Consider the following 115,343-nt stretch of genomic DNA (forward strand, 5'->3'; position numbering starts at 1 on the left):
CGTTGGTGGCGGCCCTGCCGATGATCTGCTCCCCGAAGGGCGGGTCGATGGCAGACGGGGCAGCCAGGCGGTCACCTTTGTGTGCTGCGCACACCTCTCAAGATCAAAGGCGGGGTCGGGCCGGGCAGGGCGGGGGATATGGGTGGAATGCGGGGGAAGCGGCGAGGTTGGAGGGCGTCAGGTGAGGCGTGTGCACGTCATTCGCGGCGAATGACGTGCTCATGCCTCACCTGACACACGCCACACCTGACACACGCCGCACCTGGCCGTTGATCTATCGGCCGTTGGCGATTCACGGCAGGGGCAACGCGCGCGCAGCTGGGGACTTTCGCGATATTTCCGGATGGCTTAGGTCTGATCAAGCGTTACTGAGCCGCACCGACATGGGCAACAGAGTCGCTCCCGACTCTGTTGCCCATCGCGTCCGGCCGCCTGGGAACCCACGATCGAAAGGGCCGGGGCGTGGTAGGTCGTCTCGGCTGGTCGTCGTGCTTACGGATCGCGAGAGCAGCACGAGCCCGCCCACGGCCATCGTCTCAGCGGCTGCGAATCAAGGCGGCTGCGAGTCAAGGCGGCTGCGAGTCAAGGCGGCTGCGGCCTGGGTGGGGCAAGGACCGGCACCGAGGCCGCGAGTTACCTCAGGCGTGCGGGCCGGTCGCGGCTCTCGGCGGGTCCCAGGACCGGGCACCAACGTGGAGCCACACCAGACCCGCATATGTCAGGACACAGCCCACGATCACGACCCGCCTCATGGAGGTCCTCGGTCAATTTCCAGCTCGAGCGCTGTGCGCTCGACATTTCGTCACATAGATGCTTCCTGGTCGTTCATCCTGACGCCGAAGGGTCAGGATGGCCCACGTCAAGATCCTTGCGGCTCTGGTGGCCCTTATCCGAGCGCGATAAGGGTCACCAGAGCCGCAAGGATCTTGCATCCCACCAGATGGACGCGGAATCCCGAACACCGAACCCATCTCGGTGCGGAGCGCCCAAGCTGCCGCGGCCCTGGCGCGGCGGCACGCGAAAGCCGAGATCGACTGGCCTTTCGGCAAGCTCCCGGCTTCGGTACGGGCCGTGCGACAACCCAAGCCGAGACCAACCGGCACTCCCGCAACGCCCAAGGCCTCGGTACAGACCCGGGCCCACCCAAGCCGAGACCAACCGGCATCCCCGCCACGCCCAAGGCCTCGGTGCAGACCCGGGACCACCCAAGCGAGACCGAACCGGCACTCCCGCTACCTCGGCGCGGCCCTTGCGGACAACCAGGCCGCAGCCGCCCAGACCGCAGTCGCCGCTTACTGACCTTCCGCGGTCAGGGTAAGGCGCGTCAGGGGCTTCTATATAACGATATTTCGGGCGCGGAGTGCCCGACTCGCACCCCGACCGCGAAACCTCAGTAGACGATGACCGCGCTGCCCTTGCGTGCCGGGAGACCGCCGACCGGCCGGAACAACCTGCCACCCTGCCGGCCTTGATACCAGCCCTTCGATCGTCAGGCCCCGGGCCGCCGAACGTGAATGGGCAGCAGAGTCGTTCCGCGGGCAGACCGGAGCGTCGGGCTCTGCTGGCGCTTCGCGCGTCGGTCCGGAGCCGGCCTGTGTTGCCTCGCCGCTTCGCTTTTTCGGGCTGATGTCACGACCGGGGAACGTCGGTGTCAGACGAAGGGAGCCCGACGTTGCTCGGTCGTCCGCGCCTCGCGTCGGCGATCCAGATCCGCGCACGGTAGGGGAACTGCGGAGGAAGAGCCTGAGCTGGGTTTGTCGTTTCCTGGCCACGGCGGGGCCGGGGCCCGCGGGAGCGTGCGGGCCGGACCACTGCGGGAGCGGGAAGAGCAGGTTCTTGATTTTCAAGGGGTCAGGTCGGTGGCGAGGGCGACGGTGAGGGTGACCAGCCAGTCCGGGTCGCGGAGGCGGTCGCCGTAGAGGTCGCGGAGGCGGGTGATGCGGTAGCGGACGGTCTGGGGGTGCACGAACAGCTCCGCGGCGATCTCCTCGCGCCGGCCCTGGTGACGAAGCCAGCTGCGCAGCGTCTCGGTCAGCTTCGTCGCGGATGCCTCGCCCTCGTCCGCAAGTGGCGCCAGTGCGCGGGCCCGCAGGTCCGCGAACGCGCCTGGATCGGCGCCGATCAGGAGCGTGACCAGGTGTTCTTCGGTGTCGCCCGACAGGCCCAGCGCGAGCGCCCGCGCGGCCCGCTCGTGCGAGTCGGCCGCCCGCTCCCACGGCCGCGGCGGCCCGACCACGGCGTCGCGGCCGGCCAGCAGCCGGAGCAGGTGGCCCCGTCCGGCCCCGTGCGCGTCCGGTACGAGCAGGATCGACTGTTCGTTCGGCGCGTCCACCCGCAGCGTGCGCGCGTCGAGCAGGTCCACGACCGCGCCGATCGCCCGTTCCGGGAGCAGCACCGCGGTGAGCGTCGCGGGGGGTGACCATTCGGCAAGTGCGGCGGCGGCGGCGAGCGCGTGCGGCGGTTCGGCCGCGATCAGTGCCTGGCCGAGCCGTTCGAGGTTGCGGCGGCGGGCGCGGACCGTGGAGGCCAGCTCGTCGGCGTGTCCGGCGACGCTTGCGGCGGACAGTTCGTCGATGTAGGCGAAGACCAGCTCGGCGAACTCCATGATCGTGATCGCGCCGACGCCGGCCTGGACGCTCGTGGTGGCCAGGTCCCGCCAGGCCACCCGGGCGCCGACCCGGTACGCCGCAAGCAGCGCGTCAAGGCTGCGGCCGTATCGTGCCTCGCCCCGCCCGAGCGCGTAGGCCGCCTCGAGCGCGGGCCGGATCGGCGCGCCCACGTCCCGGGAGAGGAGGTTGAGGAACGTGGCAAGCGCGCCCCGCACGGCCCGCTCGATCTTGTCGCCCATCTCGCCGGCGAACGCCTCGCGGTAGGCCGGGACCTCAGCGGTGATCGCCGCGACCGCGTGGCCCGCCACCTCGGCAAGCGCGGCACGTAGCGGAGCGACCACGTCCGGCGGGAGTCGCAGCGAGGTCACCGATGTCTTGTTCACAACGAACAATAATGCCCGACGAAACTACCGTTGTGAGGTCAGGACTTCACCACTTTCGCCCTTCATGCTTGAGTCATGCCCGCAACTCGCAGCCTCAGGTCCGCCGCCTGGCGCGTCGTCGAACTGCTGACGACGCCGCTGGTGCCGAGCGACTATCTGGACGAGGTCGCCCCGCTTCGTAACGCGACAGTGTTGCGCGCCCGCATCGAGGAGGTGCGGCCGGAGCACGACCGCGCGGTCACGCTTGTGCTGCGGCCCGGCCGTGGCTGGCGGCAGCACATGCCCGGCCAGTACCTGCGCATCGGCGTGGACGTGGACGGCGTACGGCTGTGGCGCAACTACTCGCTGACGAGCGATCCGGCGCGCACGGACGGCCTGGTCGAGGTCACCGTGACCGCGATCGAGGGCGGCCTGGTGAGCAACCACCTGGTCCGCCACGCCAAGGCCGGCACGCTGCTGCACCTGGACCCACCGGCCGGCGAGTTCGTGCTGCCGGAAGAAAAGCCGCGGAAGGTCCTGTTCGTGACCGCCGGTAGCGGCGTCACCCCGATCATGGGCATCCTGCGCGGGCACACTCTGGAGGACGTCGTCGTCATCCACTCCGCCCGGACCGCGCAGGAAGCGCTGTTCACCCCGGAGCTTGACGATCTCGCGGCCGCGGGCCGGATCCGGCTGATCGAGCGCACCACCTCGGTCGAGGGCCGCCTCTCCCCCGCCGGGATCGCGCGGCTGGTGCCGGACTGGGCCGAGCGCGACACCTGGGCCTGCGGGCCGAACGAGTTGCTCGACGACCTGGAGAAGCACTGGGCGGACGCGGGCGTCGGCGATCGGCTGCGCACCGAGCGGTTCCGGCCGGTGACGCTTACCGGGAGCGGCGAGGGCGGCGAGATCACGTTCCTGCGGACGCAGACCGCTGTGAGCGCGTCCGGCACCGTGCCGCTGCTTGACGCCGCCGAGGAGGCGGGCGTGCTGATGCCGTCCGGCTGCCGGATGGGCATCTGCATGGGCTGTGTGCTCCCGCTGCGCGAGGGCGCGGTGCGTGACCTGCGCGACGGCGCGCTGATCATCGCCGAAGAGGGCGACACCATCCAGATTCAGACCTGCATCACCGCAGCGGCCGGGCCCTGCGCAATCGATCATTAGGAAGGGACGCCACGCATGACGATCATGGAGAAGAAGGCCGTCAGCCCGGTCGCCCACCTCACCCCCGAGGACATCGAGGCGATCGGCGCCGAGCTTGACGCGCTGCGCGACGAGGTCATGTCGAGTCGCGGCGAGCGGGACTCCGCCTACATCCGCAAGGTGATCTCGGCGCAGCGGCGCCTGGAGCTGGGCAGCCGCGCGATCCTGCTGTTCTCGCTGTTCCCGCCGGCCTTCGTCGTCGGCACGATCGGCCTGTCGTTCGCCAAGATCATCGAGAACATGGAGATCGGCCACAACGTCATGCACGGCCAGTGGGACTGGATGCGTGACCCGAAGATCCACTCGACGACCTGGGAGTGGGACAACGCGTCCCCGGCCGCGCAGTGGAAGCACGCGCACAACGAGGTCCACCACACGTACACGAACGTGGTCGGCCGGGACAACGACCTCGGTTACGGCATCATGCGCGTCGACGAGGACCAGAAGTGGTCGCCGGGGCTGCTCGGCCAGCCGCTCTACAACTTCATCAACATGTGCTTCTTCGAGTACGGCATCGCCGCCTACGACCTGCAGCTCGGCCGCAACCTGAAGACGAAGAAGCGCCGCCGCGACCCGAAGTTCAAGGCCGCGTACCAGCAGGTGCTGCGCAAGATCGGCAAGCAGTTCCTGAAGGACTTCGTGATCCACCCGGCGCTGTCCGGCCCGTCGTTCCTGACCACGATCCTTGCGAACGCGATCGCGAACCTGGCCCGCAACGTCTGGACGCACTCGGTGATCATGTGCGGCCACTTCCCCAACGGTGTGGAGACGTTCTCCAAGACCAGCATCGAGGGCGAGACCCGCGGCGAGTGGTACCTGCGCCAGATGCTCGGCTCGGCGAACATCCGCGGCTCGAAGTTCATGCACTTCATGACCGGCAACCTGTCGCACCAGATCGAGCACCACCTGTTCCCGGACATGCCGAGCCCGCGCTACGCCGAGATCGCCCCGCGGATCCGCGACCTGTTCGAGCGCTACGGCCTGACGTACACCACAGGTCCGCTGCCGATGCAGGTCGGCTCCGCCTGGTACAAGGTCATCCGCCTCGCGCTGCCGACCAGGGAGGACCTGCGCCAGCGTCGCGAGGGCGGCCGCGGCACCGGCGCCCCGCGCGGCCCGCGTAAGCGCGTCGAGGGTCACGCCTCCGCCCGCCGCGCCCCGGTCGCCGTCGCCGCCGCATCGATGACCGCGACAAACTAGATCAACAGCTTTGGTGGGTACGGGTGGAGCGCGCCTCACACTCGTACCCACTGATGGTCTTGATCGGTTAGGCTGCCCTAACCATGGAAGAGAAGAGAGAGTCGCTCGCCGATCTCCTCGGCGGGCGGCGTGGCGCGCTCGACGCCACCCTCCCACCCGTCGCCTTCGTTGCCGGCTGGCTGGCCGGCGGCCGGTCGATCGCCGTCGGGGTGACCGCGGCGCTCGTGGTGGGCGTGCTGCTGGCCGTCTTCCGGCTGCGGCGCGGTGACCGGCCCGGCGCGGTGCTCGCCGGTCTGCTCGGCGTCGTGGTGGCCGCGATGATCGCGATGTACACCGGCGACGGGCGCGACTTCTTCCTGCCCCGTCTGCTCAGCAACGCGGCAAGCGCGCTGGTCTGGGCGATAAGCATCGTTGTCCGCTGGCCGCTGCTCGGCGTGGTGGTCGGCGCGGTGCTCGGCCAGAAGACCCGCTGGCGGCGGGACCCGGCGCTGCTGCGGGCCTACGGCCTGGCCAGTTGGGTGTGGGTGTTGCAGTACGTGATCCGCCTGGCCGTCTTCGTGCCGCTCTACCTCGCGGATCAGACAGTGGCGCTCGGCATCGCGCAGGTCGTGCTGACCTGGCCGCTTGTCGCCGCCTGCCTCGCGGCGAGCTGGTGGGTGATCGTCCGGGCGCTGCCGGAGGAGCACCCAGGGTTACGGCACCCTCAGGACCGGACCGTGTCGAAGCCCTGACGCGGCATCGTGCCCCACACCTGCTTCTTGTTCCGCCACGCCTGCCACGCGCCGCGCGCCTGGTAGTACGCGAGCGCCTGCCGGTAGCCGAGGTTCTCCAGGATCGCGGCGACGAACCCGCGGCCGAGATCGTCCCAGCGCGGGTAGCGGTGGAAAGACACCTCCTCAAGCAGCAGCGACGCGATGCTGACGAGCATGCCGTAGCCGTAGGCGACGAGCGCGAACCGCCAGGCGAAGTCCAGGTCGACCGCGTCGACAAGGATGCCGGCCGGGAACAGCACGAGCGCGGACAACTCCACGAACGGCGCCATCAGTTCGAACACCACGTAGTACGGCAGCGCGAACAGCCCGATCCGGCCGTACCGGGGGCGGAGAAGCATGCCGCTGTGCGTGCGGAGGATCTCCGCGATACCCCGGTGCCAGCGGGTGCGCTGCCGGCCCAGCACGCGCAGGGTGACCGGCGCCTCGCTCCACGACACCGGCTCCGCAACGAACACCACCCGGTACGCCTCGCCGCGTTCCCGCAGGTGGTGGTGGAGGCGGACGACAAGCTCCGCGTCCTCGCCGATGGTGTCGTGCGCCATGCCGCCGACCCGGGCCAGCAGGTCGCGGCGGAACATCCCGAACGCGCCGGAGATCACCACCAGCCCGCCCAGCCGGGACCAGCCGGTGCGGCCCATCAGGAACGCGCGCAGATATTCGACGATCTGCATGCGGACCAGCCACTGCCGGGGCATGCGCACGTCGACCACGCGGCCACCCACCACGGCGCAGCCGTTCGCGATCCGCACCACGCCGCCGACGGCAGCGACCTCGAGCGGGTCGTCCGCGAACGGCTTGACCACGGAGAGCAGCGCCTCCGGGTCGAGCACCGAGTCGGCGTCGGCCATGCAGACCAGCGGGTGCCGGGACAGGTTGATGCCGACGTTCAGCGCGTCCGCCTTGCCGCCGTTGACCTTGCGGACCACGATCAGGCCGTCCGGGTTCGCGCGGGCCACGTGCACGCTGATCACCTGACCGCGGAACGGCACCTCGTCCGGAACCACGCGCGGCACCGTCACCAGGTCAAACTCGCGCTCCAGCCGCGCGAAGGTGTCGTCGGTCGAGCCGTCGTCGATCACCACGATCTCGAACCGGGGGTAGCGCAGCGCGGTCATCGCCTGCACCGCGGCCACGATCCCGGCGCCCTCGTTGTAGGCGGGCATCAGCACCGACACCGGCGCGGTGAGCGGGCTGCGGAACAGGTCCTCCAGCCCGTTGAACGGCACCCGGCGCAGATGCCGGAAGAACTCGGCCGCGGCCAGCAGCAGCAACCCGAGGTAACTGCTGTTGAGCAGCACGAAATACACGAAGATCGCGGTGTCGGTGACGCCGAGCACGGCCCGCACCCCGTCGGCAAGCCACGCCCAGTCATCCACCATGCGTGCCCACCCCCGCCGCGGCCAGCGCCTCCTCCGCGTGCGGGGACGCCGGGGAGGCGGCGCGCAACACGGTCAGCCCGGCCGGCCCGGCCTTGCGGAGCGCGTGCGCGGCCTCGTGCGCCACCCGGTAGGCGGGGTCGACGAGCAGCCCGGCCAGCGCCTCCGCCACGCCTGCCGCCCCGGCCTCGCCGAGCGCCCGCGCGGCCGCCGCCCGCAACCGGTCTGGATGATCAACACCAAGCGCGACCACGAGCGGGGGTACGGCCGAGCGCCCGCCCATTCGGCCGAGCGTGTTCGCGGCCGCGAGGCGCACGTCGAGCGATGGGTCCTCCTCGAGCACCAGCGCGACCGGCTCGATCAGCGCGCCGGAGCCGATCAGCCCGAGCGCGTCGAGCGCTGTCACGCGTACCCGCGCCTCCCGGTGTCCGAGCGCGTCGATGAGTGCGGGCTCCGCCTTCGGCCCGAGCTGGGCCAGCGCCTGCGCGACCAGCTGCGACGGTGTCGGGCCGGCGGTGGCGAGGCTGTCCAGCAGCGGTACCGCCGCGATCGGGTCGCCGATCCGGCCGAGCGCGCGCACCGCCACCAGCCGGACCTCGGAGTGCCTGTCGCGGAGCAGGTCGCAGAGGGCGTAGACGGCCGGGCGGTGCTCCAGGTTGCCGAGCGCCTCCGCGGCTCTGGCCCGGCGGACCCGGCTGCGGTGCGTCAGGTCGGACAGCTCCGCCTCGATCAGGCCGCGCCGGGCGAACACGTCGGCCAGCGCGGTGTGCGCCTCGCCGCGGACCTTGCCGAGCAGCGCGATCGCCCCCGGCTCGGCCGCCTGCCACTGCCGCTGGGGCAGCGCGACGAGCGCGTCCGCGCCCTCGACGCCGCCGTCCGCGACGAACTCGAGAAGCGCGAGCCGGGGCGCCTCGGCCAGGTGGGCACGGTGCCGGCGCAGTGCGCGGCGCACGGCCCGGACCAGCACGATGATCACGCTGAGCGAGAACACCACGATCCCCAGCACGATGATCGCGTAGGTGACGGCCTCGACCATGTCAGGCCCGCACCTCTACCAGGAGCTGCTGCACCCGCGCGACAAGTTCCCTCGGGCTGAACGGCTTGATCACGTAGTCGTCGGCGCCGGCCGCGAACGCCAGCTCCCGGTCCTGCGGGCGGCCCTGCGCGGAGATCATCACGATCGGCAGCTTCGCGGTGCCCGGGGAGGCACGCAGCTCGCGGCAGAGTTCGATACCGTCCAGGCCTGGCATCCGGACGTCGATCAGCACGGCATGCGGGCGGAACTGGCGGATCGCCGCGAGCGCGGTCCGGCCGTCCGATGCCGCCATTGCCTCAAAACCGGACCCTTTCAGCTTGTAGATCAACAGCTGCAGAATGTCCGGATCGTCCTCCGCCACCAGGACGCGCGCCATGACCCGCCCTCTCCCGTGCCGCCCCCACTTCCCCCGATCTCACCAGATATAAAGGGCATACGCAGATTTTTCGTAATACTTGTGCACCTTGGGTCGGCGGCAGATCGCACCCAACGGCAACCCGGGCCCACTCAGCGGCGCCCCGCGACCGCCGATTGTGCAATCCGTGATGATGAAGGACCTGGTGCGCGGACGAACGTGGCGCGGTCCCGCGCTCGCGTCGACCGTCCTGGCCCTGGGCCTGGCGGCGACCGGCGTGGGCACGGTGGCGCTGCACTCCGCCGCGAACGACTATGCCGACGCCGCGCTCCGCGTGCGTGCCAACGCCACCCAGGCGGCCGTAACCGCGGCCGTGACCCGCTACACCACCACCGCGCAGAACCTGGCCACGATCGCCGGAAGTACGCCCGCCGACTCCGCCCTGACCGACGTCGAGGCCGGTCTGGCCCGGCTCTCCCGCAGCACGCTGCCCGGCGCCCACGACGTGCGCCTGGTCGCGCCGTCCGCCGACCGCTTCACCGCGGTCGCCGGGCGGCCGGTCGACGGCAGCGCGCCGGTACCGGCCGGACCGGACTGGAGCGGCCCGCCGCCGGAGATCGCCGCCGCCATGGACACCTCCCGCGACAGCGGGCAGCTGGCCATCAGCCCGCCGCACGTGCTTCCGCACGACCGCGCGCTGGCCGGCGCCCGCCAGCAGCTCTCATTCGTGATCGTGGCGCCGGTCCGGGCCACGGACGGCGAATTCCGCGGCTGGGTGCTGTTCAGCCTGCGCGGCGGCGACTTCCTCAACGAGGCGCTGGGCGCGGGCGCGCACGCCGCCGTCACCGCGCGCCTGGCCGACGTCAGCGACCCGGCCGGCCCGGTCGACATCGCGTCCTGGAACACGGACACCCCGCCCGCCGACCCGGAGACGGTGACGCTGCCGGTCGCGTTCGGCCAGCGGGAGCTGCTGCTCACCGTGCGTCCGGGCACGCCGCTGCTCACCGAGCCGCAGCGGCACGCGGACACCGTCGTGCTGGGCTGCGGCCTGCTGCTCAGCGTCGCGATGGCATTTCTGATCCTGGTGCTGATCACCGCGCAGGAACGGGCCGCCGGGACCGCGCGCCGTGCGGTCGCGGACCGCCGGGCCGACGCGGACCAACTGCGGCTGGCCCAGGCCGAGCTGCGCGAGCGCGAGGCGGAACTGGCCGGATTCTCCGCGCTGGCGGCCGACAAGCTGCAGACACCGCTGACGAACGTCGCCAGCTACGCCGACCTGCTCCTGGAGGAGGCCGGCCCGCACCTGGACACGACGTCCCAGGGGTTCCTCGAACACATCGGCCGCAGCACGCAGCGCATGCTGCACGTGGTGGACGAGCTGCTCGCCTACTCGATGGCAAGCGAGGCGCCGCTGCGGCTGGAACCGGTAGACCTCGCACAGGTCGCGGCCGAGGTGGTGGCCGCGCACGTGGCGGTCTCGCCGACCATGCCGAGCATCGACATCGGCGCGCTGCCGGTGGTGACCGCGGACGCGACGCTGCTCCGCCAGCTGCTCGACCACCTGGTCGGGAACGCGGTGACGTACGTGCGGCACGGCACCGCCCCCCGGGTGACGATCGGCGCGCGGCAGGACGCGAACGGCTGGTGGCGGATCGAGGTCGCGGACCGCGGCATCGGCATCCCGGCCGAGCACCACAAGCGGGTGTTCGCGCCGTTCTACCGCACACCGGCCGCGACCGGATATCCGGGCACCGGCCTGGGGCTGGCCACCTGCCAGCGGATCGCCGGCCTGCACGGCGGCCAGGTGGGCGTGGAGTCGAACCTGGGCGGCGGCAGCGTCTTCTGGTTCACCGTCTTCGACGGCCGCAGCGACCACCAGTCCGGCGAGCACGCGGCGTTCCTGGCGCACCTCGCCTGAGGTGCGCGCGCCCCGGTCCCCTCCTACGGGAGGGGACCGAGGGCCGGCAGTCGTACCGTGACCGTCGTCCCGGTGTTCTCGGCCGAGGTCGCGGTGATCGTGCCGCCGTGGTTGCGCACGATCGCGTGGGTGATCGCCAGGCCCATCCCGGTCCCCGGCACCGCCCGGTGGGTCGCGTTCGACGCGCGGAAGAACCGTGTGAACAGCTGGTCCTGCTCGCCGGCCGGGACGCCCATGCCGGTGTCCGAGACCATCACCACCGCCTGGTCGTCCTCCCGCCGCGCGGTGAGCGAGACCGCGCCGCCGGCCGGCGTGAACTTGAGCGCGTTGGACAGCAGGCTCGACAGCACCCGGTCGATCTGGTCGCCGTCCGCGTTCAGCCGCAGATCCTCCTCCGCGCTTACCGTGAGCGTGATGCCTGACTTCTCCGCGGCCGGCACGATCGCCTCCCGCACGCCGGAGATCAGCCGGGCCAGGTCGACCTCCCTGCGGGCTGCCCGGAACGTGCCCGCCTCGATCCGGGACAGCATCAGCAGGTCCTCGATCAGGCCACGCAGCCGGGCCGTGTTGCGCGAGATGACCGCGAGCATCCTGCTCTGCGCCGGGTTGAGCGGGCCGGGATCCTCGTCCACGAGCATCTCCAGGTAGCCGGAGATGCTCGTCAGCGGCGTGCGAAGCTCGTGCGAGACGGTCGACATGAAGTCGGTCTTCACGTCGTCGATCTCCTTCAGCCGGGACACGACCGCCTGTTCGGCCTGGTAGATCCGGGCCTGGGTGAGGCCGTGCCCGAGATCCGCGACCACCGACTCGGCCATCCTGATCTCGCCCCGGCTCCACGGCGGGGCGTCGCCGGCCAGCAGCAGCGTGACCACCCCAAGCCGTTCCGTGCCGTTGCCGAACACGACCGAGAACACGCCCGACGCCCGCGCCTCGCGGAACCCCCGCAGCTCCGCGTCCGGCACCTCAGGCCCGACGCCGCCGCGTACGTCCTCCACCGCCCACACCGCGCCCTGCACCGCGGTGTTCAGCAGCCAGCTCACATCCGCCTCGGCAAGCACTGTGCAGAGTCCTTCGGCGCCGCGGGTGCACCAGAGCGCCGACCGGCCGCCGGTGAGCCGGATGACCACGTGCTCCGCGCCGAGCATCTGCCCGAGCCCACCGGCGGCCTCGTCCAGCAGCTCGTCCTCGTTGAGGTGGGTGCGGACCCGGATGCCCAGCGCGCGGGCGGACTGCCGCAGCCGGGCGATCTCCTGCTCGTCGCGCCGGTTCCGCTCGATCTCGGTGGCGAACACGTTCACCGCCTCGCTCACCGCGCGTACCTCGGCCGGGCCGTCGCCCGCCGGCACCCGCGCGTTGAGCTTGCCGCCGGTCAGCTCGCCGAGCACCCGGACCAGGCGGTCAAGCGGCCGGGTGATCTTCCGGCGGGTGTAGACGCCCGCGGTCAGCGCCAGCAGCGCGGCAAGCATGGTCAACACGGTCAACGACACCTCGACGGTACGGCGCAGCCGCTCCGCCTGCCGGCCCAGGTGCTCCGCGCGGGCGGCCATGGTGGCGTCAAGCGCGGTGTTCTCCACCAGGTACGCGTCGAAGATGTTCTTGCCCTGCTCCGCGTACTCGACCGCCTGGTCACTGCGCGGTGGGGCCAGCCGCTGATGCCCCGCGAGCGCCCACCAGGCCTCCGCACGGTCCAGCTGCCGCACCACAGCCGTCGACTCGGCCGCGGTCAGTACCATGCCGTCGAGCCGGTCGGCGATGCCCGGAAAGTCGCGGAGCGCCGTGTCGTACGACTCCATGAACCGGCCGTCCGCGGTCAGCAGATAGCCCCGCAACGCGCGCTGCGCATCCGCCATCACGCCGCGCAGCTCCGCGTTCACAAGCCGCATCGGGAACACGTGGGCGTCAAGCTCCCGCACGGACCGCACCTGCACCTCGGTGGCCGTGATCCCGGCCGCCCCGGCGAGCACGATAAGCGCGAACAGCACCGAGAACGCCCTGTTCAGCAGCGATCCCACGGTGCCGGCCGGACGTTTGCCGACAGCCGCACCACCGACCGGAGGCCGGCGGGACCCCGGCACCTGTGCGGTCATGCGCCGCAGTCAGGCCCGGGAACGTGTGAGCAGCGACTGGATGCGGGAGACCAGCTCCCTCGGGCTGAACGGTTTCGTCACGTAGTCGTCGGCGCCCGCGCCGAACCCGCCCTCGATGTCCTGCTCCTGGACGCGGGCCGTGAGCATGACGATGAGCATCCCCTGGGTCGACTCGTCGGCACGCAGCATGCGGCACACGTCGATGCCGGACAGGCCGGGCATGGACACGTCAAGCACCGCGAGCGCGGGCTGGTTGCGCCGCGCGGCCTCCAGCGCGGACTGCCCGTCCTCGACCGCGATCACGTCGTAGCCGACCTGCTCCAGCTTGAACGCGACCAGGTCACGGATGTCGGCATCGTCGTCGGCAATGAGTACGGCGGTCAATTCCCCTCCACCTCCGCCCGCGGCAGCGCGAGCCGCCGCATCAGGTCCGCCACGTCGGCCTTGCCGAACGGCTTGGCCAGGATCGCGGCCGCCGGCAGGTCCGCGAGATCCTCGGCGTCAAGCACCGAGCACACCACGGTCGGGCACGCCCCGGTGCGCGGATCCGCGTGCAGTCGCCGGACCACCTCCCGGCCGTCCAGGTCGGGCAGCAGGATGTCCACGACGATCAGGTCCGGCGGGTCGGCGCGCGCGGCGTCGAGCCCTTCCTGCCCCGTGCCGAAACCGGACACCTGGTACCCATGGCGGTCGAGATGCCCGCGCAGAAGGTCGAGGAGATCCTCCTCGTCCTCGATCACCACCGCTCGCAGCGCCGCGCCCACAGGCCCCATTGTCGCTAAAGAATCTCGCAATATCCGGTTGGTCCGAAATATCGGCTTGGCACGGTGCAACCGTTCTGCAACCGGAGCGCTCCCACGGCGTACCCCCGGCGGCGTTTCCTTGGTTGTAGAAACCGCACCGAAAGGAGACTCGCCATGGTCGCCCAGCCCGCTCAGGTCGAGGCCCTGTTCGCCTCCACCCTGCAACGCTCCGAGCAGCCCACCGCCGAACTCATTCGTGACGCGGTGCTCGCTATCGTCGCCCGGCACGGTGAGATCGAGGTCGCCGCGATGGTCGCCCAGGAGTACGGAGAGCACCCCGAGACGTCCGTCGGCCGCATGCTGTGGGCCCGCCACGCCTGCCTCCAGGCCTACGCGAACGCGGCCTAGCTGCGCTTTTGTCCTTTTCGCATCGAATGTCGTCGTGGGCTGATCCTGCCGAGTCACTCTCGCCACAGCTGTGGCTATTGTGGGCGGGCCGCGGGCCTTCCCGCAGGCCAAGACCCACTTGACACTCGCGAGGAGGCCGGCCGCGTGGCCGAGGACCCAACCCCCCGACCCGCCCCACCCGGCAACCCAAAAGATCAGGCCCCTTCCGGGGTACGGCCCGAAAGCCCGACAGCCGAGGCGGAGACCGACAGCGCCGGCAGCGGGAGCACGGTCAGCGGCAGCGCGGCGGCTCCGGCCGGGCCGTCGCTGGACTGGGCCGGGTCGACCGTCGAGATTCCGCTTGTCATAGCCGCGCTTGCGGCGGCGAACGGGACCGACCCGTTCGAGGAGGCCCGCAAGCACGCGGCGGCTCAGGCCGCTGCCCGAGCGGCTCAGGCGGCTCAGGCCGTGCCGGTGCAGGCCGCCGCACCGAACGCCCGAATATCACCCGGCGGCCGGAAGGATCACCCGGGATCCGCAGCCTCGTTGAGTGAGCATGGGGCTCCACTCGACGACGAGAGACCGGCCATGGTGACGGGCACGCATCGCGCCGGCGGCGGACGTCTTCGCCGCTTCGCCCGGGACTACTCCTGGGTCGTCGTCGTCATCGTGCTGGCGGTGGTCGTGGCGCTCTGCTCGATCCCGTTCACGACCGGCCTGGCCCCGTCGTGGCGGGCCGGCGCTCCCGCCCCGTCCTCCAGCTACGGCCGCACTGTCGCTCCGATGGCCGCGAACGGCGCGGTCCTCCGTGCGGATGCGCCTTCCCCCTCGGCCTTCACGCCCCCCGCGCCGCCGGCGCCGTCGTCGTCCCTGGAGAGCCCGCCCTCCCCGTCCCGCGCCGCCGGTCGCATCGCACCGACGGTGCCGGACCCGGCCCCCGATGCCGCCCCACGGGCAACGACTGTCGCGCTCGGCCCCACAAGCGACGGCGAGTTGCAGGCCTCGATCCGGCTCTACTGCTGGCAGGAGTTCGGCGCGTCGAGTGCGCGTCTGCGCTTCGGTCCGACGCCCGCGGCCGACAACTGGGAGTGCCGCGGGCCGGGGTTCACTCGCGTCGTCGATCTGGCGGCGATGTGTTCCTGGCGGTACGGGGCCGACACCTTCGCCGCCTTCACCGACCGCCGGGACGCCTACACCTGGCGCTGCTTCCGCACCTCAGCCGCCTGACCTCAGCCCTCACAACCGCTCCACGTAGCGCCGCCCGCGGGCGGCGGCGATGTCCCCGTCCGTCCAGACGGCCGTCGCGCGGCCCTCGACCGCCCCACCGCCAGGCGCGCGCACGGCGGCCCCAGACCGGCCTGCCGGGTCGTCCACTCTCAGGGACGCGCGGTGCGGCGCTGTCTGCGGGCGGTGGCGATCGCGCGGGCGGTCTCGGCGGGTCTGCGCAGCACGTCGTCGGCGGTGAAGCGGAGCACAAGCCAGCCGTCCATGTTCGAGCCGGCGTTTGCGGGCGATGTCCTCCCGGAACGTGTTGCGGTCCCGGTGGTGGTCGCCCTCGTACTCGATCGCGATCCGCAGCGCCGGATAGTCGAAGTCGACCCTGGCCAGCCAAGTCCCGCCCCGAGACATGACGTCGAGCTGCGCGACCGGCCGCGGCAGGCCGGCATCCGTGATGAGCAGGCGCAGCAGCGTCTCCATCGGCGACTCGGTAAGCGGCTCGGTCTCGTCAAGTCGCGCCGCGAACCGCACTGTGCCCGGCCAGCCGGCACGCCCGTCGGCGTAAGCGGCCAGCCGCTCCTTCTTGATCAGCTTCCGATGCAGGATCGCGGCCATCGCCATGATGGCCTTCTGCCGGTCGGGCTGACGGCCGAGGTCGAACGCGGTACGCGCCGGGCTGGTCACCGGCAACCCACCGAACGAGGTCACATCACCGGCCGGCAACCGCTGGTGCCGCACCACGAGCCGTTCCTGCGCGCGGAGCCGATGCGGCAACGGGACCGTGACGGTCACCGGAGCTCCACGGGCCGGCACCCCGGCGCCCCACAGACAAGCCGCGCTCTCCCCGCCGATCGCCGCACCGGCCGGGAGCAGCAGCGCGGCCGCGTCGCACCACATGCGATTGTCGTCCGCGGCATAGGACTCCGCGTTGACGTAGACGTCCCGGAACAGCCTGCGCCAGGCCTGCGAGTCGAGCTGCCGCTTCGTGATCAGCCCGCGCGCGACAGCCCGGCTGCCACGAAACGGCAGAAACCGAAGCCCGTCCGGCACCGACGCGTGTCGCACCATGCCCGTATCCTGCCCCAGCCCTCCGGCACTTCCCACCCCCTAAAGATCACCGCGAGATGTACGGCAGCCACATTTTGAGGGGCTCAGAACGTGGCTGCCGTACATGTCCCGGTGATCTTGGAACCGGGCCACCCACGGATCGTGAGCCCGCGGGAGCATGCGGAACCGGACCACGGCGGAAGCGGGAAAATCCGGACTTGGAACTGGAATTGGAACCGGGCGAGCGGCACCGGGGTGCCACCCGCCCGGGGGACGAGGGTGGTGGGCCGGGAACCGGCGTTGGCCTGACGGCACCCGGCCCACCATGGGCGGCCTGATCGTGGGAATCAGGCCGGGCGGCGCCGACGTGCGGGCGACGGCGCCGCTTTATGTGACCCGGAGCCCCTGGTCGGGGCTCCGGGTACGACCGTCAGCCGAGCAGGCGGTCGTAGTCGGCCAGGGCGAGCGCGATGTCGACCTGGGCCCAGAAGCGGTGGTACGTGAAGGTCGGGGCGGCGCCACCGTTGAGGTAGGCCTGGACCTTCGGGAAATCGGGGTCGTTGCGGTAGAAGGAGCGGATGTCCAGGAAGGACTTGCCGGGAGCGACCTGGTCACCGTTCGGCATGACGCCGCTGTAGCCGGACGGGACGAACAGGCCCTCGCCGGTGGAGGCGTTGTAGACGTCGTCGAAGCGGTTGTAGTCGGCGCGGGTCTCCGGGATGGCGATGCCCTTGGCGTCCTTGTGCGTCAGGAGCGCGTCGAGCAGGGCCTTCGCGGTGGTCTGCGCCTGGGTGTTGCCGGACTTCGCGCCGTAGTAGACGAGGGTCCGGGCGTAGGCGCCGACGACGCCGACGTCCTGGGTGTAGTCGACGACGCTGACGTGCAGGCCGGCGTTGTTGACGCTTGTGGTGCCGGCCTGCCAGTTGCCGCCGGGCTGGCCGGACCAGGCCAGGGTGGACGGGACCTGGTAGTTGGTGCCGTTCGCGGTGGTGTTCGCGAGCGCCCAGGCGACCCACTTGTCGAGGACGGCCTTGGCGCGGGCGTCACCGGACTCGTGGTAGTACTCGGCGACGCGTTCCATGCTCCACGCCTGGAAGCCGAACCACTGGTTCGACGGCGGGTCGTGGTAGACCGGCTTCTCGTCGTAGACCATGCCGTAGAAGGTCGGCACGCCGGCCGGGCGGGCGCTGTAGTTGCCGTGCCAGCTGTTCGTCGCGCCGCCGGCGATGGCGCCCTCGGCGGACTGCAGCCAGGTGTAGAAGTCGATCTGCCGGGTCAGCGACGTGGCCCAGTCGGCCTTGGCGGTCGGTGACTTCGGGTTGAGTTCGGACACGGTGGACAGTGCGTACGCCGCGAACGGGTTCTGGTAGCCGCCGTGGTTGTGGCTGGAGCCGATCCGCCAGGACCAGTTGCCACTGCCGGTGCCCTGCGAGCCGCCCCACGCGTAGTACCAGGACAGCAGGTAGTTGGAGCTGTCCTTGCCGGTGCCGGCCGCGCACGAGGTGGACGCGCACCCGGGCTGCTTGAAGTACTTGTCGTACATGGCGTAGCGCAGGTAGTCGCCCATCTTCGCGGCGTTCGCGATGGTGGCCGAGATCTGCGACTGGTTGCCCTGCTCCTTGGCCCACTTCAGCGCCCAGTAGGCGGCCTGGATCGCGCGGGCGTCGGCGTCGGGGGCGTTCGTGTAGCGCCACTGCTGGGCGTACGACGAGTCACCGATGAAGATCGGCAGGAAGCCGCCGTTGCCCACCTTGCCGAAGTTGAACGTCTCGCAGGACGGGTGCGGAACGGTCTCCCACACGGACTCCTGCGGGCCGCGCTGGTACGTGTTGATGTACGCCGGCCGGGTGGTGCCGTCGCCGCACTTGCCGAAGCCGTAGACGTTGTCCACGTCGATCAGCCAGTGCATGCCGTACACGCTCGTGGTGCCGTAGGCCGACTGGAGCTCCGCGGCCAGCGGGTCCACGCCCACCTTGACCGACGAGTCGATCTTGCCGCCGATCGACGGGTACTGGCTGGGCAGGTCCGCCTCGGGCGCGTAGTCGGCCGGGTCGGACGCGTTGTAGTTCGATTGCGTGTCGTCCGGGATGATGTACTGGTCCATGATCTGCCACGCCTGGTTGAACGGCGCCCAGTTCTCGGTCACCCGGCCGTACTGCGCCTCCAGGAACAGCCAGTAGCTGAACGCCTCGGACGTGGTCTCGTGCCCGTGGTCAGGCGCCTCGACGAGAAGCGTCTCGACGGAGTGGTAAGGCACGCCCTCGGGGCTGAAGTACCCGTTGGCTGGCGCCTTGATCTTGTTGTAGAGCTCGAGGAACTCCTCGCCGTACTCCCCGCCGGGGGTGGTGCCGCCGTCGTTGTCGGTCTCGGTGACGGTGGTGACGGACGCGGTGTACCCGGACGCGGTGGCGGTCACCGTGGCGGAGCCGTTCGCGCTGTCCGCGTCCTCGGCCGCGTTGACCGGCACGTTGACGCCGGTGTTCCAGTTGGCAGTGGTCAGCGTGGCGCTTGTCGCGCCGAGCGTGATGTCCGCGTCGCCGGTCTTGGCGAGCGCGACCGTCACGTTGGCGGTGGGCGCGGCGCTGAGCTTGACGTTGAGCGCGGAGCTGCTGCCCTCGGCGACCTGGAGCGTGGCCGGGGTGACGATGCTGTTCGCGGACGAGCCGGTGACAGTGAACGCGGCGTCGTCCGTGCTGGTCAGGCCCGCGTTGTCGTACGCCTTGGCCTGCACTGTGTACGAGCCCGCGGGCAGTCCGGTGGTGGCGTAGGAGTACGGCGCCGCCGTGTCCGTGTTGATCAGCAGGCCGTTGCGGTAGAACTCGACCTTGGCGATCGAGCCGTCCGCGTCCGCCGCGGTGGCCGCGAGCGTGACGTTCGCCGGTGCGGCGAACGTGGCCCCGTCGGCCGGGCTGGTGAGCGTGACGGTCGGCGCCTGGTTCACCGCGCCGTTGCAGGGGCTGCCGTTGAGCGTGAAGGCAGTCGGCTTCGCGTTCGTGCCGCTGTAGCTGGCGTTGAAGCCCATGGTCACCGACGCGCCGGTGCCGAGGTTGCCGTTCCACGCCTCGTTCGTGGCGGTCACCTTCTGCCCGCTCTGGCTGAACTTCGCCGACCAGCCGTTGGTGACCTGCTGGTTGCCCGGGAACGTCCAGCCGAGGTTCCAGCTGGTCACCGGGTCGCCGATGTTCTTGAGCGTGACGCTTGCGGTGAAGCCGTTGTTCCAGTCATTTGTGGTGTAGACGACGTCACAGGCGGTCGCCGCGTACGCCATGCTCACCGGCACGGTCGCCATTCCGCCTGCGACCAGCACGCCGGCGGCGGTCATCGCCAGCCGTCTCCTGCCGAGCCGAAATCTCATCTGCTGCTGTCTCCTCGCGGACCGGGCGTCATGCGAACAGCACCCCACGCAGGGGGTACGGGTGGAGCCGCGCATGCCGACGCCGAGAAAGGTGGGGGTTCACTGGGGTGGCCGCACCGGAAGAGATCCGGGGCCCTCGGCGACCCGTCAAGCGTGCGGTTCTGTGGCTCCCGTCACGCGATTGTCCGCAAGTCTCGCATGGGAGCGCTCCCGTAGCAAGTGACCGCCGTCGATGTCCTCGTGTATGCCGCCTGGGCAGCACTTTTACGGCCGTGAGCACCGGCAGGATGTTTCGGGCTCATTTTGGGTCTTTCACAAAGCGGTGACGCGGGATACAGTCGCAATCATCGATGGGAGCGCTTCCATCGACACCCATCACGAGGTAGTGCTACACCGCACCTGGTCGTAGCAGACCGTCCAACCGTAGGGCCGACGGCGGGCCAGCCCGGACTCCGCCGCCGGCCGACCCATCGACCCAGCCGAAAGGAGGTGGGAACCTCTAGCCACTCGCGTGGCCCGGCTCCCGCGCGACACACAGGAGGAGGCCATTCCGACTGTGTGTGCATTCAGAACCTGCTGAGGGTTCTACTGGGGACGGGGGTTGCCCTCCCCGTCCCCACACTAATACTCAGACGCCTGATTTTCACATGCCTCCGCAGCGACGTTCCCGGTCGCGCCACGGGCTGACCGACCGCCCCGCCCGCCCGGTGAGACTGATCATCATCCAACCTGCTTGTACCCATCCGCCGATATCCTGCGATAACCTCGGGAGCGCTCCCACGAAGGTGGATGGGGCACCTCCCAGAGGGGATCACAGAATGTCCGTACCGACCAGGCGGGCCCCGTCAGCCGGGGAGCCGTCCGCGGGACCGATCCCGCCCGCTCTCCTGCCGGTGGCGCCCGTCGAGCCCGGCGCCGATCCGGAGGCCCGGCTGGGCCTGCGCTTCCCCGAAGGCTTCGGCTGGGGCGCCGCGACGTCCGCGTACCAGATCGAGGGCGCCGCCACCACTGACGGCCGTGGACCCTCGGTGTGGGACACGTTCGCGCGCACCACCGGCCGCACCGCCAACGGGGACACCGGCGACGTCGCCGCCGACCACTACGCGCGGTACGCCGGCGACCTTGACCTGATCCGGGACCTCGGCCTGCAGACCTACAGGTTCTCGATCTCCTGGCCGCGCGTGCAGCCGGACGGCCGTGGCGCGATCAACACGCGCGGGCTCGACTTCTACCGCCGGCTTGTGGACGGACTGCACGAGCGCGGGATCAGCCCGATGGCCACGCTCTTCCACTGGGACACACCACAGGCGCTGCAGGACGGCGGCGGCTGGGTGGACCGGGACACCGCCTACCGCTTCGCGGACTACGCGTCCGCGGTGTTCGAGGCGCTCGGCGAGTCGGTACCGGTCTGGCTGACGATCAACGAGCCGAAGACTGTGGTGCAGAACGGCTACATCATCGGCCACCACGCGCCCGGCATCCGGGACGAGCCGGTGGCGTACCTGGTCGCGCACCACCTGGCACTGGCACACGGCCTGGGCGTGCAGGCGCTCCGCGCGACCGGCTCCGCGTCCCGGATCGGCGGCGCGCTCAACCTGCACCCGTGCTACGCGGCCGACGACGACCCGGCGACGCTCGCCCCGGTCCGGCTCTACGACGGCTACGAGAACCGGCTCTACCTCGACCCGATGTTCAAGGGGTACTACCCGGAGGACGTCCTGGCCGACCAGGGCCCGGCCTCCCCGCTGGTCCAGGGGATCAAGGACGGCGACCTGGAGATCATCTCGCAGCCGACCGACATCCTCGCGGTGCAGTACTACACGCCGATCTACGTGACCACCGACGGCGGCACCGTGCAGAAGTGGCCGACCACCGTGGCCGCCTGGCAGCAGGTCTACCCGCAGGGCATGTACGACATCCTCACCCGGGTGACCCGCGACTACGCGCCCCCGGCGATCACGGTGACCGAGAACGGCCTGCCCTGCCCGGACGAGATCGGCATGGACGGCTCGATCGACGACGCGGCCCGGGTCAGCTTCCTCCGCGACCACCTGGCCGAGGCGCACCGGGCGATCAGTGACGGCGTGCCACTGGAGAGTTACCACGTGTGGTCGCTGATGGACAACTTCGAGTGGGAGGCCGGATACGACCAGCGGTGGGGTCTGATCTACGTGGACTACGCCACCCAGCGCCGCATCTTCAAGCGTAGTGCGAACTGGTATCGGAAGGTCATCTCCGGCAATTCGCTCTAAAGACACATTCCGGGGGTACGCCGCGCGCGCGGCGTACCCCCTTATTTGTTTCTTCGAAGGTTTGTTCCGCTTGCGTGCAGGACGGACACTTGGCGTCATGCCCGAGCCCGCCGCCGGAACGCGCCTCAACGATCGCTACGTGCTCGACGGCCGGATCGGGCTGGGCGGCATGTCCGAGGTCTGGCGCGCGGCCGACGAGACGCTCGGCCGCGCGGTCGCCGTGAAGATCCTCTCCGGCACCGCTGCCGAGGACCCGCTGCTGCGCGCCGCGATCCGCCGCGAGGCCCGCGCGGCCGCCCGGATGACGCACCCGCACGCGATGCGCGTCTACGACTACGGCGAGTTCCCCACCGGCGAGGCCGTGCTGCCTTACATCGTGATGGAGCTGGTCGAGGGCGCCACGCTCGCCGACCGGCTGACGGACGGGCCGCCGCTGCCCTGGCGCGCGGCCGCACGGATGGCCGCGGAGATCTCCGCCGCGCTTGCCGACGCGCACCGGCTCGGCGTGGTGCACCGCGACATCAAGCCGGCCAACGTGATGCTCACCCAGTCCGGCGCCGCCAAGGTGCTCGACTTCGGCATCGCGACGCTCGTCAACGCGGACTCGTCGCCGATCACCGGATCGTTCGCAAGCGGGCGGACCGGCGGGACCGAGATCCTGGACGGCTGGCTGGCCGGGACGCCGCCGTACGCGGCCCCGGAACTCCTGATCAAGGGCGAGGCCGGGCCCCCGGCGGACGTGTACGCGGTGGGCGCGGTGCTCTACCAGGCGCTGACCGGGCGGCTGCCGCTGCCGATCACGTCGTGGGACGAGGCGGCTGAGGTGCACCGGGCGGGCAACGCGGTGCCGGAGCCGCTTCCAGACTCAATTCCGGAGGCACTGGCGGCGACATGCCTGGCCTGCCTGTCACGCGATCCGGAGGCGCGGCCGGTGGCGGGGGCGATCGCACGGATCTTCGGCGGGTACGCGGCCCAGGCGGGTGAACCCGCCCATCCGCCGACCACTGTGGCGCCGGTGTCACCCGCTGCCGGCAGACCTGAGCGACAGGTGTCGGGGGCGGGTGCACCCGGACGTTTCGCGCCGGGCGCCGCCGAGGTCCCGTCCTTCTCCGTCTCACCCGGTTTCGCCGCGTCTCCGGGCTACTCCGCCTCCCCGGGCTTCTCCTCCTCCCCGGGCTACTCCTCTGCACCGGGCTCGCCCGCCGCGCCGGGCGGGTCTGTGCGCGGCCTGATCCCGTTCGGCGACCGGGACTGGGCCGGCCGGCTGCGTGGCCGGGGCGGCATCGGCGTGTTCGCGGGCGGCCTGATCGTCGGCGGCGTCGGCCTCGTGGCGCTTGCCGCGATGATGTTCGGCCCGGACCGGGAGCCCGTCAACTCCGCGCCCGGTGTGACCACGCCCGCCGCCTCCACCGCGCCCGCGCAGACCCGGTCCGCGAGCCCGGCGCCCTCACGGACACCGTCCCGGACCCCGTCCCGCCCGCCCTCGCCCGAGGCGGAGAACGGCGAGGCGGACGTCACCGGCGTGCTCAACCGCCTGGACGCCGCGCTCGCACAGGGCCTGATCAGCCGGGACATCAACGCGCGCGCCGGCACCCGGCTCTTCAACGACCTCAGCCAACTGCGCCGCGACGCCGACGACCCGGAGGCGCTCTCCGACGGCGCCACCGAGCTTCAGGAACGCCTGGAGGAGCTGGCCGACGACGGCGACGTCACCGAGGACGCCGCCGCCAACCTGAGCGAGATCGCCGAGGAACTCAGGACGTAGCCGGCAGCTCCACGACCGCCTCGATCTCGATCAGCAGGTCCGGATGGATCAAACCGGACACCTCCACAAGTGAGCTACCGGGCGGCGTGGAGAGGGCGGCAGAGGTGACCGCTTCAGGCGACATACCAAAGATCCTATTCGGCGTCGTAGGCGGCGCGGGCACCCGCAATCTCCGCCGCGTGCGCCTCCGCCCACTCCCCCACCGCGACCACAAGCGGCAGCAGTGAACGCCCGAGCCCGGTCAGCGCGTACTCCACCCGGGTCTCGTCCTGACATCTGCTCACCAGGCCGTCGCGGACCAGCCCCTGAAGCGTACGAGTCAGGATGCGCCGGCTCAGCCCGTCGACGGACCGGTCCAGCTCGTTGTAGCCGTAGGCCCGCTCCGCAAGCAGCCCGAGCATCAGGACGCTCCACTTGTCACCGACGCGGCGCAGCACATCGACAGCGGCGCACGAGTCCCGGGCGTCCGCGGCCACCGGCGTGACCAGGAGGTACATCGATGTTCCTTCTTTCGCCGCGGCCCTCGTCAGCCTACAAACAATTGCATGCGCACAATTGTGGTCACCGGCGGCACCCACGGCATCGGCGAAGAGCTCGTTCGGCACTACCGGGCGGCCGGCAACCGGGTCATCGCGGTCGGCAGCACCGTCACGCCCGGCCCCGACACCGTCCGCACCGACCTCTCCTCCCCCGTCGCCACCCTGCGCCTGGCCGCGTCGCTCCCGGACCGCGTCGACGCGCTGGTGCTGGCCGCGTTCAGGTACTCGCCCACCCGCGTGGAGACGGCCGACGGCCTGGAACACACGTTCGCGCTTTACGTCCTGAGCCGGTTCCTGCTGGTCGAGGCGCTGCTACCCGCGCTCGAGCGCGGCACCGACCCGGCGATCGTCAACCTCTGCGGCACCGGCCTGCGGCCACGACTTGACTGGTCCGACCTCCAGATGGCCCGGGGCCGCTACCGCCCGATGACCGCAGTCCTGCGGGGCGCCCACGCCAACGATCTGCTGGGGGCCGCGTTCACATCGGAGCATCCGGCGGCTCGTGCTCGCTACGTCCTCTACAACCCCGTCATGGTCGACACCGGACTCTCCAAGCCGTTCCACGGCCCCACCCGGCTCCTGATTGCCGCCGCCTCCCTGCTGTTAGCGACGCCGATCTCTCAGGCCGTCCCGCCGATCACCCGGCTGATCGACTCACCGCCGGCAGCTCCGCTCTCCGCTTTCCGCGCCGGGCGTCCGTCCCCTGTCGACGGGCCCACGTTCGACCCCGCGTCCGCTCTCCGCCTCACCGCACTACTGCGCGACCTGAGCGGCACCCGATAACTCACGTTTGTCCTGCTAGCCGTATTCACACCGATCGAGCAGCACTGACGCCCCGTTCACACATCCTCCACTTCCTCCACATCCGTCACACCTGTCACGCCGCCCCACGTCCTTCCTCGGTCACCTCCACAACACCGCCTAGGTCATCCTAGGAGGCTAGCCTCCTGTGGTTTGGCAGCCTGTTGCTGCTGCCAAACTGCGGACTGGCACAGTCCCCCTCGATGCAGACTGGCACCAGTCGCCGAATGCTGACCGGCACTGTCGGCCTGGATCGCCCACCGGATACAGATCAGCAACCATCCGCCCAGACGCGCACTGGCACGCCCGACCGGATGCACACTGGCGCCCCGACCGGATGAAGAGCGACCCCAGCCGCCCCGAAATATCCCGATAAAGCACACTCGTCCTCGGCGCCTCCCGACTAAGCCATCGCTGAGTGGACGCTGGCGTACCACCGCACCCCCCGCAACTGGAGGTGAAAGACCCGCGCGGACGGACGCCACACCATCGAAAGGGCATTGACCGGCACGCCAGGTAGGTCGGATACCGAAGAGGGCCCGGTCGATGATCTTCTGAACCGTGACGCGGCCGATCCCAAGCCGCCTACGGTCGTTCTCCGCGAGGCTGGCCACCCGCGAGCCCGAAAATCGCCAACCGCGGACCCGCGAATCGCCAACCGCGGGCCTGAGGATCACGAACCGCGGCCTGAGAATCACGAACCGCGGGCCTGAGGATCGCGAACCGCGGCCTGAAGACCCGCACAGACCGGAACTGCGCCGCAACGCCATCCGTACCCCGAACGACGCCCGATCATCACGACCGCGGATCAGGAAGCGCGACCACAGGGCGAGAGACACGATCGCACATGGAAATCGCCACCACGGGCCGAGGGATACCACCGCGGAAGGAACTCGTGGCCACGGGCCGAGGACCGACTGTGGGGAGATGCGGCGAGGGACCACGACAGATGCGGATGTCCGTGTCTGTCGTGGTCCCTCGGTGGTCGCGGGAGCGGGGCTAGAAGGGCAGGGAGCCCTGCAGTTCGGCCCGCAGCGCGGGGGTGAGCATCTCGCCGGTCTGCTTGGCGAGGCGGGCCATCTCGTAGCCGACGACGCCGATGTCGGCGTCGCGGACCGCGAGCGTGGCAAGGATGGAGCCGTCGCGGATGCTCATGACGAGCAGGAAGCCGCGGCCCATCTCGACGACCGTCTGCTTGACGACGTCGCCGTCGAACATGGTGGCGGCGCCCTGGGTGATGCTGTAAAGGCCTGAGGTGACTGCGGCCAGCTTGTCGGCGTGGTCGCGGGGCAGGCCGTCGGACACGGCGAGGAGCAGGCCGTCAGAGGAGACCACGATCGCGTGGGCAACGCCGGGGACCCGCTGGGCGAACGCGTCGACCAGCCAGCTCAGGTCGCGCGCCTCCTGGCTCAGCACGGTCATTGCCTTTCTCCCTCCCACCGGATCGCCTCTTGCGACCCGGTGTTTTCGGTTGTTTCTTCGGTTTCAGCGGCGCGAATGCCGCTGTGGAACCTGCTGAGCATGTTTCCGGTCGCCTCCGGGTCCAACTCCGCGATCTTGCGCTCGGGAGCGCGGCCGGCGGGGGACGGCGTGGCGCCGCCCTGTCCGTCGGGGAGCTGGGCCATCGGGACCCGCATGGGAAGGCCAGCCGAGTTGGTACCGGCGGTGACCGGGGCGGTGGGCGCGGCGGGCGCCCGGTCGAGTCCGGTGGCGCCACCTGTCGGCTTGCCGGCGCCGGACCGGTTCCACCAGGTGCCGCTGCCTCCGGCGGCACCGCTGGCGGCGCCGAGCACGTCCTCGGCGCGGATCGGGCGGGCCGGGCGAGCGGCGGCGGGGCCGGAGACCGGGTATTCGCCGCTGCTCTCGGCCGTGCGCCGGCCACTGAACGCGTCATAGGCGGACGGCATCGCGAACGCACCCGAGTCGGACGGCCCGCCGGCACTCCACGCCCCGGAGTCCTCCGGCCCGAAAGCACCCGAAGACACCGAAGAGCCGGAGGACACCGAGGACCCTGAGGAGCCAGAGGACCCGGAGTACCCAGAGGAGACCGACGAGCCGGAGGAGTACGTCGCCGGCGCGGAGGGAACCGCGAAGGTCGAAGAACCGGACGACCCCGCGGGGTACGACGACCCGTAGACGGATCCGGTCCGCACCGACTCGGTCGGCGCCGGTCCGGGTGGCGTCGGCACCGCGGAGATGACCCCGCCGGACCTCGGCTTCGGCACCAGTGGCAGCGGCCCGGTCCCGGACGAGTCGAAGAACGTCGCGATCTCCGGCCTCGGGCGGCCACCGGCCGACCGGGGCGCCGGCAGTGCACGCGGCGCGGGCGGCGCGTTCAGCCGCAGGTCGACCGGGGGCCGCGGCGGCAGTTGCGCGGACGCGGAGACCCGGTAGCCGGTGGACGGCACGGCCGAGACCGGCGCGGACGGCACCAGCGTCCCGGACATCACGCCCGCGGTCTCGAACCCGCTCGGCACCAGCTCGCGCCGGCCCGGCACGACGGGTGTCTGCGAGGACGGCAGCGCGGGTGCGGATCCGGACGCGGGCAGCGCGGCCTGTGCGGCACCGGGCAGCGCCGAGTCGGGGTTGTTGCGGCGGATCGTCGCGTTGTCGAGCGCGTCGGTGAGCACGGACGGCGGGATCCACACGGTGGCGATCACGCCGCGTTCGCCGGCCCGCAGGCTGACCCGGATGCCGTGCCGGGCCGCGAGGTGCGAGACCACGAAGAGGCCCATCCGCTCGGAGGCGGCGACGTCGACCGCGGGCGGGTTGGCGAGCAGCTGGTTGAGTTCGGAGACCGTGCCCGGGGTCATGCCGAGGCCGTCGTCGACGACCTCAAGCACCACCGTGCCGTCGGCGGCGAGCCGGCCGGAGAGACGGACAACTGTGCTTGGCGGGCTGAACGCGGCCGCGTTGTCGAGCAGTTCGGCGAGCAGGTGCACGACGTCCGCGACCGCGTGGCCCATGACCTGTACGCCGTCCGGCGCGTCGTGGCGTACCCGGGTGTAGTCCTCGATCTCCGCGGTGGAGGCGAGGACGACAGCGGAGAGCGCCACCGGGTCGCGCCAGCGGCGGGCATTGTCGGAGCCGGCGAGGACCAGCAGGTTCTCGTCGTTGCGGCGCATGCGGGCGGCGAGGTGGTCCAGCTTGAACAGGTTGGTCAGCTGGTCCGGGTCGCTCTCCTCACGTTCCAGTTCGTCGAGCAGTTCCAGCTGCCGTTCGACGAGCACCTGGCTGCGCCGGGCGAGGTTGACGAACATCGCGTTGACGTTGCGGCGCATGAACGCCTGCTCGAGCGCGACGTCGACGGCGCTGCGGTGCACGTCCGCGAACGCGCGGCCGACCTCGCCGATCTCGTCGCGGCCGCGGATCTCGGAGTCGCCGACCGAGATGTCAGGCACGCCCTTGGAGATCGACCGGAGCCGTTCCAGCGTCTCGGGCAGCTCGGTCTCGGCGACCTTGAGTGCCTGTTCACGGAGGCGCTTCAGCGGCCTGACGATTGACGTGCCGATCGCGATCGAGGCGACCACGGCGGCGATCAGGATGACCAGGATCGCGATGATGCTGAGCACGGCGCTGCGGGTCTGCGCGGAGGAGGCGTCGTCGACCGCGGCGGTGCCGTCGTTGACGATCTGCGACTCGACGGCGGCCATCAGCGCCTGGCGCTTCTCGCTCGTCGTCCACCACTGCTCGGGGTCGAGGAACGTGTCGCTTGAGTTCAGCGTGCTCGACTCAAGGCGGGTGGTGTCCTGGGTGGCCTGGTCACGCAGCGCGGCCTCGTACGCGGTGATCTGCTCGGGCGTGGACACGCTGCGCAGCTCACGGACCGCGGTGACCATCTCGGCACGGAGCACGCCGATCTCGTCCAGGTCGCCGGGGCCGTATCCGGCCGGGACCGCGCGGGTGGCCCGGTAGACCACCTTGCGCTGCTTGGACAGGATCTCCTTGATCTCGGCGATCTCGACCTCGCGTTGGAGCGCGAGCGCCAGCTCGGGCCGGTCGGAACCGGCCGTGGGCGCGCCGAGCAGCGCGATCAGCGTGGTGATCGTGCGCGTGTAGGAGTCGTCGACAGTCTTGATGTAGCCGGGGAAGTCGACGAGCGAGTCGGCCATCGCGTCCGCGAGGTCGATGCGCAGCCGGCCGACGGAGTCGAGCGCGCGGGACGAGTCGTTGTAGGCGGCCTCCCAGGCCACGGTGCCGCTCACCTCGCCGCCCGCGTCGCGCATCGCGCTGATCGACGCGTCGCTTGCCGAGTAGTACTCCGCCATGGCGCTCTGGAGCAGCGACGGCCTGCGGAACACCGCGGACGTGTTCATGACGGGGTACAGCTCGCCGATGGTCCTGTCCCGCTCGGACTGCAGGTCCTGGACCACCTCGGTGATCTGGGTCGCCATCCGGGCCTCGCGGGCGAACTGGCTCAGATCACCGGCGCGGCGGACCGAGTCGGTGATCTGCACGGCGGCGACGAGCATGAACGCCACCGACGGAATGACAAGAACCGCGACGATCTTGGTCCGGATCGGCCAGTCCTCGACGCGCAGGCGCGTGCCGCGGAATCGCGAACCGCGGCGGTGCCGGTCTGAAGGTGACGCCGATCGACGCGACGTACCCGTGGCAGCAGCCACCACACCTCCTGATGTTCTCCGATGCAAGGGGGGTAAGCACCGAAGATGATCACATCCAAGCAGGTGAGGGCGGGATTCCCAATACGCGTGCTCGGACGGTTATCTGTGACCGTCAGTGTGGACGACGCCCGCGTGACGAAGTCACCGATGGGCCATCATCCGTTCGGATGATCCGCCAGCATGATCAACGCGGCACCGATCGCGCCGACCTCAGGGTTCTGCACGGCCTCGACCTGGCGCGGCGTGAGCGCGGCCGCGAACGCGCGGCGCCACCACGCGGACGCCGTGACCGCGCCGCCGCCGAGCCGCACATCGACCCGCTGACCCACGGTGGACTCGATAACGCCCAGGTCAGCAGCGATCTGCGCGCAGACGCCGTCCATCAGCGCGGCAAGGATCTGCGGCCCGGTGGTGGTCAGCCCGAGTCCGGCCAGCCGGCCCTCGCCGGGTGGGGTCAGGCCGGGAGGGCGGTCGCCGGCCAGCCGCGGATCGGCCCAGACCGGCACGTGACCAGGGATGATGTCATCGAGCGCCGTCTCCAGCGCGTCGCCTTCCGGAAGCAGCAGCGTGCGCTGCGCCCAGGCGAACAGGTTGCCACCGCCGGAGTAGGCACGACCTGTAACGATCCGATCACGGTCCACTCGGTACCGCCACAATGCGGACGGAAGGGGCGGCAACGGCTCGCCGGACCGCGCGTGCTGCACCAGCCGGACGGCCGCGGACGTGCCGACGGTGACCGCGGCGTGGCTCGCGTCGCCACAGCCGGTGCCCACGTTGGACGCGGCGCCGTCGCCGACCGGCGCGGTCCACTCCGCCGACGCGAGCGCGGGCCAGCGACCGGCGAACTCCGGCCGCAACCGGCCCCGCCAGCCCGGCCCGGCAAGCGTGGGCAGGTGCTCCTCGCGCGCGCCGGCAAGCGCCAGCGCCTCGGCGTCCCAGCCCTGGCTGTCCAGGCCTAGCACGCCCGCGCCGGAGGCCTGCGAGACGGAGACCGGGCCCTCGCCGAGCAGCACCGACCACGCGTACTCGGCGAGTCCGGTGAACCCGGCGGGCGCGGTGCCGGACTGTTCGCGCAACCATGGGATGCGCACCGTCCAGTAGAGCGGGTGCCACCAGGCGCCGGTCCGCTCGTGGAACGCGGCCTCGTCCGCCGGGCCGGCCGCGTCCGCGCCGGCGCGCGGGCGAGTGTCGAGCCAGGTCAGGACCGGCCCGAGCGGCTCGCCCGCGGCGTCAAGCGGCAGGATCGAGTGCCACTGGGCGCTTGCGGCGACGTGCGTGACGCCGTCAAGCCGTCCCGCCGCGTGCAACTCGTCCACGCACTCGATCAGCGCGGTGAGGTAGGCCTTCGCGTCGAGCGTGGCGCCACCGCCCTCGTCGACCGCGGGCTTCTGTTTACGCCGGGCCAGCGCACCCTCGATCGGGGCGGCGGAGGCGTCGAGGACCAGCGCACGCACGGAGGACGTGCCGAGGTCGAAGGCGAGGATGTTTCCGAGAGCCGTCATCGCCGGTACGGTACCCAGTTTTCTTTCAGGGCTTACCTACGATGTCGTGCAACAGTCCGTAGTCGCGGGCCTCCTCGGCGGTGAGCATCCGGCCGGCACCAAGATCGTCCTCGATCTTGTGCCGGGTCTGGCCGGTCGCCTCGGCCAGCCGCACGGCAAGCTCCTCCAGCTCACGCAGATACTGCCCGGCGGCCGCGGTGACCTGCTCCGCGGTGCCGGAGGTGGTGGTGGCGTGCGGCTCGGACAGCCGGATCCGGGCGTGCCGGTACCCGAGCCGGCGCTCGGCCGTGGCAAGCAGCGCGAGCGCGGCGCCGCCCGCCTCGGAGGTGACCACCACGTGCACCGGCGACCGCATCGCGTCAATCGCGTCGACCACCGCGAACGCGGCCGACAACTCGCCGTCCGGGCAGGCCAGATGGATCTGCACCGCGGTGTCGCCGGCCGAGTCGAGGCTGAACAGCGCGGCAGCGGCCTGCGTCGCCGCCGGCAGCGTGAGCCGCCCACGCAGCATCACGATCCGCTGGTCGAAGAGCCGCTCTTCAAGCCAAGGGCTCAAACCGCCATGTGAGTACGGTTCGGGCCGCGGCTGCTGTTCGCCCGGCCGTCCGGGCTGCCACCGGTAGGGATCGGTCATCCGTTCTGTATAGCCCGCACGCCGCCGTCCCGCCGAGCGGTTACGCCACGGGCAGATCCGCGTCGTGCACGAGCAGCGCGATCTGGACCCGGTTGTTGAGGTCCAGTTTGGTGAGCATCCGGGACACGTAGGCCTTCACCGTCGCGGTGCTCATCCGCAGTTCGGTGGCGATCTCCTGGTTGGTCAGGCCGCGCCCGATCCGTTCCGCCACGGTCCGCTCGCCGGCGCTGAGCGCGGTCAGCCGCAGCCGGGCCGCGTCCCGCCGCGGGTTCACGCCCGCGTCGGCCAGGTAGCCCATCATCCGGCGCAGCACCTCCGGCGAGAGCATCGGCTCCCCGGCCGCGACCTGGCGGATGGCGTCCGCGATCCGGGCCGGCGGCGTGTGCTTGAGCAGGAAGCCGCCGGCCCCGGCGCGGATCGCCCGCTGGATGTGCCGGTCCGTGTCGAACGTGGTCAGCACGATCACCTCGGGCGGGTCCGGGCGGGCGCGCAGCCGCTCGGTCGCGGCCAGACCGTCCAGCCGCGGCATGCGGATGTCCATCAGCACCACGTGCGGCCGGAGGCGGTCGACCGCGGCGGCCACCTCGTCACCGTCGCCGACCGCGCCGGCCACCTCGATCCCGTCGAAGCCGCCGAGCATCATTGTCAGGCCGGCCCGGACCAGCGCGTCGTCGTCGACGATCAGGACTCTCACGGTCTCCACGGCAGCCATGCTCTCAGCCGGAACTCGCCTGACTCCGTCCAGCCGTGCGCGATCCGCCCGCCGACCAGGCCGACGCGCTCCCCCAGCCCGATCAGCCCCGCACCCGCGCCGGGCAGCCCGCCGGCGACCGCGGACGGGTTGGTCACCTCCACGGTCAGGCCGTCCCCGGGCCCGCCGGCGACCGTCACCCGCACCCTGGCCCCGGGCGCGTGCTTGCGCGCGTTGGTCAGACCCTCCTGCACGATGCGGTACGCATGCCGCCCGGCCCGCCCCGGGTCCTCGTCCGCGAGCCCGACGTCCAGGTCCACACGCGCGCCGGCCCGCCGGGACTCCTCGACGAGCGCCGGCAGGTCCGCGAGCCCGGGCTGGGGCCGGTCGGGATCCGCGTCGGGGGACGTCCGCAGCACGCCGATCACCTCGCGCAGATCCTCGAGCGCGTCATGGGCGCACTCCCGGATCACGCCCGCGGCCCGCGCCTCCTCCTCTGACGCGCCGCGCCGCACCTCAAGCGCGCCCGCGTGCACGGCAAGCAGCGAGATCCGGTGGGCGAGCACGTCGTGCATCTCCCGGGCCAGCCGCTCGCGCTCCAGGTGGCGGGCCTCCTCGACGCGCAGCCGCTGGCCCTCCTCGGCCTGCCGGGCGCGCTCCTCAAGCGACCGGACCAGCAGCCGGTGCGAGCGGAGCAGAAGGCCCGTGGAGATCAGCACCAGGTCCAGCAGGAGCAGCACGATCACGGTCTCCCAGAACTCGCGCTCATGCTGGAACAGCAACAGGATCAGCGTCGCATGCAGCAGGAACACCGGGACGGCCCACCGCCAGCCGCGCCGGGACGCCAGCCCGACAAGCGTGACCGCGGTCAGCCCGATCAGCGACGGCAGCGCCATCCCGGCGAGCACCATGAGCACCGCGAGCACCACCGGCCGGGAGCGGCGCAGCCACAGGACCAGCGCGGCGCCCGCAGCCGCGCCGGTCAGCTCGACGGCCAGCGGCGCGAAGTCCTCTCCGGGGTCGGAGACGTACGCCAGCTGGAGCCACAACAGCCCGACGACGAGTCCGACGCCGGTCACTGTGAGATCGGACCACAGGCGCCTGCTCATGGCGCTCAGGCTAAGCCCGGAGTGCGGGCGAGGGCTGCGGCCGAAGGTCGATGCACCGCCGACCAAAGAACATCTGCCGACGGGCGGGCCAACAGCTGGTGTCCGAGGTCCTTTTCCGCCTTATTCACCCGAGTGCGCGCGTGCTGAAACCGGGTCTGGGCTGCACCGCGGTCGTACGATCGGCTCCGCCTGATCGGGCGCGGCGGCATGGGCGAGGTCTGGCGGGCCTCCCGATCCTCTTCGGCGAGGCGGCCGAGGCAGAGATGCGGGAGATCGCCACCGCCACCCGCGGCAACACCTGGGACGCCCGCGGCGGCGACCTGACCAGGGCCTTCTGCCAGATCCGCGGCTACCAACAGGACCCAAGGCCTCCGGGGGTACGCCGCGCACCCCCGGAGGCCTCGTCAGGCGTCCGCCGGCCGGCCGCTCAGGTACCCGGTCACGCGCGGCACCGCCACCTCGATGTCCTCCCTGATCACCTCGGCCGCAAGCTCGTCATACGGCGTCGGATCCCTGTTGATCACCACAAGGTGCGCACCCCGGTCCACCGCCAGCGCCAGCAGCCCTGCGGCCGGATTCACAAGCAGCGAACTGCCCACCGCGATCACCAGCTGTGCCGCCTGCATGATCGCCGCCGCGTTCCCAAGCACCACCGGATCCAGCTCCTGGCCGAACAGCACCGTGCCGAGTTTCAGCACACCGCCGCAGCCGCCGCAGCGCGGATCCGCCTCGCCGGCCAGCACCCGGGCCCGCACCTCAGCGGTCGGCAGCGACCGCCCACAGCCGGTGCAGTCCGTGCGATGCATGGTCCCGTGCAGCTCAAGCACCTTCCGCTCGGCCAGGCCGGCGCGCTGATGAAACCCGTCGATGTTCTGCGTCAGCACACGCAACGCCATCCCCGGCCGATCAAGCGCCGCGATCGCCCGGTGCGCGCCGTTCGGCGCCGCGTCCCAGGCCGCATGGTTCGCGTAGGTCCGCCAGAACAGGGCCCGCACGGCCGGATCGCTCATGAACCGGTCGTACTCGAACGCCTCCGCCAGCCCCGGCGTCCTCGTCCACACCCCGTCCGGCCCCCGGTAGTCCGGAATCCCGGACGCGGTCGACACCCCCGCCCCGGTGAACACGACCACCCGGGACACGTGCTGCGCCCACACCGGCTTCCCCACACTCATGGCCACCGAGGCTAAGCCGTCGCCTATCCCATCGCGACGGGTTTACCCAGCTACATCGACGACGGCCGTGGCCGCCCTCGTCTACCGCGGAAAGACGGTCAGCGCCTGGCCGTGCCCGCGTGTCCAGGCCACCGGCCGCCCGTCAAGCGCCAGCACGTTGTGCGCGGCCGGAGGCTCGGGCATGCCGGGGAACGGCAGCACATGCGACGCCTCGTTCGAGATCCAGTGTCCGGGCAGCGACCGCACGACCGACACGAACGCCTGCCGCCGCGCCTCCGGCACCAGATAGAGCACTGACGTGTGGAAGACGACAAGCGTCGCGTCCGCGGGCGCCGAGGCGGCCAGCGCCGGCAGTTCCTCCACCAGGTCCCCGCGGACAAGTAGCGGCGGATCGGCCGCCACGATCGACGCCGCCGCCCGCAGCCGTGCGCGCCGGTGCTCCTGCTCCGGCCAGATCAGCGCCTCCAGCCATGCCAGATCAGACGCCGAGCGCACGTCAAGCGGGTTGAGGTCGATCCCGGCGCGCCACACCACCTCAGGCAGCCGCGTCGGCAGGAAAGACATTTCACCCACAAAATCACAATCCAGCAGGGGTACGCCCGACCCGACCGTCTGCCCGCCGTATCGATACGCATACCGGTCCGGGTAGAGGCACAACCCGGCCGACGCCCCGACCTCCAGCAGCGCCAGCGGTTGTGGCAGCGACGCCAGCAGCGGCAGCAGCGCCGCGCAGCGCCCGGCCTCGTTGGTCTGCGTGATCCGGCCGCGCATCTCGGGCGCCACCGCGTCCCACCGCGCGAGGGTGAAGGACCGGAAGGCCTGCCACGACGACACCGGGCCGCCGAGCAGCCGGACCGCGCCGAAGAGCAGGTTCGGCTGCCGGGAGCGCTCCGGAAGTGTGTCGATCAGCGCGAGCAGTTCGCCGTCCGCGGCGACCGCGCGGGAGAACTCCGCATAGGACGGTGAGACACCGTCGGCCTCGCGGGCGAAGTCCGCGTATCGAAGGTCTGTCATGGAACAGAGCATCCCCGAACGCCGTCGCGTCCGGGGATGCCTGCTGGATGAGGGTTGTCTAGCCCGGGCCGATGTACGTCATGTCGACTTCCCCTCGCCGCGTCTCGACCGGTCCCTGACCGACCGGCCAGGAACTACTCTACGGACGGTCTGACCTGCGGAAATCACGATTTCGTGCCACAGCTGACGACCCTTCAGACCTGTGAGAACGCGGTCGGCGAGAGGATGTGCATGCGCCCCTCGGCGATCTCGAAATAGCCGCCGCACAGTTCCAGCTCGCCGGCCGCCTCGCGCTTCGCGACCGCGGGATGGGTGCGCAGGTTCTCCAGCTGCTGCAGCACGTTCTCCCGGCCGAGCCGGTCCAGGCGGCCGGGCCCGTCCGGGACGCCTGACATCCGGTGCAGGCTGTGCGCGCCGTTGCGCAGCCAGCCGTTCAGGTACGGCATGTCGCCGGCGCTGCCCGGCGTGAGCAGCGCGTCCATCGCACCGCAGGCGGAGTGCCCGCAGACCGTGATGGTCTTGATCGGCAGCACCGCGAGCGCGTACTCGATGGCGGCGATCGTGGAGTCGTTCGGGTCCGCCTCGCTGTGCCGCGGCACCAGGTTGCCGACGTTGCGCACGGTGAACAGGTCGCCGGGCCCGCTTGACGTGATCAGGTTCGGTACCAGGCGCGAGTCCGCGCAGGTGATGAAGAGGTGCGTCGGCCGCTGCCCGTTGGCAAGTTCGGTGAGCAGCGGCCGGACCAGCGGCGCCACGTGCGAGTGGAACTCCTCGGTGCCCTCCTCCAGCTGCCGCCGGCCGGAGAGCGTGCTGGCGAGCGGGTGCCAGGCCTGGCGGTTGCGCACCGGCGGCGTGCGCCGGACCGGCCGGGGCAGCCCCGTCGCGCCCTGCGCGAACCACTGCTCCTGGACCTCGTCGATGCGGACCGTGCCGCCGGCCCGCTCGTATCCGGTCTGCCAGTCGTCGATCGCGGTGACCCCGGCATGGTCCATGAAGTCGATGTTCAACGACAGATCCACAACTGCCTTCTCGGGTACGGCAGTGAGCGCGCGCGCAAGTGCCGGGACGCTCAGGAAGGTCAGCGAGCCGTCCACGGTGACCCGCACCGGGCCGTCCAGTTGCGGCGTGACCTTCACGGAGATCCGCGCGAGGCGCCAGATGGTCAGCAGCAGCGCGCAGCCGAGCCCGACCAGGACGCCCTCGAACAGGCCGAGCGCGACCACGCTGGCCATGGTGAGCAGGTAGACCGGCAGCTCCCCGTGCCTGTGGACGCCGCGCATGTGGGCCAGGCTGACCATCTGCACACCGATCGCGACCAGCAGCGCGGCAAGCGCGCCAAGCGGAATCAGCTCCATCGCGGGCGCGGCGGCGAGCGCGAGCGCCAGCACCCAGACGCCGTGCATGATCGTGGAGCGGCGGCTGCGTGCACCGGCGGACGCGTTCGCGGTGCTGCGGACGATCACGCCGGCGATCGGCAGGCCGCCGAGCAGGCCGGCGGTCAGGTTCGCCGCGCCCTGGCCGGCGAGTTCACGGTCCAGGTTGGCGCGCGGCCCGTCGTGCAGGCGGTCGACGGCGACCGCGCAGAGCAGCGACTCGACGCTTGCGACAAGCGCGACCGCGATGATCGCACCGGCCACCGAGGTCCAGCTGCCGTCCGGCCACTGTGGTGTGACGAGCGCGCCGAGCGGGTCGGCGGGCAGGTCGACACGGGCGACGTCCCAGCCGAGCACGGCCGCGACGCCGGTGCCGGCCGCGATCGCGGCGAGCGGCGCCGGGATGAACCGGGCCTTGGCGGGCAGCTTCGGCCAGCCGATGAGCACGGCAAGCGTGAGCAGGCCGGTGGCGACGGTGAGCGAATGATTGTGGATGAGCTGGGACGGCAGCTCGCGGAGGTTCTCCAGCGCGGAGCTCTGCGGGGTGCCGCCGAGCACGATGTGCAGCTGGGAGAGCGCGATGACCAGGCCGACACCGGCGAGCATGCCGTGGATGACCGCGGGCGAGACCGCGAGCGCGGCGCGGGCGACGCGGAACAGCCCGAGCGCGAGTTGCAGGACGCCGGCCGCGGCGACGATGGCACAGGTCGCGGCCCAGCCGTAACTCTGCACGAGGCCGGCCACGATCACCGTGAGACCGGCTGCCGGACCGCTTACCTGTACTGCCGAGCCGCCGCACAGGCCGCCGACGATGCCACCGACCACGGCGCTGATCAGGCCGGCCACGAGTGGTGCGCCGGAGGCGACAGCGATGCCGAGCGAGAGCGGCACGGCGATCAGCACGACTACAAGTGAGGCGCCGAAGTCCGAGCGCCAGATCGAGACCTTTGTGGAGGAGTCCGTCGTGGTAACGGGCGGGCCGTGGGCCCCGTCGGCCGACGGGGGCGGGTCCGGATCTCCCACCGGGGAAGCGCCACCGCCCTGCGCGACAGCACTACCCGATACCCTTAAATGCTTAAAAATCCCCATACTCCACCTTCTTTGCGTACGTAAGGTGCAGTCCTTACGTGCGCACAGAGTAGCGATCCGGGGTTGATGGCGTGGCCGGATCCGCACCGAAGCGGAGCAGTTAACCAGGGATTAATCCCCACGTACCAGCTCAAGCTTGGTGAATGCCGTGAAGACCCTGATAGCGGCCTGAAACCGACGGGCTGCGGGACACAAACCGAAGGCCCGAGCGGGGGCTCTCAAACCCGCCCGGACCTTCGGCGACCCCGGCATCATCAGGTGCCGCTACCAGAGTTGCTACCCGCCGAGGGCCGGAATATGCCGAACGGAAACCGATTCCTCCGTGGGAGCGCTACCGGTTTCCGGCGCGCCCGGCAGCAGGCCGGTCAGCAGCTCGGTCAGCACGGCCAGTCCGTCCTGGCTGAGCACTGATTCCGGGTGGAACTGCACGCCTGCGAACCGGCTCCCACGAAGCGCGTGCACCGCACCGTCCTCCGGATCGCGCGCCACCTCCACCGGCCCGAACGGCGTCTCCACCCGATCGCCGCCCGCAAGCGCGGTGTACGTGGAGTAGAAGCCGACCCGGCGCATCGTCCCAAAGAGTGGGACGTCGCGCTGCATGCCCTGGTAGGGCGCGTCTCTGCGGTGCAGCCGCAATCCCAGCATGTCGGACAGCAGCTGGTGGGACAGGCACACCGCAAGTAACGGGCGCCCCTCGCGCACCAGCCCGCCGATCAGCGCCCGCAGCGCCGCACCCTTGGCGGACGCCGGATCCGACGGGTCGCCCGGCCCGGGGCCCGGCACCACCAGGTCGAACGCCTCAAGCGCGCCCGGCGCGTGCCACGGCCGCACCTCCACGTCCAGGCCGAGCGCGCGCAGTTGATGCGCGAGCATGCCGGTGAACGTGTCCTCGCCGTCCACGATCAGCGCGCGCCGCCCCGCGAAGACCGGAAGCGGCGAGGCCGAGGCACGGTCGTCGAGCCAGAACCGGGCGAGCCGGTCGTTACGGGCCGCGAGCGCACGCCGTACCCCCGGATGGTCTTGATTGTGGCTCTTCGCGGATTGGGTGGGGACGCGCGGCACCAGGCCCAGCGCGGACAGCACGCCCGCGGCCTTCGCGTGGGTCTCCGCGACCTCGCCGGCCGGCGTCGAGTGCCGCACAAGCGTCGCGCCGACCGGCACCCGCAGCTCACCCTGCGGCGACAACTCCGCGGTCCGGATCATGATGGGCGCGTCAAGCGACTGGCCGCCGTCCGCGTCCCGCCCGAGCAACGCCAGCACGCCCGCGTAGTAGCGGCGGCCCCGGCGCTCGTGCCGCGCGATCACCCGGGCCGCGTTCTCGATCGGGCTGCCGGTCACTGTCGGCGCGAACATCGTCTCCCGCAACACCTCCCGCACGTCCATCGCGGTACGGCCGGCCAGCAGATACTCCGTGTGGGTGAGGTGCGCCATCTCCTTCAGGTACGGGCCGAGCACCTGGCCGCCGGCCTCCGCGACCGTGGCCATCATCTTCAGCTCCTCGTCAAGCACCATGTACAACTCGTCGCGTTCCTTGTGATCCGACAGGAACGCAAGCAGCTCCTCCGGCGCGGGCGGGCCACCGGCGTGCCGGAACGTGCCGCTGATCGGATTCATCATCACCAGCCCGTCCGCCACACTGACGTGCCGCTCCGGCGTCGCGCCGATCAGATAGCGGCTCCCGGTCCAGACCAGAAACGTCCAGTACGCGCCCCGCTCCGCGGTGAGCAGCGCGCGAAACGCGGCGAGCGCGACCATACGCGGCGCGTTCGTGATCGTGGCCCGGTAGGTGCGGTGAATGACGAAGTTCGCGCCCTCACCGTGCCCGATCTCGCTCGCCAGCACGTCACCGACCGTCCGCGCATAGGTCTCGTCGTCGATGTCGAAGCCCGCGTCCACGGTCTCGATCCGATCGTCCGGAAGCGCCGCAAGCGCCTCGTCCAACGGATGCGCGGTCGCCCGCGTGATGCGGAGAAACTCAAGCGGAGTCCCGTCATCGACGGCGTCAAACCCACGTTCGGCGATCTGCCGGTACGGGATGAGCGCAAGCGTCTGCGGCCCGGGTCTGTCGTCCAGGGGCAGGCCGGCCAGCCGCTCCGCGGTGCCGACGTCGCCGGTGAAGGCCTCGATCGCGGTGGCGTGCTCGCGCCTGATCAACGCGAACGGGCGCTCCCCGGAGATGATCTCGGTGAACATGTAGGTCTCCTGCTTGGCCAGGGCCGCCTCGCTCGGCGGGCCCGGGGTAACAGGGACTCGATGGCGGCCGCCTCGATGGGCGGCCGCGTGTGGTTACGCGCGGAAGTGGGCCGCCGGGAAGGCGGGCCACCAGAAGTTCAATCGCGCGGTCATGGCTCAGGAGCGTACACGCCGAAGGTGCTTGCCGTAGCCCCGCCACGTCGCTACCGTTGGCCACGATGTGAGTCGCTGACACCCTCCCAGACCCGCGCCCGAGGCCTCTGCTGCCCGGCGGGTTTCCTTCGTTTCCTCCTGGGGTGTCCCGTCATGTCAGTCTCCGCTCTGCTCGCCCATGACCTCGTCCACACGCTCGGCTCGCGCCGGGTGCTCGACGGCGTCTCCCTCGTCGCCGCACCAGGACGCCGCATCGGCCTGATCGGCGAGAACGGCACCGGCAAGACCACGCTGCTGCGGCTCCTCGCCGGCGTGGACGAGCCCGATTCCGGAAGCGTGACGCGGCCCGGGTCGCTCGGCTTCCTGCACCAGGAGCTGCCGTTCCCAGTCACCGCCACCCTCGCCGACGTGCTTGACGACGCGCTTCGCGAGGCGCGGGAGGTGGTGGCCGAGCTCGACCGGCTGGCGGCGCTGATGGCCGCCGGGCCCGCCGTCGCCGACGAGGTGCTCGCCGACTACGGGACCTGGCTGGAACGGGCCGAGGAGCTGGCCGCCTGGGACGCGGACCGCCGGGGAACACTCGTCATGGCCGGGCTCGGGCTCGGGCATCTGGCGCCCGGTCGTACCGTCGGATCGCTCTCGGGTGGTGAACGCGGCCGCCTCGCGCTGGCCGCGCTGCTGATCCGCCGCCCGGCCGCGCTCCTGCTCGACGAGCCGACCAACCATCTCGACGACGCCGCCGCCGCATTCCTTGAGGAGGAGTTGCGCGGCCTGCCCGGCGTGGTGATCGTCGCCAGCCACGACCGCGCCTTCCTGGACGCGGCCTGCACCGACCTGATCGACCTCGACCCCGCCACCGACGGCCCGGCCCGGTACGGCGGCGGCTACACCGACTACCAGGCCGCCAAGCGCGCGGAACGCGACAGATGGCAGCGCCGCTTCGAGGAGGAACAGGACGAACTGGCCGCACTCCGCGTCGCCGCCTCGGTCACCGCCCAGCAGGTCGCACACGGCCGCGCGCCCCGCGACACCGAGAAGATGGGCCAGGGCCACACGGCCGGCCGGGTCCAGCAGCAGATCTCCCGCCGCGTCCGCAACGCCTCCCGCCGCCTGGACGAACTGGAACGCACCCAGGTCCGCAAACCCCCGAAACCGCTTCGCTTCCAGCCGTCGGCGCTCGCTCTCGCCTCCGCCTCCGGCCTGCTCGTGTCGCTGCGCGCGATCACCGTCCCCGGCCGCCTGGCGCTCGACCGCCTCGACATCTCCGCAGGCGACCGCCTCCTGATCACCGGCCCGAACAGCGCCGGAAAGTCCACGCTGCTCGCGGTCCTCGCCGGGCAGGTGCGGCCGGCGATCGTGGGCGGCACGGCGGATGCCGACTCCGCGGCTTCCGCCCGGGACGGCGGGGCCCATCCGCAGGGCGACGCGGCGTCGGTCGTGGGCGGCGAAGTCTCCGCCCAAGATGACGCGGCCTTCGTGGACGGCGATGCGGCCGCCGCGTACCGCGACACGGCTTTCGTCTGGGGTGATGTGCAGCGGCGTCGTGGCCTGCGGGTCGCGCTCCTCACCCAGGACACGGTCTTCGAGCGACCGGACATCGCGTCCCGTGACCTCTACGCGTCTGTTCTCGGCTCCGAGCGCGCCGAGGCGGTTCCGCTGGGCTCACTCGGCCTGCTCCCGGCCCGCGCCCAGACCCTCCCGGTGGGTGAGCTCTCGGTCGGCCAGCGCCGCCGGCTCGCCCTGGCCCTGGTCATCGCCGACCCGCCGGAGCTGCTGCTGCTCGACGAGCCCACCAACCACCTCTCGCCGCGCCTGGCGGACGAGCTTGAGGACGCGTTCGCCACCGCCGGCCCGGGCGCCATCGTCATCGCGAGCCACGACCGCTGGCTCCGCGCCCGCTGGACCGGCCGCGAGCTCGCGCTCCCCGACCCCCGAACGACCGCACGCTGACCGATCCCGATCCCGATCATCGCCAGCAGCAGGCACACGGCCGTCGTGAGAGCCGTCGGGATCTCGGCGACGAAGCTGCGGAGGGCTCGGGCAGCACGACGTGGTGGGTCCGCTCGAAGGCGTGCACGGCGTCCCAGCCCAGCGCGGACTCGCCGCCGCCGTCCACCATAAGCGCGGTGCGGAGGGCGTCGAGGTCTGGAGCATTCACCAGTTCGGCTACCACGGCACATTCAAGCGCACCGTGCACGCGGAGGCGACGCGGTGCGCTTGGATGCCGTGTGGGCCGCTCAGAGGCGGCGGGAGATGCGGGGGTCGTCGGCCGGGAGGCTGTGCACCCGGCCTTGGCGGTCGATCACCTGGACCACCGGCACGCGGCGGGTCCTCTGACGTGCGGACAACCAGGCGAAGCCGGCGACGGCCAGCAGCGCAAGTGTCGACACCCACAGGATCAGGGTCGGCATGGGGGGACCTCCCAACGTTGGCCACCTCAGCGTAGCGCGCACCCGGCCAGAAGCCAGCGATGGAAACAATCACACAGAGTAACGCTCAGCTGATTTCCATGCGACGGCGTACCGAAACATCGCTTGTATTGCACTTATAGGGCGAAATTTCGGGCGCGGCCCGGTGCGCACCATCGCCTGAATGGCATGCCCGGAAGAGCGGCTCAGCCGGCGGCGGCCGGCGGGAACCGGCCGGCGTCACGCGGGGCCGGGGAGATCGGGCGGACGACCACGTCGAAGGTGCCGGTACGCGGCGCCGGAGCCGGCTCCGGCGCGACCCCGATCGCGGACTCGCCCGAGACGGACAGCTCGGACGGCTCGAAGGAGATCACGTCCGCCGGGTCGGGACGGGCCGGGTCGAGGCGCTTGGACAGGCTCACCGCGTCGAGGCTGCCGAGCGTCTCGATCAGGCGCGGAATGTCCTCGCCGTCGAGGCGGAAGGAGGCGCGGCAGTGGCGGTCGGTCCACAGGGAGAGCACGACCATGCCGCTCTCGTCATGGCAGCTGACTCGCATCACGCGTGCATCACCGCGGAGATCGGAGAAGATCTCACCCCGGCGCGGCAGCGGCACCAGTTCACCCATGGGCCACATATTGCCCGCCGGAACCCCCTCCACGGAAGGGGTTCCGGCGGATTGATCTACAGCGTCAGGTTCTTGCCGGTGGTGGCGTCGAACAGGTGGACCTTGTCCACGTTGAGCCAGATGTCGTGCTGCTCACCTGCGCGGACACGGGATTCGGCGGCGAATCGGGTGACCAGGTTGGACGCTCCGGACGGCAGGTCGGCGCCGCCGGCGTCCGCGGCCAGCTCCTCGAGTTCGGCGGAGGTGGCCGCGTCGCCTTCGAGCGTGAAATAGGCGTACTTGTCGGAGCCCATCGACTCGACCAGGTCGACGGGCGCGGTGAACTCGTGACCCCGGGCCCGCAGGTCGGAGTCGATCAGGTTCGCGTCCTCGAAGTGCTCGGGGCGGATGCCCAGGATGAGCTGATCCGTGGTGAGCGCACCGCGTACCCGCGACGGGATCTGGATCTTTCCGAGGGGCGTCTCAAGGATGTCGCCGGAGACCGCGGCCGGCAGGAAGTTCATCGCGGGCGAGCCGATGAAGCCGGCCGTGAACAGGTTGGCGGGGCGGTCGTAGAGCTCCTGGGGGTGGCCGACCTGCTGGATGCGGCCGGCGCGCATGACCACCACGCGGTCGCCGAGCGTCATCGCCTCGGTCTGGTCGTGGGTGACGTATACGGTTGTGGTGGCGAGTTGTTTGTGCAGGCGGGAGACCTGGGTGCGCATCTGGACGCGGAGTTTAGCGTCCAGGTTGGACAGCGGCTCGTCCATCAGGAACGCCTTGGGGCTGCGCACGATCGCCCGGCCCATGGCGACCCGCTGCCGCTGGCCGCCGGAGAGGTTTCCGGGCTTGCGGTCGAGGTACGGCGTCAGCTCCAGGACCTTCGCGGCCTCCTCGACCTTCTGCTGGATGACCGATTTCTCCAGCTTGGCGAGTTTGAGCGGGAAGCCCATGTTCTCCCGGACCGTCATGTTCGGATAGAGCGCGTAGGACTGGAACACCATGGCGATGTCCCTGTCGCGCGGCGCCTTGTCGTTGACCCGCTGGCCGCCGATGAGCAGCGAGCCGGAGCTGATGTCCTCCAGTCCGGCGATCATGTTGAGCGTGGTGGACTTCCCGCAGCCGGACGGTCCCACCAGGATCACGAACTCACCGTCCGCGATCTCCAAGCTGATCGAGTCGACGGCTGTCGTCCCGTCCGGATAGCGCTTACTGATCTCGTCGAGCACGATGTCAGCCACTGATCATCACCCCTTGACCGCGCCGTTCGTCAGACCCGAGACGATGCGACGCTGGAAGAACAGCACGAACAGAATGATCGGAACAGTGATCACCACGGCGGCCGCGGAGATCGCACCGGTCGGGTCCTCGAACTGGGACTCGCCGGTGAAGAACGACAGCGCGACCGGCACCGTGCGGGACTGCTCGGTGGAGGTGAGCGACATCGCGAACAGGAAATCGTTCCAGCAGAAGATGAAGACCAGGATCGCCGTGGTGAACACGCCCGGCGCGGCCAGCGGCGCGATCACCTGGCGGAAGGCCTGCGCCTGGGTGGCACCGTCCATCTTCGCGGCCTTCTCCAGGTCCCACGGGATCTGCTTGAAGAACGCGGAGAGCGTGTAGATCGCCAACGGCAGCGCGAACGTGATGTACGGCAGGATCAGCCCCGGCCAGGTGTCGAAGAGGCCGAGCCGCCGCTCGATGTCGAACAGCGGCGACACCAGCGAGACCTGCGGGAACATCGCGATCAGCAGTGACACGCCGACCAGCAGGCGCTTGCCGGGGAAGTCGAGCCGGGCGACCGCGTAGGCGGCCATCGTGCCAAGCACCACAGCGATCGCGGTGGCGATGAGCGCGATGCCGATCGAGTTGATCAGCGCGCGGACGAACTGGTCGGTGCTGAAGATGACCCGGTAGTTCTCAAGCGTCCATTCCCGGGGGATGAAGTTCCCATCGTTGAGGGTGGCCGGCGTCTTGACCGACAGCGACGCGATCCACAACACCGGAACCAGCGCGAACACCACGACCACGATGTCCAGCAGGCTCCAGGTGATCTTCGCGCGGGTTTCTTTGCTGACACCGGCGCGCGGTGCCTCGGTGGTAACCGCGGTCATCAGCGCCTCCCGTCGTCGGAGGCACCGGGCGCGGCGGTGCCGAAGAGCTTCACGAAGATGAACGCGATGAGCGCCACGGTCAGGAAGATCAGCACGGACATCGTGGAGCCGATGCCCAGGTTCAGACCGCGCAGCAGGTTGTTGAACGCGATCATCGACACCGAGGACGTCCCATTGGACCCAGCCGTCAGCACGAAGATGTTGTCGAAGACCCGAACCGCATCGAGGGTACGAAAGAGGAGCGCGACAAGGATGGCCGGCTTCATCACCGGCAGCATGACCTTGCTGAACCGCTGCCACGCGGACGCGCCGTCCATCGACGCGGCCCGCAGCAGCTCGTCCGGGACCAGCGCCAGCCCGGCCATCAGCAGCAGCGCCATGAACGGCGTGGTCTTCCAGATCTCCGCCAGGATGATGATCGCCAGCGAGCCGGCCCGTTCGGTGAGCGGTGCGCCGTCCGGCGTGACCAGGTTGGCCAGGTAGCCGGTGTCCGGCGTCCACGCGTACCGCCAGGAGAACGCGGCCACCACTGTCACGATGCCGTAGGGGATCAGCGCTGCCGTCCGCACCACGCCGCGCCCGACAAGCGTCTTGTGCATGACCAGCGCCAGGCCCATGCCGAGGACCAGCTCGACCGCGACAGTGACCACTGTGATCAGCATGGTGACGCCGAACGCGGTCCACCAGTACTGGTTGGTCAGCACCGTCACGTAGTTGTCGAGGCCGACGAACTCGCGCTCGTCCGGGAACTTCAGGTCGAAGCGCTGCAGCGACAGCCAGACCGAGTACAGGATCGGGTACGCGGTCACCGCCACCATGACGAACGCGGCCGGCGCGCAGAGCAGCCAGCCGAGCCGCCGTTCCTGCCTCTTCCCTTCGGAGAGCGCGGTCACGGCAGCACCCCCTTGGACTCCAGCGCGTCCTGGATCTGCTTTCGCAGGTCCTCCGCGGTACGGGCCGGGTCGATCGCGCCCGGCGGTGAGAGCGTGGCGGACATGACAGTGGAGATGTTCTGGTAGGCGGGTGACAGCGGCCGCACCGCCGCATCCCTCAACTCCTCCAGGATCACGTCCTTCATCGGGTACGCCTCGGCCATCTCCGGCTCCGCGTAGACCGACTCGATCGTCGGCGGCACACCGTCGTTGATCGCCGCGTACTTCTGGTGCGCCGCGTTCCGCAGGCAGCGCGCCGCCTCGAAGGACTCCGCGGGATGCCTGCCGTACGCGCTTACCGCCAGGTTCGTGCCACCGATCGTGACCCGGCTCGGCGTGCTCACGTCCACGGCCGGGTAGCGGGCCCAGCGCACGTTCTTCGCCAGGTCCGGTGCGGCCTCCTGCATGGCCGGGTAGACGTACGGCCAGTTCAGCTGGAACGCGCCGTTTCCGGACTGGAAGTCCAGCCGGGCCGGGTCCTCCTGCGCGTTTGTGAACGACGGGCTTGTCACGCCTGCCGTCGCGAACCGTTTGAGCAGCTCCAGCGCCTTCACCGCACCGGCGTCCATCGTCGCGGTCCTGCCGTCCTCGCTGAGGATCGCGCCGTTCGCGCCTGCCACAAGCGTGTTGTAGAGGACGACAAGCCCCTCGTACTGGGCGCCCATCGTGATCACCTGGTACGGCTTGCCCTCCGCCTTGAGCTGCTGTGCCTGGGAGATCATCGCGTCCCAGGTGCGGGGCGGTTCCGGCACCAGGTCGGTGCGGTACCAGAGCAGCTGCACGTTCGTGTTGTTCGGCGCGGCGTAGAGCTTGTCCTCATAGGTCGCCGACTCCAGCGGGCCGGGCAGCGTGCCCTGCCGTACCTGGTCCGCGTCCTGGCCGGTCCACTCCCTGATCCAGTTCGCACCGGCGAACTCCTGGGTCCAGGTCACGTCCAGGCCGAGCACGTCCATGCTGTCGTCCTCAGCGGCCAGCCGGCGCACCAACTGCACCCGCTGGTCGTCGGCCGCGCGGGGCAGAACCCGGTAGACGATCTCGTACCGGCCGGCCGCGGCCGCGTTGCACTCGTCGATGACGTGCTGCATGTTCTCGACCGGCGGGTTGTAGAAGTTGATCGTCGGTACGCCGCCGTCGTCCTGACCGGCGCACGCGCCGAGCGGCACGGCCACCAGGGCCGCGGCCACCGCGGCGGTAAGTCTCCTCCGGCGTCGTCGTGTTCCGGCGCGTCTTTCGTCGCGTGTTTCCGCGTTCGGGGGATCACCCATCCTGTGCTTCGCCTCCCGTCCGAGATGGCGCGCGTCACGGGCCTACTGTTGCGCTTGCAGTGCCTCACGGCGCGCGCGAAACGGCGGCCGGGCGTCCGCCTGGGGCGCCTGCCGTCCCTCACCTTCTCCCCCGCCCCACACCTCGTGAAACGCACCGTTAACACGAGCACCACGGAGGGTCTCGGTGACCACCCACGGATCCGCCGGCCGCGGGAGCGCGCGGAGGGTGACCACAGTGGAGGCGGGACGGCTATCTCGTGCGCGAAGCGCTGATGCTCTTGATGTCCGCGTCGGTCGGTGAGAGCGTCAGCGCGCGGTCCGCCCAGCTGTCCACAAACTCGACGCGGCGCAGCAGGATGCCCTCGCGCAGCGCCCACGGGCAGAGCGAGACCTCCTGCAGTCCGAACATGTCCATCATGGTGTGTGCGACAAGCGCGCCGGCCAGCGACTGGCGGGCGCGCGGCGCGGAGATGCCCGGGAGACGGGCGCGCTTGTCCGCGGTCAGCGCGCCGAGGCGGCCGATCTGCTCCGCGAGGTCGACACGGCGCAGGACGCGCGGCACGAACAGCCCCCGGCTGGGTGGCGGCGCGCCGCAGAGCTGCGCGAGCTGCTGGAACGTGCGCGAGGTCGCGACCGCTGTCTGCGGTGCGTCCCAGCGCATCCGGTGTGCGACCTCGCCCAGTTCGCGCCGCAGGTAGCGCCGCGCCTTCTCCACCTTGGCGACCCGCGGCGGGTCGCCGGCCAGGCGCTCGCGGGTGATCCGGGCCGCGCCGATCGGCAGTGACACCGCGAACTCCGGCGTCAGATCGTGGCCGTAGGCGACCTCCGCGGAGCCGCCGCCGATGTCGAGCAGAAGCAGCGGACCGGCGCGCCAGCCCATCCAGCGGCGGACCGCGAGGAAGGTCAGCTCCGCTTCCTCGGTGCCGGACAGCGTGCCGAGCCGAACACCGGTACGGGCGTCGATCTCGGCGAGCGCGGCATCCCGGTTCGGCGCGTCCCGGACCACGGCCGTGGCGTAGGCGAACAGCTCGCGCACCTCGAAGTGCCGTGCCTGCGCCACCGCCGCACCGACCGCAGTCACCAGCCGATCGATCGCCTCCGCGCCCAGCTCACCGTCCTGCCCGACCACCTCGGCGAGCCGGACCGGCTCCTTGACTGCGTGCACCGGCAGCGGCACGCCGTTCCCGATGTCCGCCACCACGAGCTGGGCGGTATTCGAGCCGACGTCGAGCACACCAATGCGCATGCGGTCCAGTCTCCATGATCGTTTCGAATATCCGCCATTTCTTGAGCGAAATATGAACGACAGAGCCTGTTCATCTCTTTCACTTCAACGGTACGGTCGATGGGCGTGTCCGCGCTGGTGCGGACGATGCGACATCCAAGAACACCCGTGGTCGGGCGGCGCCGCCAGTCCCGCCACGGGTGTCCGGGGTACGAAGTGATTCGCGCCGCCGTTTCGACGGATTCCTGGTTCAGGCCGTCGTCAAACGAGGAGATGCCGCCCATGACGGAAACGTCGGTCCATGCCCTCAGCTTCGAGGTGCCCGGACTTCCCCCGTTGAAATCCTCCCCCACCCCGATGCTCGCCGCCGGCGGCCGCCAGGCCGTCCGCGTCCGCGCCCTCCTCGAAGCCGCCTGCCTCGCCGCCCAGCAAACCGGCTGGATGGCCGTCGACTCCCCGATCGCCCTCGAGGTCGTCCTCCGCCACCCGCCGGACGGCCACACCGGGGACGTCACACACTTCCTCGGCGGGATCGGGGACGTGCTACGCGACAAGCGCCTTGGCGCCGAGGTTCCGCTCGCCCATCTCGGAGCGCTCCTCGACGTCGCGCTCTTCCGTGATGACAGGCAGATCCGCCGGATCTCCTACCGGGAGGAGGACGCGAGCGAGGTCTCCTACTCCGTCCGGGTGGAGGCGCTGTAGGCCCGTCAGCCCATGGTCTTCTGGCCGTCGATCGCCTCGCGGATGATGTCCGCGTGGCCGGCGTGCTGGGAGATCTCGGCGATCAGGTGGATCAGGACGTGACGCACCGACCAGGACGCGCCCTTCTCGAACCAGGGCGCGTCGGGGAGCGGGAACGACGCGTCCAGGTCCGCGGTGGCGATCAGGTCGTCGGTGCGGGCGGCGACCTTCTCGTAGTCGGCGAGCAGACCGGCGAGCGTCTCACCCTCGACCATGCGGAACGCGTCCATCCAGTTCTCCTGGCCGGCCTGCGAGGCCTCGGCGCCGGTGGCGAAGTCGTACCAGGACTGCTCGGTGGCGGAGACGTGTTTGATCAGGCCGCCAAGCGACAGCGTGGTGCTCGGTACCGGCTGGGACGCGGCCTGCTCATCGGTCAGGTTCTGCACGGTGAAGCGCAGGAAACCGCGTTGGCGGTTCAGCAGTTGCACCAGGTCAGCGCGCTCGCCCGTCAGCATGATTGATTCCCCTCGAAAGTCGATGTCACTACGACCTCAGCCTAGGGACGATTGCGGACAACTCCTGTCCTAAACGCCGCAAGCCCTGCCCGCCCTTTTGTCTGCAGTTTCTCCGGACCCGTCGCTTGCTTGACCACGTCGTGAGGCGCGGACGACCGAGGAACGTCGGTGTCAGTCAGACACGCTTTTCGTCTGCCTGACACCGCCGTCCGCAGGCCGTGGCGTCGAGCCCGGAGGAGCGAAGCGACGACCAGAAGTCAAGCTCGGAACCAGATGGTCGCGTAGGGGCCGACGGCGACCTCGGCCGAGTGCGGGAGGCCGTGCGAGCCGGCGTCGGAGGCGTGGACGGCGCCGAAGTTGCCGACGCCGGAGCCGCCGTAGTGGGCCGCGTCCGTGTTCAGCACCTCGTCCCAGCGTCCGCCGCGCGGCAGGCCGACCCGGTAGCCGGTCCGGGGCGTGCCGGAGAAGTTGGCCACGCAGGCCATCACCGAGCCGTCGCTGCCCCAGCGCAGGTAGGACACCATGTTGTTCTGCCAGTCATCGTGCGCGATCCACCGGAAGCCGTCGCCGGACGTGTCCTGGGTCCAGAGCGCGGGCGACTCCTTGTAGACCCGGTTCAGGTCGCGGAGCGCCGCGTGCAGGCCCTGGACGGCCGGGTCGCCGAGCACGTGCCAGTCGAGCCCGCGGTGCTCGGCCCACTCGTGCTCGTCGGCCAGCTCGGAGCCCATGAAGAGCAGCTGCTTGCCGGGGAACGACCACATGTAGCCGAGGAAACCGCGCAGCCCGGCCAGGCGCTGCCAGCGGTCGCCGGGGAGCTTGGCGATGAGCGACTTCTTGCCGTGCACCACCTCGTCGTGGCTGATCGGCAGCACGAACTGCTCGTCGAACGCGTAGCAGGACGGCCAGGTGAGCTGGTCGTGGTGGTGCTTGCGGAACAGCGGGTCGCGCTCGACGTACTCGAGCGTGTCGTGCATCCAGCCCATGTTCCACTTCAGGCCGAAGCCGAGGCCGCCCCAGTCGGTGGGCCGGGACACGCCGGGGAACGCGGTGGACTCCTCGGCGATCATGACGACGCCGGGGTGCTCCCGGTAGACGACCGCGTTGAGCTCCCGGAGGAACGCTATCGCCTCAAGGTTCTCGTGGCCGCCGTGCTCGTTCGGCGACCACTGGCCGTGCTCGCGGGAGTAGTCGAGGTAGAGCAGCGAGGCGACCGCGTCCACCCGCAGGCCGTCGATGTGGAACTCCTCCAGCCAGTAGAGCGCGTTCGCGACAAGGAAGTTCCGCACCTCCCAGCGGCCGTAGTTGAAGATCAGGCTGCCCCAGTCCGGGTGCTCGCCGCGGTGCGGGTCCGGGTGCTCGTAGAGCGGGGTGCCGTCGAAGTTCGCAAGCGCCCACTCGTCCTTGGGGAAGTGCGCGGGCACCCAGTCGAGAAGCACGCCGATCCCGGCCTGGTGCAGGCGGTCGACGAGGTAGCGGAAGTCGTCCGGGTTGCCGAACCGGGACGTGGGCGCGTAGTAGCCGGTGACCTGGTAGCCCCACGAGCCGCCGAACGGGTGCTCCATCACCGGCATCAGCTCGACGTGCGTGAAGCCGAGTTCGGCGACGTACTCGGTGAGCTGGTCCGCCATCTCCCGGTAGGTCAGGCCAGGGCGCCAGGAGCCGAGGTGCACCTCGTACACGCTCATCGGCAGCTTGTGGTGCTCGGTCCGGCCGGCACGCTCGGTCATCCAGTCCGTGTCGTCCCACTTGTGCTCGGACCTGAAGATCATCGACGCGGTACGCGGCGGCGTCTCCGTCGCCGTGGCCATCGGATCGGCCCGGTCGGTCCAGACTCCGTCCGCCCCGTGGATCTTGTACTTGTAGTACTGCCCGACTGCGGCGCCCGGCACGAAGACCGCCCACACGCCGCTGTCACCGAGGTTGCGCATCGGAATGCCGTCGAACGCGCCCCAGCCGGCGAAGTCGCCCACCACCCGGACCTCGCGCGCGTTCGGCGCCCAGACCGCGAAGTGGCAGCCGTCCTCGCTCACATGCGCGCCGAGCACGGTCCAGAGCCGCTCGTGCCGCCCCTGGGAGAGCAGCCAGCGGTCGATCTCGCCGATGAACTCGTCGCTGGTCAAGAGCCGATTGTCGGACACGGAGGAGCAGGCCTCGCAGACGTTGGTAGAGGAGGGGGAAAAACGCCCGCTGGCCGTCGCGAGTGCGGCGGCCAGCGGTGAGAGAGAGCCTGGTGCGGGGGGAGCTTACGGATCAGGAGGCGGACGAGGCCGCGTTGATCAGGCCGTGCAGGAGGTTGCCCTCGGGCACGACGGCCTTCTGCCGGCCGTTGGCGAGCTGCGCCTCGGCCCGCTTGGTGTTGAAGGCCGGTGCCTCCCGGATGGCCGCGCTGTACGCCGCCGCGGTCCGGGCCGCGATCGTGCCCCAGCCGTAGCGCTCGGAGACCATCGAGCGCGCCTGCCGGGCCACCCGGCGCGCGAAGACCTCGTCGGCAAGCAGCGAGTCGACCGCGTCCGCAAGCGCGTCCGGGTTGCTGTGCGGGAACGTGACGCCTGTGACGCCGGGCTCGACGATCTCGGCGAGGCCGCCGGTCGAGGAGACCGCGATCGGTGCGCCGGCCGAGGCGGCCTCAAGCGCGATCATGCCGAACGGCTCGTAGAGGCTCGGGATGACCGTGGCGTCGGTGGCGGCGAGGACCGCGGGCAGCTGCTTCTCGTTCATGAAGCCGGCGAACGTGACGGTGTCGTCAAGGTGCAGGCGCGTGGTCTCGGCCTGGAGCTCCTGCCGGTACGGCCCGTCGCCCGCGATGACCACCTTGAGACCGGGGTGCCGGTGCTTGAGCTTCGGCACCGCGTTGACGAGGTGCTGCACGCCCTTCTCGTAGACCAGGCGGCCGGCGAAGCCGATCAGCGGGCCGTCACCCGCGAACTTGGTGCGCGCGGCGGCGATGGCGCGGGGCTGGGCACGCCACATGGTGTCGTCGACGCCGTTCGCCACCACATCCATCCGGGCGGCGGGCAGGTCGAGGAGCCGGTTCACCTCCCACCGCATGTACTCGGAGCAGACGATGACGCGCACCGCTTCCTGCGACAGCCAGAACTCGACGGTGTGGATCGCCTTGTTCATCTCCTCCGGGAGCCAGCCCTGGTGACGGCCGGCCTCGGTGGCGTGGATGGTGGCGACGAGGGGGATGTCGAGGTGTTCCTTGAGCGTGACCGCGGTGTGCGTGACGAGCCAGTCGTGCGCGTGGATTACGTCGTACTCGCCGGACTCCGCCGCCCGCAGGGCCGCGCGGGTGAGCGTGTGGTTGAAGGCCATGGTCCAGGCGAGAAGCGAGGGCGTGGCGAGCGGGAAGACCGGCGGGTCCTCCGGGGCGCGCACGATGCGGACACCGTCCGCGTACTCCTCGAGCGGGGCACCGGCCACGTGCCGGGTCACCACTGTCACCTCATGGCCGGCCGCGACGAGCGCGACGGAGAGTGCGTGCACGTGACGCCCCAGACCACCCACGACCACCGGCGGGTACTCCCAGGAAAGCATCAGCACTCGTTGCGGACGCGCAGTGCGCATCTCGATGATGTCGGCATTTGGTGACATAGGCCCGGCCCCCTCGCAGATTCGTCCCTCAGGCACACGCCAGCGGACGACCCTAAATCAGGTTCAAAGGGTGTCATCGCGTTGATCGGGATGGTCTTATCCTGCCCTACCCGTGGAAATTAACGAAGACGCCCCGGTTGCCGCCGTGTAACCAAGGTTGATCAACAGCGACGGACGCGAACTAGTTCCCCCACCGACCACGCTTGAAACGGGCAACCTGTCGCCGAGTGAGGCGGCTCACCATCCGCTGTTTCAGTGACCGAGCCTAGGCCAAACTCGGTCAAATGGCCGTCGATACCGGAGAGAAGTTCACCATCTGACACGGCGGACTTGACACACGTATCGATATAAGGCCCCACCCACCATGGCCACACGGTCCCCATGTGATACGCGCCATCCCTATGTTCAGAATTTCCACGGTGTTCACTCTGGAAACCCCTTTCCCGGGGGCCCAGACTGCGCAGGCCGAGCGGCGTCACCAATCCCCTGGAAATTGCACGGAGAGCACGTGCGTCAGTACGCATTGGAGCGTACGGAAGTGACCATGCCAACAATTGGTTCGGCCGGAGCGACGCGTCGTCGCCGTGCGGGCCGTCCACCACGTCGTAGAGCCATCCGGCGGGCGCGGGGAAGCGACGGCGGAACGAGGCGAGCGCGCTCCGGTGTGCGGCCGGGGCGGCTCCGGCGTCTCCGCGGGTACGGCGCGCGAGGTCCACGATACCGGCCAGCCCGTTGATCCACAGTGCGTTCACCTCGACCGGCTTCCCGGCCCGCGCGGTCACCGGCACGCCCCGCACCCGCGCGTCCATCCAGGTCAGCGCCTCCCCCGCGGCGCCCTGGGTCAGCAGGCCGTCGTCCGGGTCGACACGGATGCCGTACCGGGTGCCCCGCAGGTGTGCGTCGACCACGTCGCGAAGCGCGGGAAGCAGCGTCCCGGCCAGGTCGGTGTCGCCGGTGACAGTGACGTGCCGGGCCACCGCGTGCAGGAACCAGAGCGTGCCGTCGACCGTGTTGTACTCCACGCTTCCGGTGTCCGCGGTGTTCGCGAGCATCCCCTCGGAGAGCGTGGCGGCGTACCCGAGCAGCAGCCGCCGGCCCTCCTCCGCGCGCCCGGTGGTGAGCAGCAGGCCCTCGTAGGCGATCATCGTGTCCCGCGACCAGGCGCCGAACCACGGGTAACCGGCCACCACGTCAGGCGTGCCGGCCGTCCTGACCACGAACGCGTCCGCGGCGAGCGCGAGCGTGGCGTCCACATCGTCGGCGGGCGCGGCGGCCGCTACCACGGCCCGGTTGCGGCGCCGGGCGGCGGAGACGACCTCACGGGCCGGCGGGGGTACGTCGTCAAGCGCGCCGCCCCAGGCCCGCACCTCGAGCACGTCGCCGGGCTCGCGCAACTCGGCCCGGAACGTACCCGCGTGCCAGAGATCTTCATTGGCGTTGAGGCCGCGGGCCGCCTCCTCGCGGTGGTGCACGCCGGTCCACCAGGTGCCGGCAGGCGTCCAGGCCGGGCCGTCAAGCCGGTAACCGCCCTCGATCACCGCACCGCCGCTCACCGATTCCACTGTCGGCGAAGGGCCGCCCGCGCCGCGTTCGCCGTGCCCGTCCCGCCAGGTGCAGAGCGCCTGCAGGTCCAGCCGGACCGGACCGCCGGACAGCAGCCGGTGCACCACGGCGAGCGCGGGGCGGCCGTAGACCATGGCGAGTTCGCGTTCGAGCACCACGTCGCCGACCCGCCAGCGCCAGCGGGGGAGGCCGTCGATGAGCGAGAACCGCTCAAGGAACGCGTGCCCGGCCGGCGCGACCGAGCCGGACGCCCACTCGTGCACGCCGAGGCGGTACTCGTCGTCCCCGATGGTCAGCACCGGGTCCAGGCTCGCCAGCGCGAGCGTGCGCGCGGACACGGTGGCGCCGGAGATCATCAACAGACCGTGGTAACGGCGGGTGCGCAGGCCGGAGACCGTGCCCATGGCGTAGCCGCCGAGCCCGTCCGGGACCAGCCATTCGCGCGCCGCCCCCTCGGTGAGCGAGCCGCAGACCTGAGGGCCGAAGCTGATCGGGATCATTCTTTCCTGCACCTATCACTCATGCTTGCGCGTCAGTGGCGGTAACCACGCGCGACGACAATGAACAGTGTGATCGACTTGGTCACGGGAAGTCTTCCGATGGAAGATTCACGGAGGGGGTGACGGGCGTCGGTGAGTGAGCGGGAGCGTCTGGCGCAGGCGGACTCTGGGGAGCAGCCGTGGCGCGGCTGGGGGCCCTACCTGTCGGAACGGGCCTGGGGCACGGTTCGCGAGGACTACAGTGAACACGGCACCGCCTGGGACTACTTCCCGCATGACCATGCACGGTCACGCGTCTACCGGTGGAACGAGGACGGCATGGCCGGCGTCTGCGACGACCGCCAGCTGTTCTGCTTCGCGCTCGGCCTCTGGAACGGCAAGGACTCCATCCTCAAGGAGCGGATGTTCGGCCTCGGCGGCGACGGCGGCAACCACGGCGAGGACGCCAAGGACTACTGGTGGTACGAGGATTCCACGCCCACCCACTCCTGGATGCGCTGGCGCTACCACTATCCGCAGGCCGCGTTCCCCTACGAGGACCTGGTCCGGACCAACAGGCTGCGGCGCCGCGACGAGAGCGAGTACGAACTCGTCGACACGGGCATCTTCGACGACGACCGGTTCTGGGCCGTCACAGTCGACTACGCCAAGGCCTCGCCCACCGACTACTGCATGCTTGTCACGCTTGCCAACCGCGGGCCGGACGAGGCCACCCTGCACGTGCTCCCGACGCTCTGGTTCCGCAACACCTGGTCCTGGGGCATCCCCGGTCGCGACCACGTGCCGATCATCCTCGGCGCCGGCAACCGGCTGATCGGTCAGCACCGCGGCCTCGGGCAGATCGTCCTTGAGGGCACCGGCGAGCCGACGCCGCTCTGCTGCGACAACGAGACCAACACCGAGCGGCTGTGGGGGCTCAAGGGGCGCAGCGCGTACCCGAAGGACGGCATCAACGACCACGTGGTCGACGGCGACGACACCGTCAACCCGGACATCGAGGGCACCCGCGCCGCGCTGCACTACACAGTGACGGTGCCGGCCCGGTCGGAGACCACGATCCGGCTGCGGCTCTCGCTCACCGCGCCGCCGCCCGGCACCACACCCGCCCCCGCGCTCGATCTGGCCGGCGGCTTCGACACGGTGATGCGGCTGCGCGCGGCCGAGGCCGACGAGTTCTTCGCCGAGGTCATTCCCGCCGCCGCGCCGCACGAGGCCGCGAACGTGGCCCGGCAGGCGATCGCCGGGCTCATGTGGGGGAAGCAGTTCTACCACTTCGACGTGGAGCAGTGGCTCTCCGGCGACCCCGGCTCCAAGCCGCCGCCCGGCCGCCGCCACGGGCGCAACAGCGCCTGGTGGCACATGAACAGCTTCGACGTCATCTCCATGCCCGACCCCTGGGAGTACCCCTGGTACGCGGCGTGGGACCTGGCGTTCCACTGCGTCTCCATCGCGCGCGTCGACCCCGGGTTCGCCAAGTCGCAGCTGCTCCTGCTGCTCCGCGAGTGGTACATGCACCCCAACGGCCAGATTCCGGCGTACGAGTGGGCGTTCGGCGACGTGAACCCGCCCGTCCACGCCTGGGCCGCGCTGCGCGTCTTCGAGATCGACGGCGGCTGGGACCACGACTTCCTCGCCCGGGTGCTGCACAAGCTGCTTCTCAACTTCACCTGGTGGGTCAACCGCAAGGACGTGCACGGCAACAACGTGTTCGAGGGCGGATTCCTCGGCCTGGACAACGTCGGCCCGTTCGACAGGTCCGCCGCGCTGCCCGTCGCCGGCGTGCTCGAGCAGTCGGACGGCACCGGCTGGATGGCGATGTACGCGCTGAACCTGCTGGACATGGCGGTCCGGCTGGCCATCCACGACCACACGTACGAGGACGTGGCCACGAAGTTCTTCGAGCACTACGCGTACATCGGGATGGCCGCGTACCAGCAGGGCCTCTGGAACGACGAGGACTCCTTCTTCTACGACGTGCTGCGGCTGCCGGACGGTGCGAAGCTCCCGCTCAAGGTCCGGTCCGTGGTCGGCCTGCTCCCGCTCGCCGCCACCAGCACGCTCACCGCGGTCACCCTGTCCCGGCTGCCTGAGCTGGCCGCCCGGGTGCGCTGGTTCCAGCATCGCCGCCCGGAGTACGCGGAGATCGTCGGCTCCCGGCGGCTCTCCGGCGACGGGCGGCAGCAGCGGCTGCTCGCCATGGTCGGGCAGGAGCAGCTGATGCGGATCCTGGCGCGCATGCTCGACGAGGATGAGTTCCTCTCGCCGTACGGGCTTCGCACGCTCTCCCGCAGCCACCTGGAGAAGCCGTTCACGATCTGGCTCGGCGGCTCGGACTTCACTGTCGGCTACGAGCCGGCGGAGTCGACAAGCGGCCTGTTCGGCGGCAACTCCAACTGGCGCGGCCCGATCTGGATGCCCACCAACTACCTGCTGATCGAGGCGGTCCGCGAGTTCGCCACGTTCTACGGCGACGATCTGCTTGTCGAGTACCCGACGCGCTCGGGTAAAAAGGTGACGCTGACCGAGGTGGCGGACGACCTGTCACACCGGCTGATCTCGCTGTTCCTGCCGGACGCGGAGGGGCGGCGGCCGATCTACGGGCAGTCCGAGCTGTTCCAGACGCACCCGGACTGGAAGGACCGGATCGTGTTCCCGGAGTACTTCCACGGGGACAACGGGGCCGGCCTGGGCGCCTGGCACCAGACCGGGTGGACCGCCCTGGTCAGCGATCTGATCCTGACCGTCTACAGGTAACGGCGCTGCACGCCGAGCCTCGGATGCTGCCGAGACGCCGGGTTCCGCGGGTGCGGGCCTGCCGGCGTCTCGGCAGTCTTACAGGTCTTTACAGCGCCGCGTGGTGGGCGATGGCGTCGTGGCGCATGACCGTCTCGGCCACGCGCTGCAACTCGGCCGGGTCCGGCTGCCAGGCGTCCGCGATGTCGTGGTGCAGGCCCGCGCGCGTCTCCTCGAGCAGCCGCGTCCGCACCACGTCCACGGGCTCGCCCGCGTACTCGTCCCGGACCTTCACGGTCGCCGCCTGCAACGCGGAGGTCAGCTGCTCCTCAAGCGCGCCGCGCAGCCGCTGCTGCACCGGGCCCAGCTGCCGGGCGTCCAACGTGACCTTCGGCTCGTCCATCTCGGACATCGGCGTTCCCCCTGGTGGTGCGTTGTGCCTGCTTGCGCCCCGTTACCCGGTTTCGCCGCCTCGGCAAACGTCACACCTCCGAAAACTTTCGTCGTCGTTCGGCAACCTGATGACTGTCGATATTCGTTACTCTCGTGACGGGCTCAAGGCAGGAGGCGCTCGTGACCAGGCTTGCTCGAGTTCTGTCGGTGGTGTGCGTCGTGCTCAGCGGGGTGCTGGTGGCCACGCCCGCCTCGGCCCGTAACTCAGCCGGTTGCGCGGACGGGAGCGTCACGCTCACCGTCGAGGAGTCCCGGTTGGACCGCCCGGTGCCCGGCGGCACCGCCTCCGCCCCGGCCGAGCTGATCCGGCGTGGCAATTTCGCGCTGCTTGTGCACGCGTTCACGCGCGGCCTGTGCGCCGTCCCGACCCCGAACATCGCCGGGGGGTACGCGGAGGCGACCGGCCGTCTGCTCTTCGAGTCGGCCGTGGCGCGGGCGCAGCGTTCCCTCTCCATCGGCGCCGCGCTCCCCGCCGACGACGACCGCCCGCTCTACTGGACACGTCTCGCGCTGACCCGCGCCCTGCGCCAGTGGACACCGTCCTTCTCCTACACCGCAGCGGACCGGGCGGACTGGGAGAGGCGCCTGGAGTACGCGTCCCGCGGCCTCACCACGAGCGCGTTCCGCCCACAGCCCGGCGTCCGCAAGCTGATGATCTCCGGTTTCGACCCGTTCCAGCTGGACGCGGAGATCCGGCGCGGCAACCCGTCCGGCGCGGTCGCGCTGGCGCTCGACGGCCGGGTGCTCACCGCGCTCGACGGCACCCGCGTGCAGGTACAGGCCGTCATCTTCCCGGTCCGCTACCCCGACTTCGACAACGGCATCGTGGAAGACGCCTACCGCACCGCGCTGGCCCGCCACCCCGACCAGGTCACCACGATCAGCCAGGGCCGGGTGGGCGCGTTCGACCTGGAGGCCTTCAACGGCAGGCGCCGGTCCGCACTCGCCGGCGACAACCTCAACCTGTGGGGCGGGGGCTCGCTGGCCCAGCCGGTCGTCTTCCCCGGTGTCGGCCCCGGCGCGGAGTTCATCCCGAGCACGCTCCCGCTTGAGGCGATGAGCACCGCCGCCGGCCTCTTCCCGGTCCGGATCAACACGACGGTCCGCGAGATCCCGGCCGGCAGCACGATCCCGGTCGTCCGCACCGACGGCCCGACGCCCGGCTCGATCGCCTCCGAGGGCGGCGGTGGCGGCTACCTCTCCAACGAGAGCGCCTACCGCGTCACCCGCCTGCTGACCGAGACCCCGTCCGCACCTCCGGGCGGCCACGTGCACACCCCCGTGCTCTTCTTCGACCCCGACAATCTGACCGACCTCACCGACCCGGTCTTCGAGGCGAACCGCGCGGCCATCATCGACCAGACCAGCACGATCCTGCTGGCCGGCCTGGCGAGGTCGCCGGCCGCCTAGACGCTGTCGTGCCAAGCCACTCCCCCGGGCCTGCGCGTCAGCCGAGCCAGGTGGGGCGGACCAGGGCGGACTCGTAGGCGTAGACGACAAGTTGGGCACGGTCGCGGGCGGAGAGTTTGATCATCGCGCGGGAGACGTGGGTCTTGGCGGTGGCCGGGCTGACGTGGAGGCGTTCGGCGATCTCGTCGTTGTTGAGACCCTCGCCGACGAGCGCGACCACCTCGCGCTCGCGGTCGGTGAGCGGGTCGAGCGACGGTGGGGGCGGCGCGGGGACACTGCGGCCGCGGGTGGCGAACTCGGCGATCAGGCGCCGTGTCACGCCCGGGGACAGCAGCCCGTCCCCGGCCGCGACCGCGCGGATGCCGCGCAGCAGGTCGACCGGCTCGGTGTCCTTGACCAGGAAGCCGGACGCGCCGACCCGGAGCGCCTCGAACAGGTACTCGTCCAACTCGAACGTGGTCAGGATGATGATCCGGGTGTCGGTGAGCGCCGGGTCCGCGACGATCCGGCGGGTGGCCTCCAGTCCGTCGACACCCGGCATGCGGATGTCCATCAGCACCACGTCCGGACGGGTGCTCGCGGCAAGCGTGGCGGCGGCGAGCCCGTCCGCGGCCTCACCGACCACCTCCAGGTCCGGCTCCGCGTCAAGCAGCGCGCGGAATCCGGCCCGGAGCAGCGCCTGGTCGTCCGCGAGCAGCACTCGGATCACGTGAGGTCCCCTTCCGGCGTGGGCAGATGCGCGACGACCATATATCCGCCGGCCGCGGTCGGTTCCGCGGACAGCTGCCCGCCGAGCGCCTCGGCCCGCGCGCGCATGCCGGGCAGCCCGATGCCGGAGCCGCGTGGCACGCCCGGGTCGGCCGCCCCCGGCTCGTTCTCCACGCGCAGGTCGAGGCCGGCCGGGGTGTAGCCGACCGTCACCGTGGTCGCGGCGCCACCCGCGTGCCGCCGCACATTTGTCAGCGCCTCCTGCACGATCCGGTAGGCGGCGCGGTCCACCTCGGCCGGGACCGGGCGGGGCGTGCCACCGACGACGGTGCGACACGGCAGCCCGGCCCCGTCGGTCAGCGCGTCCAGCCGGGCCAGGCCGGGCGCGGGCGCGCGCGGCGCGGACTCGTCCTCCTCGGCCAGCGCGCCGAGCACCGCCCGCACCTCGCGCAGCGCCTCCGAACTGGCGGTCTTGATCGCGGCGAGCGCGGAGCGGGCCTGCTCCGGGCGGCTGTCCATCAGGTGCAGCCCGACGCCGGCCTGCACGTTGATCAGCGACAGGTGATGGCCGATCACGTCGTGCAGCTCGCGGGCGATGCTCAGCCGTTCCTCGCTGGCCTGGCGCTTGTCCTGCTCCTCGCGGGCGCGCTCCTCCTCGACAGCGGCGCGCATCATCTCGGTCAGCTGGATCTCCCGCGCCCGGGCTCCCTCCGAGCCGATCACGACGATCATGGTGACCAGCGCGATGATCGCAAGCGCCGGGATGGTCGGGCGGTCGGCGGGCGCCACCCCGAGCTGGTCCGCGAAGACCCGCCCGGCCAGGACGTACGCGAGGAAGCCGGCGCCCGACACGGCCGCGACCCGGATCGCCCGGCCCGCGCGCACGCCGTGCATCACCGCGACGACGAGCGCCACGAAGAACGGGCCGCCGGAGATGCCGAGCAGCGTGTACGCGATCGCTGCAGCGCCCGCCACCACCACCGGCAGCACCGGCATGACCTGGCGGACCAGCAGCGCGACCGGCCCGGCCAGCAGCAGCGCGACCGGGAGCGGTTCGACGATGGACCAGTCGCCGGCCACCAGGCGCACGCCGAGCACCTGCACGAGCGCGGTGAAGACCGCGACGCCGGCCAGCGAGTCCGACTTCTTCCGGTCCGGGTGCGCCCACCGGGGCATGCCGCCGCGCTGCCAGCGGTTCCGGTGCCGCTCGTGCTCGCGCATCCGCCGCACCATCTCCTGGCGCAGGTGCTCGCCGCGCTCCCGGCGGGCACGCTCCCGGGCGGCCTCGCGCTCGCGGACCGCGTGCAGCCGGTGCGTGGCCTGTTCCCCGGTGCGGCGCACGTGGTCGTCGTGCCGCTCCTGCAGCGAACGACGACGGCGGTCACCGCCGGGCGGGGTGGATGAGTGGGGCACGTCCACGACGGTAGGCCACCGCGGGCCTGCACGGCGTCACCGGAGAGCGTGCTCTCGCCGTACCCTCGCCGCGGTAGGCCGTTGATCTTCAGGTACTCCCCGCGGCGTAGCCGTGGGCCGGCACCACTCCACCCGGACCGCCGCCGAAGACTCCCCCGGCCCGACGTCCCGGCAGCCCTCCCCGGCGCACGCTGAAAGCCGGCCACACAGCCCCGGCCACACAGCACCTCGGCCACACAGCACCAGGCCACACAGCATCTGTCACACAGCATCTGTCACACATCGGAGGGCATCATGGAAGCCACACAGAGCGGGCGGATCCGGGCGTCGGACGCGGAGCGTGAGCAGACCACTGAGGTCCTGCGCGCCGCGATGGGCGAAGGGCGCCTCGCGCTTGACGAGGGCGAGCAGCGGATGACAGCGGTCTACACCGCCGTCTACCGTGACGAGTTGGCGCCGCTCACCGCCGACCTGCCCGGTCAGGGCTGGCCCGCGCTGGCCCGCACGCCCGAGCGCCGTTCTGCCGCCCGCCGCCGGCTGCGCGGCCATGCCAGCGGCGTGATGCTGCTGACCGGCGTCCTGATCGCCGTCTGGGTCACCACCGGCGCGCACTTCTTCTGGCCGATCTTCATCATCGTCCCGATGACGCTTAGCGTCTTCAAGCACGCGGCCTTCGTCCGGCACGGCGGCGCCTGGCCGGCCCGTGACTGGCACGGACACGGCCCCTGGACTCCGCACCACCACGGGCGGGCGTTCCACAACTGACGTGCCTTCCGACACGTGTCTCAATTGGACCGTGGCGGTGTTTGATCACGAACGGCGGACCTGACACAGTGTGGCGGGCCCGCGAGCCCGGGAGGCGATCGGCGCTGACGGACGGTGTTCGCGGGCAGACCCTGGGGAGGGTACGCACGATGATGGGGCCGCAGCATGCGCTGTCCGGCGCGGCAGCCTGGCTGGCCGGGTGTTGGGCGCTTGAGCAGTTCGCCGGTTACGAGCAGTCAGCGATCGCGATCACGGTCGGGACCGCGATGTGTGCCGGGGGCGCGCTGCTGCCCGACATTGACCTCTCCGGGCGGGTGACCAAGAACCGGGGCGGCGCGACAGTGGCCCGTACCTTCGGCGTGTTCTCCCTGTTCGTCGCCGAGGTGGTGGAGAAGTTCTCGCTCGGCGTCTACACCGCGACGCGGCTGAGCAAGGACCCGAAGCGGGATAACGGGCACCGCACGTTCACCCACACGCTGCCGTTCGCGGGGTTGATCGGGTGGGGCACCGGCGCGCTCTGCACCGCGTTCGGCAAGTGGGCGGTGATCGGCATCCTGTTCTTCATGATCGGCCTGGCGTTGCGCGGCCTGTTCGACAAGTGGGCGGAGCGGGCCGGCTGGGTCGTGGTCACGGTCGTGTCCGCGGGCGCCGCGTTCTTCGCGTTCCAGCAGCTGGACGGGGATCGCGGCTATCCGATGCTCGGCGTGGCGATCGGGCTCGGGTGCGTGATGCACCTGTTCGGCGACATGATCACCAAGTCGGGTGTGCCGATCCTGTGGCCGATACCGACAGCCAGGGGCCGCCTGTGGCGCATGATCGGCATCAACAACAACTGGGCCATCAAGGTCGGCGGGAAGTTCGAGACGATCTGGCTGCGCGGCGCGTTCACTGTCATCTCGATCGCGTCGGTGGCCGCGTTGATGGGCCGCGCGATACTCCACCGTTTCAACATCGAGATCTGAACCCCTCCACCCACGAGGGGGTACGCGGTCCGCCCGCGTACCCCCTGTCCGTGTGGTGGTTCGGGACCGGCGCGTTGGCCGCGCCTCAGCCCTCCTGACGCCTAGGCTCACCGTACCGCCGTATCCGATTTGTCGGTTTTAAACGGCGGCACGGCTCCGGAGGAATCATGAGACGACGCTGCCTGCTCGCCGCCGCGATGACCACGCTTGTCGCATTCCACGCGTCGGCCTCCCCCGCACCGGCGATGGCCACCGGAAGCGCGCACGAGCGCACCGGCACCGCACCGGCCGGAGACTGGGCGCACGCCGCGGGCGACGCCGGGCACACCGGATACCAGCCGGTCACCGGCGGGCTGAACCTGAGCAACGCCACAAGGCTGCACCAGGCCTGGCGCATCACCGGCACCCCGCGCGGCACGCTCGTCGCGGCCGGGGGCTCTCTCTACCTGCCCGCCTCAGTGCCGGGTGGCGGCTCGGCCATCCTCCGGCTCGACGCCCGTACCGGCGCGGCACTGCCGTTCGGAGTGGAGGCGGCCGGTTGGCTCGGGCAGCCGGCCGCGGTCGACGGCACGATCGTCACAGTCGCCTCCGACGAGTCGAACCGGCACGAGCTGCGTGCCTACACGCTCGACGGGCGGAAGCGCTGGCAGGCGCCGTTGCCCACCGACCGGCAGGCGGACGATCTCGCGGTCGCGAACGGGCTGGTGTACGTCGGTGGCGGCATGGACTGCCACTACACCTGCGCGGCCTCGCGGGTGCAGGCGTACCGGCTGAGCGACGGCACGCTCGCCTGGCAGCAGGACGTCGCCGGTGACCTGCAGTACGAGGCGCCGGCCGTGGCGGGTGACACGCTGGTCTGGCCGATGCAGGACGCGTCCGGCACACGGCCTGTGGCGTTCGACGCGGCGACCGGCTCACCCCGCTGGGGCGCGCCGGCCAGCCGTGGCGGCCTCTCCGAGCTGGCGGTCACGGCGGACACGGTCTACGCGATCGAGGGCGAGCGGCTGTGCGCCTGGATCGCCGCGACCGGTGGTGAACGCTGGTGCCGGGACGACCTCGACTATGTGAGCCTGGCCGTGGCTCCGCAGCGGACGAACAAGCGGGACACGCCGTCAGTTGTCTACGCGGGCGGCAACAACACGCTCCGCGCGTTCGACCCGGCGGACGGCAGCCTGCTCTGGTCGATCCGGATGAACGGCGACCCCCGGCCGATCAGGGCCGGCGGCGGCCTGGTGTTCGCGCAGCTGTGGCGGGCGCAGGACACCCGGATCGCGGTGCTCGACGCGGCCGACGGGCACATCCTCTACGACCGGGTGATGAGTCGCGAGGGGATCTTCGGCACGATCGTCCCGGCGTACGGGCGGCTCTTCGCTGTCGACCCGTACGAGGCGGTGCTGGCCCTGGAGCTGTGAGAACTCCAGGGCCGCGACAATCCCAGGTCAGCCCATCCCAGCCTCAGATGAACAGCTCCGCGATCTGCACCGCGTTCAGCGCCGCGCCCTTGCGGAGGTTGTCGTTCGAGCAGAAGAACGACAGGCCGTGCTCCACGGTCTCGTCACCGCGGATGCGGCCCACGTAGGTCGGGTCCTGGCCGGCGGCCCGCAGCGGCGTCGGCACCTCCTCAAGCACCACGCCGGGTGCGGCGGCCAGGATCTCGCGCGCGCGGGACGGCGACAGCGGGCGGGCGAACCGCGCGTTGATCTGCAGCGAGTGGCCGGTGAACACCGGCACGCGCACACAGGTGCCGGAGACCTTCAGGCCCGGAATGCCGAGGATCTTGCGACTCTCGTTGCGGAGCTTCTGCTCCTCGTCCGTCTCGTTGAGCCCGTCCTCAACGATCGACCCGGCCAGCGGCAGCACGTTGAACGCGATCGGCTGGGAGAACTGCTTCGGCTCCGGGAACTCGACCGCGGACCCGTCATGGGTCAGCTCCGCGGCCCGGTCCGCGACCGCGACCACCTGGTCGGACAGCTCGGACACGCCGGACAGCCCGGCGCCGGACACGGCCTGGTAGGTGGCGACGACGAGCGCCTCCAGCCCGGCCTCCTCGTGCAACGGCCGGAGCACCGGCATCGCCGCCATCGTGGTGCAGTTCGGATTCGCGATGATGCCCTTGGGCCGGTCCTGCGCGGCCTGCGGGTTGACCTCCGCGACCACAAGCGGCACGTCCGGGTCCATCCGCCAGGCGGACGAGTTGTCGATCACGATGGCGCCGGCGGCCGCGACCGCGGGCGCCAACTCCTTCGACGAGGACTTCCCGGCCGAGAAGAGCACGATGTCGAGACCGGCGAAGTCGGCCGTGGCCGCGTCCTCCACCGTGACCTCGCCACCCGCCCAGGGCAGCGTGCGCCCCGCCGACCGCGCCGACGCGAACAGCCGCAGCTGCTTCACCGGGAAGTTGCGCTCCGCCAGGATGCGCCGCATGACGCCGCCGACCTGACCCGTTGCTCCGACAATGCCAATCCGCATGACGACGAGGTTACCGACCTTTGGCCGGCCGCTCGAATCCGTAATCCCACCTGGTGAGCGCGGGTGTGCCGGGTTCCCGCAGGTCACCGGAGAGGTTGTGCGGTCCCGGCGCGCGGGCCGGGCATTCTGCGGCGTGGCTCCGGGTCGGCCGCAGAAAAAATATGCCACTGATCCGCCACACGGACTGTCATCATGCCTATCCATGGAGTCCGGAATCGCGCTCGCGAAGGCGTACCACCGTGAGATCGTGGGTCCGCTGCTGGCCCGGGAGGTGCCGCGGCTGCCGTACGCGGTCGGCCGGCTCGGATCCGGCTCCGACGTGCTCGGCTTCGACGACGCGGTCAGCCGCGACCACGACTGGGGCCTGCGGCTCAACCTGCTGCTCGACGACGCGGACGCGGACCTGGTCCCCTACCTCGACGCGCTGCTGGAACGGGAACTGCCGGACAGGTTCCGCGGGCATCCGGTCTGCTTCTCGATGACCTGGGACGAACGGCCACGGCACAAGGTCACCGTGGACACGGTGCGGGGCTTCACCCGCGGCCGGCTCGGCATGGACTTCGACCCGGCCGACACCACCTGCTGGCTGATGCTCACCGGCCAGGCCGTGCTCGAGGTGACCGCCGGGCCGGTCTTCGCGGACACCACCACCTGGCTCGGCCCGCTCCGCGCGACACTGCGGCACTACCCGGCCGAGGTCGAGCGATACGTGCTTGCCGCGGGCTGGCACCGGCTCAGCCGCATGCCGTTGCACGGGCGGGTCGCGGACACCGGGCAGCCGCTGCACGCGCGCCGCCTGGCGGGCACGATCGTGGAGGACCTGATGCGGCAGGCGTTCCGGCTGTGCCGGACCTGGGCGCCGTATGACAAGTGGTTCGAGCGCGGATTCCAGCGGCTGCCGGTCGCGGCCGGGCTGACCGGCCCGCTCGCCACGGTGCTGCGCAGCAACGACGCGCGCGTCCGGGAGGAGGCGCTCGTCAAGGCCGTCCGGCTGCTGCTGGCCCGGCAGCGCGAACTGGGCCTGCCGACCCCGCCGGACGGCGTCATCAGGTTCATGGACCGCCCGTACCGCTGGGTCGACCCCACAGTCACCACCGCACTCACCGACAGCCTCACCGACCCGGGCCTGCGCCGCCTCCCGCCCGAACTCGGCGCGATCGACCAGTGGTGCGACAACCCCTGGCTGCTCGCCCGCGCGGAGAGCCGTGCGCCGTTCGCCGCCGCCTACACACAATGGCTCTCGCCCGCCTGACCGTCCCTTGACGATCAAAGATCAACCGCATGTTCCCGCTCACGCCGTGGTCACGCCCGCACGCTCCCGCGGGCTCACCGCCCGCGGGCGGCACGGAAAACCGGCCCGGCCCTGAACCCCGTCCGGCCGACCGGAATCACCCGTGCCTGCCCGGCGCGCCTGGCCGCGCGTGGACCGGCGATGAGGCAAGATCCGCAGGTGCTGTGGGCTGAAGATCTCGACACCTCGACGCTAACCGACCGGCAACGGGCGATTCTCGGCGTCATCCGGGACTGGGCGGTGCGCCACGGCCACTCGCCCTCCAGCCGCGAGATCGGCGACGCGGTCGGCCTGGCGTCCACCTCGTCAGTGAGCCGCCACCTGCGTACCCTCGAAGATCTCGGCTTTCTTCGTCGTGGCCGCACCGCGACCCGGCCGGTCGACGTCCGGATGTTCCTCGGCGGCGCACCCCGGCGCGAGCGCCCGGACGACGAGACAGTCGGCGTCCCGCTTGTCGGCGTGATCGCGGCCGGCGCGCCGATCCTGGCCGAGGAGACGACCGAGGAGACGCTGCAGCTCCCCCGCGATCTGGTCGGCCGCGGCACGCTCTTCTCCCTGCGCGTCCAGGGCGACTCGATGATCGACGCCGCGATCAGCGACGGCGACATCGTGGTGGTCCGGCAGCAGCACGAGGCCCACAACGGCGACATCGTCGCCGCCATGATCGACGACGAGGCCACAGTCAAGGTCTTCCACCGCCGCCACGGCCACGTCCTCCTGGAACCCCGGAACTCGGCCTACTCCCCCATCGACGGCGACCACGCCACGATCCTGGGCAAGGTCGTCTCGGTCCTCCGCCGCGTCTGAATCGTCACGGTTTCGCGTCCGCGTAGCAGTCCACGATGGACGGGTCGAGGGGGAAGCGGACCGGGGAGTCGCCGAAGAGGAGGCGGCCGGCCTGGGTGGCGGCGGCCTGGGCTGCGGCGGCCACCTGCTCCGCCTGATCGGCGGGACAGTGGACGACGACCTCGTCGTGCTGGAAGAAGACGAGTTGGGCGTCGGTGCCGGCCAGGGCGGTACGGAGTGTGGCGAGCAGGACGAGCGCCCACTCGGCAGCGGTGGCCTGGATGACGAAGTTGCGGGTGAAGCGGCCGCGGGCGCGGGCGTCGGGGCGGCTGCGGGGGACGTCGCCCTCGTCGGCGGAGCCGCCGCCGGTGTCGCCGGAGAGCGAGGCGAGGTCGGCGTGCGCGGGCGGGCAGGTGCGGCCGAGCCAGGAGCGGACCAGGCCGCCCTGCTCGCCGGTCCGGGCGGCGGCCTCGACGTGGTCGAACGCGCGCGGGTAGCTGCGGCGCAGCACGGCGAGCGCGGGGATGGCGGCGCCGCCGGTCTGGCCGTACATGGCGCCGAGCAGCGCGACCTTCGCCTTCGCCCGGTCACCGCCGAACGAGTCGGTGGCCAGCGCGGCGTAGAGGTCCCCGGCGGCGCCGGCCGCGGCGAGGCGGGCGTCGCCGGAGACGGCGGCGAGCACGCGCGGTTCGAGCTGGCCGGCGTCCGCGACCACGAGTTTCCAGCCGGGGTCCGCGACGACCGCGCGCCGGACCACCTTGGGGATCTGCAGCGCGCCGCCGCCCCGGGTGGCCCAGCGGCCGGAGACGACGCCGCCCGCCACGTATTCAGGCCGTAAGCGGCCGTCCTGGACCCAGGCCTCGCGCCAGGACCACCCGTGGGCGGTCCAGATGCGGTGCAACTCCTTGTACTCAAGCACGAACGGCACGGCCGGGTGCCGCACGTCGCGCAGGATCCAGGCGCGGGTGCTCGGCAGGTCGAACCCGGCCTTGGCGAACGCGCGCAGCAGCTCGGCCGGCGAGTCGGGGTTGAGCCCGCGCACGCCGAACGCGTCGACGAGCTTCGCGGCCAGCTCCGCGAGCCGGCGCGGGCGGCCGCCGACGGGTGACGGCGGGCCGAGCAGCTCGGTGAGCAGCTGGTCGTGCACCGCGGCGCTGAACGGCAGCCCCACCCGGCCCATCTCGGCCGCGATAAGCGCGCCTGCGGACTCGGCCGCGACAAGCATGCGGAACCGGCCGGGGTGCGAGGTGGCCGCGACGCGCTCGATCTGGTCCGCGTAGACCTCGGTGACCGCGGTGAGCGGGTCGGTGTCGATTGCGGCGGGCGGTGGCGCGGTGTCGAAGAGCATGGCCTGGCCCCCACCGGGCGGCTCGGCCTGGCGGGGCGGCGGATCGCGCGGCACCGGGCCGCCGGTCAGCCGCGCCCACGCCGCGGGCAGCGCGCGCGGCTCCCCCCACCGCCCGGCGTGGCCGAGCAGCAGCGACTCGGTCAGCTCCAGGTCGTGGCAGCGCTCGACGCGGACACCTGCGCGCAGCAGGCCGGGGTAGACCGCGTCGGTGGCGGACCAGACCCAGCGCGGACGGTCACGCCGCTCCCGGGTGCTCACCGCCTCGGAGAGCGAGGCGACAGGCGTCACCCGGCCGGCGGGCGCGCCGTCGGGACGCAGCGGCGCGAGACGACCGCCGCCGCCCTCCCCCGAGACCACCGCGACAAGCACGTCCCCATTCTGCGCCGCGGGTGTGACAGAAGGCTGCCGGTGGGTGCGGATCGGTCACGGACGCGGCGGGGACCCGGCCGTTCAGGAATGACGGACGGGCCGTACCCACGCAGAGGTTGATCTGTTGTGAGCGGCAGAACCGCGGGACGGCTCGGCCCCGGGAAAGCACAGGGCGGCCGGGAATCCCGGCCGCCCTGTGGTTTGTGGGGTCCGTGCCCTACTTGACCGCGCCCGAGGTCAGGCCGGACTGGATCTGGCGCTGGAAGATCGCGTAGATGACGATCATGGGGAGGATCGCCATGGTGAGGGCAGCGAAGAGGCCGCCCCAGTCCGCGTCGAAGCCGGCGCTCGTGGAGATGTTCGCGATGCCCTGGGTGAGGACCCACTTCTTCTCGGCGCCCTCGCCCTGGAGGAGCGCGAGCGGGAGCAGGTACTGGTTCCACTGGCCGATCACGTTGAAGATCGTGATGCTGATCAGGCCGGAGCGGGCCATCGGCATCATGACCTGGAAGAACAGCCTGGTGTGCGAGGCGCCGTCCATGGTCGCGGCCTCGGCCACCGAGTTCGGAAGCGATTTGAAGAACGCGGCCAGGAAGAACACGGTGAACGGCAGCGAGTACGCGATGTAGACCAGGATCAGGCCGAGGTACGAGTTGAGCAGCCCCAGGTTGCGCACCACGAAGAAGAGCGGCACCAGCGCGAGGAAGACCGGGAACGCCAGGCCGGAGACGAACAGGTAGTAGATGATCCGGTTGCCCCAGAACGTGTACCGGGCCAGCACGTAGGCGGCCATCGCGCCGAGCAGCATGGTGCCGGCGGTGCTTACCGCGACGACGAACACGCTGTTCAGGAAGTACTGGCCGACGTGCGCCTCGGACCAGGCGCGGGTCCAGTTGTCCAGGCGGAGCTCGCCCGGCATGGTCCAGGCGTCGCCGAAGATCTCCTCGTTGCTCTTGAACGAGGCCAGGAACGTCCAGACCAGCGGCGCGATGATGAGCAGCGCCCAGACCGCGAGGAACGCGTGGCCGAAGCCGGCCAGCATGTTCACCTCGCGCCGGGTCTTCTCCGGCGAGGGGGCGTTCTTCGACGCGGCGGCGGGCTTTTGAGTATCGACAGACATGGCCCGCCTCACATCTCCACTGAGTCGCGGCGGCTGACCCGGAGGCTCAGCGCGGCGAACGTGATGGTCAGGAAGAACAGCGCGACGCCCATCGCGGACGCGTAGCCGTACTTGGAGTAGGTGAACGCGTTCCGGTAGATCTCCATACCGATGACCGTGGTGGAGCCGTCCGGCCCGCCCTGGTCGACGGAGAGCGTCTGGACGATCGCGAACGCGTCGAACGCGGCGATGCCGAGGTAGACCCAGGCGACCTGGAGCGTGTCCCACAGCAGCGGCAGCGTGACCCGGAAGAACATGCTCATCCGGGTGGCGCCGTCCAGCATCGCGGCCTCGTAGATGTCCTTCGGGATGTTGGACATGCCGGCCGAGAAGAGCACCACGTAGAAGCCGACTGCCTGCCAGACCAGCACCGCGATGATCGACCAGAGCGCGATCTTCGGGTCGATCAGGAAGCCGACCGGTTCCAGCCCGACCTTGCCGAGCAGGCTGTTGATCATGCCGGAGCCGTCCGGGCGGTAGATCGCCTGGAACAGCACGCCAAGGATCGCGACCGCAAGCACCTGCGGGAGGAAGAAGACGACCCGGTAGAACTTGGAGCCCCAGACGCCGGACATCGCGCCCTTCTGGGCACCGCCGCCGACGTTGAGCATGAACGCGAGGAAGAGCGCGATGATGATCGTGATCAGCGGCAGGGCGAGAAGCAGGATCCCGTGGTGCTGCAGCGCCTTCCAGAACACGTCGTCCTTGAACAGCCGCTGGAAGTTCTCCAGGCCGACGAACTTGCCTGGCGAAAGCCCTCGCCAGTTCGTCAACGCCATGTAGAACGCCTGCGCGTACGGCGCGATGACGAAGACGACGTAGATCGTCACCGGGGCCGCGAGGAACCCGATGACGAACGGGTACTTGCCGTGCCGCATGTGGACCAGATCCTCAGGAAAGATGGGCGGGATGCGCTGCTGCGACATCCCGCCCGGCGAACATCAGCGGGTGAACTTGGTGACCGACGAGTCGGCCTTGATGGCGTCGGCCTTCTTCTGCATCCGCTCGCAGAACTGGTCCGCGTTCTCACGGCCGAACATCAGCGCGTTCGTGGCGGTGCGCAGCTCGGTGTCGAGCTCCTTGTACCAGCTGTCGAAGCGGTAGGAGAAGACGCCGTCACCGGCCGCCTTCAGCACCCCGGAGGCGCTTGTCAGACCGGGAGAGAGCGAGATGCCCTCCTCCGCGCCGGCCACCGCGGTAAGCGACTTGTTGAGCTCGATGAAGCCCTTGGCGCCCTTCGAGGACAGCATCTGCCGCATGTACTCCATGCCGCCGCGCGGGTTCGCACCCTTCGCGGAGACGAAGTACGGCTCGCCGGCGGTGGCGTAGAGGCCACCGGCCAGCTTGTCCGACGCACCGGCCGGAACCGGCATGACCGCGTAGTTGAAGCCCTCAGGCGTGGAGGCGGACTGCTCGGCCTCCAGCCAGGAGCCGGACGGGTAGAACGCGACCTTGCCCTGGTTCTGCTTGAGCTGCACCTCGGTGTGGATCAGGCCCTCGTCGGCCTTGTCCATGTACTTGGCGCCGATCTCGGCCCACTGCGCCGCGGCGGCCTTGACCGCCGGGTCCTTCCAGGCGCCGTCGGCCAGGTTGTCGATGTTCTTCAGGATGTCCGCGCCACCCATCTTGGCGGCCGAGGACAGGATCACCAGGTACTGGTAGTACGGCGCGTTCTTGCCGGCGTACGCGTACGGCGTGATGCCCGCGGCCTTGATCGTGTCGAGCAGCTTGGTGAAGTCCGCCCAGGTGGCCGGCACGGTCCAGCCCTTGTCCTTGAAGAGCTTGTCCGAGTACCAGAGGCCGTAGACGGTGAACACGTAGTTCAGCACGTACGGCTTGCCGTTGTACGTGCCGGAGTCGACGGTGCCGGCGACGAGCGTGTCCGAGACCTTCTTGGCCGGGTCGTCCACGGACGGGGCCGCGAACAGCTCGGTCAGGTCCTGCAGCTGGCCGTCCTGGATCAGCGTGCCGAAGTCCATGTACTTGGTGCCGGAGTTGTTCACGAAGTCCGGCGGGGTGCCACCGGCGAACCGCGGCTGCAGCGTGGTGGCGATCTCCTGGGTGGCGGAGTGCTTGATCTGCGCCTCGGGGAACTTCGCCTTGTAGAGCGGCTCGTGCACGTCGGTGGCGTACTTCTCGCCGTAGCCGCCGTTGAAGATGACGATCTCGAGCGGCGCCTTGCCGTCGACGCCGAGCGGGTTCTCCGCGCTCTTCTCGCCCTCAGCCTGGTCGGCGGTCTCCTCGTCGCCACCGCCGGCGACGCACGCGGAGAGGAAGCCCATGGCCGGCGTCGCCAGGAGGCCCGCGGCCGCGGTCCGGCGGAGCAGTGTCCGGCGGTTGAGGTCGTTGTCAGACATGGTGTCGCGACTCCTTGATGAAGAACCGTTAGCGGAGAAGGGGGCTATCACTCTTTGCGGCCCTTGTGCCCGTCGACTGCCCGGGCGGTGCGCTGAAAGGCCGCGTGGGAACGTTCGGTGGTTCGCTGCGCGACCGCGATGTAGAGCAGATCCAGCACGACCAGCTGCGGGTGCCGCGCGGAGAGCGCGTCCGGCCGGAACGTGGTGGCCTGCGTCGCGGTGAGCAGGACTATGTCCGCCAGCTCCGCAAGTGGTGAGCGCGGAAAGCTGGTCAGGGCCACGGTGGTGGCACCGTGACTGCCGGCCTCGGCCAGCATCTCGATCGTCTCGCGGGTCTGGCCGCTGTGCGAAATGCCAAGCGCCACATCCCCGTTCCGCATCAGCGCGGCGCTGGCGAGTCCGTTGTGCACGTCGGACCACGCCCACGCCGGCACCCCGATGCGGTGCAGGCTGAATTGAAGCTCCCCGCCGACCAGCGCACTTCCGCTGGCGCCGAAGATGTTGACCCGGTCCGCGGTGGCGATCGCCGCCGCCGCGCGCCCGACCTCGGCGAGGTCGAGCAGGGCCGCCGTGTCCTGCATGGCGCGCGTGTCCGCGGCCATCAACTGGTCGAGCACCCGGTCCAGTGGGTCACTCGGCTGAATCTCCCGCCCGATGTCGACCGTCCAGCCCGCCGCGCGGGCCCGGCCGGTCTCGGCCGCGATGTCCAGCCGCAGGTCCGCGTACCCCTCGAAGCCGAGCGCCCGGCAGAACCGGGTCACCGTGGCCGGTGAGGTGCCGCTCCGCTCGGCCAGCTCCACGATCGTGGAACGGGCCGCAACGGCCGGGTCGGCAAGCACCTGCTCCGCGACCCGCTGCAGCGCGCCGGTGAACTCCGGCAACCGCGAACGCACCCGGACCAGAACGCCGCTCTCCCGCACGGAGGGTTCCGTCACCGTAGTCACCACGGTGGTGTCCACCTCCGTCATCCGCTCGCCTCCGAAAAGAATGTTTACTGTTGGTGGTAAAACTTCTTACTGAGACCCCCCTTGTGTCAAGACTTCGGGTGAAGTTTTCAAACCGTTACCGAGGTCACGCTCACCCACCGTTCACACGGGGGTGCTAAAGGAACCCTAAGCAACCGGTTTCACCAGCAAAGATGCAGGCCAGGGCGTGATTACGCCCCGTCAGCGGCACCCCCGGATCATTAACAAGATCGAAATTCGGCGGGGGTACGACCCGGAACTTCGACCCGCTCGCAGGCATGCCGACGCGACCCCCGTGAAAATCCGTCTTACCAGGAGCGCCCTGCGAAGCCGTCCATGAAAAAAGCCGGCAGCCCTCGCGGGTTGCCGGCTTCGTTCCGTTCTGTAGCTATTTATACGACTGCGGGGGTCTCCTCCGGGATCTCCAGGTCAGCTGGGAGCGTGTCCATGAACGAGCTCACCGAGAAGACCGCGTTACCGGCGCCGGGCGGGCCGTACCCGGGCGGCGGCAGCAGACCGTTCGCGTCCATCACCGCGCGGTACCGGTCCAGCAGCCGGATGTGGTACTCAAGCGGCGCGCCCTCCGGGTTCATCTGGCCCAGCGGCGTGGTCGGCTCCGGGCACCAGGTGGTGAACCGCGGCAGGATGCCCCGCGACATGAAGTACTCCAGGCCCTCGCCCGTCGAGTCGACCGCCTGCTCCGGCGTCGGGAAACCTGTCGGCGCGGCCATCTCGATGCCGGCCACGAAGTTCGGAATCACGTTCCGCGGGCCGAAGATCTCCGCCGAGTCGAGAATGCGGCGGTGCCATTCCTCCCGGCCGACATAGCGTTCCTTACCCGGGCAGTGCAGCTCGAACAGACGCTTGTCCCACACCTCGTAATTGGGGTGGTAAATGCGCACGCCGTAATCGTAGAAACGCTGCACGTCCGCCTTCGGAAGCGCCTGCGCGACGACCTTGCCGATCCAGCGCCCGGGGAACCGCTCCTCGATCGCCTTCGCGTACCGGCCGTAGAAGTCCGCCTCCGCCAGGCCGTCCACCTTGGACGTCACCGAGCCACCGGTCAGCGTGTACGCCTTCGAGGTACCAAGCGTGTCGTGCTTGTCGATGATGGCCAGCGCCTCGAGAACCTCCTGCACCGGCTTCACACCCGTGTAGGGACGACCGGCCGCCTTGTGCTGACGCCAGTTGTGGTTGATGTCGCAGTACTGGCACTCTTCCTTCGCGCCGAAGTACTGACACACGCGGAAAACGGTCAGGTAGATGAGATAGCCCCACTGAATCGTGGGCGCCACCTCCATCACCGACTTACCATTCCGCAGCGCGTGCCGGTAATACTCAGGCATCGGCGGCAGACCCACGTCCGCGATCTCGCGCCCGTCCAGATAGAGCTTCGCGCGCCCCTCCGAATCCGCCGAGATCTTGTACGGCGACGACGGATTGACCCGGACCGACACCACGGTGCGGCGCAGGTCGTACGGCCCGCCGGTCAGGATGATCTCCTCCGGCGGGCGGCGCAGCGCGGCCTCGCCCAGCTCCGGCAGCGTCCGGTGATCGAACGAGAAGATGAAGTACGACTTCGGCTTGACCTCGCCGTCCTCGCCGTCGGTAAGCATCGACCCGTCGAAGGCGACGCCGCCACGGAGGAGATCCTCCTTGATGACGGCCTCTTTGGGGATGTGCGGGAACCTGGACATCAGGTCCTCGACGACATCGGTGCGCCTGTCCATCGCCGCAACTCTCCGTCCTGCCGGTGGGTCGTGCCTCGACCCCCCAATGAGCGATTGTCCACCTGGCGAGCGGGTAACCGCCAAGCTCGAGTTGCCAGCCCGGGTGCGCCAGGTTGACAAAGACTCAGTCTCCACCCCATCACCCGTATCCGGCGAACTCCCCGGGGGCACGTACCGCTGTGCCGCCTGTCACGCGATCATCGCCCGCCAGCACGAGACGACCTCACACGGTGGGCAGCAGCGCGACCGCCGCCTCGCGGGACAGCGCCCGCCCCCGCGCCAGCGCCGACGCGAACGCGTCCCCGCCCAGCTCGGCCGCGAGCGCGTCGGTAAGCACCGCGATCTCCAGGCTCAGCCTGTCCGGACCGCCGCGGATCGTCTCCACGGCGCCGAGCAGCTCCGCCGCCTCCACCCCGCGCCGCTCGCCCCGCCGCAGGTAGGCGAGCGCGATCCCGGTCCTGGCCAGCACCGGGATGTCCGCGATGGCCACCGCGGAGGCCACCGCGGCCGGCAGCAGCTCCGCGGCCGTCGCCAGGTCACCACGCTGCACCGCGACCAGGGCCAGCCCGCAGTCGATCAGCACGCCGATCTGCGGTGGCGCGGACCGGGTCGTGACAAGCATCTCGCGCGCCCGGAGCAGCTGCGACTCGGCCGCGTCCAGGTCGCCGAGCGCGGCCAGACCGGCGCCGAACGTCACATAGGCGAACGACTGCGACCGCAGCGAGCCGGCCAGGTCGTACTCGGCCAGCACGGTGTCGAACTCGGCGCGGGCGACCTCCGGGCCGCCGCGCCGCGCCGCGATCAGCGCACGCCAGATGCGCTGGTGCGCCACGTCGTCCGCCGCGTTGAGCGTGCGCAGCAGCGTGATCGACTCGTCGAGCACGGCCAGCGCCGCGTCGAACTCGCCCGCGAACGCGAGCGCCTCGCACAGCTCGGTGAGCGACGTGGCCAGCCCGAGCCGTTCGCCAAGCTCACGGAAGATCCCGGTGGCGGTCTCCAGCTCGGCGCGCCGGCCGTCCGGATCGCCGTCGTTCTCCTGCACGAACGCCCGGACCAGGTGCATCATCGCGCGCAGCCACGGGTCCGGCGCATCGAGATGCCTGTCGATCACCGCGAGCGCGCGCGCCATGTCGTCCTCGAAGACCGCGACGCCCGCCTCCATCAACGCCAGGAACGGGTGCCGCCACCGCGCGTCACGCCCGTCGACGAGCGCGTGCACCGCGGCGAGCGCGCGATCCCGGTCCTCGTGCTGCAGTCCCGGCAGCCAGTGGCCGACGGAGACGATCGCACGCGCCTCGGCCGGCGCCGGGCCGGGCAGCGCCGTCACCAGGTCGCACCACGTCGTCGCCTCGGCCTGCTTGCCCGTCACGATCCAGAACATGGCAAGCGCCGCGGTCAACCGCACCGCGGTGTCCGCGTCGCCGGCGTCGGCCGCGAACCGCAGCGCCGCCAGCAGGTCGTCGTGCGCGCCGTGCAGCCTGGCCAGCCACACCAGCTGCTCGGCGCGGCGCAGGTGCGGCTCCGCCTCCTCGGCGAGCGCCAGGAAGTGCCGCGCGTGCGCCACCCGGGTCGCGGGGCCGTCGCCGGACTCGGCCAGCCGCTCCGCCGCGTACGCCGCGATCGTGTCAAGCATCCGGTACCGCGGCTCGACGCCCGCCTCGACCTGCACAAGCGACCGATCGACAAGCGACAGCAGCGCGTCGCCCGGCACACCGCAGACCGCCTCCGCGTCGTCGAGCGTGAACGCGCCCGGGAACACCGCCAGCCGCTCCGCAAGCAGCCGCTCCGGCTCGTCAAGCAGGTCCCAACTCCAGGCGACCACCGCGCGAAGCGTCCGCTGCCGGGGCAGCGCGGTCCGGCTACCGCCGGTGAGCAGCGCGAACCTGTCGTCCAGCCGCCGCACCACCTCCTGGATCGGCAGCGCGCGCAACCGGGCCGCGGCCAGCTCGATCGCCAGCGGCATCCCGTCCAGCCGTCGGCAGACCTCCACCACCGCGTCCACAGTCGTCGCATCCACAGCGAAATCCGGCCGGACCGCGACCGCCCGGTCCCGGAACAGCCGCACCGACGGCCAGCCGAGCGCCTCCGCCGCACCCACCCCCACCACCGGAAGATCAAGCGGGGGTACGGGACAGAGCGCCTCACCGCCGATGCCCAGGCGCTCCCGGCTGGTCGCGATGATCCGCAGTCGCGGGCAGCTGCCCAGCAGCTCGTCCGCGAGCCGGGCCGCGCCGGCCACCACATGCTCGCAGTTGTCGAGCACCAGCACCGCGTCGTGCGGCGCCAGCAGCTCCACGAGCCGGTCCACCGGCGAGGCCGTCCCGCCGGATCTCCGCGACGCGCCGAACGACGTCACCCGCAGCCGCTGCAACGCGCCGAGCGCCGCCTGCGCCACGTCCTCGTCCGCCGCGACCGGCGCCAGCTCCACGAGCCACACGCCGCCGGCCGACGCTCCCGGCCGGGGTGGCGGCGCGCTCGCCGTACCCCCGTGAAGCTCCTGGGCAACTGTTGTCGCAAGCCGGGTCTTGCCGGCGCCGCCCGGGCCGACAAGCGTCACCAGACGACCCTCCGCGAGCTGCTTGCGCAGCAGCGTCAACTCCGGCTCCCGGCCGACGAAGCTGTTGACCGCGGCCCGCAGGTTCGTCGACGCGGCAGGCGTGGGCGACGGATCCGTCCCGCCGCGCAGCGCCGCCAGATGAATCGCCTGCACCTCCGGCGCCGGGTCCACGCCCAGCTCGCCGGCGAGGCGCTCGCGCAACTCCGCGTAGGCGGTCAGCGCCTCGGCCACCCGGCCGTCCGTGACAAGCGCGCGCATCCGCAGCCCGTGCAGCCGCTCACGCAGCGGATAGGCGGCCGCCAGCTCGCCAAGCTCCGCGACCAGCCCGGACGGCACCGCCGCGTCACCGGCCGCGATCAGCTCCGCCTCCGCACGGTCCTCGGCCGCGGTCAGCCGCAGCTCCTCAAGCCGGGCGGCCGCGCCCTGTGCGTAAGGGGCGTCCGCGGCGTCGGCGAGCGCGGGCCCCCGCCACAGGGCCAGCGCCTCGCGCAGCGCCGCACCGGCCTCCTCGGCCCGCCCCGCGCGCAGTGCCCGCCGCCCCTCGGCGACAAGTCGCTCGAACCGGGCCGCGTCGACCGCGTCCGCCGGCAGCTCAAGCAGATAGCCGGCCGGGGTGGACCGCAGCACGCCACCGTCCGGAAGCGCCCGCCGCAGCCGCGACACCAGCTGCTGCACGGCGCCCACCGGGTCACCAGGCGTCTCGTCCGCCCAGAGGGCCCCCGCAAGCGCGGCAACCGGCACGGCTCGTCCCGGCTCCAACGCCAGCCTGATCAGAAGCGCGCGCAGCCGCCCACCGGCCACCTCGACGGCCGCCCCGTCGGCGGCCACCTCAAGCGGCCCCAGAATCCCCACGCGCACCACGTCACTGTCTCACTCCCCCGCCCCCGCCGGGTCGTCCGCCGGGCGCAGTGCCCCGTCATCCCCGCGTTGTAGACCCCGGTGGCCGTACGCCCACCGCCCCGCCGGGCATCGCCAAGCCTGCACCACCGGGCGCAGCCGATCCCACGACCCGCCCGCCGACCCCCAGCTCCACGGCTCCGCACGACCGAATGCGCGCGCCTCGGACACGGCGTGTTGCGCTTCAGGCGTTGCAGGCCCGGGATCGGGCTTCACGCCTGATTCGGATCTGGCGGTGGCTGAGCCGGTTGTGGTGTGGGGTCGGGTGACGCGGGGCCGGAAGGGAGGAGCGCCAGCGACGACCGGCGCCCGCGGGAGCGTGCGGGCTGCACCGCCGCGGGAGTGGGAAAAGCATTATGGGCTTGACCTTGGGAGGTAGACGGCCGTGCCGCCGCCGGGCGGGGGCCGGCGGCGGCAGCGCGGTGCGGGGGTGTCAGGTGCGGCGGCGGTAGGCGCTGACGGCCAGTGGGGCGAAGACGATCAGGAGTATGGCGGACCAGGCGAGGGTTCTGAGGATCGGGCCGGAGGCGTCGGGGGTGCCGAGCATCAGGGCGCGGGCGGCCTCCATCGCGTGGGTGGCGGGGTTGATTTTGACCCAGGCCTGGAGCCAGCCGGGGAGTGTGTCGGTCGGGACCATCATGTTGGTGCCGAAGGTAAGCGGGAACATGACCAGGAAGCCGAGGCCCTGGGCGGCGCCGGGCTCGCGGACCAGCATGCCGATCAGCACGGAGACCCAGCTGAGGCAGAAGCCGAAGACAATGATGAGCAGCGCGGCGGCGATCAGTTGGAGCGGGTCGGTGCCGATCCGGAAACCGATCAGGTAGCCGAAGCCGATGGTCACGGTGATCGCGACGACGAAGCGGATGAGGTCGCCGAGGACCGAGCCGATCAGCGGCGCGGACCGGGCGATCGGGAGGCTGCGGAAGCGGTCGAAGACGCCCTTCTTGATGTCGGTGTTGAGGTTGGTGCCGGTGGCGGTGGACGACATCATGATCGTCTGGACCATGATCGCCGGGAGCAGGAACTGCAGGTAGTCGTGGGTGGATCCGGAGATCGCGCCACCCAGCAGGTAGACGAAGATGGCTATGAAGATCATCGGCTGGAGCGTCACGTCGAGCAGTTGCTCGGGCGTGCGCACGGTCTTGATCAGGCTGCGCTTCGCGAGTTGCAGGCTGTGCCGGATCAGGCCGAACTGTCGTGGTGCGGGGCGCTCCGGGATCGCGTGCGGATCTGACAGGCGGGTGGACGCGGTGGACGTGCTCATGCCGAAGCCCCCTCGAGCTCATGACGGCCGGTCAGGCTGAAGAAGACCTCATCGAGGCTTGGCAGGCGGAGCGCGAGTTCGAGCACCGGGATGCCCGCCGACTCCAGCTGCCGGACCACGTGACCGAGCGAGGCGTCGCCGTCGACCGGCACGGTGAGCACGCCGCGGCTCGGCGACTCGGCGGCCACACCGGCGATGCCCTGCAGGATCTCCGCGACCGCGGGCAGGTGGTCCGGGTCGAGCGGGCGGACGACCACTGTCTGGCCGCCGACGATGTGCTTGAGCTGCGCGGGCGTGCCGTGCGCGATGACCTTGCCGTGGTTGATCACGGAGATCTCGTCGGCGAGCGCGTCCGCCTCCTCCAGGTACTGCGTGGTGAGCAGCACCGTCACGCCCTCGGTGACCAGGTTGCGGACCATGTTCCACACGTCGTCGCGCTTGGCCGGGTCCAGGCCTGTGGTCGGCTCGTCCAGGTAGATCACGTCCGGGCGCCCGACCAGGCTCGCGGCGAGGTCGAGGCGGCGGCGCATGCCACCTGAGTACGTCTTGACCGGGCGCCCACCCGCCTCGGTCAGGTCGAACTGGCCGAGCAGCTCGACCGCGCGGGCCTTACCCTGCGGCCCGCGGTAGTCGAGCAGCGACGCGATCAGCTCCAGGTTCTGCGCGCCTGTCAGATCCTCGTCGACCGACGCGTACTGGCCGGTGAGGCCGATCAGCCGCCGCACCTTCACCGGGTCCTTGACCACGTCGAACCCGCCGACCGTGGCGCGGCCGCCGTCCGGGCGCAGCAGCGTGGCAAGGATCCGCACCGCGGTGGTCTTGCCGGCCCCGTTCGGGCCGAGCACGCCAAGCACTGTGCCCGGCTTGCCGACCAGATCCACGCCGTCCAGCGCGATCGTCTTTCCGTATCGTTTGACCAGGCCCTCGGCCTGGAATGCGGCGGTCATCGCAACCCCTCGTGTCGTCGTAGGTGACGACCTCAGAGTGCGCGGGACGGCTGACAGCACGGACACAGATCGCTGACACGGCCCGGACAGCCACAGCGGTGCCGGGTCAGCTCTGCGTCGGGAATCCCAGGTTGATGCCGCCGTGCGACGGGTCAAGCCACCTGCTGGTGATCACCTTGCCGCGGGTGAAGAAGTGCACGCCCTCCAGCCCGTGCGCGTGCGTGTCACCGAACAGCGACGCCTTCCACCCGCCGAACGAGTAGTAGGCCATCGGCACCGGGATCGGCACGTTCACGCCGACCATGCCGACCTCTACCTCGTGCTGGAAGCGCCGGGCCGCGCCGCCGTCGTTGGTGAAGATCGCGGTGCCGTTGCCGTACTGCGAGCTGTTGACCAGCTCCAGCGCGTCGTCGTAGCCGGGCACCCGGACCACCGACAGCACCGGGCCGAAGATCTCGTCCGTGTAGATCGACATGTCGGGGGTGACGTGGTCGAAGAGCGTGGGGCCGAGCCAGAAGCCGCCGGGCTCGCCGTCCACGACCGGGTCGCGGCCGTCCACCATTGCTGTCGCGCCCGCCTCGACGCCGGCCGCGACGTAGGAGGCGACCTTGTCCCGGTGCGCGCCCGTGACAAGCGGGCCCATGTCGCAGCCGCGTCGTCCGTCGCCGGTCTTGATGCCGGCCATCCGCTCGGCGATCCTGCCGACGAGCGCGTCGCCGATCGGGTCGACCGCCACCACCACGGAGATCGCCATGCAGCGCTCGCCCGCGGAGCCGAACCCGGCGTTGACTGCGGCGTCCGCGGCCAGGTCCAGGTCTGCGTCGGGGAGCACGACCATGTGGTTCTTCGCGCCGCCGAGCGCTTGGACGCGCTTGCCGTTCGCGGTGCCACGCTGGTAGACGTACCGTGCGATCGGGGTTGATCCGACGAACGAGACCGCCTTGATCGCCGGGTGGTCGAGGAGCGCGTCGACCGCCTCCTTGTCGCCGTGGACGACGTTGAAGACGCCCTCGGGCAGGCCTGCCTCGGCGAACCACTCGGCCATCAGCACTGCCGCGCCCGGGTCCTTCTCCGACGGTTTGAGCACTACCGCGTTGCCTGCTGCGATCGCGATCGGCACGAACCAGAGCGGCACCATCGCCGGGAAGTTGAACGGGGAGATGACCGCGACCACGCCGAGCGGCTGCCGGATCGCGTAGGAGTCGACGCCTGTGGAGACGTTCTCGCTGAAGCCGGAGCGGATCAGCGTGGGGATGCCGCACGCGTACTCGACGACCTCCAGGCCGCGCTGCACCTCGCCGGCCGCGTCGGAGAGCACCTTGCCGTGCTGGGCGGTGACGACGGCGGCCAGCTCGGCCCGGCGCTCGTGCATGATCTGCCGGAACGCGAACAGCACCGCGGACCGCTTGGCGAGCGACGCGTCCTTCCAGCTCTTCGCGGCCGCGGCGGCGATCTCGACGGCCTGTCCGACATCGGCGGCCGATGCGAGAAGCACGCTCTCCGCGACCGTGCCGGTGGCCGGATCGAAGACGTCGCCGGTACGGATGGAGCTCCCCGTCCAGGACTTACCGCCCACGAAATGGTTGATCGTCATGCCACGACCGCCTCTGCTTCTGCCACCGCGATCGCGTTCACCAGGATCTCCAGGCCCTCGCGCGCCTCGTCCTCAGTGAGGGTGAGCGGCGGGCCCATTCGGAGCACGTTGTTGTAGAGGCCGCCCTTGCCGACGAGCAGCCCGTTTCGGCGGCACTCCTCGAAGACCCGCACGGTGGCCGGCGCGTCCGGCTCCGTGGTGCCGGGCCTGACGAACTCCAGGCCGATCATCAGGCCGCGGCCGCGTACCTCGGCGAGGATCGTGAAGTCCGGAAGCACCGCCCGGAGACCGTCGAGCAGGATCGCGCCGGTCCGGGCCGCGTTCGCCTGCAGGTCGTGGTCGAGCACGTAGTCGAGCACCGCGTTGCCGGCGGCCGTGGAGACCGGGTTCCCGCCGAACGTGGAGAAGCTGATCGCCGGGACCGCGTTGATCACCTCGGCGCGGCCGACCACGCCGGCCAGTGCGAACCCGTTGCCGATGCCCTTGGCGAAGGTCAGCAGGTCGGGCGTCACACCGTGGGCCTGGTAGCCCCAGAAGTGCTCGCCGGTACGCCCCCAGCCGGTCTGCACCTCGTCCGAGATGAGCAGGATGCCTGACTCGTCGAGAACCTTCTTCAATGCGCCGAGCGTCCCGTCCGGCGCGTGCACGAAGCCGCCCACGCCCTGGATCGGCTCCGCGATCAGCGCGGCGACGTCCCCGGCGGCCTGGGTGGCAAGCACCTCCCGGAGGTCCTCCACCGCCGCGTCGATGTGATCTGAATCGGACAGCTTGGCAAGCATGCCGCGCACCCGGTCGCCGGAGTGCAGCCAGGAGATGCTGAGCGGGTTGAGCGAGCTGGCCGACCAGCTGCGGTGGCCGGTGATGCCCATGGTGGCGAACGTGCGGCCGTGGTAGCTGTTGCGGACCGCGAGGATCTGGTTCGAGCGGCGCAGGTTCGTGGCGAACAGCAGCGCGGCCTCATTCGCCTCCGAGCCGGAGTTGGTGAAGAACACGCGCGCGTCCGGGATGCCGGAGACGCGGGCGATCTTCTCGGCCAGCTCCACCTGCTGCCTGATCAGGTAGAGCGTGGAGGTGTGCACGACGCCGGTGGCCAGCTGTGCCTCCACCGCCTCACGGATCTCCGCGATGTCGTACCCGATCATGTTGGTCAGCACGCCGCCGAAGAAGTCGAGATAGGTGCGGCCGTTCTGATCGACGACCCGCCGGCCGGAACCCGAGACGATCTCGATCGGGTCGTCGGGGTAGTAGATCGGCATCCATGACGGCAACACCGCCCGGTGGCGCGCAAGCAGGTCATCGCTCATACGGAGTCACGCTGCCACCGCGCGCGCCCGAAGGCAACTGTCACCCTGTCGCCCGGCGCGCCCCGCGGCCTGACACTCTGCGACTTGATCAAAAGCGGACGCTTCGCCTACCCGCCAGGCGGGATAGCAGATCCTCAGCCAGGACGGTTACCGTTACGCCATGTCAGAAGTGGTGTACCCGCCCGTCATCTCCGCGGTAAAAGTCATGTTCAAGGTGCTGGACCTCAAGATCCGGGTCGAGGGCTCGGACAATGTGCCGCGCGAGGGCGGGGCGGTGCTGGCCAGCAACCACATCGGCTATCTCGACTTCATCTTCGCCGGGTTCGGCGCGCACCCGTCCAAGCGCCTGGTGCGGTTCATGGCCAAGCAGGAGGTCTTCGCGCACCGCATCGGCGGCCCGCTGATGCGCGGCATGAAGCACATCCCCGTCGACCGCGACGCGGGCATACAGTCCTACCGGGACGCGCTCACCGCGCTGAAGTCCGGCGAGGTCGTCGGCATCTTCCCCGAGGCGACGATCAGCACGTCGTTCACGGTCAAGGACGTCAAGTCCGGCGCGACCCGGCTGGCCATGTCCGCGGGCGTGCCGCTGATCCCGGTCGCGGTCTGGGGCACCCACCGCCTCTGGACGAAGGGCAGGCCGCGCAACCTGACGCGCCGCCACACGCCGATCACGATCCTGGTCGGCGAGCCGCTGCACCCCACCCGCAAGGACAACATGGACGTGGTCAACGCCGAGCTGCGCGCCCGGATGACCGCGCTCGTCGACAAGGCCCAGCGGGAGTACCCGGACAAGCCGGCCGCGGGCGAGGACCCCTGGTGGGTGCCCGCCCACCTCGGCGGTACCGCGCCCCAGCCGAAGGCCACACCAGCGGCGTGACCTGCATGTGTAGTTACCTGCGCGTTGCGTAACGCCGGTTCACCGCGGTTTCAAAGCTGCGAACCTACGGTACCGTAACCGTAGGTTCGCTGCGCTTCACCGACCAATCCCCCGCGACCTGGAGGCCTCGTGACCGTCGACCAAGAAACCACGAGAGCGCTGCTGCTCGAGCTCGAGCCCGTGGTGGAGACCAACCTCAACCGGCACATCGGCCTGGCGAAGGAATGGTTCCCGCACGAGTACGTCCCGTGGTCCGACGGCACCAACTTCGACGGGCCGCTCGGCGGCACCGCCTGGACGCCCGACCAGTCCAAGCTCTCCGACGTCGCACGCACCTCGCTGATCGTCAACCTGCTCACCGAGGACAACCTGCCCAGCTACCACCACGAGATCGCGTCCATGTTCGGCCGGGACGGCGCGTGGGGCGACTGGGTGCACAGGTGGACCGCCGAGGAGGGCCGGCACGGCATCGCGATCCGCGACTACCTGCTGACCACCCGCGCCGTTGACCCGATCGCGCTTGAGCGCATGCGCATGACGCACATGGCCACCGGCTTCCAGAACGACCACGACGAGACGATCCTGCACTCCATCGCGTACGTCTCGTTCCAGGAGCTGGCCACCCGCGTCTCACACCGCAACACAGGCAAGTTTTCCGGCGACCCGATCTGCGACGCCATGCTGTCCCGGATCGCCACCGACGAGAACCTGCACATGGTCTTCTACCGCAACCTCCTCGAAGCGTCGCTCGAAGTCTCGCCGAACCTGGCGATGCGCGCCATCTCCGACGTGGTCCGCGACTTCCAGATGCCCGGCCACGGCATCGAGAACTTCTCCCGCAAGTCGGTCCAGATCGCCATGGCCGGCATCTACGACCTGCGCATCCACCACGACGAGGTGCTGATACCGGTGCTGAAGAAGCTCAAGGTCCTGGAGACGCCGAACCTCACCGACGACGGCGCAAAAGCCCGTGACGAGCTCGCCGAGTTCATGACCCACCTCGACACGCAGGCCACCCGCTTCACCGAGCGCCGCGACGCCCACCACGCCCGCCTGGCCGCCCGCAAGGGCTGAGCCCCGCCTGGTCCTGTTCCCGCGGCACTCGTGCGCAGGAACAGGACCAGATTCATTCTCCCGCTTCCGCGGTGGTCCGGCCCGCACGCTCCCGCGGGCCGCCGGTGCCGCCGTGGTCAGGCGGGCGGGGCTACCATTGCGGCCGGTCGGGAGGCGGCCGCTGGCACGGTGAAGGGCAGAAATCGGTGGCGTTGAGCGCGGACGAGTTCCGGGGGCGGGACCTCTTTGCGGCCGAGGGGTTCGACCTCGATCCGGCGACCGGGACTGTCGCGCTGCGCTATGCGCTGACCGGCCCGGGAGTGGAGCCGCTGCGCTTCACCGAGACCGTGACGCTTCCGGTGCCGGAGACCGCGCCGGACGAGGACGCGCTTGCCCGCACGCGGCGGGTGCTTGAGCTGCTGCTGGTCGCGGCCGGCGTGTCGTACTACAAGGTGGCGGCGCCGGGGACGATCTCACTTCCGCACGCGATGGGTGCGGCGGCGCGGGCGTGGGCGACAGCTGTCTACACCAAGGGGATGGGCGAGTTCGCCTATCGCAATGAGCTGCCGCACGTGCTGACGGTGGGTATCCATACGCCGGACGGCGCGCCCGCTCCCGTACCCCCGCATGCACTTGATCTTGATCTTAGGCCGCTGTCGGCGGTGGGTGGTGGCAAGGACTCGATCGTCACGTTGGAGGCGTTGCGGGCGGCGGGGCGGGAGCCGGTGCCGTTCTCGGTGAATCCGAACGGGGTGATCGAGGCGGTCAACGCGGCGTCCGGGCTGACCGCCCTGAAGGCGCGCCGGAAGATCGACCCGCTGTTGTTCGAGGTGAACAAGGCGGGCGCGCTGAACGGGCACGTGCCGGTGACGGCCGTGAACTCGCTGATCGCGGTGGCGACGGCGGCGTTCAACGGGCTCGGGCCGGTGGTCATGTCCAACGAGCGGTCCGCCTCCGACCCGAACCTGGTGTGGCACGGCGTGGAGATCAACCATCAGTGGTCGAAGGGCGCGGAGGCGGAAGGGCTGCTGCGGGACGCGCTTGCGGAGCACGCGGGGCTCACCAACGCCTACTTCTCGCTGCTGCGGCGGCTGTCCGAGCTGCACATCGCGCGGCTGTACGCGGAGACCGACCGCTACGACGACGTGGTGACCAGCTGCAACCGGGCGTTCCTGCTTCACAACGCGACCGCGCGGTGGTGCGGCGACTGCCCGAAGTGCCGGTTCGTGTTCCTGGCGATGGCCCCGTCGATGAGCCGGGAGCGGCTGCGGCGCATCTTCGGCAGCGATCTCCTGGCCGACCACACGCAGATTCCCGGCTTCCTTGAGCTGCTCGGCGTGGACGCGCTCAAGCCGTGGGAATGTGTCGGCGAGGTCGAGGAGTGCACTGTCGCGCTCGACCTGCTGCGCAAGAGCCCGGAGTGGCAGGACGAGCCGGTGGTGAAGGCGCTCGTGGACGCGGTTCCGGCGTCGGCGTGGGAGGCGGCGTCGCACTCGGCGGTGTTCACGCCGGGCGGGCCCGCGTTCGTGCCGGAGACCTACCCGAAGGTCGGGGAGTAGACCCGCTCGAAGACGTCGGCAAGCGCCGCGACAAGCGCGGGTGAGCCGTCGACGTAGACGTCACAGTCGGCGGGGTCCGCGGCGGTGGCGGCCACATGCGCCAGGCTGCCGCCGAGGAACCTGCCCTGCGGGCCGGCCGCGACCACCACCTGCACCTGCGCGTCAAGGCACTCGGCCGCGATCGCGTGCAGCGGGTCCAGGTCGTAGATGTCCGCGACCGTGCGCACGCCCACGAACAGCCGCACGGCCCGGTGCTGCCGCCGCCACGCGACCTCGGTCATCAGCGCCTTCATCGTGGCGATGCCGGGGCCCTCCGCGACAAGCAGCAGATCGCGCCGGGACGTGCGGTCGACCGGCAGGTGGTCGGCGGCGGGATGCAGGCGGACCCGCTCCCCCGGCTCCGCGTCCCGCAGCAGCGCGAGACCCGTGTAGTCGGTCGGGTGCGACTCGACGTGCACCTCGATGGTGTGGTCAGGCGTGGGCGGGTTGCCGATCGGGTAGGCGTGCGTGGCGCCGTCCGCCTCGAGCACCGCACGCTGGCCGGGCCGGTGCGGGTAGGGCAGGTAGGTGCGGATCCACAGGATGGACAGGTCGTGACGCCAGTCCTGCCGGGCGACCACGGTGCCGAGCCAGGTCAGCGGTGCGTACCCGGCATCCTCCTCGCCCTGCTGCAACCACTGCGCGGCAAGCTTCCAGGTCGACCGCCAGGCCACGTCGTGCTCCGGCCGCCAGGCGCCGCCCATGCTGGCCCGCAGCGCGTCGAGCATCGCCATCCCGAACGCGTCGATGTGCGCGCGCTGCACGCCGAACTCGCGCAGCACCGGCCCGAGCTGACCGCACCCGGCCGCGAGCACCTGCGGCCTGTCGAGGTTGTCGACGAGCCAGGTCAGCGCGTCGTGCAGCTGCTGCCGGTGCACGTCGGCGCTGGGCGGGAAGAGCGGGCGCAGCTCCGGGCGGGCGGTGAACAGGTGGTCGTCGAGCAGGTGCACGGCATCGTCCATGGACCCGACCAGCTGCAACGACTCCCGCAGCCGCGTCTGGAGCGCGTGCAGCGCGGACTCCTCGCCGGGCCGGAAACCGTCGACCGGGGCACCGGGGCCGGCCGCCGGTCGTTGCGGGCTGACCCGGATCGGCACGACCGCCTCCCACGAGGGGATCCCGAAGGCATAAGGCAAAGGACCACCTCCGGCGGTACGGGGAGGGGGCGCGCCGGCCGGGGCCGTGTTCTCGGGATAGGGACAGTCGGGGGCGCCGGAGGGTGGCCCGGGAATGAAGGCGCCGGGGATCGCGGGCACCGGCACGCCCGGGACAGGCACCTGCGTGCCCGGGATGCTGGGTGCCTGGGTGCCCGGGACGACAGGCGCCTGGGCGCCCGGGACGACAGGTGCCGGCACACCCGGGATGGAAGGTGCCGGCGCACCCGGGATCGTGGGGGCCGGTACACCCGGGATGGTGGTCGGCAGTGCGCCGGGGATGGTGGTCGGCGGGCCTGCGGGGCCGCCGGGGACCGTGCCCGGAGGTGCGGTGCTGCCCGGGATGGTGGGCGGTGGTGAGCCGGGGACGGGCTGGAACGGCCGCCCGCCCGGGCCCGGTGGCGCGGTGGTGGGTGGGAACGGCACGGTCGGGCCGGGCGGGAAGGCGGTCCCGGGTCCGTAACGCCCGTGCGGCGCCGCGTTCCTCGGCGCGGCAGTGCCGCCGCGCGGCGGACCCGGCGGCTGGCCGAGCGCGCCCTGCTGCGTACCCCCGGAGTGTTGGGTCGCGGTGTGTTGGGCCGCCTGCTGGGCCGCGCTGCCGCCGATCGGCGCCCAGGCCTGAGGGACGGGCGCGGTCTGCGGCGTGCCGGGGGCGGGCGGCGGAAGGTGACCGTGAGCGTTCGGCAGTTGCTCGACGACCTTGCCGACGCGGAGCGCGTGAAGCAACGCCTGCAGGTCCCGGTGTCCCGCACCGCCAACGTGGGTCACCCTGTGCATTCTCCCGAAGACGAGCCTCACTCGCGACTGACTTGCGTGGTTAGCACCCGTTTTGCACCAGTTACTCGGAGGCGGCGAGCGGACAGGGTGTCGGTTCTCTCCATGTAGAGTTGTTGGGTTCCGACAACTAGGGACCGCTCGCAGTGGCGGGTCCAACGGTTCCATACCGCTCGGTAACCACGAAGCTTGGTACGGGGCCCGAGCGAGGGCCCCGCACCGTTGTGTACGCACTTTTGGAGGCTCGGTCGGTGTTCAACCGCATCGCCATCGTCAACCGCGGAGAGGCCGCCATGCGGCTCATCCACGCCGTCCGCGAACTGAACGCCGAGACGGGAACATCGCCGATCGAGACCGTCGCGCTCTACACCGACGGTGAGCGGTCCGCCACGTTCGTCCGTGAGGCCGACCGCAGCTACTGTCTCGGCCCGGCATCCGCACGCCCCTACCTCGACCACGCGGTGCTTGAGCGCGCGCTCGTCGAGACCGGCGCGGACGCGGCCTGGGTCGGCTGGGGCTTCGTCGCCGAGGACCCGGCCTTCGCGGAGGTCTGCGAGAAGATCGGCGTCACCTTCATCGGGCCCAGCCCGGACGCCATGCGCAAACTCGGCGACAAGATCGGCGCAAAGCTGATCGCCGAGGAGGTCGGCGTGCCTGTCGCGCCGTGGAGCCGTGGCGAGGTGGCCAGCCTGGAGGCGGCCAAGGAGGCGGCGGCCGGGATCGGCTACCCGCTGATGCTCAAGGCGACCGCCGGTGGTGGCGGCCGCGGCATCCGCGTGGTGCGCAGCGACGACGAGCTGACCGACGCCTACGAGCGGACCAGCCTGGAGGCCGAGCGCGCGTTCGGAAGCGGCGTCGTGTTCCTGGAGCGCCTGGTCACCGGCGCCCGGCACATCGAGGTCCAGGTGATCGCGGACGGCCAGGGCAGCGCGTGGGCGCTCGGCGTGCGCGACTGCTCAGTGCAGCGCCGCAATCAGAAGGTGATCGAGGAGTCGTCCTCGGTCGTGCTCACCCCGGAGCAGGCCCGCGAGGTCAAGGCGTCGGCCGAGCGGCTGGCGCTTGCGGTGGAGTACCGCGGCGCGGGCACCGTCGAGTTCCTGTACCACCCGGGCGAGAAGCTGTTCGCGTTCCTGGAGGTGAACACGCGCCTGCAGGTGGAGCACCCGATCACCGAGCTGACCACTGACTTCGACCTGGTCAAGGCGCAGATCCACGTGGCCGGCGGCGGGCGGCTGGGCGAACTGATCCCGGCCGAGAAGGGCCACGCGGTCGAGGCGCGGCTCAACGCGGAGGACCCGGACCGCGACTTCGCGCCGTCCCCGGGGCGGATCGTGCGGCTGGCGCTGCCCAGCGGGCCCGGCATCCGGGTGGACACCGGCGTCAGCGAGGGCGACGTCATCCCGGCCGACTTCGACTCCATGATCGCGAAGATCATCGCGTACGGGCGTACCCGCGATGAGGCTTTGGGTCGTCTGCGCCGTGCGGTGTCCGAGACGATGGTGATCATCGAGGGTGGCGCCACGAACAAGAGCTTCATCCTGGACCTGCTCGACGCGCCGGAGGTGATCGACGGCAGCGCGGACACCGGCTGGATCGACCGGGTCCGCGCCGAGGGCCGGCTGGTCTCCACGAAGCACTCCGGCATCGCACTCGCCGCGGCCGCGATCGAGGCCTACGAGGACGAGGCGCAGGTCGAGCGGCAGCGACTGCTCTCCACCGCGCACGGCGGGCGCCCGCAGGTGCAGCACAAGAGCGGCCGGCCGATCGACCTGAAGCTGCGCGGCGCGACCTACCGGGTGAGCGTCGCCCAGACCGGCCCGCGCCGGTTCCGGGTCGGCATCGGCGAGGCGGCCGCGCTCGACGCGGAGCTGGACCGCTTCGACGAGCACACCGGCCGCATACTCGTCAACGGCGAGCGCTTCCGGCTGGTCACCGACACGCACGGCCCGATCCACCTGGTCGAGGTGGACGGCGTCACGCACCGGGTCAGCCGGGACGAGGGCGGCGTGCTCCGCTCCCCCGCGCCCGCGCTCGTCGTGGCCACACCGCTGAGCGTGGGCGACGAGGTCGAGGCCGGCGCACCGGTGCTGGTGCTGGAGAGCATGAAGATGGAGACGGTGCTGCGCGCGCCGTTCAAGGCCAAGCTGCGCGAGTGCCTGGTCACGGTCGGCAGCCAGGTGGAGACCGGCGCGCCGCTGATGCGCCTGGAGCCGGTGGCGGACGGTGCCGCTGTCGAGGCCGTCTCAGAAGCTGTCGATCTTGACCTGCCGGCCTCGCGGGACGATCTGTCGGCCGAGGCGCGGGTCGCGCACGGCATCGCGGAGCTGCGCGGTCTGCTGCTCGGCTACGACCTGGACCCGCTCGACGAGCGCCGCGCGCTGGCCGGCTACCTGGCCGCGCGCGAGGAGCTGAGCCACCGGCCGCTTGAGGAGGAGGCCGGGCTGCTCGAGGTCTTCGCGGACCTGTCCGAGCTGAGCCGCAACCGGCCGGCCGGCGAGGAGACCTCGGCGGACACCCGGGTGCACAGCTCGCGGGAGTACTTCCACGCCTACCTGCAGTCGCTTGACGTGGACCGGGCCGCGCTGTCCGACACGTTCCGCGCCCGGCTCGCCCGGGTGCTCGCGCACTACGGCGTCACCGACTTCGCGCGCACGCCCGAGCTTGAGGAGGCGGTCTTCCGCATCTTCCTGGCCCAGCAGCGCGCGTCCGCTGACGTCTCGGTGATCGTCACGTTCCTGCAGCGCTGGCTGACCGAGCCACTGCCCGGCGACGGTCTGCGCGAGCTGGTCAGCGGCGCGCTGGAACGGCTGCTCGCGGCCACCCAGGTGCGCTTCCCGGTCATCGGCGACCTGGCCCGGTCGATCGTGTTCCGCTGGGCGGCGCAGCCGATGCTCCGCCGCAAGCGCGCGGAGGTGTACGCGGAGGTCCGCAACCACCTGCGTCACCTCGACCAAGAGCCGGCCGCGGCCGACCGGGGCGAGCGCATCGCGGCGATGGTCTCGTCGTCGGAGCCGCTGGTCCGGATCCTCGGGCAGCGGATCGGGCGGCCCGGCGTCGACCACGGCCCGATGCTCGAGGTGCTGAGCCGGCGCTACTACGGCAACCGGGGGTGCACCGACCCCCGTACCGTGGAGGTCTCCGGTTTCTCGTTCTTCACCGCCTCCTATCCGGAGTTGCGGCTGGTCGCGGTCGCTTCCGACTTCGCGTCGCTCGCCGGGGCGCTGTCGGCCGCCCTTGAGGTGGCGCAGGGCGAGGCCGTGGTGGACGCCTACCTGACGTGGGCGGACCAGCCGTCGCCGGACGAGATGGCCGCCTCGCTCGGCGCGGTCCTCGCCTCGTCCACGCTTCTCGAGTCGGTCCGGCGGGTCACGTTCTCGGTGGCCGGCACGAACGGCGCGGCGATGCACCACCACTTCACGTTCCGGGCGCCCGGCGCGGAGGAGCGGGTGATCCGCGGCCTGCACCCGCGCATCGCGGACCGCCTCCAACTGCCGCGCTGGGAGAAGTTCGACCTGACCCGGCTGCCGTCCGCGGACGAGGAGGTCTACCTCTTCCGCTGCGTGGCGCCGGACAACCCGGCCGACGAGCGCTTGGCCGCGATGGCGCAGGTCCGCGACCTGACGCCGCTGCGCGACGCGGACGGCCGGATCGTTGCGCTGCCCGCGGTCGAGGGCGCGCTCGATGCCTGCCTGGACGCGATCCGCAAGGTCCAGGCGCAGCGCCCGGTCAAGAAGCGGTTCGACACTAACAGGATCACGTTGTACGTGTGGCCGCAGGTCGAACTGTCCGCCGAGGAGCTCAACGCGGTCGCCCAGCGGGTGCTGCCGGTCACCGCCGGCGCGGGCCTGGAGGAGGTGCAGTTCATCGGCCGCCAGCGGGACGCCGCGACGGGTGAGCTGCGGGAGATCGCGGTGCGCCTGTCGTTCGAGGCGGGCATGCAGGTCTCGTTCACGACGCCTGATGTCTCGCTCATCGAGCCGCTCGACGACTACCGGTCGAAGGTGGTCGCGGCACGGCGGCGCGGGACGACGTACCCGTACGAGCTGACCTCGATGCTCGGCTCGTTCGTGGAGTACGACCTGTCCTCCGCAGGCGTGCTGGAGCCGGTGGACAGGCCGCGCGGGCAGAACAAGGCGGGCATCGTGGCCGGCGTGGTGAGCACGCCGACGCCGCGGTACCCCGAGGGTGTGCAGCGGGTCGTGCTGCTCGGCGACCCGACCAAGGCGCTCGGCGCGCTTGCCGAGGCGGAGTGCCGGCGGGTCATCGCGGCGCTCGACCTGGCCGCTTCCCTCCAGGTGCCCCTGGAGTGGTTCGCGCTGTCCGCCGGGGCCAGGATCTCGATGTCGTCCGGCACCGAGAACATGGACTGGGTCGCGGCCGCGCTCAAGCGGATCGTGGAGTTCACCCAGGACGGCGGCGAGATCAACATCGTGGTCGCGGGCATCACAGTCGGCGCGCAGCCGTACTGGAACGCCGAGGCCACCATGCTCATGCACACCCGCGGCATCCTGATCATGACGCCGGACTCCGCGATGGTGCTGACCGGCAAGCAGTCGCTCGACTTCTCCGGTGGCGTCTCCGCCGAGGACAACTTCGGCATCGGCGGGTACGACCGGGTGATGGGGCCGAACGGGCAGGCCCAGTACTGGGCGCCGGACCTGCGGTCGGCACGTGACCTGCTGATGACGTACTACGACCACTCGTACGTGCTGCCGGGCGAGTCACGGCCGCGGCGGGCCGTCTCCACCGACCCGGTCTCCCGCGACATCTCGGACTTCCCGCACTCGGCGCCGGACAGCGACTTCACCACGGTCGGGCAGATCTTCTCCGCCTCGCACAACCCGGACCGGAAGAAGCCGTTCGACATCCGCACCGTGATGCGGGCCCTGTCGGACCAGGACCACGTGATCCTGGAACGGTGGGCCGGCATGGCCGACGCGGAGACCGCTGTGGTGCAGGACGTGCACCTGGGCGGCATTCCGGTCACACTGCTGGGCATCGAGTCCCGGTCGGTGCCGCGCCGCGGGTTCCCGCCCACGGACGGACCTGACACGTACACCGCCGGCACGCTGTTCCCGCGCTCGGCCGCGAAGGCCGCCCGCGCGATCAACGCCGCCTCCGGCAACCGGCCGCTTGTGGTGCTGGCGAACCTGTCCGGCTTCGACGGCTCCCCCGAGTCGATGCGCCGCCTCCAGCTCGAATACGGCGCCGAGATCGGCCGGGCCATCGTCAACTTCGCCGGGCCGATCGTGTTCTGCGTGATCTCCCGCTACCACGGCGGCGCGTTCGTCGTCTTCTCGAAGGCACTCAACCCGAACATGACGGTGCTCGCGGTGGACGGCTCGTTCGCCTCAGTACTCGGCGGCGCACCGGCCGCGGCCGTGGTGTTCGCGGGTGAGGTGAACGCACGGACGGCCAAGGACGCGCGGGTGACGTCGCTTGAAGCCGCGGTGACAGCCGCCTCCGGTCCCGAGCGGGCCGGGCTGGCAGCCGAACTGGCCGAAACCCGCTCCTCGGTCCGCGCCGAGAAGCTGGGCGAGGTCGCCGCCGAGTTCGACGGCATCCACAGCATCCGCCGCGCCGTCGAGGTCGGCTCCGTGGACGCCATCATCAACGCCTCCGAGCTGCGACCTCAGATCATCGCCGCAATCGAGCGGGGTCTGGACGGCTAGCTGATATCCCTCTGTTCACGGTCAGGGCCGGTTCCATGCGGAGCCGGCCCTGACCGCATGCAGGTACCACTGAGGCAGTCCAAGGGCATTTTCCGTCAAAAGCTGACGTAGAATCTCCTCTACATGCGCCCCAGCGGCTAGGAGCGGGCTGTGCTGATTCGATTTCAGGTCTCGAACCATCGATCGATCGATGAGCCGATCGAGCTGTCGATGGTGGCCGTCGACGACGACCGCCCGGCTGCTCGGGGATTCGACCTGATCAACGAGAAGCTACTGACCGTGGCCGGCATATACGGACCGAACGCGTCCGGGAAGTCGAACGTGCTGAACGCGCTGGACTGGCTCTCCCAGGCCGTGGCCTCCTCCCTTCGCGCCTGGGACGGGTTCATCCCACGTGAGCCGTTCCGATTCAACGGCGGTCCGGCACGATCGACCTCCTTCGAGGCAGACATGATGGTGGACGGCGTCCGCTACTCCTACGTTCTCGAACTTGACGATGAGAAAGTCCACTACGAAGCGCTCTACAGCTTTCCCGAGCGTCGGCCGCGCAGACTGTTTGAACGCGAAGGCATGGAACTCGCCATCCGGCGAGGCCTGGGCTCCCTCTCCGGCGTACGGGAGTTACTGACCCCGACCACCCTCGCGCTGTCCGCCTCGACGCGGTTCGACTCGGAGATTCGGGAGTTCGGTCGGCGGCTGGGATCCATGAGCCTCCCGGCAACCCGCAGGCAGCACAGGATGCTCCCGCTGACAGCCCGGAGTCCCGGTGCGGCCAGGTCCACCAGGCGACTGATTCTCGAATCGGCAGAGGACGCCGCATCCGTTCTTGCTCTCCTCCGCTATGCCGATCTGGGCATCGACGACTTCGACGTGGTCGAGGTGCTCGACGAAAGATCGCCGGATCAACCGTTTCGTGCGATCAGGCTGGTGCATCGGGTCGCCGAGGAGAAGCTCGCTTTCGAGATGGCTGACGAGTCGGAGGGCACCAGAACCTGGTACCAGCTCATCGGACCGGTCCTGACCGCGCTGCGTGACGGCCAGATCCTGCTCTTCGACGAGATCGACGCAAGCCTTCATCCCCGGCTTTCCGCCAAACTGCTCGAACTCTTCCAGGACCCGGACACCAATCCGCTCGGCGCTCAGCTGATCTTCACGAGCCATGACACCAGCCTGCTGAACAGTCTCAATCGCGATGAGGTCTGGCTGACGGAGAAGCAGGAGGACGCGTCGACAACGCTGGTGGCCCTCGCCGAGTTCGGCGGAGACAAAGTCCGCCGCTCACTGAACCTGGAGAGGGCGTACCTTCAGGGTCGATTCGGCGCCGTCCCCGAGCTGGACCAGGTCCTTCTCCGACACGCGCTAGGGCTCTCGACGGAGGCCGGCCGGTGAGTCGTGAACGCCGGCAGCCCAAGGCATCGCTCGCCCGGCGGGTCGGCGTTCGCAAGCCCCGGAAAACGATCCTGATCTTTTGCGAGGGCAAGAACACCGAACCGCAGTACTTCGAGGCTCTCAAACGCGAACCGGATGTCCGTGACATCGCAGCAGTGGATTTGAGAGTCGACCCTGACAGCGCCGGCGGGGCACCGATCACCCTGGTACGCATGGCTGTCGACGCCCGTAGGCGGGCGATCCGCTAGGGCAGCGAGATCGACGAGTTCTGGTGCGTCTTCGACGTCGAGTGGCCCACGCATCATCCGAGCCTCGACGACGCGCTCGACCTGGCGCAGCGGAACGACATTCTGGTGGCCGTCTCCAACCCCTGCTTCGAACTCTGGCTCGCCCTCCATTTCAAGGACGTCCGCGCATTCCACGACAACGATCAGGCCAGGCGCCTGCGCCGCGCCCTGGACGGCCAGCAGGGCAAGAGCATCACCGGTGCGCAGTACATGCCTCTGCGCAAGGAGGCCGCCCGACGAGCCGCCAGGCTGGCCGCCTTCCACAACGAGAACGACGCAGCCACTCCACATGACAACCCCTCAAGCGGAATGTACCGCCTGATCGAGGCCACACTGCCCACCGGTGAGCATCTGCTGTAACCCCCCGCACCGTGACGTCAGAGCTCGTGGGTACGGCGGCCGAGCGGCTGGCAGCTCAGAACTGACTCAGCGCTCGCGGATTGCGGTCAGGGCTACGAGGGCGACGTGGAGGGAGAGGCAGGTGTCGACGGAGTCGAGGTCGGCCTGGAGGATGCGGCTGATGCGGGCCAGGCGTTCGTAGAAGGCGGGACGCGACAGGTGGGCGGCCGACGCCGCTGCGGACTTGTTGCGGCCGTTCTCCAGGTAGGCGCGGAGCGTGTCGAGCAGCTGGTCGCGAGGGTGGCCGGCGTCGTGGGCCAGGAGGGCGCCGAGTTCGCGTTCGACGAAGGTCTGGAGGCGGGGCTCGTCACGGAGCAGGTGCAGCAGACCGGGCAGGCCGACATCGGGCAGACGGAAAAACGGTACGTCGCGGCGGTCGTGGCGGGCGGCGTCGGCGACCTGGCGGGCCTCGGTGAGGGAGCGGCGGGCCTCGCGGAGGGTGGGGGCACCGGTGCCGGCGGCGATGATGACGGCCGGCGCATCGGGGGTACGGGTCCGGTGCAGGGCCGCAGCGAAGGAGGCGAGCGCACGGTCCTCGTCGTCGGCGGCGCGAAGGGCCAGCAGCACGCCGACCGTGGCGTCGTCGATCGGGCTGGTCAGTCCGGCGAGCCCGGACTCCCGCAGGGCAGCGCCGACGGCTTCGGCGAGATCGCGCAGATATGCCTGCCCGGAGTCGGCGAGATCCCGCGAACCAGCATGCACCGAACCGGCCGGATCGCGGGGACCGGCATGGCCGGAGTCGGCAAGGTCGCGGGGACCCGGGTCGGCGCTCGCGGGACCGCGCGACGCGGCATCACGTGAGCCAGGGTCCGGTTCCTGGTCGGCGCGGAAGCGGATCACCACGCCGACCAGGTGGTGTCGTTCCAGCGGGACGCCGAGGGCCCGCGCGCGCAGTGCGACCTCGTCGACCGGGCGCGAATGGTCGAGCAGTGCGGTCAGCAGCGTCCGGTGGATCTGGCGTTCCAGTCCTTCCGCGTCGCGTCTGATCAGACGGCCGAGCGCGAGCGTGGACGCGGCCCGCTCCACAAGGATCGACAACCGCGACGGCGGCGCGGACGGCCCGGGCCAGCGCAGCAGCAGCCGCCCCCAGTCCTGTCCCCGTGCCCCGACCGTCGTCACCAGCCAGCCGGCCGAGTATCCGGTCCGCGACGTGGGCCGCAGGCGCCGGGAGTGCTGCTCCCAGTTGTCGAGCAGCAGCTCGGGGCGTTCGCCGGCGGTGTCGTAGGCGAGCACCTGCCGGGACAGGTTCTCCAGCACGACCGGGCAGCCGGAGAGCACGGCCGCCTGGTGCACCACCTCGGACGGCTCCGCGCCTTCGACCGACAGTTCGGTGAAGCGCTGGTGGATCTCCTCGGTCGCCCGGAGTTCGGTCAGCTGGGCGTCGACGATCAGGGCGTGGACGGCCTCGGTGATCCGGACGAAGGGGACAGTACGGCGCAGTTCGATCAGGGGCAGGGCGGCGCCGGCGGCGGCGGTGATCATCGCGCGGGGCAGTGAGGTGGCGAAGCGGCCGCGGCCGAGTTCCACCACGAGTCCGGCCGCGCCCACGCCGGCCAGGCCGGAGACGAACGCACGCAACGCGTCGTCCGAGGGCGACAGGCCTATGCCGGTGCTCAGGACCAGTTCGCCGCCGCGGAGCAGCGTGGCGATGTCCGGGACCTCGGCCACGTGCACCCACCTGACCGGCTGGTCGAGCGACGCGGCGCCGGCCAGGACGCGTGGGAGACCGTGCCGGACTGAGTCCAGCGCCAGGATCTCGCGCACGGTCGGAAACACGCGCCGAGCCTAGACCCGCAGCGCGGACGGGGTCTCGTGGTGATCGTCGAACGACTAGAGTCGGCGCGCTGACCAAGGGAAAGGCAGGGCTAAGGATGGCCAGGGTATTCATTACCGGCTCGTCGACGGGCATCGGGCAGGCGGCGGCGGTCGCGCTGATCGCGCAGGGGCACGAGGTGGTGCTGCACGCGCGTAACGAGCAGCGGGCGGCGGAGGCGGCGCGACAGACACCGGGAGCGACCGAAACCGTGATCGGCGATCTGTCGTCGTTCGCGGAGACGCACGAGCTGGCGAGGAATGCGGAGAAGTTCGGCCCGTACGACACGATCGTGCTCAACGCGGGCATCGGCCGGCTGCACGACCCGGAGCGCCGGGTCACAGTGGACGGCCATGAGGAGATGTTCCAGGTCAACACGCTGTCGGCGTACCTGCTGACGGCTCTTCTGCCCCGGCCGAAGCGGCTGATCTTCACGTCGTCCGCGCTTGCGGGCAGTGGCGTGCTGGCGCTTGACGATCCGAGTTTCGCGCGGACGCGGTATGTCGGCCGGCAGGCGTACGCGAACACGAAGTTGCATCTGATCCTGCTGGCGCTGGGCTTCGACCGCCGTTGGCCGGAGGTGGATAGCATCGCGTTCGACCCGGGTTGGGTGGCGACGCAGATGACGATCCGTAACGGGGATGAGGCGCCGCTGGACGCCGCGCACGCGGGCGGGCGCCTGGCGACGCTTGCGACCGGCACCGAGGTTCCCGAGGACAACTACGACACGCAGCGGTCGTGGCGGCCGCAGGAGGACGAAAAGGACGCGAAGAACCAGGACAGCCTGCTCACCCTCTGTGCAGAGCTGACCGGCGTCACGATCTAGAAACGCGCTTGATCTTCCCCCACCCCCGGCCCTCATGGCAGGATTGGATCCAATCTTGACGGCATCGGATGCCGATCACGCAGTAGGGATCCAAGCTAGGAGGCCGCACGGTGCTCAAGCGCGAGGACAACGAACGCGTCACCCGGAGCGGGCCGGGAACTCCGCTCGGCGGACTGCTGCGGGCCTACTGGCAGCCGGCCGCCCTGGTTTCCGAGATGACGCCGGACCGGCAGGTAAAGCCGGTCCGGCTACTCGGTGAGGACCTGGTCCTGTTCCGCGGGCCCAGCGGCGAATGGGCGCTTGTCGGCCGGTTCTGCGCGCACCGGGGCGTGGACCTGGCCTTCGCCCGGCACGAGGAGGGCGGCCTGCGCTGCCTGTACCACGGCTGGCTCTACGGCGCGGACGGTCGGTGCAAGGAGCAGCCGGCCGAGCCCGCGCACAGCCGCTTCGCGGAGAAGATCCGCATTCCGGCGTACCCCTGCGTGGAAAAGAATGGGATTGTCTTCGCCTACCTCGGTGAGGGCGACCCGCCGCCGTTCCCCTACTACGACGCGCTCCAGGCGCCGGACGAGTACACGTTCGCGTTCAAGGGCCTGTGGGAGTGCAACTGGCTGCAGGGCCTCGAGGGCGGCATCGACCCGAGCCACGTGAGCTTCCTGCACAGGTTCATCGACGAGGACCCGCGCGAGGTCTACGGCCAGCAGTTCAGCGAGATCGTCGAGGGCACGGGCCAGAAGCTGTCCAAGCTTGTCGGCGACGCGTTCCGGCCGGACATCGAGGTCGAGGAGGCGGCCCACGGCCTGCGCGTCTACGCGTTGCGGCAGCTCACGGACGAGATCAAGCACGTGCGGATCACGAACCTGGTGTTCCCGAACGCGTTCGTGGTCCCGTTCGGCACCAGCAAGGTCTTCATCCAGTGGCACGTGCCGATCGACGACCACCACCACTACTGGCACATGATCTGGTACGACTTCGCGGAGAAGACCGACAAGGACACGCTCCTCGCGCAGCGCCTGACCGAGGTCTCGCTCCCCGACTACCGCCCGCTGCGGAACCGGACCAACAACTGGGGGTACGACCCGGCCGAGCAACGTGACCTCACGTACACCGGCATGGGTCTGGACATCAACGTCCACGACCAGTGGGCGGTGGAGAGCATGGGCCCGATCCAGGACCGCACCACCGAGCGGCTCGGCGTCTCGGACCGCGCGGTCACCGCGAACCGCCGCATGCTGCTCCGCGCGATCGAGGCGTTCGAGCAGGGTGGCGCGCTCCCGGGCCGCGACCAGGACCCCACGAGGCTTACCGGCCCGCTCGCGGTGGACACGATCGCGCCGACCGCGGACTGGGAGGCGACCTGGCGCCGCCGCGAGGCCGAACGCCGGGCGGCCTCCCCCTGGGCGGGCAGCAGGGCGACCGGGAATGCCTAACGTCGACGCCCGCCCGGTGGCCGAGGGCGGCGGCGGCTGGGACGCGCGCCCGATGCTCGCCGCGGACCGTGGCGGCTTCATCGACCGGCACGAGCTGTGGACACAGGCGCAGTACGCCGCCGCCGGCCAGCTCCGCCGCGTGATCGACGAACTGGGCCTGGAGCTGATCCGGTTCTCGTTCGCTGACCAGCACGGCGTCCTGCACGGCAAGACGCTCACCCGCGCCGCGGTGCCCGGCGCGCTGCGCTCCGGCATCACCGCGCCAAGCTCGCTGCTGCTCAAGGACTCGTCCGGCCGCTCCGCGTTCCCGGTGTTCACGCCGGACGCGCAGCCGGGCTTCGCGGGCGCGGGCGACGTGGTGCTGGTCCCGGACCCGACCACGTTCCGGGTGCTGCCCTGGGCCGAGAAGACCGGCTGGGTCCTCTGCGACCTGCGCTTCCCCGACGGCTCCCAGGTGCCGTTCTGCACCCGCTCGATGCTCGGCGACCACATTCACAAGCTCCGATCGCGCGGGTACGACATGACCGTCGGCGTGGAGCTGGAGTTCCACGTGTTCCGCGCGGAGGAGACGGCGCTGGCCGCTGACCGCATCGGCGCGCCCGGCGCCCCCGGCCGCCCACCGCGCGTCACCCCGCTCAGCAGTGGCGCGCAACTGCTGCACGAGGAGGGCCTGGACCGGATCGACGACGTCGTCCAGCTGCTGCAACGCGGCCTGACCACGCTTGACCTGCCGTTGCGCTCGATCGAGCTGGAGTTCGGCCCGAGCCAGCTGGAGATCACGCTGCAGGCCGGGGACGCGCGTCTCGCGGCCGACCAGGTGGTGCTGACGCGCAGCGCGATCCGGCAGATCTGCCGCCGGGCCGGGTACCACGCCACGTTCATGTCCCGGCCCGCCGGAACCGCGACCGCGTCGACCGGCTGGCACCTGCACCAGTCACTGCGCGAGCGGAAGACCGGGCTGGCCGCCTTCGACCCGGGGCCGGACGAGACGCTGATGTCGAGCACGGCCCGGCACTGGCTGGGCGGGCTGCTCGCGCACGCACCCGCCGCGGCCGCGTTCACCACGCCGACAGTGAACGGCTACAAGCGCTACCTGCCGTACTCGCTGGCACCGGACCGGGTGCTGTGGGGCGCGGACAACAAAGGCGCGATGGTACGGGTGGTAGGCGGCGGCACCGACTCCGGCGCGCGGCTGGAGAACCGGTCCGGCGAGCCCGCGGCCAACCCGTACCTCTACATCGCGTCCCAGATCGTCAGCGGCCTTGACGGCCTGGCGCGCGGCACCGACCCGGGACCGCCGACCGAGAACCCCTATGCGGCGGACGCGCCCCGGCTCCCCCAGTCGCTCGACGCGGCAGTGGACGCGCTCGAGGCGGATCCGGTGTTCACGGACGCGTTCGGCGCCCGGACGATCGGCTGGTACGCCACGCTCAAGCGTGACGAATTCGCCCGCTACCTGGCGCACGTCTCCGACTGGGAGCAGCGCGAATACTTCGACCTGTTCTGAAAGGCAACGACATGCGCCAGCTCGAACCCTTCCTGATCGACGGCGAGTGGATCACCGCCGGCGACCGGGAGACGTTCCCGGTCATCGATCCGTCGAACGGCGAGGTGCTCACCACTGTCGCCCAGGCCACCGACGAGGACGTCAACGCCGCGGTGACGGCCGCCGCGACCGCGCACGCGGACCGCCGCTGGTCCGGGCTGCCGCCGATCGAGCGCACCCGGATCCTGACCCGGATCGCGGACCTGATCGAGGAGAACCTGGAGGAGCTGGCCGTCCTGGAGACCCGGGACAACGGCAAGCCGATCGAGCGCTCCCGGGCCGACACCGCGTTCTCCGCAAAGGACTTCCGGCACTTCGCGGGCGCGCCCGGCCGGTTGACCGGCACCGTCGTCCCGATCGACGGCGGCGCCCACCACGTCTACACAGTGCTGGAACCGGTAGGCGTGGCCGCGCTGATCCTGCCCTGGAACTTCCCGATCATGACGGCCGCGCACAAGCTCGCGCCCGCGCTCGCCGCGGGCTGCACAGTGGTGGTCAAGCCGGCCGAGCAGACACCGCTGACCATGCTCCGGCTTGCCGCGCTCTGCGAGGAGGCCGGGTTGCCCACAGGCGTGCTCAACGTCCTGACCGGCGACGGCCGTACCGGCGCGGCGCTTGTCGCCCACCCCGGCGTGGCGAAAGTGTCGTTCACCGGCTCGACCGAGGTGGGCCGCCGGGTGATGGTCTCGGCCGCGGCCACCACCAAACGACTCACGCTTGAACTGGGCGGCAAAAGCCCGAACATCGTGTTCGCGGACGCGGACCTCGACGCCGCCACAGCCACCGCGATGCGCGCGTCGTTCGGGCACTCCGGGCAGATGTGCACGGCCGGCAGCCGGCTGCTGGTACAGCGGTCGATCCTTGACGAGATGGTGTCTCGACTGTCCGAGGCCACCAGACGCGTGCCGGTCGGCAACGGGCTGGACGGCGGGATCTCGGTCGGGCCGCTGGTCTCCGAGGAACAGCGGCAGATCGTGCTCTCCTACATCGAGAAGGGCCGGGCCGAGGGCGCGACTGTCGCGGCCGGCGGCGGCGTGCCGGACCGGCCCGGCTACTTCGTCGAGCCGACGCTGTTCACAGGCGTCACCAACTACATGACGATCGCGCGCGAAGAGATCTTCGGGCCGGTGACCGGCGTGATCGCGTTCGAGGACGAGGACGAGGCGGTCCAGATCGCCAACGACACGCCGTACGGGCTGGCGGCCGGAGTATGGACACGGGACCTGTCGCGTGCGCACCGGATGGCGTCACGCCTGCACGCCGGAACCGTCTGGGTGAACACCTACAACATCTTCGATCCGGCGCTGTCCTTCGGCGGCGTGGGCGACTCCGGTCTCGGCCGCGACCTCGGCGACGAGGCCCTGCACTCCTTCTGCGAGCGAAAGGGCGTAGTCGTCGCTCTCTAATTTTGGTCGTCGCTGTAATTCTGGTCGTCGCTTCGCTCCTCCGGGCTCGCCGCTGTGTTTGATGGTCGTCGCTTCGCTCCTCCGGGCTCGCCGCCACTCCCGGCGATGACAGACGAGCTTCAGACGAAGAGCGTGTCTGAAGATCGTCCGTCATCTCTGGTCGAACGCGTCTCGCGTGGGCGGTCACCATCCGCGTGGGTCGGGGGAAACTGCAGCAAAAAGCGGGGGCGGGCTGCGAGGACGGGCTGTGGAGGCGGGACGCGGGGGCGGGGGGCGCCATGAAGAGCGTCTCGGGTGGCCGCGTCTTGGGTGGGGCCGGGTTGTGGGGGGCGGGGAAATGGCTAATGGGGTTTTGAGATCGATTGGATCCAATGTGGTGGGTTTGACATCCAAGGGGGCGTTGTGATGCGCCTCGATCCGGTGGCGCTGCGGGCGGCGACGCCTGGTATGCGGCATGCGCGGCATTTCAATGCGGCGGGGGCGGCGTTGCCGAGTGATGCCGTGTTCGGGACGGTGATCGCGCATCTGCGGCTTGAGGCGCGGATCGGCGGCTATGAGGCGGCGGAGGCGGCGCGGGAACGGCATGAGGAGGTGTATGCGCTTGCGGCGCGGCTGGTCGGCGGTGCGGCGGAGGACATCGCGCTTACCGAGAGTGCGACAGTGGCCTGGCATGCGGCGATGGATGCGATTTCGTTCCGGCCGGGGGACCGGATTTTGGCGGCCGCGTCCAGCTATGTCAGCTCCGCGATCCACCTGTTCCGGCTGCGGGAGACGCAGGGCGTGATTGTCGAGGTGCTGCCGTGCGCGCCGGACGGCACGGTGGACCTGGACGCGCTTGAGAAGGCGCTGCGCAGTCCCGCACGCCTGGTCACGATCGCGCACGTACCGACGTCGTCCGGGCTGGTCGAGCCGGTGGCCGAGGTGGCCGCGCTGACGAACGCGGCGGGCGTGCCGCTGCTGCTCGACGCGGTGCAGTCGCTCGGCCAGCTGCCGCTTGATCTGGGCGCGCTCGGCGTGGACCTGGCGGTCGGGACCGGGCGGAAGTTCCTGCGCGGGCCGCGCGGCACCGGGCTGCTCTACGCGTCACCGCGCATCCGTGAGCTGCTTCGGCCGCCGCATCCGGACGTGCGCGGCGCGGTCTGGAGCAGCGCGGACGGCTACGAGGTGACGGACTGCGCGCGGCGGTTCGAGACCTGGGAGACCGCGCACGCGCTGCGGCTCGGGCTCGGGACCGCGCTGCGTGAGGCGCTGGACCTGGGCGTTTCCGAGATCGCGTCGTACACGTCAGGGCTTGCGTCGTCGTTGAGGACCGCGCTGGCGTCGGTGAGGGGCGTGTCGCTCACGGACCCTGGCGCGTCCGGCGGGGCGATCGTAACGTTCGTCGTCAACGGCGAAAGGCCTGTCGACACGGTACGCCGCCTGCGCGCGGCAGGCGTGCACGTGACCTCGGTGCCGGACCACCACGGGCAGTGGGATCTGGGTCGTCGTGGCCTGGAGTCGGTGGTGCGGGCGTCCGTGCACGTCTACAACGACGAATCCGACATCTCGGCGTTGACGAGCGCCCTGGGGACCTCCGTCTCCATGCCGGCCTTCATCAGGCCGGGATCCCGGGCCGACGTGATCGTGGTCGGCGCCGGGGTGCACGGCAGCGCGACCACCTGGAACCTGGCCCGGCAGGGCGCGAGCGTGGTCCAGCTGGAGCAGTTCGCGGACGGGCACACCGAGGGGTCGTCGCACGGCCACCTCCGCATGATCCGGCGCGCCTATCCCAACCCGATCTGGGACGAGCTTGTCGACCGCGCCTATCTTGCCTGGTCGGAGCTGTCCGAGGCGGCCGGTACGACGCTGCTCACCACGACCGGCGGCCTCTACGCGCGGCCGGCGGCGGACGGCACACCGGGGCTGCGCGGTCCTGCGGTCGAGGCCGTGGACGCCGCGCGGGCCGCACAGCTCTTTCCCGGCCTGCGGCTCGGCGACGGGTTCACCGCGGTCTACGACCCGGCCGCCGGCGTGCTTGACGCGGCCGCCACCATGCGGTCGCTTCGGGAACTCTCGCTCGCGGCCGGCGCGGAACGGCGTACCGGCGTGCGGGTTCTGGGGTGGGAGACCGACGGGGACGGCGTGGCGGTGCGCACCGAGGACGGCGTGCTGCGCGCGCACCGCCTGGTGATCGCGGCCGGGCCGTGGACCGGCACGCTCGTCCCGTCGCTGCACGGCCTGCTGCGTGTGGTGCGGATCGTCAACATCCACGTGGGCGCGTCGGACGTGTCCCGGGTGTCCGCGCCGCGGCTCGGGCCGTTCTCGATCGAGATCCCGGGCGTCGGGCTGCTCTACGGGCTGCCCGCGTTCGGCGGTGCCGCCCTCAAGATCGGACTGGATCACGGGCCGGACGACGATCCCCGCCGACCGCAGACGCCGGTGACCGCCGCGGAGGCCGCTGAGCTGCTTGTACACGCGCGCCGATTCCTGCCCGCGGCCGACGGGGACGTGGTCGACTCGGTGTCATGCCGGTACACGATGGCGCCGCGGAACCGGTTCGCCGTGGGTGCGCTGCCGGACACGCCGCAGGTGCTCGTGGCGGCGGCCTGCTCGGGGCACGGGTTCAAGTTCGGGCCGGCGATCGGGGCGGCGCTTGCCGATCTCGCGCTCGGCAAGGAACGCCCGGATCTCGGCTTCCTCGCGCCGGCGGAGCTGGGCGGACCAAATGCGGCCGGGCCGGCACTCGATGGGCCAGCACTCGGCGGGCCAGCACTCGGCGAGCCGGCACTCGATGGGCCGGCACTCGATGGGCCGGCACTCGGCGGGTCGGCCTAATGTCGCCGGGCGGTCAGCCCTTGAAGACGGTGGCGGAGCGGCGTTCGTACCAGCGGGCCAGCTGCTCCCCCGCGTTGAGCACGTGCTGGAGCATCTCGCGCCGGGCCGTCTCCGCGTCCTCGGCGGCGAGCGCGGCCAGGATCCGCTCGTGCTCGGCGAAGTTGTCGTCGCGGTGGCGGGGATGTTCCTGCAGCACAAGCGCGGAGACGTTGCGCGGGAACGCCTCGTTTATCTCCTTGATCACCTTGGCCAGCCGCTCGTTCCCGGCGATCTGGTGGATCAGCGTGTGGAACCTGTCGTTCGCCGCGTGCGAGGCCGCGTTCGGCGGGGCGTCGCCGGGGCGGAGCAGCTCGTTCGTCTCGCGCAGTTCCGCGAGCGAGTCGCGGGTCAGCCGGCGCACCGCCCGCTCGCAGGACAGGCCCTCCAGTTCGGCGCGCACCTCGTACGCCTCCCGGACCTCCCACGGCGCCGGGACGCGGACGATCGCGCCGCGGTTCGGCACGACCTCGATCAGGCCGCCGGTCTGCAGCTGGCGCAGCGCCTCACGGACGGGGGTGCGGCTGACGCCGAGCGTCTTGGCCAGCTCGGCCTGCCGCAGCTGCGCGCCGATCGGGATCTCGCCGGACATGATCCGTGCCCGGATGGCGGCGGCGGTGTCGTCGACGAGCGCGCTGCCCGCGCTGGGTTCAGAGACGTCCATCGTGTCCTCGTCTGGAGGAAGGCCTGGGGTGGGGGCAGGCGTCACCATAGCAAGCCGCACGCCGCACGTGGATGCGGTCCACCGTAGTTTTGGATCCAAAAGACTTATGCTCGTATCCAACATTCTCGTATGGTCAGCACGTATCACCCGGAAAGACAGGAGCCGCCGATGAGCGCCTGCCACACCACGCCCGATGACGGCGGACGGTCCCTTCGCTCGCACCCGCTCGACCCGCCCACCGCCGACGAGATCGCCCGTGCGGTAGCTGTCGCGCGTGCGGACGGCCGGCTCGGCGACCCGGCCCGGTTCTGGGGCGCCACGCTCGACGAGGCGCACGCCCGCCGGGTGGTCGCGGGCGAGAGCAGCGGCGTCCGGCTGACGCTCGTCGGCATGCGGATCGACGGCGCCGGCGCCTGGGAGATCGACATCCTGCTCGACGCCTCGTCCGCGTCGGCCACCGACTGGCGGCCGATCGATCCGCGCCGCCCCGGCATCACCTCGGACGAGGCCCGCGCCGCGGCGCGGGCGTGCCGGGAGAGCCCGCTGTTCCAGGAGGTCCTGGCGCGGCGTGGCATCCACGATGTCTCGCTCGTCATGGTCGACGCGGAGTCGATGGGCGGTTTCGAACCGGACAAATACCACGGCAGAAGAATCACCTGGGGTACGGTCTGGCACCGCACCACCGAGGACGACAACGGCTACGCCCGCCCGGTGCAGGGCGTGGTGCCGATCATCGACATGCACACCATGGAGGTCCTTGAGGTCGAGGACCACGGCGTCATCCCGGTCTCCGACGAGGCCGGCCCGATCAGCGCCGGTGCCTGGGGCCCGGACCGGCCGGGCCTGAAGCCGTTCGACGTGGTGCAGAAGGACGGCCCGAGCTACTCCGTCGACGGCTGGAAGGTCGACTGGCAGGGCTGGACGTTCCGGGTCGGCTTCACCCACCGCGAGGGCCTGGTCCTCTACGACCTGGAGTTCCTGGGCCGGTCCGTGCTCAAGCGCGCGGCCTGCAACGAGATGTACGTGCCCTACCTCGACTCGAACTCCACCCAGTACCGGAAGAACTTCTTCGACTGGGGCGAGTACGGCGCCGGCCCGCTCACCAACTCGCTCGCGCTCGGCTGCGACTGCCTCGGCGTCATCCACTACTTCGACGGCACCCACCTCGGCGGGTACGGCGAGCCGGTGACGACGAAGAACGCGGTCTGCATGCACGAGGAGGACGCCAGCATCCTCTGGAAGCACAACGACCTGCGCCGCGGCGTCAGCGAGGTGCGCCGGTCCCGCCGCCTGATCATCTCCAACTTCCAGACCGTGGCGAACTACGACTACGGCTTCTACTGGACGCTCTACCAGGACGGCCGGATCGAGCTGGAGGTGAAGCTGACAGGCATGCTCTCCGCCTCCGGAATCAACGAGGGCGAGGAGGCGCCGTACGGCCGGATCGTCTCGAAGGGCGTGCAGACGCCGATCCACCAGCACTACTTCGGCATCCGGCTGGACACCGCGATCGACGGCGAGCTGAACCGGCTGGTCGAGGAGCACGCGGAGACGGAGCCTGACCCGGCACTCAATCCCTACGGCAACGCGGTCCGCTACGTGCGGGAGCCGCTGACCGTGGAGACCGCGCAGCGCAACGACCCGGGCAGCGCGCGGCACTGGCGGATCGAGTCGGCCTCCGCGACGAACCGGTACGGCGATCCGACCGCGTACCGGCTTGTCATCCCGAACACCACGCGCAGTTTCGGCCTGCCGGAGTCCGTGATGGCGACTCGGGCGCCGTTCATCCACGAGCACGTCTGGGCCACGCCGTACGCGGAGAACGAGCAGTTCATCGGCGGCCAGTACCCGAACCACGCGGCGCCGGGCGAGGACGGCGTGCACGTCTGGCAGCGTCAGGAGCGTTCGATCGACGGCGTGCCGCTCGTGGTCTGGCCGGTGCTCGGCGTACACCACCTGCCGCGGCCTGAGCAGTGGCCGGTGATGCCTGTCGAGGCGATCCACCTGGTGCTGGAGCCGGACGGTTTCTTCGACCGCAATCCCGCGCTCGACATCCCCGACCCGGCCTCCGGCCACGGGGACGATTCCTGCTGCTCATGACCGTGCATCGCGGGGTCGGCGACACACCTTGTTCACAAACGCGATACGCGCCCGCAGCGGTCGACCCTCAGGATTGGATCCAATCCAAGCGGAATGAAATCCCAAATAGCTGAACTTTAATACCACCCCTCGGCAGGCCAAGGAGCTATCCACATGACGAACACAGTCTCCCGGCGAAACATACTGCGCGGCGCGGCCCTCCTCGGCCTGGGCGCTGGATTCACCAACCTGCTCGCGGCCTGCGGCATCGCCTCCGAGGAGGGGGAGAGCGGCGGCAAGACCGGCGGCACGCTCACCCTCGCGATCGACGGCACCAGCGCGGTCAACGACCCGGCGTTCTACACCACGCTCGGCGACTGGATGGCCGTCGACTGCATCTGCCGGGGCCTGACGTTCATCGACTACGAGACCACCGAGCCGAAGCCGGACATGGCGGAGAGCTGGACCGTCTCCGAGGACCAGCTGACGTACACGTTCACGCTGCGCAAAGGTGTCACGTTCCACGACGGGACCGCGTTCACCTCGGCGGACGTGCTGGCCAGCCTGAACCGGCAGTTCAACAAGGACGACCCCACACTGCCCGAGGGCGCGTCCCGGCCGCTGAACAGCATGGGCACGAACGTCGCGTCGCTCACCGCGCCGGACGCGGGCACGGTGGTCTTCGTGCTGAAGAAGCCGGACCGCACGCTGCTCGGCCGGCTCTCCGACATCGGCGCCCGGATCATCTCCAAGGCCGCGCTTGAGAAGCACGGCAAGGAGATCGGCAAGAACCTGGTCGGCACCGGACCGTTCGCGCTCGTCTCCGCGACCTCCGGCCAGAACATCACGCTCGCCGCCTTCGACGGCTGGTACAAGGGCCGGGCGCCGATCGACAGGCTTGTGCTCCAGCAGGTCACCGACCCGTCGACGATCGTCAGCTCGCTGCTCTCCGGCGACATCGGGGCCACCCAGTTCACGCCGTACTCCGCGCTTGAGCAACTGCGCAAGGACGACGGCATCACTGTGTACGACACGCCGAAGAGCTTCGACGCGTTCCTGATGATGGACGTCCGCCGGATCCCCGAGCTTGACGTGCGCAAGGCGATCAACATGGCGGTCGACAGGCAGGCGCTGATCGCGCAGGCGTTCTTCGGTGCGGCAGTGCTTCCGGACGGCTACACGATCCCGCCGGGCCAGGACGCCTACGATGCCGCGCTCGCCGACCTCAGCGCCACGAACATCGAGGAGGCGAAGCGGCTGATCACGGCCGCCGGCGCCACCGGCCGCACGGTCCGCCTGATGGCCGCGAGCGACAGCTGGCACCCGAAGGCCGCGCAGATCATCGCGCAGAACCTGACCGACATCGGCCTGAAGGTGGAGAGCGACTCGGTCGACCCGGCCGCCTACTTCAACAGGCTGCTGAACCCGGAGGACCAGTTCCACGACATCATGATCTGGGAGCGCAACGGCTACTACCCGGACGCGGACGACATGATCGGCTCGCTGGCCCGGCCGTCCGGCGTCTACGGCGACTTCATCTCCGGCTTCAAGACACTCGACGGATCCGCGGAGTACGCGGACAAGCTGTTCGAGGCGAAGACCATCGCGGACGTGGGCGCCCGCAAGGCCCGCTACAGCGAGATCCAGCGCGAGTGGGCCACCAAATATATGACGCTCTCCATGCTTGTCACTGCCGCGAACCCGGCGGTCAGCGGCAAGAACGTCCAGGGCCTGAACTGGAAGGCCCTCGGCAGCCACCGCTGCTACATGGAAAACGCGAGTGTCTGACCTGGCCACCACGCCGTCCCGCCTCCGCGCCTTCCGGACGCGGAGGCTCGGGCGTGGCCCGCTCGCCGCCGGCTCCTGGGTGATCGTGGCGCTGTTCGTGCTCGTGGCCGCGTTCGGCCCGCTTGTGGTCGGTGCGGACCCGGCCCGTGGGACCAACGACACGCTGCTCCCGCTCGGCGCGTCCGGGCACCTGCTGGGCACCGACGACCTGGGCCGCGACGAACTGGCCCGGATGGTGCACGGCGCCCGGCCGCTGCTGCTCGTCGCGTTCCTCTCCACCGCGCTGGCCGCGGTGGCCGGCATCGGCATCGGGCTGGTCGCGGGCTACGCCGGCCGGTGGATCGAGTGGGTGCTGATGCGCGGCATGGACCTGGCGCTCGCGTTCCCGTCGATGCTGCTGATCATCCTGATCGTCTCCGCCTGGCGGCCCGGCGTGGGCAGCCTGGTGGTAGGCATCGGCGTCGCGCTCGCGCCCGGCCTGGCCCGGCTGGCCCGCGCGCTGGCGGCCCGCGAGGCCCGCCGCGACTACGTGCTGGCCGCGAAGCTCGGCGGCACCCGCAGCCCGCGGATCCTCGTGCAGGAGATCCTGCCGAACATCGCCGGGCCGATGCTCGCCCAGGTGGTCATGACGCTCTCGGTCGCGGCCGGGTTCGCCGCCGGACTCTCCTACCTCGGGCTGGGCATCCAGCCCCCGACACCGGACTGGGGATACATGGTGCAGGCCGGCCAGGAGTTCCTCTACAGCGCGCCCCGGCTCGTGGTGCTGCCGGCCGCGGCGACGCTGATCTTCGTGGTGGCGTGCAACTTCGTCGGTGACGACCTACGGGATGCGCTCGACCCGAGAGGATCACGGTGACCCGTACCCCCTGGTTGGTCCTGAAGCGGCTTGCCGCTGTCCCGCTCGTGATGCTTGTGCTTGCCACGATGGTCTTCATCGCGATGCGCCTGCTTCCCGGCTCGCCTGCCACCTCGCTCGCGGTCGGCGGCGGCGCGGCCAGCCAGTCCACGGCGGAGGAGATCGCGGAGAACGAGGAGCGGATCAACGAGGTGCTCGGCCTGAACGAGTCCCTCGCGGATCAGTACACGACGTACCTCCGCGATGTGCTCACGCTTGACCTGGGCCGCTCGTTCTACGGCGGCAACGACATCACGAAGCTGCTCGGCGAGGCGCTGCCGGCCACGATCGAGCTGACAGTCGCCGCGATGCTGATCGCGGTGCTGCTCGGCATGGTCACCGGCGTGATCGCGGCGCTGCGCAAGGACACCTGGATCGACACCACCACCCGCGCGATCGGCACGGTCAGCTTCTCGCTGCCCTGGTTCGCGCTCGGCGTGCTCTCCATCGTCGTCTTCGGCGTGTGGCTGCGCTGGCTGCCGGTCATCGGCCGGCTGCCGAACGCGCTCGACTACAACCCGCTTACCAACTTCGTGCTGCTTGACGCGATCCTCCAGGACCGGCCGGAGCTGGTCTGGCCGTGGATCCGGCACCTGATCCTGCCTGCCACCACGCTTGCGCTGTCGATGGCCGGGTTCATCACCCGGATCGTGCGCGCGTCGGTGCTTGAGGTGCTGAGCGACGACTTCGTCCGGACCGCGCGGATGAAGGGCCTGTCCGGCGGCGCGATCATGCGCCGGCACGTGCTGCGGAACTCGTCGCTGCCGATCGTCACGGTGCTCGGCCTGCAGTTCGGCTCGCTGCTCGGCGGTTCGGTGATCACGGAGACCGTCTTCTCCTATCCCGGCGTCGGAAACCTGCTTGTCAACGGCATCATGCAGCGCGACTACCCGATCGTGCAGGGCGCCGCGCTCGCCATCGCGCTGCTGTTCACGCTTGTCAACGTGGCCGTGGACCTCCTCTACCTCGCGCTCGACCCCCGGCTCCGGAAGGCCTGACACATGCACATCGTCCTCGTTCACGGCGCCGGTGGGACCCCGACCACCTGGTCCGAGGTCACGCCGCTGCTGACCGCCGCCGGTCACGCGTTCACGCTCGTCACCAACCCGATGACGTCCCTGGAGGACGACGTCGCGCACACGCTCGCGGTGGCCGAGGGGGCCGGCGAGCCGGTGCTGCTTGTCGGCCACTCCTACGGCGGCGCGGTGATCACCAACGTGGGACGGGCGCCGATCGTGAAAGGACTCGTCTACGTGGCCGCGTTCGCGCCGGACGAGGGCGAGACCGTCAACGGCATCGTCGAGCGCTATCCCCCGGCCGGCGTCTCGAAGTACATGCGCCGCGGCCCGAACGGCGAGTGGAAGTCCGAGCACACC

At 70.6% G+C, this 115,343-nt stretch carries 84 protein-coding genes and 1 pseudogene (1 of these 85 running past the window's edge); 34 read left to right on the forward strand and 51 right to left on the reverse strand.

Annotated features, from left to right (window positions below):
* Positions 1–1,843: 1,843 nt before the first annotated feature.
* Positions 1,844–2,992: a PucR family transcriptional regulator gene (locus tag ACIA8K_RS00005; protein WP_396053200.1), complete on the reverse strand. Its 1,149-nt coding sequence runs from the start codon at positions 2,990–2,992 to the stop codon at positions 1,844–1,846.
* A gap of 75 nt (positions 2,993–3,067) precedes the next feature.
* Between ACIA8K_RS00005 and ACIA8K_RS00010 the strand changes: the two genes are divergently transcribed.
* The 3 genes from ACIA8K_RS00010 (at position 3,068) to ACIA8K_RS00020 (ending at position 6,105) form a co-directional block, all read left to right on the forward strand.
* Entirely contained in the window at positions 3,068–4,135 is a 1,068-nt protein-coding gene (locus tag ACIA8K_RS00010) for a ferredoxin reductase (RefSeq protein WP_396053202.1), read from the forward strand.
* 15 nt (positions 4,136–4,150) lie between these two features.
* A complete protein-coding gene (locus tag ACIA8K_RS00015) occupies positions 4,151–5,374 on the forward strand; it encodes a fatty acid desaturase family protein (protein WP_396053204.1) in 1,224 nt (407 codons plus the stop codon).
* An 83-nt stretch (positions 5,375–5,457) separates the two neighbouring features.
* Positions 5,458–6,105 (forward strand): DUF3159 domain-containing protein, encoded by a 648-nt coding sequence (locus ACIA8K_RS00020; protein WP_396053206.1) that lies wholly within the window; start codon positions 5,458–5,460, stop codon positions 6,103–6,105.
* Here the strand turns inward: ACIA8K_RS00020 and ACIA8K_RS00025 are convergent.
* The 3 genes from ACIA8K_RS00025 to ACIA8K_RS00035 are packed head-to-tail and all read right to left on the reverse strand — an operon-like array spanning position 6,078 to position 8,935.
* Positions 6,078–7,526 (reverse strand): glycosyltransferase family 2 protein, encoded by a 1,449-nt coding sequence (locus tag ACIA8K_RS00025; RefSeq protein WP_396053208.1) that lies wholly within the window; start codon positions 7,524–7,526, stop codon positions 6,078–6,080. The genes ACIA8K_RS00020 and ACIA8K_RS00025 overlap by 28 nt on opposite strands.
* Complete coding sequence (locus ACIA8K_RS00030; RefSeq protein WP_396053210.1) at positions 7,516–8,559, reverse strand: HEAT repeat domain-containing protein; 1,044 nt, start codon at positions 8,557–8,559, stop codon at positions 7,516–7,518. Before ACIA8K_RS00030 ends, ACIA8K_RS00025 begins: the two co-directional genes overlap by 11 nt.
* Position 8,560: 1 nt before the next feature.
* On the reverse strand, positions 8,561–8,935 hold the full coding sequence (locus ACIA8K_RS00035) for a response regulator transcription factor (protein ID WP_396053212.1): 375 nt from the start codon (positions 8,933–8,935) through the stop codon (positions 8,561–8,563).
* A gap of 184 nt (positions 8,936–9,119) precedes the next feature.
* Between ACIA8K_RS00035 and ACIA8K_RS00040 the strand changes: the two genes are divergently transcribed.
* Complete coding sequence (locus ACIA8K_RS00040; RefSeq protein WP_396053214.1) at positions 9,120–10,832, forward strand: ATP-binding protein; 1,713 nt, start codon at positions 9,120–9,122, stop codon at positions 10,830–10,832.
* Positions 10,833–10,855: 23 nt separating this feature from the next.
* On the opposite strand, the gene ACIA8K_RS00045 is transcribed toward ACIA8K_RS00040, so the two are convergent.
* The 3 genes from ACIA8K_RS00045 to ACIA8K_RS00055 are packed head-to-tail and all read right to left on the reverse strand — an operon-like array spanning position 10,856 to position 13,683.
* Entirely contained in the window at positions 10,856–12,919 is a 2,064-nt protein-coding gene (locus ACIA8K_RS00045; RefSeq protein ID WP_396053216.1) for an ATP-binding protein, read from the reverse strand.
* A gap of 9 nt (positions 12,920–12,928) precedes the next feature.
* Complete coding sequence (locus ACIA8K_RS00050) at positions 12,929–13,303, reverse strand: response regulator (RefSeq protein ID WP_310370371.1); 375 nt, start codon at positions 13,301–13,303, stop codon at positions 12,929–12,931.
* A complete protein-coding gene (locus ACIA8K_RS00055; RefSeq protein WP_396053219.1) occupies positions 13,300–13,683 on the reverse strand; it encodes a response regulator in 384 nt (127 codons plus the stop codon). The genes ACIA8K_RS00050 and ACIA8K_RS00055 overlap by 4 nt, the downstream gene beginning before the upstream one ends.
* A gap of 153 nt (positions 13,684–13,836) precedes the next feature.
* Here ACIA8K_RS00055 and ACIA8K_RS00060 point away from each other — a divergent pair, with 153 nt between their 5' ends.
* Entirely contained in the window at positions 13,837–14,070 is a 234-nt protein-coding gene (locus ACIA8K_RS00060) for a hypothetical protein (protein ID WP_396053221.1), read from the forward strand.
* A gap of 194 nt (positions 14,071–14,264) precedes the next feature.
* On the opposite strand, the gene ACIA8K_RS00065 is transcribed toward ACIA8K_RS00060, so the two are convergent.
* Complete coding sequence (locus ACIA8K_RS00065) at positions 14,265–14,417, reverse strand: hypothetical protein (RefSeq protein ID WP_396053223.1); 153 nt, start codon at positions 14,415–14,417, stop codon at positions 14,265–14,267.
* 220 nt (positions 14,418–14,637) lie between these two features.
* On the opposite strand from ACIA8K_RS00065, the gene ACIA8K_RS00070 reads away from it, so the two are divergent.
* Positions 14,638–15,276 (forward strand): hypothetical protein, encoded by a 639-nt coding sequence (locus tag ACIA8K_RS00070; protein ID WP_396053225.1) that lies wholly within the window; start codon positions 14,638–14,640, stop codon positions 15,274–15,276.
* Positions 15,277–15,285: 9 nt separating this feature from the next.
* Here the strand turns inward: ACIA8K_RS00070 and ACIA8K_RS00075 are convergent, their stop codons facing one another.
* On the reverse strand, positions 15,286–16,335 hold the full coding sequence (locus tag ACIA8K_RS00075; protein ID WP_396053227.1) for a type IV toxin-antitoxin system AbiEi family antitoxin: 1,050 nt from the start codon (positions 16,333–16,335) through the stop codon (positions 15,286–15,288).
* A gap of 409 nt (positions 16,336–16,744) precedes the next feature.
* Positions 16,745–19,669, reverse strand: a complete 2,925-nt coding sequence (locus ACIA8K_RS00080) for a glycoside hydrolase family 48 protein (protein WP_396053229.1) — start codon at positions 19,667–19,669, stop codon at positions 16,745–16,747.
* Positions 19,670–20,487: 818 nt separating this feature from the next.
* On the opposite strand from ACIA8K_RS00080, the gene ACIA8K_RS00085 reads away from it, so the two are divergent.
* Together ACIA8K_RS00085 and ACIA8K_RS00090 are read left to right on the forward strand one after the other, a co-directional pair.
* Positions 20,488–21,921 carry a GH1 family beta-glucosidase gene (locus ACIA8K_RS00085; protein WP_396053231.1) on the forward strand — a complete coding sequence of 478 codons (1,434 nt, stop codon included), beginning with the start codon at positions 20,488–20,490 and terminating at the stop codon, positions 21,919–21,921.
* Between the two features lie 97 nt (positions 21,922–22,018).
* Entirely contained in the window at positions 22,019–23,686 is a 1,668-nt protein-coding gene (locus ACIA8K_RS00090) for a protein kinase (RefSeq protein WP_396053233.1), read from the forward strand.
* On the opposite strand, the gene ACIA8K_RS00095 is transcribed toward ACIA8K_RS00090, so the two are convergent.
* Both ACIA8K_RS00095 and ACIA8K_RS00100 read right to left on the reverse strand, forming a co-directional pair.
* Positions 23,676–23,810 (reverse strand): hypothetical protein, encoded by a 135-nt coding sequence (locus tag ACIA8K_RS00095; protein ID WP_396053235.1) that lies wholly within the window; start codon positions 23,808–23,810, stop codon positions 23,676–23,678. The genes ACIA8K_RS00090 and ACIA8K_RS00095 overlap by 11 nt on opposite strands.
* A 10-nt stretch (positions 23,811–23,820) precedes the next feature.
* Positions 23,821–24,183, reverse strand: a complete 363-nt coding sequence (locus ACIA8K_RS00100) for a winged helix-turn-helix transcriptional regulator (RefSeq protein WP_396053237.1) — start codon at positions 24,181–24,183, stop codon at positions 23,821–23,823.
* Positions 24,184–24,231: 48 nt separating this feature from the next.
* Here ACIA8K_RS00100 and ACIA8K_RS00105 point away from each other — a divergent pair, with 48 nt between their 5' ends.
* Entirely contained in the window at positions 24,232–25,008 is a 777-nt protein-coding gene (locus ACIA8K_RS00105; RefSeq protein ID WP_396053239.1) for an SDR family NAD(P)-dependent oxidoreductase, read from the forward strand.
* Between the two features lie 1,017 nt (positions 25,009–26,025).
* Here the strand turns inward: ACIA8K_RS00105 and ACIA8K_RS00110 are convergent.
* The 10 genes from ACIA8K_RS00110 to ACIA8K_RS00155 form a co-directional block, all read right to left on the reverse strand.
* Positions 26,026–26,439: a roadblock/LC7 domain-containing protein gene (locus ACIA8K_RS00110; RefSeq protein ID WP_396054440.1), complete on the reverse strand. Its 414-nt coding sequence runs from the start codon at positions 26,437–26,439 to the stop codon at positions 26,026–26,028.
* A 5-nt stretch (positions 26,440–26,444) separates the two neighbouring features.
* Positions 26,445–29,651, reverse strand: coding sequence for a nitrate- and nitrite sensing domain-containing protein (locus tag ACIA8K_RS00115; protein ID WP_396053241.1), 3,207 nt, complete (start codon positions 29,649–29,651; stop codon positions 26,445–26,447).
* Between the two features lie 155 nt (positions 29,652–29,806).
* Complete coding sequence (locus ACIA8K_RS00120) at positions 29,807–31,153, reverse strand: FGGY family carbohydrate kinase (RefSeq protein WP_396053243.1); 1,347 nt, start codon at positions 31,151–31,153, stop codon at positions 29,807–29,809.
* Between the two features lie 25 nt (positions 31,154–31,178).
* Positions 31,179–31,787, reverse strand: a complete 609-nt coding sequence (locus ACIA8K_RS00125) for an ATP-dependent Clp protease proteolytic subunit (protein ID WP_396053245.1) — start codon at positions 31,785–31,787, stop codon at positions 31,179–31,181.
* 40 nt (positions 31,788–31,827) lie between these two features.
* Positions 31,828–32,499 (reverse strand): response regulator, encoded by a 672-nt coding sequence (locus ACIA8K_RS00130; RefSeq protein WP_396053247.1) that lies wholly within the window; start codon positions 32,497–32,499, stop codon positions 31,828–31,830.
* The gene (locus ACIA8K_RS00135; protein WP_396053249.1) at positions 32,478–33,587 is read right to left on the reverse strand and encodes a sensor histidine kinase; all 1,110 of its coding nucleotides are present in this window, start codon (positions 33,585–33,587) and stop codon (positions 32,478–32,480) included. Before ACIA8K_RS00135 ends, ACIA8K_RS00130 begins: the two co-directional genes overlap by 22 nt.
* 404 nt (positions 33,588–33,991) lie before the next feature.
* Positions 33,992–34,759, reverse strand: a complete 768-nt coding sequence (locus ACIA8K_RS00140) for an SIR2 family NAD-dependent protein deacylase (protein ID WP_396053251.1) — start codon at positions 34,757–34,759, stop codon at positions 33,992–33,994.
* 81 nt (positions 34,760–34,840) lie between these two features.
* Complete coding sequence (locus ACIA8K_RS00145; RefSeq protein WP_396053253.1) at positions 34,841–35,773, reverse strand: DUF2332 domain-containing protein; 933 nt, start codon at positions 35,771–35,773, stop codon at positions 34,841–34,843.
* A gap of 194 nt (positions 35,774–35,967) precedes the next feature.
* The gene (locus ACIA8K_RS00150) at positions 35,968–38,169 is read right to left on the reverse strand and encodes a SulP family inorganic anion transporter (RefSeq protein ID WP_396053255.1); all 2,202 of its coding nucleotides are present in this window, start codon (positions 38,167–38,169) and stop codon (positions 35,968–35,970) included.
* A gap of 342 nt (positions 38,170–38,511) precedes the next feature.
* A complete protein-coding gene (locus ACIA8K_RS00155; protein ID WP_396053257.1) occupies positions 38,512–40,428 on the reverse strand; it encodes an anthranilate synthase family protein in 1,917 nt (638 codons plus the stop codon).
* Between the two features lie 306 nt (positions 40,429–40,734).
* Between ACIA8K_RS00155 and ACIA8K_RS00160 the strand changes: the two genes are divergently transcribed.
* Entirely contained in the window at positions 40,735–42,531 is a 1,797-nt protein-coding gene (locus ACIA8K_RS00160; protein ID WP_396053259.1) for an ABC-F family ATP-binding cassette domain-containing protein, read from the forward strand.
* A 287-nt stretch (positions 42,532–42,818) separates the two neighbouring features.
* On the opposite strand, the gene ACIA8K_RS00165 is transcribed toward ACIA8K_RS00160, so the two are convergent.
* The 7 genes from ACIA8K_RS00165 to ACIA8K_RS00195 form a co-directional block, all read right to left on the reverse strand.
* Complete coding sequence (locus tag ACIA8K_RS00165) at positions 42,819–42,992, reverse strand: hypothetical protein (protein WP_396053261.1); 174 nt, start codon at positions 42,990–42,992, stop codon at positions 42,819–42,821.
* A gap of 203 nt (positions 42,993–43,195) precedes the next feature.
* Positions 43,196–43,615 carry a hypothetical protein gene (locus tag ACIA8K_RS00170; RefSeq protein ID WP_396053263.1) on the reverse strand — a complete coding sequence of 140 codons (420 nt, stop codon included), beginning with the start codon at positions 43,613–43,615 and terminating at the stop codon, positions 43,196–43,198.
* A 56-nt stretch (positions 43,616–43,671) separates the two neighbouring features.
* A complete protein-coding gene (locus tag ACIA8K_RS00175) occupies positions 43,672–44,835 on the reverse strand; it encodes an ABC transporter ATP-binding protein (RefSeq protein ID WP_396053264.1) in 1,164 nt (387 codons plus the stop codon).
* Positions 44,836–44,841: 6 nt separating this feature from the next.
* On the reverse strand, positions 44,842–45,708 hold the full coding sequence (locus ACIA8K_RS00180) for a carbohydrate ABC transporter permease (protein WP_396053266.1): 867 nt from the start codon (positions 45,706–45,708) through the stop codon (positions 44,842–44,844).
* On the reverse strand, positions 45,708–46,601 hold the full coding sequence (locus tag ACIA8K_RS00185) for a carbohydrate ABC transporter permease (protein ID WP_396053268.1): 894 nt from the start codon (positions 46,599–46,601) through the stop codon (positions 45,708–45,710). The genes ACIA8K_RS00180 and ACIA8K_RS00185 overlap by 1 nt, the downstream gene beginning before the upstream one ends.
* Positions 46,598–47,824, reverse strand: a complete 1,227-nt coding sequence (locus ACIA8K_RS00190; RefSeq protein ID WP_396053270.1) for an ABC transporter substrate-binding protein — start codon at positions 47,822–47,824, stop codon at positions 46,598–46,600. Before ACIA8K_RS00190 ends, ACIA8K_RS00185 begins: the two co-directional genes overlap by 4 nt.
* A gap of 331 nt (positions 47,825–48,155) precedes the next feature.
* Positions 48,156–49,151 carry a Ppx/GppA family phosphatase gene (locus ACIA8K_RS00195; protein WP_396053272.1) on the reverse strand — a complete coding sequence of 332 codons (996 nt, stop codon included), beginning with the start codon at positions 49,149–49,151 and terminating at the stop codon, positions 48,156–48,158.
* Positions 49,152–49,412: 261 nt separating this feature from the next.
* Here ACIA8K_RS00195 and ACIA8K_RS00200 point away from each other — a divergent pair, with 261 nt between their 5' ends.
* Positions 49,413–49,832, forward strand: coding sequence for a hypothetical protein (locus tag ACIA8K_RS00200; RefSeq protein WP_396053274.1), 420 nt, complete (start codon positions 49,413–49,415; stop codon positions 49,830–49,832).
* 5 nt (positions 49,833–49,837) lie between these two features.
* On the opposite strand, the gene ACIA8K_RS00205 is transcribed toward ACIA8K_RS00200, so the two are convergent.
* From ACIA8K_RS00205 to ACIA8K_RS00220, 4 genes are all read right to left on the reverse strand, one after another.
* The gene (locus ACIA8K_RS00205) at positions 49,838–50,326 is read right to left on the reverse strand and encodes a DinB family protein (protein WP_396053276.1); all 489 of its coding nucleotides are present in this window, start codon (positions 50,324–50,326) and stop codon (positions 49,838–49,840) included.
* A 257-nt stretch (positions 50,327–50,583) separates the two neighbouring features.
* Positions 50,584–52,446, reverse strand: coding sequence for a 1,4-alpha-glucan branching protein GlgB (gene glgB / locus ACIA8K_RS00210; RefSeq protein WP_396053278.1), 1,863 nt, complete (start codon positions 52,444–52,446; stop codon positions 50,584–50,586).
* A gap of 130 nt (positions 52,447–52,576) precedes the next feature.
* On the reverse strand, positions 52,577–53,920 hold the full coding sequence (locus ACIA8K_RS00215; RefSeq protein ID WP_396053279.1) for a glycosyltransferase family 4 protein: 1,344 nt from the start codon (positions 53,918–53,920) through the stop codon (positions 52,577–52,579).
* A 161-nt stretch (positions 53,921–54,081) separates the two neighbouring features.
* The gene (locus ACIA8K_RS00220) at positions 54,082–55,983 is read right to left on the reverse strand and encodes an amylo-alpha-1,6-glucosidase (RefSeq protein ID WP_396053281.1); all 1,902 of its coding nucleotides are present in this window, start codon (positions 55,981–55,983) and stop codon (positions 54,082–54,084) included.
* A gap of 132 nt (positions 55,984–56,115) precedes the next feature.
* On the opposite strand from ACIA8K_RS00220, the gene ACIA8K_RS00225 reads away from it, so the two are divergent.
* Entirely contained in the window at positions 56,116–58,737 is a 2,622-nt protein-coding gene (locus ACIA8K_RS00225; RefSeq protein WP_396053283.1) for an MGH1-like glycoside hydrolase domain-containing protein, read from the forward strand.
* Between the two features lie 88 nt (positions 58,738–58,825).
* Here the strand turns inward: ACIA8K_RS00225 and ACIA8K_RS00230 are convergent, their stop codons facing one another.
* Positions 58,826–59,119, reverse strand: a complete 294-nt coding sequence (locus ACIA8K_RS00230; protein ID WP_396054442.1) for a hypothetical protein — start codon at positions 59,117–59,119, stop codon at positions 58,826–58,828.
* Positions 59,120–59,289: 170 nt separating this feature from the next.
* Here ACIA8K_RS00230 and ACIA8K_RS00235 point away from each other — a divergent pair, with 170 nt between their 5' ends.
* On the forward strand, positions 59,290–60,579 hold the full coding sequence (locus tag ACIA8K_RS00235; protein WP_396053285.1) for a hypothetical protein: 1,290 nt from the start codon (positions 59,290–59,292) through the stop codon (positions 60,577–60,579).
* A 37-nt stretch (positions 60,580–60,616) separates the two neighbouring features.
* On the opposite strand, the gene ACIA8K_RS00240 is transcribed toward ACIA8K_RS00235, so the two are convergent.
* Together ACIA8K_RS00240 and ACIA8K_RS00245 are read right to left on the reverse strand one after the other, a co-directional pair.
* Positions 60,617–61,288: a response regulator gene (locus ACIA8K_RS00240; RefSeq protein ID WP_396053287.1), complete on the reverse strand. Its 672-nt coding sequence runs from the start codon at positions 61,286–61,288 to the stop codon at positions 60,617–60,619.
* The gene (locus ACIA8K_RS00245; RefSeq protein WP_396053289.1) at positions 61,285–62,700 is read right to left on the reverse strand and encodes a sensor histidine kinase; all 1,416 of its coding nucleotides are present in this window, start codon (positions 62,698–62,700) and stop codon (positions 61,285–61,287) included. The genes ACIA8K_RS00240 and ACIA8K_RS00245 overlap by 4 nt, the downstream gene beginning before the upstream one ends.
* 294 nt (positions 62,701–62,994) lie before the next feature.
* On the opposite strand from ACIA8K_RS00245, the gene ACIA8K_RS00250 reads away from it, so the two are divergent.
* The 3 genes from ACIA8K_RS00250 to ACIA8K_RS00260 all read left to right on the forward strand — a co-directional run bounded on the left by ACIA8K_RS00250 (position 62,995) and on the right by ACIA8K_RS00260 (position 65,839).
* Positions 62,995–63,465, forward strand: coding sequence for a DUF1707 domain-containing protein (locus tag ACIA8K_RS00250; protein ID WP_396053291.1), 471 nt, complete (start codon positions 62,995–62,997; stop codon positions 63,463–63,465).
* Between the two features lie 149 nt (positions 63,466–63,614).
* Complete coding sequence (locus tag ACIA8K_RS00255; RefSeq protein WP_396053293.1) at positions 63,615–64,427, forward strand: metal-dependent hydrolase; 813 nt, start codon at positions 63,615–63,617, stop codon at positions 64,425–64,427.
* A gap of 167 nt (positions 64,428–64,594) precedes the next feature.
* A complete protein-coding gene (locus ACIA8K_RS00260; RefSeq protein ID WP_396053294.1) occupies positions 64,595–65,839 on the forward strand; it encodes a PQQ-binding-like beta-propeller repeat protein in 1,245 nt (414 codons plus the stop codon).
* 43 nt (positions 65,840–65,882) lie between these two features.
* Here ACIA8K_RS00260 and ACIA8K_RS00265 read toward each other — a convergent pair whose 3' ends face one another.
* Complete coding sequence (locus ACIA8K_RS00265; protein ID WP_396053296.1) at positions 65,883–66,896, reverse strand: aspartate-semialdehyde dehydrogenase; 1,014 nt, start codon at positions 66,894–66,896, stop codon at positions 65,883–65,885.
* A 202-nt stretch (positions 66,897–67,098) separates the two neighbouring features.
* Here ACIA8K_RS00265 and ACIA8K_RS00270 point away from each other — a divergent pair, with 202 nt between their 5' ends.
* Positions 67,099–68,148: a DUF4037 domain-containing protein gene (locus ACIA8K_RS00270; protein ID WP_396053298.1), complete on the forward strand. Its 1,050-nt coding sequence runs from the start codon at positions 67,099–67,101 to the stop codon at positions 68,146–68,148.
* Between the two features lie 180 nt (positions 68,149–68,328).
* The gene (lexA, locus tag ACIA8K_RS00275) at positions 68,329–68,994 is read left to right on the forward strand and encodes a transcriptional repressor LexA (RefSeq protein WP_396053300.1); all 666 of its coding nucleotides are present in this window, start codon (positions 68,329–68,331) and stop codon (positions 68,992–68,994) included.
* Between the two features lie 4 nt (positions 68,995–68,998).
* On the opposite strand, the gene ACIA8K_RS00280 is transcribed toward lexA, so the two are convergent.
* The 11 genes from ACIA8K_RS00280 to ACIA8K_RS00330 all read right to left on the reverse strand — a co-directional run bounded on the left by ACIA8K_RS00280 (position 68,999) and on the right by ACIA8K_RS00330 (position 85,464).
* Positions 68,999–70,690 (reverse strand): bifunctional 3'-5' exonuclease/DNA polymerase, encoded by a 1,692-nt coding sequence (locus tag ACIA8K_RS00280; protein WP_396053302.1) that lies wholly within the window; start codon positions 70,688–70,690, stop codon positions 68,999–69,001.
* A gap of 217 nt (positions 70,691–70,907) precedes the next feature.
* Positions 70,908–71,810 carry a carbohydrate ABC transporter permease gene (locus ACIA8K_RS00285; RefSeq protein ID WP_396053304.1) on the reverse strand — a complete coding sequence of 301 codons (903 nt, stop codon included), beginning with the start codon at positions 71,808–71,810 and terminating at the stop codon, positions 70,908–70,910.
* 8 nt (positions 71,811–71,818) lie between these two features.
* Positions 71,819–72,727 (reverse strand): carbohydrate ABC transporter permease, encoded by a 909-nt coding sequence (locus ACIA8K_RS00290; RefSeq protein WP_396053306.1) that lies wholly within the window; start codon positions 72,725–72,727, stop codon positions 71,819–71,821.
* A gap of 63 nt (positions 72,728–72,790) precedes the next feature.
* Positions 72,791–74,206 carry an N-acetylglucosamine/diacetylchitobiose ABC transporter substrate-binding protein gene (ngcE, locus tag ACIA8K_RS00295; RefSeq protein WP_396053308.1) on the reverse strand — a complete coding sequence of 472 codons (1,416 nt, stop codon included), beginning with the start codon at positions 74,204–74,206 and terminating at the stop codon, positions 72,791–72,793.
* A 47-nt stretch (positions 74,207–74,253) separates the two neighbouring features.
* Entirely contained in the window at positions 74,254–75,174 is a 921-nt protein-coding gene (locus ACIA8K_RS00300; RefSeq protein WP_396053310.1) for a MurR/RpiR family transcriptional regulator, read from the reverse strand.
* 389 nt (positions 75,175–75,563) lie between these two features.
* Entirely contained in the window at positions 75,564–76,901 is a 1,338-nt protein-coding gene (locus tag ACIA8K_RS00305) for a radical SAM protein (RefSeq protein ID WP_396053312.1), read from the reverse strand.
* A gap of 223 nt (positions 76,902–77,124) precedes the next feature.
* Positions 77,125–80,310, reverse strand: coding sequence for an ATP-binding protein (locus ACIA8K_RS00310; protein ID WP_396053314.1), 3,186 nt, complete (start codon positions 80,308–80,310; stop codon positions 77,125–77,127).
* Between the two features lie 478 nt (positions 80,311–80,788).
* Positions 80,789–81,619: an ABC transporter permease gene (locus ACIA8K_RS00315; RefSeq protein ID WP_396053316.1), complete on the reverse strand. Its 831-nt coding sequence runs from the start codon at positions 81,617–81,619 to the stop codon at positions 80,789–80,791.
* A complete protein-coding gene (locus ACIA8K_RS00320; RefSeq protein ID WP_396053318.1) occupies positions 81,616–82,566 on the reverse strand; it encodes an ATP-binding cassette domain-containing protein in 951 nt (316 codons plus the stop codon). Before ACIA8K_RS00320 ends, ACIA8K_RS00315 begins: the two co-directional genes overlap by 4 nt.
* Before the next feature lie 106 nt (positions 82,567–82,672).
* The gene (locus ACIA8K_RS00325; RefSeq protein WP_396053320.1) at positions 82,673–84,160 is read right to left on the reverse strand and encodes a CoA-acylating methylmalonate-semialdehyde dehydrogenase; all 1,488 of its coding nucleotides are present in this window, start codon (positions 84,158–84,160) and stop codon (positions 82,673–82,675) included.
* Positions 84,157–85,464 carry an aspartate aminotransferase family protein gene (locus ACIA8K_RS00330; RefSeq protein WP_396053322.1) on the reverse strand — a complete coding sequence of 436 codons (1,308 nt, stop codon included), beginning with the start codon at positions 85,462–85,464 and terminating at the stop codon, positions 84,157–84,159. Before ACIA8K_RS00330 ends, ACIA8K_RS00325 begins: the two co-directional genes overlap by 4 nt.
* 160 nt (positions 85,465–85,624) lie before the next feature.
* Here ACIA8K_RS00330 and ACIA8K_RS00335 point away from each other — a divergent pair, with 160 nt between their 5' ends.
* The 3 genes from ACIA8K_RS00335 (at position 85,625) to ACIA8K_RS00345 (ending at position 88,956) form a co-directional block, all read left to right on the forward strand.
* The gene (locus ACIA8K_RS00335; protein WP_396053324.1) at positions 85,625–86,344 is read left to right on the forward strand and encodes a lysophospholipid acyltransferase family protein; all 720 of its coding nucleotides are present in this window, start codon (positions 85,625–85,627) and stop codon (positions 86,342–86,344) included.
* Positions 86,345–86,473: 129 nt separating this feature from the next.
* Positions 86,474–87,418 carry an acyl-ACP desaturase gene (locus ACIA8K_RS00340; protein WP_396053325.1) on the forward strand — a complete coding sequence of 315 codons (945 nt, stop codon included), beginning with the start codon at positions 86,474–86,476 and terminating at the stop codon, positions 87,416–87,418.
* A gap of 191 nt (positions 87,419–87,609) precedes the next feature.
* Positions 87,610–88,956, forward strand: a complete 1,347-nt coding sequence (locus ACIA8K_RS00345; RefSeq protein WP_396054444.1) for a hypothetical protein — start codon at positions 87,610–87,612, stop codon at positions 88,954–88,956.
* Here ACIA8K_RS00345 and ACIA8K_RS00350 read toward each other — a convergent pair.
* A complete protein-coding gene (locus ACIA8K_RS00350; RefSeq protein WP_396053327.1) occupies positions 88,935–90,917 on the reverse strand; it encodes a hypothetical protein in 1,983 nt (660 codons plus the stop codon). The genes ACIA8K_RS00345 and ACIA8K_RS00350 overlap by 22 nt on opposite strands.
* A gap of 257 nt (positions 90,918–91,174) precedes the next feature.
* On the opposite strand from ACIA8K_RS00350, the gene ACIA8K_RS00355 reads away from it, so the two are divergent.
* From ACIA8K_RS00355 to ACIA8K_RS00365, 3 genes and pseudogenes are all read left to right on the forward strand, one after another.
* On the forward strand, positions 91,175–96,595 hold the full coding sequence (locus tag ACIA8K_RS00355) for a carboxyl transferase domain-containing protein (protein WP_396053329.1): 5,421 nt from the start codon (positions 91,175–91,177) through the stop codon (positions 96,593–96,595).
* Between the two features lie 150 nt (positions 96,596–96,745).
* Positions 96,746–97,984: an ATP/GTP-binding protein gene (locus tag ACIA8K_RS00360; RefSeq protein ID WP_396053331.1), complete on the forward strand. Its 1,239-nt coding sequence runs from the start codon at positions 96,746–96,748 to the stop codon at positions 97,982–97,984.
* A pseudogene (locus ACIA8K_RS00365) lies at positions 97,981–98,631 on the forward strand (RloB family protein). The gene ACIA8K_RS00360 and the pseudogene ACIA8K_RS00365 overlap by 4 nt, the downstream one beginning before the upstream one ends.
* A gap of 66 nt (positions 98,632–98,697) precedes the next feature.
* Here ACIA8K_RS00365 and ACIA8K_RS00370 read toward each other — a convergent pair.
* Positions 98,698–100,446 (reverse strand): PucR family transcriptional regulator, encoded by a 1,749-nt coding sequence (locus ACIA8K_RS00370; RefSeq protein WP_396053333.1) that lies wholly within the window; start codon positions 100,444–100,446, stop codon positions 98,698–98,700.
* 95 nt (positions 100,447–100,541) lie between these two features.
* Here ACIA8K_RS00370 and ACIA8K_RS00375 point away from each other — a divergent pair, with 95 nt between their 5' ends.
* The 5 genes from ACIA8K_RS00375 (at position 100,542) to solA (ending at position 108,505) form a co-directional block, all read left to right on the forward strand.
* Complete coding sequence (locus tag ACIA8K_RS00375; protein ID WP_396053335.1) at positions 100,542–101,309, forward strand: SDR family NAD(P)-dependent oxidoreductase; 768 nt, start codon at positions 100,542–100,544, stop codon at positions 101,307–101,309.
* Positions 101,310–101,419: 110 nt separating this feature from the next.
* Complete coding sequence (locus ACIA8K_RS00380) at positions 101,420–102,739, forward strand: Rieske 2Fe-2S domain-containing protein (protein ID WP_396053337.1); 1,320 nt, start codon at positions 101,420–101,422, stop codon at positions 102,737–102,739.
* Positions 102,732–104,246, forward strand: coding sequence for a glutamine synthetase family protein (locus ACIA8K_RS00385; RefSeq protein WP_396053339.1), 1,515 nt, complete (start codon positions 102,732–102,734; stop codon positions 104,244–104,246). Before ACIA8K_RS00380 ends, ACIA8K_RS00385 begins: the two co-directional genes overlap by 8 nt.
* Before the next feature lie 11 nt (positions 104,247–104,257).
* Entirely contained in the window at positions 104,258–105,691 is a 1,434-nt protein-coding gene (locus ACIA8K_RS00390; protein ID WP_396053341.1) for an aldehyde dehydrogenase family protein, read from the forward strand.
* 405 nt (positions 105,692–106,096) lie between these two features.
* On the forward strand, positions 106,097–108,505 hold the full coding sequence (gene solA / locus ACIA8K_RS00395) for an N-methyl-L-tryptophan oxidase (protein ID WP_396053343.1): 2,409 nt from the start codon (positions 106,097–106,099) through the stop codon (positions 108,503–108,505).
* A 13-nt stretch (positions 108,506–108,518) separates the two neighbouring features.
* Here the strand turns inward: solA and ACIA8K_RS00400 are convergent, their stop codons facing one another.
* The gene (locus ACIA8K_RS00400; RefSeq protein WP_396053345.1) at positions 108,519–109,205 is read right to left on the reverse strand and encodes a GntR family transcriptional regulator; all 687 of its coding nucleotides are present in this window, start codon (positions 109,203–109,205) and stop codon (positions 108,519–108,521) included.
* A gap of 168 nt (positions 109,206–109,373) precedes the next feature.
* Here ACIA8K_RS00400 and ACIA8K_RS00405 point away from each other — a divergent pair, with 168 nt between their 5' ends.
* The 5 genes from ACIA8K_RS00405 to ACIA8K_RS00425 form a co-directional block, all read left to right on the forward strand.
* Positions 109,374–111,305: a primary-amine oxidase gene (locus tag ACIA8K_RS00405; protein WP_396053347.1), complete on the forward strand. Its 1,932-nt coding sequence runs from the start codon at positions 109,374–109,376 to the stop codon at positions 111,303–111,305.
* Between the two features lie 153 nt (positions 111,306–111,458).
* Positions 111,459–113,072, forward strand: coding sequence for an ABC transporter substrate-binding protein (locus ACIA8K_RS00410; RefSeq protein ID WP_396053349.1), 1,614 nt, complete (start codon positions 111,459–111,461; stop codon positions 113,070–113,072).
* Positions 113,065–113,928: an ABC transporter permease gene (locus ACIA8K_RS00415; RefSeq protein ID WP_396053351.1), complete on the forward strand. Its 864-nt coding sequence runs from the start codon at positions 113,065–113,067 to the stop codon at positions 113,926–113,928. Before ACIA8K_RS00410 ends, ACIA8K_RS00415 begins: the two co-directional genes overlap by 8 nt.
* Positions 113,925–114,965 (forward strand): ABC transporter permease, encoded by a 1,041-nt coding sequence (locus ACIA8K_RS00420; RefSeq protein ID WP_396053353.1) that lies wholly within the window; start codon positions 113,925–113,927, stop codon positions 114,963–114,965. The genes ACIA8K_RS00415 and ACIA8K_RS00420 overlap by 4 nt, the downstream gene beginning before the upstream one ends.
* Before the next feature lie 3 nt (positions 114,966–114,968).
* Positions 114,969–115,343 carry the 5' portion of an alpha/beta fold hydrolase gene (locus tag ACIA8K_RS00425; RefSeq protein ID WP_396053355.1) on the forward strand. Its footprint extends 303 nt past the window's final position, so only the first 375 of its 678 coding nucleotides appear in the window; its start codon is at positions 114,969–114,971; its stop codon lies off the right edge, out of view.

Source organism: Catenuloplanes sp. NPDC051500 (genome assembly GCF_044454585.1).
Taxonomy (GTDB): domain Bacteria; phylum Actinomycetota; class Actinomycetes; order Mycobacteriales; family Micromonosporaceae; genus Catenuloplanes.

Excerpts from the sequence above, each read along its gene's own strand:
- ACIA8K_RS00010 (WP_396053202.1), top strand. The coding sequence starts at position 3,068 with ATGCCCGCAACTCGCAGCCTCAGGTCCGCCGCCTGGCGCGTCGTCGAA.
- ACIA8K_RS00015 (WP_396053204.1), top strand. The coding sequence starts at position 4,151 with ATGACGATCATGGAGAAGAAGGCCGTCAGCCCGGTCGCCCACCTCACC.
- ACIA8K_RS00020 (WP_396053206.1), top strand. The coding sequence starts at position 5,458 with ATGGAAGAGAAGAGAGAGTCGCTCGCCGATCTCCTCGGCGGGCGGCGT.
- ACIA8K_RS00025 (WP_396053208.1), bottom strand. The coding sequence starts at position 7,526 with ATGGTGGATGACTGGGCGTGGCTTGCCGACGGGGTGCGGGCCGTGCTC.
- ACIA8K_RS00030 (WP_396053210.1), bottom strand. The coding sequence starts at position 8,559 with ATGGTCGAGGCCGTCACCTACGCGATCATCGTGCTGGGGATCGTGGTG.
- ACIA8K_RS00035 (WP_396053212.1), bottom strand. The coding sequence starts at position 8,935 with ATGGCGCGCGTCCTGGTGGCGGAGGACGATCCGGACATTCTGCAGCTG.
- ACIA8K_RS00045 (WP_396053216.1), bottom strand. The coding sequence starts at position 12,919 with ATGACCGCACAGGTGCCGGGGTCCCGCCGGCCTCCGGTCGGTGGTGCG.
- ACIA8K_RS00060 (WP_396053221.1), top strand. The coding sequence starts at position 13,837 with ATGGTCGCCCAGCCCGCTCAGGTCGAGGCCCTGTTCGCCTCCACCCTG.
- ACIA8K_RS00065 (WP_396053223.1), bottom strand. The coding sequence starts at position 14,417 with ATGACAAGCGGAATCTCGACGGTCGACCCGGCCCAGTCCAGCGACGGC.
- ACIA8K_RS00070 (WP_396053225.1), top strand. The coding sequence starts at position 14,638 with ATGGTGACGGGCACGCATCGCGCCGGCGGCGGACGTCTTCGCCGCTTC.
- ACIA8K_RS00075 (WP_396053227.1), bottom strand. The coding sequence starts at position 16,335 with ATGGTGCGACACGCGTCGGTGCCGGACGGGCTTCGGTTTCTGCCGTTT.
- ACIA8K_RS00080 (WP_396053229.1), bottom strand. The coding sequence starts at position 19,669 with ATGAGATTTCGGCTCGGCAGGAGACGGCTGGCGATGACCGCCGCCGGC.
- ACIA8K_RS00085 (WP_396053231.1), top strand. The coding sequence starts at position 20,488 with ATGTCCGTACCGACCAGGCGGGCCCCGTCAGCCGGGGAGCCGTCCGCG.
- ACIA8K_RS00090 (WP_396053233.1), top strand. The coding sequence starts at position 22,019 with ATGCCCGAGCCCGCCGCCGGAACGCGCCTCAACGATCGCTACGTGCTC.
- ACIA8K_RS00095 (WP_396053235.1), bottom strand. The coding sequence starts at position 23,810 with ATGTCGCCTGAAGCGGTCACCTCTGCCGCCCTCTCCACGCCGCCCGGT.
- ACIA8K_RS00100 (WP_396053237.1), bottom strand. The coding sequence starts at position 24,183 with ATGTACCTCCTGGTCACGCCGGTGGCCGCGGACGCCCGGGACTCGTGC.
- ACIA8K_RS00105 (WP_396053239.1), top strand. The coding sequence starts at position 24,232 with ATGCGCACAATTGTGGTCACCGGCGGCACCCACGGCATCGGCGAAGAG.
- ACIA8K_RS00120 (WP_396053243.1), bottom strand. The coding sequence starts at position 31,153 with ATGACGGCTCTCGGAAACATCCTCGCCTTCGACCTCGGCACGTCCTCC.
- ACIA8K_RS00125 (WP_396053245.1), bottom strand. The coding sequence starts at position 31,787 with ATGACCGATCCCTACCGGTGGCAGCCCGGACGGCCGGGCGAACAGCAG.
- ACIA8K_RS00130 (WP_396053247.1), bottom strand. The coding sequence starts at position 32,499 with ATGGCTGCCGTGGAGACCGTGAGAGTCCTGATCGTCGACGACGACGCG.
- ACIA8K_RS00135 (WP_396053249.1), bottom strand. The coding sequence starts at position 33,587 with ATGAGCAGGCGCCTGTGGTCCGATCTCACAGTGACCGGCGTCGGACTC.
- ACIA8K_RS00140 (WP_396053251.1), bottom strand. The coding sequence starts at position 34,759 with ATGAGTGTGGGGAAGCCGGTGTGGGCGCAGCACGTGTCCCGGGTGGTC.
- ACIA8K_RS00145 (WP_396053253.1), bottom strand. The coding sequence starts at position 35,773 with ATGACAGACCTTCGATACGCGGACTTCGCCCGCGAGGCCGACGGTGTC.
- ACIA8K_RS00155 (WP_396053257.1), bottom strand. The coding sequence starts at position 40,428 with ATGTTCACCGAGATCATCTCCGGGGAGCGCCCGTTCGCGTTGATCAGG.
- ACIA8K_RS00160 (WP_396053259.1), top strand. The coding sequence starts at position 40,735 with ATGTCAGTCTCCGCTCTGCTCGCCCATGACCTCGTCCACACGCTCGGC.
- ACIA8K_RS00165 (WP_396053261.1), bottom strand. The coding sequence starts at position 42,992 with ATGCCGACCCTGATCCTGTGGGTGTCGACACTTGCGCTGCTGGCCGTC.
- ACIA8K_RS00170 (WP_396053263.1), bottom strand. The coding sequence starts at position 43,615 with ATGGGTGAACTGGTGCCGCTGCCGCGCCGGGGTGAGATCTTCTCCGAT.
- ACIA8K_RS00180 (WP_396053266.1), bottom strand. The coding sequence starts at position 45,708 with ATGACCGCGGTTACCACCGAGGCACCGCGCGCCGGTGTCAGCAAAGAA.
- ACIA8K_RS00195 (WP_396053272.1), bottom strand. The coding sequence starts at position 49,151 with ATGCGCATTGGTGTGCTCGACGTCGGCTCGAATACCGCCCAGCTCGTG.
- ACIA8K_RS00200 (WP_396053274.1), top strand. The coding sequence starts at position 49,413 with ATGACGGAAACGTCGGTCCATGCCCTCAGCTTCGAGGTGCCCGGACTT.
- ACIA8K_RS00205 (WP_396053276.1), bottom strand. The coding sequence starts at position 50,326 with ATGCTGACGGGCGAGCGCGCTGACCTGGTGCAACTGCTGAACCGCCAA.
- ACIA8K_RS00215 (WP_396053279.1), bottom strand. The coding sequence starts at position 53,920 with ATGTCACCAAATGCCGACATCATCGAGATGCGCACTGCGCGTCCGCAA.
- ACIA8K_RS00220 (WP_396053281.1), bottom strand. The coding sequence starts at position 55,983 with ATGATCCCGATCAGCTTCGGCCCTCAGGTCTGCGGCTCGCTCACCGAG.
- ACIA8K_RS00230 (WP_396054442.1), bottom strand. The coding sequence starts at position 59,119 with ATGGACGAGCCGAAGGTCACGTTGGACGCCCGGCAGCTGGGCCCGGTG.
- ACIA8K_RS00250 (WP_396053291.1), top strand. The coding sequence starts at position 62,995 with ATGGAAGCCACACAGAGCGGGCGGATCCGGGCGTCGGACGCGGAGCGT.
- ACIA8K_RS00255 (WP_396053293.1), top strand. The coding sequence starts at position 63,615 with ATGATGGGGCCGCAGCATGCGCTGTCCGGCGCGGCAGCCTGGCTGGCC.
- ACIA8K_RS00260 (WP_396053294.1), top strand. The coding sequence starts at position 64,595 with ATGAGACGACGCTGCCTGCTCGCCGCCGCGATGACCACGCTTGTCGCA.
- ACIA8K_RS00265 (WP_396053296.1), bottom strand. The coding sequence starts at position 66,896 with ATGCGGATTGGCATTGTCGGAGCAACGGGTCAGGTCGGCGGCGTCATG.
- ACIA8K_RS00270 (WP_396053298.1), top strand. The coding sequence starts at position 67,099 with ATGGAGTCCGGAATCGCGCTCGCGAAGGCGTACCACCGTGAGATCGTG.
- lexA (WP_396053300.1), top strand. The coding sequence starts at position 68,329 with ATGAGGCAAGATCCGCAGGTGCTGTGGGCTGAAGATCTCGACACCTCG.
- ACIA8K_RS00285 (WP_396053304.1), bottom strand. The coding sequence starts at position 71,810 with ATGTCTGTCGATACTCAAAAGCCCGCCGCCGCGTCGAAGAACGCCCCC.
- ACIA8K_RS00290 (WP_396053306.1), bottom strand. The coding sequence starts at position 72,727 with ATGCGGCACGGCAAGTACCCGTTCGTCATCGGGTTCCTCGCGGCCCCG.
- ngcE (WP_396053308.1), bottom strand. The coding sequence starts at position 74,206 with ATGTCTGACAACGACCTCAACCGCCGGACACTGCTCCGCCGGACCGCG.
- ACIA8K_RS00300 (WP_396053310.1), bottom strand. The coding sequence starts at position 75,174 with ATGACGGAGGTGGACACCACCGTGGTGACTACGGTGACGGAACCCTCC.
- ACIA8K_RS00305 (WP_396053312.1), bottom strand. The coding sequence starts at position 76,901 with ATGGACAGGCGCACCGATGTCGTCGAGGACCTGATGTCCAGGTTCCCG.
- ACIA8K_RS00315 (WP_396053316.1), bottom strand. The coding sequence starts at position 81,619 with ATGAGCACGTCCACCGCGTCCACCCGCCTGTCAGATCCGCACGCGATC.
- ACIA8K_RS00320 (WP_396053318.1), bottom strand. The coding sequence starts at position 82,566 with ATGACCGCCGCATTCCAGGCCGAGGGCCTGGTCAAACGATACGGAAAG.
- ACIA8K_RS00325 (WP_396053320.1), bottom strand. The coding sequence starts at position 84,160 with ATGACGATCAACCATTTCGTGGGCGGTAAGTCCTGGACGGGGAGCTCC.
- ACIA8K_RS00330 (WP_396053322.1), bottom strand. The coding sequence starts at position 85,464 with ATGAGCGATGACCTGCTTGCGCGCCACCGGGCGGTGTTGCCGTCATGG.
- ACIA8K_RS00335 (WP_396053324.1), top strand. The coding sequence starts at position 85,625 with ATGTCAGAAGTGGTGTACCCGCCCGTCATCTCCGCGGTAAAAGTCATG.
- ACIA8K_RS00375 (WP_396053335.1), top strand. The coding sequence starts at position 100,542 with ATGGCCAGGGTATTCATTACCGGCTCGTCGACGGGCATCGGGCAGGCG.
- ACIA8K_RS00385 (WP_396053339.1), top strand. The coding sequence starts at position 102,732 with ATGCCTAACGTCGACGCCCGCCCGGTGGCCGAGGGCGGCGGCGGCTGG.
- ACIA8K_RS00390 (WP_396053341.1), top strand. The coding sequence starts at position 104,258 with ATGCGCCAGCTCGAACCCTTCCTGATCGACGGCGAGTGGATCACCGCC.
- solA (WP_396053343.1), top strand. The coding sequence starts at position 106,097 with ATGCGCCTCGATCCGGTGGCGCTGCGGGCGGCGACGCCTGGTATGCGG.
- ACIA8K_RS00400 (WP_396053345.1), bottom strand. The coding sequence starts at position 109,205 with ATGGACGTCTCTGAACCCAGCGCGGGCAGCGCGCTCGTCGACGACACC.
- ACIA8K_RS00405 (WP_396053347.1), top strand. The coding sequence starts at position 109,374 with ATGAGCGCCTGCCACACCACGCCCGATGACGGCGGACGGTCCCTTCGC.
- ACIA8K_RS00410 (WP_396053349.1), top strand. The coding sequence starts at position 111,459 with ATGACGAACACAGTCTCCCGGCGAAACATACTGCGCGGCGCGGCCCTC.